At 67.5% G+C, this 113,273-nt stretch carries 95 protein-coding genes, 2 tRNA genes and 1 riboswitch (1 of these 98 only partly in view); of the genes, 67 read left to right on the top strand and 30 right to left on the bottom strand.

Annotation, left to right across the window (positions count from 1 at the left end):
• The 8 genes from HMPREF2581_RS14850 to HMPREF2581_RS14815 all read left to right on the top strand — a co-directional run.
• A protein-coding gene (locus tag HMPREF2581_RS14850; protein WP_016254374.1) for an ATP-binding protein crosses the window boundary here: on the top strand, window positions 1-2,025 show its 3' portion. 228 nt of this gene lie to the left of the window's left edge; only the last 2,025 of its 2,253 coding nucleotides appear in the window; its start codon lies beyond the left edge, outside the window; the stop codon is at window positions 2,023-2,025.
• A gap of 183 nt (window positions 2,026-2,208) precedes the next feature.
• On the top strand, window positions 2,209-3,621 hold the full coding sequence (locus HMPREF2581_RS14845; protein WP_003141737.1) for an amino acid permease: 1,413 nt from the start codon (window positions 2,209-2,211) through the stop codon (window positions 3,619-3,621).
• Between the two features lie 258 nt (window positions 3,622-3,879).
• Window positions 3,880-4,671 (top strand): enoyl-CoA hydratase/isomerase family protein, encoded by a 792-nt coding sequence (locus HMPREF2581_RS14840; RefSeq protein ID WP_003095709.1) that lies wholly within the window; start codon window positions 3,880-3,882, stop codon window positions 4,669-4,671.
• Between the two features lie 20 nt (window positions 4,672-4,691).
• Window positions 4,692-5,852 (top strand): acyl-CoA dehydrogenase family protein, encoded by a 1,161-nt coding sequence (locus tag HMPREF2581_RS14835; RefSeq protein WP_003095708.1) that lies wholly within the window; start codon window positions 4,692-4,694, stop codon window positions 5,850-5,852.
• A gap of 66 nt (window positions 5,853-5,918) precedes the next feature.
• Entirely contained in the window at window positions 5,919-8,009 is a 2,091-nt protein-coding gene (locus HMPREF2581_RS14830) for an acetate--CoA ligase family protein (protein ID WP_003141736.1), read from the top strand.
• Between the two features lie 42 nt (window positions 8,010-8,051).
• The gene (locus tag HMPREF2581_RS14825) at window positions 8,052-9,731 is read left to right on the top strand and encodes a 5-guanidino-2-oxopentanoate decarboxylase (protein WP_003141735.1); all 1,680 of its coding nucleotides are present in this window, start codon (window positions 8,052-8,054) and stop codon (window positions 9,729-9,731) included.
• A 22-nt stretch (window positions 9,732-9,753) separates the two neighbouring features.
• Window positions 9,754-10,935, top strand: a complete 1,182-nt coding sequence (aruH, locus tag HMPREF2581_RS14820) for an arginine--pyruvate transaminase AruH (protein WP_003135629.1) — start codon at window positions 9,754-9,756, stop codon at window positions 10,933-10,935.
• Between the two features lie 50 nt (window positions 10,936-10,985).
• Window positions 10,986-11,690 (top strand): NAD(P)H-dependent oxidoreductase, encoded by a 705-nt coding sequence (locus tag HMPREF2581_RS14815; RefSeq protein WP_003102071.1) that lies wholly within the window; start codon window positions 10,986-10,988, stop codon window positions 11,688-11,690.
• Between the two features lie 65 nt (window positions 11,691-11,755).
• Here HMPREF2581_RS14815 and opmH read toward each other — a convergent pair whose 3' ends face one another.
• Entirely contained in the window at window positions 11,756-13,204 is a 1,449-nt protein-coding gene (opmH, locus tag HMPREF2581_RS14810; protein ID WP_003095699.1) for an efflux transporter outer membrane subunit OpmH, read from the bottom strand.
• Window positions 13,205-13,433: 229 nt separating this feature from the next.
• Window positions 13,434-13,570: riboswitch (TPP riboswitch) on the top strand.
• Window positions 13,571-13,659: 89 nt separating this feature from the next.
• On the opposite strand from opmH, the gene thiC reads away from it, so the two are divergent.
• The gene (thiC, locus tag HMPREF2581_RS14805; RefSeq protein WP_003135615.1) at window positions 13,660-15,543 is read left to right on the top strand and encodes a phosphomethylpyrimidine synthase ThiC; all 1,884 of its coding nucleotides are present in this window, start codon (window positions 13,660-13,662) and stop codon (window positions 15,541-15,543) included.
• A 58-nt stretch (window positions 15,544-15,601) separates the two neighbouring features.
• On the opposite strand, the gene HMPREF2581_RS14800 is transcribed toward thiC, so the two are convergent.
• Complete coding sequence (locus HMPREF2581_RS14800; RefSeq protein WP_003141734.1) at window positions 15,602-16,348, bottom strand: RsiV family protein; 747 nt, start codon at window positions 16,346-16,348, stop codon at window positions 15,602-15,604.
• Between the two features lie 242 nt (window positions 16,349-16,590).
• Between HMPREF2581_RS14800 and HMPREF2581_RS14795 the strand changes: the two genes are divergently transcribed.
• The 9 genes from HMPREF2581_RS14795 to HMPREF2581_RS14755 all read left to right on the top strand — a co-directional run bounded on the left by HMPREF2581_RS14795 (window position 16,591) and on the right by HMPREF2581_RS14755 (window position 26,092).
• The gene (locus HMPREF2581_RS14795) at window positions 16,591-17,208 is read left to right on the top strand and encodes an NUDIX domain-containing protein (protein ID WP_003095694.1); all 618 of its coding nucleotides are present in this window, start codon (window positions 16,591-16,593) and stop codon (window positions 17,206-17,208) included.
• Complete coding sequence (locus tag HMPREF2581_RS14790) at window positions 17,199-17,657, top strand: DUF1249 domain-containing protein (RefSeq protein ID WP_003095693.1); 459 nt, start codon at window positions 17,199-17,201, stop codon at window positions 17,655-17,657. Before HMPREF2581_RS14795 ends, HMPREF2581_RS14790 begins: the two co-directional genes overlap by 10 nt.
• Before the next feature lie 153 nt (window positions 17,658-17,810).
• On the top strand, window positions 17,811-18,629 hold the full coding sequence (cpdA, locus tag HMPREF2581_RS14785) for a 3',5'-cyclic-AMP phosphodiesterase (RefSeq protein WP_003110316.1): 819 nt from the start codon (window positions 17,811-17,813) through the stop codon (window positions 18,627-18,629).
• 132 nt (window positions 18,630-18,761) lie between these two features.
• Window positions 18,762-19,382, top strand: coding sequence for a YqiA/YcfP family alpha/beta fold hydrolase (locus HMPREF2581_RS14780; protein WP_003110317.1), 621 nt, complete (start codon window positions 18,762-18,764; stop codon window positions 19,380-19,382).
• An 11-nt stretch (window positions 19,383-19,393) separates the two neighbouring features.
• Window positions 19,394-21,283 (top strand): DNA topoisomerase IV subunit B, encoded by a 1,890-nt coding sequence (gene parE, locus HMPREF2581_RS14775; protein WP_003095690.1) that lies wholly within the window; start codon window positions 19,394-19,396, stop codon window positions 21,281-21,283.
• The gene (locus HMPREF2581_RS14770) at window positions 21,283-22,296 is read left to right on the top strand and encodes an esterase-like activity of phytase family protein (RefSeq protein ID WP_003095689.1); all 1,014 of its coding nucleotides are present in this window, start codon (window positions 21,283-21,285) and stop codon (window positions 22,294-22,296) included. Before parE ends, HMPREF2581_RS14770 begins: the two co-directional genes overlap by 1 nt.
• Window positions 22,293-22,817, top strand: a complete 525-nt coding sequence (locus HMPREF2581_RS14765) for a retropepsin-like aspartic protease family protein (protein ID WP_003141732.1) — start codon at window positions 22,293-22,295, stop codon at window positions 22,815-22,817. The genes HMPREF2581_RS14770 and HMPREF2581_RS14765 overlap by 4 nt, the downstream gene beginning before the upstream one ends.
• Before the next feature lie 7 nt (window positions 22,818-22,824).
• A complete protein-coding gene (parC, locus tag HMPREF2581_RS14760; RefSeq protein ID WP_003095687.1) occupies window positions 22,825-25,089 on the top strand; it encodes a DNA topoisomerase IV subunit A in 2,265 nt (754 codons plus the stop codon).
• Window positions 25,090-25,381: 292 nt separating this feature from the next.
• On the top strand, window positions 25,382-26,092 hold the full coding sequence (locus tag HMPREF2581_RS14755; RefSeq protein WP_003110318.1) for a PqiC family protein: 711 nt from the start codon (window positions 25,382-25,384) through the stop codon (window positions 26,090-26,092).
• 57 nt (window positions 26,093-26,149) lie between these two features.
• On the opposite strand, the gene HMPREF2581_RS14750 is transcribed toward HMPREF2581_RS14755, so the two are convergent.
• On the bottom strand, window positions 26,150-26,686 hold the full coding sequence (locus HMPREF2581_RS14750; RefSeq protein ID WP_003095684.1) for a metal-dependent hydrolase: 537 nt from the start codon (window positions 26,684-26,686) through the stop codon (window positions 26,150-26,152).
• Complete coding sequence (locus HMPREF2581_RS14745; protein WP_003141729.1) at window positions 26,683-28,221, bottom strand: AhpA/YtjB family protein; 1,539 nt, start codon at window positions 28,219-28,221, stop codon at window positions 26,683-26,685. Before HMPREF2581_RS14745 ends, HMPREF2581_RS14750 begins: the two co-directional genes overlap by 4 nt.
• 220 nt (window positions 28,222-28,441) lie before the next feature.
• Here HMPREF2581_RS14745 and serB point away from each other — a divergent pair, with 220 nt between their 5' ends.
• Window positions 28,442-29,656, top strand: coding sequence for a phosphoserine phosphatase SerB (gene serB, locus HMPREF2581_RS14740; RefSeq protein ID WP_003095681.1), 1,215 nt, complete (start codon window positions 28,442-28,444; stop codon window positions 29,654-29,656).
• Between the two features lie 86 nt (window positions 29,657-29,742).
• Here the strand turns inward: serB and fimX are convergent, their stop codons facing one another.
• The 5 genes from fimX to HMPREF2581_RS14715 all read right to left on the bottom strand — a co-directional run bounded on the left by fimX (window position 29,743) and on the right by HMPREF2581_RS14715 (window position 37,298).
• Window positions 29,743-31,818, bottom strand: a complete 2,076-nt coding sequence (gene fimX / locus HMPREF2581_RS14735; protein ID WP_003095680.1) for a cyclic di-GMP-binding protein FimX — start codon at window positions 31,816-31,818, stop codon at window positions 29,743-29,745.
• Window positions 31,819-31,882: 64 nt separating this feature from the next.
• Window positions 31,883-33,706, bottom strand: coding sequence for a cyclic-di-GMP receptor FimW (gene fimW / locus HMPREF2581_RS14730; protein ID WP_016254376.1), 1,824 nt, complete (start codon window positions 33,704-33,706; stop codon window positions 31,883-31,885).
• 317 nt (window positions 33,707-34,023) lie between these two features.
• Window positions 34,024-34,893, bottom strand: coding sequence for an archaetidylserine decarboxylase (gene asd, locus HMPREF2581_RS14725; protein WP_003141725.1), 870 nt, complete (start codon window positions 34,891-34,893; stop codon window positions 34,024-34,026).
• A 3-nt stretch (window positions 34,894-34,896) separates the two neighbouring features.
• Complete coding sequence (rhdA, locus tag HMPREF2581_RS14720) at window positions 34,897-35,712, bottom strand: thiosulfate sulfurtransferase (protein ID WP_003095676.1); 816 nt, start codon at window positions 35,710-35,712, stop codon at window positions 34,897-34,899.
• Window positions 35,713-35,786: 74 nt separating this feature from the next.
• On the bottom strand, window positions 35,787-37,298 hold the full coding sequence (locus HMPREF2581_RS14715) for an HDOD domain-containing protein (protein WP_003102046.1): 1,512 nt from the start codon (window positions 37,296-37,298) through the stop codon (window positions 35,787-35,789).
• 140 nt (window positions 37,299-37,438) lie between these two features.
• Here HMPREF2581_RS14715 and motA point away from each other — a divergent pair, with 140 nt between their 5' ends.
• Both motA and motB read left to right on the top strand, forming a co-directional pair.
• Window positions 37,439-38,290 carry a flagellar motor stator protein MotA gene (gene motA / locus HMPREF2581_RS14710; protein WP_003095674.1) on the top strand — a complete coding sequence of 284 codons (852 nt, stop codon included), beginning with the start codon at window positions 37,439-37,441 and terminating at the stop codon, window positions 38,288-38,290.
• A gap of 19 nt (window positions 38,291-38,309) precedes the next feature.
• A complete protein-coding gene (gene motB / locus HMPREF2581_RS14705; protein WP_003095673.1) occupies window positions 38,310-39,353 on the top strand; it encodes a flagellar motor protein MotB in 1,044 nt (347 codons plus the stop codon).
• Between the two features lie 3 nt (window positions 39,354-39,356).
• On the opposite strand, the gene rsgA is transcribed toward motB, so the two are convergent.
• Window positions 39,357-40,376: a small ribosomal subunit biogenesis GTPase RsgA gene (gene rsgA / locus HMPREF2581_RS14700; protein ID WP_003141723.1), complete on the bottom strand. Its 1,020-nt coding sequence runs from the start codon at window positions 40,374-40,376 to the stop codon at window positions 39,357-39,359.
• A gap of 111 nt (window positions 40,377-40,487) precedes the next feature.
• Here rsgA and orn point away from each other — a divergent pair, with 111 nt between their 5' ends.
• Window positions 40,488-41,030: an oligoribonuclease gene (gene orn, locus HMPREF2581_RS14695; RefSeq protein WP_003095671.1), complete on the top strand. Its 543-nt coding sequence runs from the start codon at window positions 40,488-40,490 to the stop codon at window positions 41,028-41,030.
• A gap of 33 nt (window positions 41,031-41,063) precedes the next feature.
• Here the strand turns inward: orn and queG are convergent, their stop codons facing one another.
• Window positions 41,064-42,149, bottom strand: a complete 1,086-nt coding sequence (queG, locus tag HMPREF2581_RS14690; RefSeq protein WP_003110324.1) for a tRNA epoxyqueuosine(34) reductase QueG — start codon at window positions 42,147-42,149, stop codon at window positions 41,064-41,066.
• An 81-nt stretch (window positions 42,150-42,230) separates the two neighbouring features.
• Between queG and HMPREF2581_RS14685 the strand changes: the two genes are divergently transcribed.
• From HMPREF2581_RS14685 to HMPREF2581_RS14630, 12 genes are all read left to right on the top strand, one after another.
• The gene (locus HMPREF2581_RS14685) at window positions 42,231-43,739 is read left to right on the top strand and encodes a bifunctional ADP-dependent NAD(P)H-hydrate dehydratase/NAD(P)H-hydrate epimerase (protein WP_003141721.1); all 1,509 of its coding nucleotides are present in this window, start codon (window positions 42,231-42,233) and stop codon (window positions 43,737-43,739) included.
• Window positions 43,727-44,194, top strand: a complete 468-nt coding sequence (tsaE, locus tag HMPREF2581_RS14680) for a tRNA (adenosine(37)-N6)-threonylcarbamoyltransferase complex ATPase subunit type 1 TsaE (protein ID WP_003095664.1) — start codon at window positions 43,727-43,729, stop codon at window positions 44,192-44,194. Before HMPREF2581_RS14685 ends, tsaE begins: the two co-directional genes overlap by 13 nt.
• An 8-nt stretch (window positions 44,195-44,202) precedes the next feature.
• On the top strand, window positions 44,203-45,630 hold the full coding sequence (gene amiB / locus HMPREF2581_RS14675) for an N-acetylmuramoyl-L-alanine amidase AmiB (RefSeq protein WP_003141719.1): 1,428 nt from the start codon (window positions 44,203-44,205) through the stop codon (window positions 45,628-45,630).
• Window positions 45,630-47,531, top strand: a complete 1,902-nt coding sequence (gene mutL, locus HMPREF2581_RS14670; RefSeq protein WP_003095660.1) for a DNA mismatch repair endonuclease MutL — start codon at window positions 45,630-45,632, stop codon at window positions 47,529-47,531. Before amiB ends, mutL begins: the two co-directional genes overlap by 1 nt.
• A gap of 57 nt (window positions 47,532-47,588) precedes the next feature.
• Entirely contained in the window at window positions 47,589-48,560 is a 972-nt protein-coding gene (miaA, locus tag HMPREF2581_RS14665; RefSeq protein WP_003135563.1) for a tRNA (adenosine(37)-N6)-dimethylallyltransferase MiaA, read from the top strand.
• Window positions 48,561-48,665: 105 nt separating this feature from the next.
• A complete protein-coding gene (gene hfq, locus HMPREF2581_RS14660) occupies window positions 48,666-48,914 on the top strand; it encodes an RNA chaperone Hfq (protein ID WP_003095657.1) in 249 nt (82 codons plus the stop codon).
• 12 nt (window positions 48,915-48,926) lie between these two features.
• Window positions 48,927-50,228, top strand: coding sequence for a ribosome rescue GTPase HflX (gene hflX / locus HMPREF2581_RS14655; protein WP_003095652.1), 1,302 nt, complete (start codon window positions 48,927-48,929; stop codon window positions 50,226-50,228).
• A gap of 94 nt (window positions 50,229-50,322) precedes the next feature.
• Window positions 50,323-51,525 carry an FtsH protease activity modulator HflK gene (hflK, locus tag HMPREF2581_RS14650; RefSeq protein WP_003106427.1) on the top strand — a complete coding sequence of 401 codons (1,203 nt, stop codon included), beginning with the start codon at window positions 50,323-50,325 and terminating at the stop codon, window positions 51,523-51,525.
• Window positions 51,525-52,394, top strand: coding sequence for a protease modulator HflC (gene hflC / locus HMPREF2581_RS14645; RefSeq protein ID WP_003106429.1), 870 nt, complete (start codon window positions 51,525-51,527; stop codon window positions 52,392-52,394). Before hflK ends, hflC begins: the two co-directional genes overlap by 1 nt.
• Before the next feature lie 95 nt (window positions 52,395-52,489).
• Window positions 52,490-52,675 carry a DUF2065 domain-containing protein gene (locus HMPREF2581_RS14640; protein WP_003095647.1) on the top strand — a complete coding sequence of 62 codons (186 nt, stop codon included), beginning with the start codon at window positions 52,490-52,492 and terminating at the stop codon, window positions 52,673-52,675.
• 34 nt (window positions 52,676-52,709) lie between these two features.
• Window positions 52,710-53,894 carry an ATP phosphoribosyltransferase regulatory subunit gene (locus HMPREF2581_RS14635; protein ID WP_003095644.1) on the top strand — a complete coding sequence of 395 codons (1,185 nt, stop codon included), beginning with the start codon at window positions 52,710-52,712 and terminating at the stop codon, window positions 53,892-53,894.
• Window positions 53,895-53,945: 51 nt separating this feature from the next.
• Window positions 53,946-55,238 carry an adenylosuccinate synthase gene (locus HMPREF2581_RS14630; protein ID WP_003095642.1) on the top strand — a complete coding sequence of 431 codons (1,293 nt, stop codon included), beginning with the start codon at window positions 53,946-53,948 and terminating at the stop codon, window positions 55,236-55,238.
• A gap of 156 nt (window positions 55,239-55,394) precedes the next feature.
• Here the strand turns inward: HMPREF2581_RS14630 and HMPREF2581_RS14625 are convergent.
• Both HMPREF2581_RS14625 and HMPREF2581_RS14620 read right to left on the bottom strand, forming a co-directional pair.
• Window positions 55,395-55,481 (bottom strand) — tRNA-Leu (locus HMPREF2581_RS14625).
• A gap of 129 nt (window positions 55,482-55,610) precedes the next feature.
• Window positions 55,611-55,697 (bottom strand) — tRNA-Leu (locus tag HMPREF2581_RS14620).
• 204 nt (window positions 55,698-55,901) lie between these two features.
• Between HMPREF2581_RS14620 and rnr the strand changes: the two genes are divergently transcribed.
• From rnr to alr, 8 genes are all read left to right on the top strand, one after another.
• Window positions 55,902-58,625, top strand: coding sequence for a ribonuclease R (rnr, locus tag HMPREF2581_RS14615; RefSeq protein ID WP_003141715.1), 2,724 nt, complete (start codon window positions 55,902-55,904; stop codon window positions 58,623-58,625).
• Entirely contained in the window at window positions 58,622-59,368 is a 747-nt protein-coding gene (gene rlmB, locus HMPREF2581_RS14610) for a 23S rRNA (guanosine(2251)-2'-O)-methyltransferase RlmB (RefSeq protein ID WP_003141712.1), read from the top strand. The genes rnr and rlmB overlap by 4 nt, the downstream gene beginning before the upstream one ends.
• Before the next feature lie 214 nt (window positions 59,369-59,582).
• Window positions 59,583-60,002: a 30S ribosomal protein S6 gene (gene rpsF / locus HMPREF2581_RS14605; protein WP_003095636.1), complete on the top strand. Its 420-nt coding sequence runs from the start codon at window positions 59,583-59,585 to the stop codon at window positions 60,000-60,002.
• 29 nt (window positions 60,003-60,031) lie between these two features.
• A complete protein-coding gene (rpsR, locus tag HMPREF2581_RS14600) occupies window positions 60,032-60,262 on the top strand; it encodes a 30S ribosomal protein S18 (protein ID WP_003095634.1) in 231 nt (76 codons plus the stop codon).
• A gap of 36 nt (window positions 60,263-60,298) precedes the next feature.
• Window positions 60,299-61,168, top strand: a complete 870-nt coding sequence (locus HMPREF2581_RS14595; protein ID WP_003095630.1) for a hypothetical protein — start codon at window positions 60,299-60,301, stop codon at window positions 61,166-61,168.
• A gap of 21 nt (window positions 61,169-61,189) precedes the next feature.
• Complete coding sequence (rplI, locus tag HMPREF2581_RS14590) at window positions 61,190-61,636, top strand: 50S ribosomal protein L9 (protein ID WP_003095627.1); 447 nt, start codon at window positions 61,190-61,192, stop codon at window positions 61,634-61,636.
• A 128-nt stretch (window positions 61,637-61,764) separates the two neighbouring features.
• Window positions 61,765-63,159, top strand: a complete 1,395-nt coding sequence (gene dnaB / locus HMPREF2581_RS14585; protein WP_003095622.1) for a replicative DNA helicase — start codon at window positions 61,765-61,767, stop codon at window positions 63,157-63,159.
• A gap of 68 nt (window positions 63,160-63,227) precedes the next feature.
• Window positions 63,228-64,304, top strand: a complete 1,077-nt coding sequence (alr, locus tag HMPREF2581_RS14580; protein WP_003141709.1) for an alanine racemase — start codon at window positions 63,228-63,230, stop codon at window positions 64,302-64,304.
• Window position 64,305: 1 nt separating this feature from the next.
• Here alr and HMPREF2581_RS14575 read toward each other — a convergent pair whose 3' ends face one another.
• Window positions 64,306-66,207, bottom strand: a complete 1,902-nt coding sequence (locus HMPREF2581_RS14575) for a diguanylate cyclase (protein ID WP_009314344.1) — start codon at window positions 66,205-66,207, stop codon at window positions 64,306-64,308.
• Window positions 66,208-66,419: 212 nt separating this feature from the next.
• Between HMPREF2581_RS14575 and HMPREF2581_RS14570 the strand changes: the two genes are divergently transcribed.
• The 5 genes from HMPREF2581_RS14570 to HMPREF2581_RS14550 all read left to right on the top strand — a co-directional run bounded on the left by HMPREF2581_RS14570 (window position 66,420) and on the right by HMPREF2581_RS14550 (window position 74,342).
• Window positions 66,420-68,663 (top strand): YgiQ family radical SAM protein, encoded by a 2,244-nt coding sequence (locus HMPREF2581_RS14570; RefSeq protein WP_003109464.1) that lies wholly within the window; start codon window positions 66,420-66,422, stop codon window positions 68,661-68,663.
• A 261-nt stretch (window positions 68,664-68,924) separates the two neighbouring features.
• Window positions 68,925-71,423: a circularly permuted type 2 ATP-grasp protein gene (locus tag HMPREF2581_RS14565; RefSeq protein WP_003141707.1), complete on the top strand. Its 2,499-nt coding sequence runs from the start codon at window positions 68,925-68,927 to the stop codon at window positions 71,421-71,423.
• Window positions 71,423-72,358, top strand: a complete 936-nt coding sequence (locus tag HMPREF2581_RS14560; protein ID WP_003141705.1) for a transglutaminase family protein — start codon at window positions 71,423-71,425, stop codon at window positions 72,356-72,358. The genes HMPREF2581_RS14565 and HMPREF2581_RS14560 overlap by 1 nt, the downstream gene beginning before the upstream one ends.
• Before the next feature lie 250 nt (window positions 72,359-72,608).
• On the top strand, window positions 72,609-73,460 hold the full coding sequence (locus HMPREF2581_RS14555) for a mechanosensitive ion channel family protein (RefSeq protein ID WP_003141704.1): 852 nt from the start codon (window positions 72,609-72,611) through the stop codon (window positions 73,458-73,460).
• Window positions 73,461-73,646: 186 nt separating this feature from the next.
• Window positions 73,647-74,342: a peptidoglycan DD-metalloendopeptidase family protein gene (locus HMPREF2581_RS14550; protein ID WP_003141702.1), complete on the top strand. Its 696-nt coding sequence runs from the start codon at window positions 73,647-73,649 to the stop codon at window positions 74,340-74,342.
• Window positions 74,343-74,354: 12 nt separating this feature from the next.
• Here the strand turns inward: HMPREF2581_RS14550 and HMPREF2581_RS14545 are convergent, their stop codons facing one another.
• On the bottom strand, window positions 74,355-74,942 hold the full coding sequence (locus HMPREF2581_RS14545) for an LOG family protein (RefSeq protein WP_003141699.1): 588 nt from the start codon (window positions 74,940-74,942) through the stop codon (window positions 74,355-74,357).
• Window positions 74,943-75,217: 275 nt separating this feature from the next.
• Between HMPREF2581_RS14545 and azu the strand changes: the two genes are divergently transcribed.
• The gene (gene azu, locus HMPREF2581_RS14540; protein WP_003141697.1) at window positions 75,218-75,664 is read left to right on the top strand and encodes an azurin; all 447 of its coding nucleotides are present in this window, start codon (window positions 75,218-75,220) and stop codon (window positions 75,662-75,664) included.
• Between the two features lie 68 nt (window positions 75,665-75,732).
• Here the strand turns inward: azu and choE are convergent, their stop codons facing one another.
• From choE to HMPREF2581_RS14520, 4 genes are all read right to left on the bottom strand, one after another.
• The gene (gene choE, locus HMPREF2581_RS14535) at window positions 75,733-76,656 is read right to left on the bottom strand and encodes a cholinesterase ChoE (protein ID WP_003141695.1); all 924 of its coding nucleotides are present in this window, start codon (window positions 76,654-76,656) and stop codon (window positions 75,733-75,735) included.
• Window positions 76,657-76,789: 133 nt separating this feature from the next.
• Entirely contained in the window at window positions 76,790-77,617 is an 828-nt protein-coding gene (gene nadE, locus HMPREF2581_RS14530) for an ammonia-dependent NAD(+) synthetase (protein WP_003109458.1), read from the bottom strand.
• Between the two features lie 28 nt (window positions 77,618-77,645).
• Complete coding sequence (gene pncB / locus HMPREF2581_RS14525) at window positions 77,646-78,845, bottom strand: nicotinate phosphoribosyltransferase (RefSeq protein WP_003099996.1); 1,200 nt, start codon at window positions 78,843-78,845, stop codon at window positions 77,646-77,648.
• 2 nt (window positions 78,846-78,847) lie between these two features.
• A complete protein-coding gene (locus HMPREF2581_RS14520; RefSeq protein ID WP_003141693.1) occupies window positions 78,848-79,507 on the bottom strand; it encodes a nicotinamidase in 660 nt (219 codons plus the stop codon).
• Window positions 79,508-79,616: 109 nt separating this feature from the next.
• On the opposite strand from HMPREF2581_RS14520, the gene HMPREF2581_RS14515 reads away from it, so the two are divergent.
• Complete coding sequence (locus HMPREF2581_RS14515; protein WP_003141692.1) at window positions 79,617-80,219, top strand: adenylyltransferase/cytidyltransferase family protein; 603 nt, start codon at window positions 79,617-79,619, stop codon at window positions 80,217-80,219.
• Between the two features lie 14 nt (window positions 80,220-80,233).
• The gene (locus HMPREF2581_RS14510; RefSeq protein WP_003112292.1) at window positions 80,234-80,929 is read left to right on the top strand and encodes an NUDIX domain-containing protein; all 696 of its coding nucleotides are present in this window, start codon (window positions 80,234-80,236) and stop codon (window positions 80,927-80,929) included.
• Between the two features lie 46 nt (window positions 80,930-80,975).
• Here the strand turns inward: HMPREF2581_RS14510 and HMPREF2581_RS14505 are convergent, their stop codons facing one another.
• Complete coding sequence (locus HMPREF2581_RS14505; protein ID WP_003141691.1) at window positions 80,976-82,601, bottom strand: methyl-accepting chemotaxis protein; 1,626 nt, start codon at window positions 82,599-82,601, stop codon at window positions 80,976-80,978.
• A 56-nt stretch (window positions 82,602-82,657) separates the two neighbouring features.
• Window positions 82,658-83,596: a LysR substrate-binding domain-containing protein gene (locus HMPREF2581_RS14500; RefSeq protein ID WP_003095575.1), complete on the bottom strand. Its 939-nt coding sequence runs from the start codon at window positions 83,594-83,596 to the stop codon at window positions 82,658-82,660.
• Between the two features lie 619 nt (window positions 83,597-84,215).
• Here HMPREF2581_RS14500 and HMPREF2581_RS14495 point away from each other — a divergent pair.
• The 8 genes from HMPREF2581_RS14495 to HMPREF2581_RS14460 all read left to right on the top strand — a co-directional run bounded on the left by HMPREF2581_RS14495 (window position 84,216) and on the right by HMPREF2581_RS14460 (window position 92,219).
• Window positions 84,216-85,340 (top strand): branched-chain amino acid ABC transporter substrate-binding protein, encoded by a 1,125-nt coding sequence (locus tag HMPREF2581_RS14495; RefSeq protein ID WP_003141690.1) that lies wholly within the window; start codon window positions 84,216-84,218, stop codon window positions 85,338-85,340.
• A 234-nt stretch (window positions 85,341-85,574) separates the two neighbouring features.
• Window positions 85,575-86,489: an ABC transporter permease subunit gene (locus tag HMPREF2581_RS14490; protein ID WP_003095571.1), complete on the top strand. Its 915-nt coding sequence runs from the start codon at window positions 85,575-85,577 to the stop codon at window positions 86,487-86,489.
• Window positions 86,490-86,499: 10 nt separating this feature from the next.
• On the top strand, window positions 86,500-87,777 hold the full coding sequence (gene livM / locus HMPREF2581_RS14485; protein ID WP_003099983.1) for a high-affinity branched-chain amino acid ABC transporter permease LivM: 1,278 nt from the start codon (window positions 86,500-86,502) through the stop codon (window positions 87,775-87,777).
• Window positions 87,774-88,646: an ATP-binding cassette domain-containing protein gene (locus tag HMPREF2581_RS14480; protein WP_003095566.1), complete on the top strand. Its 873-nt coding sequence runs from the start codon at window positions 87,774-87,776 to the stop codon at window positions 88,644-88,646. Before livM ends, HMPREF2581_RS14480 begins: the two co-directional genes overlap by 4 nt.
• Window positions 88,643-89,359 (top strand): ABC transporter ATP-binding protein, encoded by a 717-nt coding sequence (locus HMPREF2581_RS14475; protein ID WP_003095563.1) that lies wholly within the window; start codon window positions 88,643-88,645, stop codon window positions 89,357-89,359. The genes HMPREF2581_RS14480 and HMPREF2581_RS14475 overlap by 4 nt, the downstream gene beginning before the upstream one ends.
• Window positions 89,360-89,429: 70 nt before the next feature.
• Window positions 89,430-90,323, top strand: a complete 894-nt coding sequence (locus tag HMPREF2581_RS14470; RefSeq protein ID WP_003141689.1) for a bifunctional Delta(1)-pyrroline-2-carboxylate/Delta(1)-piperideine-2-carboxylate reductase — start codon at window positions 89,430-89,432, stop codon at window positions 90,321-90,323.
• Window positions 90,324-90,680: 357 nt separating this feature from the next.
• Window positions 90,681-91,442, top strand: coding sequence for an SDR family oxidoreductase (locus HMPREF2581_RS14465; protein ID WP_003095557.1), 762 nt, complete (start codon window positions 90,681-90,683; stop codon window positions 91,440-91,442).
• A 63-nt stretch (window positions 91,443-91,505) separates the two neighbouring features.
• The gene (locus HMPREF2581_RS14460; RefSeq protein ID WP_003109450.1) at window positions 91,506-92,219 is read left to right on the top strand and encodes a GntR family transcriptional regulator; all 714 of its coding nucleotides are present in this window, start codon (window positions 91,506-91,508) and stop codon (window positions 92,217-92,219) included.
• On the opposite strand, the gene HMPREF2581_RS14455 is transcribed toward HMPREF2581_RS14460, so the two are convergent.
• Together HMPREF2581_RS14455 and HMPREF2581_RS14450 are read right to left on the bottom strand one after the other, a co-directional pair.
• Window positions 92,216-93,169, bottom strand: a complete 954-nt coding sequence (locus tag HMPREF2581_RS14455; RefSeq protein WP_003141688.1) for a PDR/VanB family oxidoreductase — start codon at window positions 93,167-93,169, stop codon at window positions 92,216-92,218. The two genes, HMPREF2581_RS14460 and HMPREF2581_RS14455, sit on opposite strands and share 4 nt — an antisense overlap.
• Before the next feature lie 14 nt (window positions 93,170-93,183).
• The gene (locus HMPREF2581_RS14450) at window positions 93,184-94,239 is read right to left on the bottom strand and encodes an aromatic ring-hydroxylating dioxygenase subunit alpha (protein WP_003099966.1); all 1,056 of its coding nucleotides are present in this window, start codon (window positions 94,237-94,239) and stop codon (window positions 93,184-93,186) included.
• Between the two features lie 378 nt (window positions 94,240-94,617).
• Between HMPREF2581_RS14450 and HMPREF2581_RS14445 the strand changes: the two genes are divergently transcribed.
• The gene (locus HMPREF2581_RS14445; protein ID WP_003095547.1) at window positions 94,618-95,952 is read left to right on the top strand and encodes an MFS transporter; all 1,335 of its coding nucleotides are present in this window, start codon (window positions 94,618-94,620) and stop codon (window positions 95,950-95,952) included.
• 14 nt (window positions 95,953-95,966) lie between these two features.
• Here the strand turns inward: HMPREF2581_RS14445 and HMPREF2581_RS14440 are convergent, their stop codons facing one another.
• Complete coding sequence (locus tag HMPREF2581_RS14440) at window positions 95,967-96,863, bottom strand: LysR family transcriptional regulator (RefSeq protein WP_011666777.1); 897 nt, start codon at window positions 96,861-96,863, stop codon at window positions 95,967-95,969.
• A gap of 100 nt (window positions 96,864-96,963) precedes the next feature.
• On the opposite strand from HMPREF2581_RS14440, the gene mdlC reads away from it, so the two are divergent.
• The 4 genes from mdlC to HMPREF2581_RS14420 all read left to right on the top strand — a co-directional run bounded on the left by mdlC (window position 96,964) and on the right by HMPREF2581_RS14420 (window position 102,830).
• Window positions 96,964-98,550 carry a benzoylformate decarboxylase gene (gene mdlC, locus HMPREF2581_RS14435; RefSeq protein ID WP_003109446.1) on the top strand — a complete coding sequence of 529 codons (1,587 nt, stop codon included), beginning with the start codon at window positions 96,964-96,966 and terminating at the stop codon, window positions 98,548-98,550.
• 86 nt (window positions 98,551-98,636) lie between these two features.
• Window positions 98,637-99,977, top strand: a complete 1,341-nt coding sequence (locus tag HMPREF2581_RS14430) for an MFS transporter (protein WP_070867349.1) — start codon at window positions 98,637-98,639, stop codon at window positions 99,975-99,977.
• A 22-nt stretch (window positions 99,978-99,999) separates the two neighbouring features.
• A complete protein-coding gene (locus HMPREF2581_RS14425) occupies window positions 100,000-101,469 on the top strand; it encodes an aldehyde dehydrogenase family protein (protein ID WP_003141686.1) in 1,470 nt (489 codons plus the stop codon).
• Between the two features lie 107 nt (window positions 101,470-101,576).
• The gene (locus HMPREF2581_RS14420) at window positions 101,577-102,830 is read left to right on the top strand and encodes an OprD family porin (RefSeq protein WP_003141684.1); all 1,254 of its coding nucleotides are present in this window, start codon (window positions 101,577-101,579) and stop codon (window positions 102,828-102,830) included.
• 144 nt (window positions 102,831-102,974) lie between these two features.
• Here the strand turns inward: HMPREF2581_RS14420 and HMPREF2581_RS14415 are convergent, their stop codons facing one another.
• Window positions 102,975-105,911, bottom strand: coding sequence for a TonB-dependent receptor (locus HMPREF2581_RS14415; RefSeq protein WP_277424830.1), 2,937 nt, complete (start codon window positions 105,909-105,911; stop codon window positions 102,975-102,977).
• A 198-nt stretch (window positions 105,912-106,109) separates the two neighbouring features.
• Between HMPREF2581_RS14415 and HMPREF2581_RS14410 the strand changes: the two genes are divergently transcribed.
• The gene (locus tag HMPREF2581_RS14410; RefSeq protein WP_003095533.1) at window positions 106,110-106,646 is read left to right on the top strand and encodes a sigma-70 family RNA polymerase sigma factor; all 537 of its coding nucleotides are present in this window, start codon (window positions 106,110-106,112) and stop codon (window positions 106,644-106,646) included.
• A complete protein-coding gene (locus HMPREF2581_RS14405; RefSeq protein ID WP_003141679.1) occupies window positions 106,639-107,661 on the top strand; it encodes a FecR domain-containing protein in 1,023 nt (340 codons plus the stop codon). The genes HMPREF2581_RS14410 and HMPREF2581_RS14405 overlap by 8 nt, the downstream gene beginning before the upstream one ends.
• Before the next feature lie 15 nt (window positions 107,662-107,676).
• Here HMPREF2581_RS14405 and HMPREF2581_RS14400 read toward each other — a convergent pair whose 3' ends face one another.
• The 5 genes from HMPREF2581_RS14400 to desT form a co-directional block, all read right to left on the bottom strand.
• The gene (locus tag HMPREF2581_RS14400; RefSeq protein ID WP_003135459.1) at window positions 107,677-108,249 is read right to left on the bottom strand and encodes a HupE/UreJ family protein; all 573 of its coding nucleotides are present in this window, start codon (window positions 108,247-108,249) and stop codon (window positions 107,677-107,679) included.
• Between the two features lie 29 nt (window positions 108,250-108,278).
• Window positions 108,279-108,893 (bottom strand): urease accessory protein UreG, encoded by a 615-nt coding sequence (gene ureG / locus HMPREF2581_RS14395; protein WP_003095530.1) that lies wholly within the window; start codon window positions 108,891-108,893, stop codon window positions 108,279-108,281.
• A 10-nt stretch (window positions 108,894-108,903) separates the two neighbouring features.
• Window positions 108,904-109,575: an urease accessory protein UreF gene (locus HMPREF2581_RS14390; protein WP_003095528.1), complete on the bottom strand. Its 672-nt coding sequence runs from the start codon at window positions 109,573-109,575 to the stop codon at window positions 108,904-108,906.
• A complete protein-coding gene (ureE, locus tag HMPREF2581_RS14385) occupies window positions 109,572-110,075 on the bottom strand; it encodes an urease accessory protein UreE (protein WP_003135457.1) in 504 nt (167 codons plus the stop codon). The genes HMPREF2581_RS14390 and ureE overlap by 4 nt, the downstream gene beginning before the upstream one ends.
• 229 nt (window positions 110,076-110,304) lie before the next feature.
• The gene (gene desT / locus HMPREF2581_RS14380) at window positions 110,305-110,934 is read right to left on the bottom strand and encodes a TetR family transcriptional regulator DesT (RefSeq protein ID WP_003095524.1); all 630 of its coding nucleotides are present in this window, start codon (window positions 110,932-110,934) and stop codon (window positions 110,305-110,307) included.
• 158 nt (window positions 110,935-111,092) lie between these two features.
• Here desT and HMPREF2581_RS14375 point away from each other — a divergent pair, with 158 nt between their 5' ends.
• Together HMPREF2581_RS14375 and desB are read left to right on the top strand one after the other, a co-directional pair.
• Window positions 111,093-112,193, top strand: a complete 1,101-nt coding sequence (locus HMPREF2581_RS14375; protein ID WP_003141676.1) for a ferredoxin reductase — start codon at window positions 111,093-111,095, stop codon at window positions 112,191-112,193.
• On the top strand, window positions 112,190-113,273 hold a 1,084-nt coding region (desB, locus tag HMPREF2581_RS14370; RefSeq protein ID WP_073659000.1), incomplete at its 3' end, for a fatty acid desaturase DesB. The genes HMPREF2581_RS14375 and desB, both read left to right, overlap by 4 nt.

Genomic DNA, 113,273 nt, shown 5'->3' with positions numbered 1-113,273 from the left:
CTCGGGGATTTCCCCGACATCGCCCGTGTCAGTCTGCAAAGCGCCGACTTCAACCTGCTGCAGGGCGACCAGCGTCCACGCGGCCTGCTGCGGGTCGAGCGCTTTCCCTTGAGCTACCAGCCGCCGGGGGGCGAGCGTCGGCATCTGGGCGAGCTGGAGATCGCCATCGACCTGGCGGCGGTCTATCGCCGGCTGGCCTCCGGCGGCCTGGCCAGCCTCTTGTGGATGGGCAGTTTCCTTTGCGGCCTGGCGGTGGCCCTCAGTTGGCTGTTCCACAGCCTGGTCACTCGCCATCTGTGGCGCATGTCCGAGTTCGCTGGGCATATCGCCGAAGGCGACCTGCAACAGCCGCTGCGACTGGACAAGGCGGACCGCGAACGCGACGAGATCGACGCCGTCGCCGCCGCCCTGGAGGACATGCGCCAGGCCCTGCGCACCGATCGCCGCCGGCGCGACGCTGACCGCGACGAGTTGCGTCGGCAGGTCGAGCGGCGCACCGCCAGCCTGCGCCGGGCGAAGGACCAGGCGGAAGCCGCCGACCGTGCCAAGAGCCGTTTCCTCGCGACCATGAGCCATGAGATCCGTACCCCGCTGAACGGCATCCTGGGCATGGCCGAGCTGCTGCGCGAGGCATCGCTCGGCGAGCGTGACCGCCAGCGCCTGCGGGCACTGGCGACAGCGGGGGAGGGACTGCTGGCGATCCTCAACGAGGTCCTCCACTTCGCCCGGCTGGAGGAAGCGGCGGATGTGCCGGAAGCGGTGGACTTTTCCTTGCGGAGCCTGCTCGAGGACGTCCTCACCCTGCTCGAACCGCGGGCGCGGGAGAACGCCACGCGGCTGGACCTGTGGCTGGACCCGCAGGTTCATGACGGCCATCGCGGCGCCGAGCAGTTCCTGCGCCAGGTGTTGACCAACCTGCTGGGCAACGCGGTGAAGTTCACCGAGGCCGGCGAGGTGCGCGTTCGCGTCGAGCGGCTGGCGCGCAGCGCAGGAAGCGAGCGCCTGCGGCTGAGCGTCGCGGACGATGGAATCGGCATTCCCGAGGAAATGCGCGAACGCATCTTCGAACGCTTCACCCAGGGCGGCGACGCCGTGACCCGCCGTTACGGCGGAACCGGCCTGGGCCTGGCGATCAGCAAGCGGCTGGTGGAAGCGCTGGGCGGGCGGATCGGCGTGGAAAGCCGGGTCGGCCAGGGCAGTACGTTCTGGTTCGAGATCGAGCTGGCGCTGGCGAGCTTGTCCGGCGCGACGCCGCCGGCGGCATCGGTGTCTGCGCTGGAGGTGCTGCTGGTGGAGGACGTGGCGCTCAACCGCGAGGTAGCCCAGGGCCTGCTCGAGCGGGACGGCCACCGGGTGATGCTGGCCGAGGACGCGGGGCCGGCCCTGGCGCTGTGCCGGCAGCGGCGCTTCGACCTGATCCTGCTGGACATGCACCTGCCGGGGATGGCTGGCCTCGAGCTTTGCGCCGGGATTCGCCGGCAGCTCGACGGCCTGAACCGCGCCACGCCGGTCTTCGCCTTCACCGCCAGCATCCAGCCGGACATGGTGCGTCGGTACTTCGCCGCGGGCATGCAGGGCGTGCTCGGCAAGCCCCTGCGGATGGACGAGCTGCGCCGCGCGCTGGGCGAGGTCGGAACCGGCGTGCCTGCGCTTGCGGCGGACGCCGCGCTGGACCGGCAAATGCTCGAGACCCACCGCCGCCTGCTGGGGCGGCACAAGCTCGCCGGACTGCTGGGCAACCTGCTGGGAAGCCTGGACGAGCAGTTGCCGCTGCTGGCCGAAGCCCTGGACCAGGTGGACCTGGCCGAGGCGGCGAACATCGCCCATCGCCTGTCCGGAAGCTGCCACTCCATGGGCCTGGTGGCGCTCGGCGCCGGCCTGGGCGAGCTGGAGCGCGAGGCCCTGGGCGCGGCCGGGGTCGACCCGCGAGCCTGGGGCGCACGCCTGGGTAGCCTGCGCCGCGACGGCGCCGAAGCCCTGCGCCGCGCCGGCTTCCTCGGCGAAGCCGACTCAGCGGCCGGTTGAGCGGCGCGGCGAACAACTTCCTTACAGCTTTTTACATCTTCGATCCGCGCGTTCAACGGCGTCTTACATCCGCCGCCAATAATCCGCTCATCCGTGCGCAAGACACGGCCTCTGACAGAGTGGAGACAAGAATAATGAGCCATCTCGAAGACCCCTGCGCGTACCCTCATCCGGAGGTGCGCCATGGCTGACGGCAAGGAAAGGCTGCAACTCACCCGGGCCCTGGCGAGCCGCCACATCTTCATGCTGTCCCTCGGCGGGGTGATCGGCACCGGGCTGTTCATGGGCTCCGGCGTGACCATCAACCAGGGCGGCCCGGCCGGCGCGGTGCTGGCCTACCTGGTGGCCGGGGTGCTGATGTACCTGGTGATGGTCTGCCTCGGCGAGCTGTCGGTGCAGATGCCGGTCTCCGGTTCGTTCCAGGCCCACGCGACGCGTTTCATCGGCCCGGCGACCGGCTTCATGATCGGCTGGGTCTACTGGATGAGCTGGGCCTCCACGGTAGGCCTGGAATTCACCGCGGCCGGGATGCTCATGACCCGCTGGTTCCCGGAGGTGCCCGTGTGGCTATGGTCGGGTTTCTTCGTGGTCGTGCTGTTCTCCCTCAATGCCCTGGCGACCCGCGCCTTCGGCGAGGCCGAGTACTGGTTCGCCGGGATCAAGGTGGCGGCGATCCTGGTGTTCATCGTGGTCGGGGGGCTGGTGATCTTCGGCGGTATCGAACTGAAGAGCGGTGCGCCGGCGCCGATGTTCTCCAACCTGGTCGGCGAGCGGCTGTTCCCCAACGGGCTGTCGGCGGTGTTCGCGGTGATGATGACGGTGGTCTATGCCTTCCAGGGTTGCGAGATCATGGGCGTCGCCGCCGGCGAGACCGAGCGACCGGAGAAGAGCATCCCGCGGGCGGTGCGCAACGTGGTGTTCCGCGTGCTGATCTTCTACGTGCTGGCCATCGTTGTGCTTTCCGCCATCATTCCCTGGCAACAGGCCGGGCTGGTGGAAAGCCCGTTCGTGCAGGTGTTCGACATGGTCGGGATTCCCTACGCGGCGGACCTGATGAACTTCGTCATCCTCACCGCCATCCTCTCGGTAGGCAACTCGGGCCTGTACGCCTCGACGCGGATCCTCTGGGCGATGTCCAGGACCGGCATGGCCCCGCGCGGCCTGTCGAAGCTCAGCGCGCGCGGCGTGCCGCTCTACGCGTTGCTGATCACCCTGTGCTTCGCCCTGCTCTCGTTGCTGACCAGCGTGATCGCCGCCGACACCCTGTTCATGGTGCTGATGGCGGTGAGCGGGATGTCCGGCACCGTCACCTGGATCGTCATCGCCTACGCCCAATACCGCTTCCGCCGCGAGCACATGGCCAGCGGCGGCACGGTCGCCGAGCTGAAATATGCCGCGCCGCTGTTCCCGCTGGTGCCGCTGGCCTGCATCGCCGTGTGCTGCTCGCTGTTCGTCTTCCTCGCCCTCGATCCCACCCAGCGGCCGTCCTTGTACTGGGGCTTCGGCTTCATCGCCGCCTGCTACCTGGCCTATTACGTGGTTCGTCGCCGGCAGCCGCAGGGACTGGGCGACCCCGCCCTGGGACGGGCCGGCTGAACGGCCATTCGCAGGACCCGACGCCCGCCGCATCCGGCGGGCGTTTTCGTTTTCGCCTGGTTGGTTTGTTCGAAGTTGTAACAGCCGGCTCGCGCGGGCCTCCGCCGCTTTTCGGCGGATCGCATGGCGTGTGGCTTTGCGCCTGCCGCAGGGCCGTTACATACACCCGAATGGGTGGATTGTGGTCTTGTTGAACGAGTGTTTAGTATTGCCTGAAAGCCGCGATCGCCATCAACCAACAATAAGAACGAGGGCCGCATGACTGACCTTTCCCCATTGCAGACGCGGGTCGAAGCCGGGATCGCCTGGCTCGTCCTGAATCGTCCGCAACAGCGCAATGCACTGGATATCCCCACCCTGGAGGCCCTGCACGTCCGACTCGATGCCTGCGAGCGCGACCCGGCAGTGCGCGCTGTGGTGCTCGGCGGCAGCGGACGCAGCTTCTGCGCCGGGGCCGATCTCGCCGAATGGGCGGCGGCTGAAGCCCGTGGCGAGCTGGAAAGCTATGGCTGGACCGAGGCCGCCCACGCCCTGATGGGGCGCCTGCACGCCCTCGACAAACCCACAGTCGCCGCCGTCAACGGCAGCGCCGTGGGCGCTGGCATGGACCTGGCGCTGTGCTGCGATTTCCGCATCGCCGCCGCCTCGGCGCGCTTCAAGGCCGGCTACACCGGCATGGCCTACTGCCCGGACGCCGGCGCCAGTTGGCATCTGCCACGGCTGCTCGGCAGCGAGGCGGCCAAGCGCCTGCTGTTCCTCGACGAAGCCTGGAGCGCGGAGCGAGCCCTGGGTGCCGGACTGGTCGGCGAGGTGGTCGCCGACGAGCGCCTGGTTGAGGCGGTCGGCGCCTTCGCTGCGCGTCTCGCCAGCGGTCCGACCTTCGCCTTCGCCCAGACCAAGCGCCTGCTGCGCGACGGCGCCGGGCGCTCGCTGGCCGAGCAGTTGCGGGCCGAGCAGGCCGCCGGGCTGCTCTGCGGGCGCAGCGAGGATGCCGCCGAGGCGCTGCGCGCCGTGGCCGAGAAACGTTCCCCTCAATTCAGCGGGCGCTAGGCGCCGAGCAGGTGATTCCCATGGATTTCAGGCTGACCCAGGAACAGGACATGCTGGTCGAGGCGGTGCGCAGCTTCGTCGAGAAGGAACTGCTGCCCCACGAGGACGATGTCGACCGCGCCGACGCGGTGTCGCCGGAGCTGGCCGCACAGATTCGCGGCAAGGCCCTCGCGGCCGGTTTCTATGCCTTCAACATGCCCGAGGAAGTGGGCGGCGGCGGCCTCGACTACCTGTCCCAGGCGCTGGTCGAACGCGAGCTGTCGAAGGTCTCCTGGGCCCTCCACGTATTCGTCGCGCGGCCCTCGAAGATCCTCATGGCCTGCACCGGAGAACAGCTCGGCGACTACCTGTTGCCCTGCGTGCAGGGCGAAAAGACCGATTGCTTCGCCCTCACCGAGCCGGGTGCCGGCTCCGACGCCAATTCGATCAAGACCCGCGCGGTGCGCGACGGCGACGCCTTCGTGATCAACGGCAGCAAGCACTTCATCAGCCACGCCGGGCACGCCGACTTCGCCATCGTCTTCGCCGTCACCGACAGCTACGAGCACAACGGCCGCAAGCGCAACGCGGTGACCGCCTTCCTGGTGGACAAGGGCACGCCCGGGATGACCGTGCGCCGCGGGCCGAAATGCGTGAGCAACCGTGGCTACCACACTTACGAGATCTTCTTCGACGATTGCCGGGTGCCGGCCTCCAAGGTACTCGGCGAGGTCGGCAAGGGCTGGGAAGTGGCCAACGCCTGGCTCACCGCCGGACGGGTGATGGTCGCCGCCAACTGCGTCGGCCAGGCCCAGCGCGCCCTCGACCTATCACTGCGCTGGGCGGCCGATCGCAAGCAGTTCGGCCAGCCGATCGGCAGCTACCAGGGCGTTTCCTTCAAGCTCGCCGACATGGCCACGCAGATCCGCGCCGCCGAGCTGATGACCCTGCACACCGCCTGGAAGATGGACCAGGGCACCATGACCGACGGCGAGGCCGGCATGGCCAAGCTGTTCGCCAGCGAGACCCTCGGCAAGGTCGCCGACGAAGCGGTGCAGATCTTCGGCGGCATGGGCCTGATGGATGAAGGACCGGTCGAGCGCATCTGGCGCAACGCGCGGATCGAGCGGATCTGGGAGGGCACTTCGGAAATCCAGCGGCACATCGTTTCCCGCGAACTGCTGCGGCCGTTGCTGCGTTGAAGTCCTGGCTCCCCTCTCCCTCCAGGGGAGAGGGGAAGGCTGCCATGTTCCGAATCGAGAACCGACATGAATCGTGAAAACCTCAAGCGCCTGCTGGCACCCAGGCATCTCGCCTTCATTGGCGGCCGTGGCATGGCGCGTGCCCTGAAACGCTGTGCCGAAGGCGGTTTCGCCGGCCAGTTGTGGCTGGTCAATCCGCAGCACGCCGAACTCGAAGGCGTACCCTGCGTGGCCAGCGTCGCCGACCTGCCGTGCGGCCCGGACGCGGCGTTCGTCGCCACCAACCGCGAACTGACCCTCGACGCGGTCGCCGCGCTCGCCGCCAAAGGCGCCGGCGGGGCGATCTGCTATGCCTCCGGCTTCGCCGAAACCGGCGAACAGGGCCTGGCCGTGCAACGCCGGCTGCTGGCCGCCGCCGGCGAAATGGCGCTGCTTGGCCCGAACTGCTACGGCTTGCTCGACTACCTGCACGGCGCCGCGCTATGGCCGGTGGCACATGGCGGTCGGCAGGTGGAGCGGGGCGTCGCGGTGCTGACGCAGAGCGGCAACTTCGCCTACAACCTGTCGATGAGCGACCGTTCGCTGCCGGTGGCCTATATGGCATCGGTGGGCAACCAGGCGCAGCTGGGCATCGCCGAGCTGATGGACGTGCTGCTCGACGAGCCGCGGGTGACTGCCATCGGCCTGCATCTGGAAGGTCTGAAGAACGTCCCGGGGTTCGCCCGCGCGGCCTACAAGGCGTTGCAGAAAGGCGTGCCGGTGATCGCCCTGAAGACCGGAGTGTCGAAGATCGGTGCGGCCCTCGCGCTCAGCCACACCAGTTCCCTGGCCGGTTCCGACGCGCTCTACGACAGCCTGTTCGAGCGCCTCGGGGTAATCCGTGTGAGCGGCCCGGTGAGCTTCGTCGAAACCCTCAAGGCCGCCGCCTGCGGCCACCTGCCTGGCGGGCCGAGCCTGGTCGCGCTGGCCTGTTCCGGCGGCGACGCCGGGTTGATCGCTGACTACGCCGAGCGCAACGGCCTGGGGTTGCCGTCTTTCGACGCCGGACAGCGCGACGAACTGGCCGGGGTGTTGCCCGACTACGCCAACATCGCCAACCCGCTGGACTTCACCACCGCCATCTGGGGCGATGCCGCGGCCCTGGAGGAAATGCTCGACAGCGCTTTGCGCAGCCCTGCCGACGCCGCCCTGCTGGTGCTCGACTATCCGGGCGAGGAAACCGGCGAGCGGCCGCAGTGCGACCTGCTTCTGCAACGCTACTGCGCCGCGCTGAAGCGCCACGGCAAAGTCGGCTTCATCGCCTCGGCGTTCCCGGAACTGCTGCCGGCCCGGGCCCGCGAGCTGTTGCACGGCGAGGGCGTCGCCGCGCTGCAAGGCGTCGAGGATGGTCTCGCCGCCTGGGGACGGATCGCCCGCTACCGCCAGCGCCGCGCGGCGCTGCTGGAGCGCGGTGAGGCGGCGTTGGTGCCGATCTGCCCAGGGCCGCTGGCGGGCGACGGCTACCTGCTCGACGAGTGGCAATCCAAGCAGGCGCTGAAACCCTTCGGCCTGCCACTGCCCCAGGGGGTGCTGAGCACCCCCGGCCAGGCCCGCGAAGCGGCCCTCGACCTCGGCTTCCCGCTGGTGCTCAAGGCGGTCAGCGCCGCGCTGCCGCACAAGACCGAGGCCGGCGGCGTGGCGCTCGGCCTGCGCAACGAGGCGGCGCTGGAGGCGGCATTGTTCGACATGCGCGAAAGCCTGGCCCGGCACGCGCCGCAACTGGTCTTCGAGCGTGTGTTGCTGGAGCGCATGGCAGGCGCGCCGCTGGCCGAGCTGATCGTCGGGGTCAAGCGCGAGGAGGGCTTCGGCCTGGCATTGGTGATCGGTGCCGGCGGGATACTCGTGGAGCTGCTGCGCGACAGTCGCAGCCTGCTCCTGCCGACCACCGACGCGGCGATCCGCGATGCCCTGCTGAGCCTGCGCAGCGCGCCGTTGCTCAGCGGCTTCCGCGGTCGCCCGGCGGTATCCATGGAGGCCCTGGTGGCGGCGATCCGCGCGGTCGCCGAATTCGCCTGCGAACATGCCGAGCGCTTGCTGGAGCTGGACGTCAACCCATTGCTGGCGGATGCCGAGGGAGCGCTGGCGGTGGATGCGTTGATCCGGCTGGCCAATGGCTGAAGGCCCGGGCGGACACGACGGCTCCCCCTCCCGCTTGTGGGAATGGGAGCAAGAGCGCTGCGGCGCGAGCGGCGACTCCTATGGTCGCCGAACTGGACGAGGATATTGCCCATGCAACCACAGAAGACCCTCACCGCCGGCCAGGCCCTGGTCCGCTTGCTGGCCAACTACGGCGTGGATACCGTTTTCGGTATCCCCGGCGTGCACACCCTCGAGCTGTACCGCGGACTTCCGGGCAGCGGCATCCGCCACGTGCTGACCCGCCACGAGCAGGGCGCCGGCTTCATGGCCGACGGTTATGCGCGGGTCAGCGGCAAGCCGGGAGTGTGCTTCGTCATCACCGGGCCGGGCGTGACCAACGTCGCCACCGCCATCGGCCAGGCCTACGCCGACTCGGTACCGCTGCTGGTGATTTCCAGCGTCAACCACAGCGCCAGCCTGGGCAAGGGCTGGGGCTGCCTGCACGAGACCCAGGACCAGCGTGCCATGACCGCGCCGATCACTGCCTTCTCCGCCTTGGCCTTGAGCCCGGAACAGCTGCCCGAACTGATCGCCCGGGCCTACGCGGTGTTCGACAGCGAGCGTCCGCGCCCGGTGCATATCTCGATCCCGCTCGACGTGCTCGCCGCGCCGGTGGCCCATGACTGGAGCGCTGCCGTGGCGCGCCGCCCTGGTCGTGGTGTGCCGTGCAGCGAGGCATTGCGGGCGGCGGCGGAGCGTCTGGCTGCGGCCCGGCGACCAATGCTCATCGCCGGCGGCGGCGCGCTGGCGGCCGGCGAGGCGCTTGCCGCGCTGAGCGAGCGCCTGGCCGCGCCGCTGTTCACCAGCGTCGCCGGCAAGGGTCTGCTGCCGCCGGACGCGCCGCTCAACGCCGGGGCCAGCCTGTGCGTAGCGCCGGGCTGGGAGATGATCGCCGAGGCCGACCTGGTGCTGGCGGTGGGCACCGAGATGGCCGACACCGACTTCTGGCGCGAACGCCTGCCGCTGTCCGGCGAACTGATCCGCGTCGATATCGACCCGCGCAAGTTCAACGACTTCTATCCCTCTGCCGTAGCGCTCAGGGGCGATGCCCGGCAGACCCTGGAAGCGCTGCTGGCGCGCCTGCCGCAGGAGGCCCGCGACGCCGCGCCGGCCGCCGCGAGGGTGGCGCGCCTGCGCGCGGAGATCCGCGCGGCACACGCGCCGCTGCAGGCGCTGCACCAGGCGATCCTCGACCGGATCGCCGCTGCGCTGCCGGCCGATGCGTTCGTCAGCACCGACATGACCCAACTGGCCTATACCGGCAACTACGCGTTCGCCAGCCGAGCACCGCGCAGCTGGCTGCATCCCACCGGCTACGGCACCCTCGGCTACGGCCTGCCGGCCGGCATCGGCGCCAAGCTCGGCGCCCCGCAGCGCCCGGGCCTGGTGCTGGTCGGCGATGGCGGCTTCCTCTACACCGCGCAGGAACTGGCCACCGCCAGCGAGGAACTGGACAGTCCGCTGGTGGTGCTACTGTGGAACAACGACGCGCTCGGCCAGATCCGCGACGACATGCTCGGCCTGGACATCGAGCCGGTCGGCGTGCTGCCGCGCAACCCCGACTTCGCCCTGCTGGGCCGCGCCTACGGTTGCGCGGTGCGCCAGCCGCAGGACCTGGACGAACTGGAGCGCGACCTGCGCGCCGGCTTCGGGCAGCCCGGCGTGACCCTGATCGAACTGCGGCACGCCTGCGCGCGCTGACCGCCGGACAAGGAGAGCATCCATGCGCTATTCCGACTTCACCCAACGTATCGCCGGCGACGGCGCCGCTGCCTGGGACATCCACTATCGCGCGCTGGCGCGGGTCGAGCAGGGCGAGGAAATCCTCCTGCTGTCGGTCGGCGACCCCGACTTCGATACCCCGGCGCCCATCGTCCAGTCGGCCATCGACAGCCTGCTGGCCGGCAACACCCACTACGCCGACGTGCGCGGCAAGCGCGCCCTGCGCCAGCGCATCGCCGAACGCCACCGACAGCGCAGCGGCCAGGCGGTGGACGCGGAGCAGGTGGTGGTGCTGGCCGGCGCCCAGTGCGCGCTGTACGCGGTGGTGCAGTGCCTGCTGAATCCGGGCGACGAGGTGATAGTCGCCGAGCCGATGTACGTCACCTACGAAGCGGTGTTCGGCGCCTGTGGCGCGCGGGTGGTGCCGGTGCCGGTGCGCTCCGAGAATGGCTTCCGCGTGCAGGCCGAGGAGGTCGCCGCACTGATCACCCCGCGCACGCGCGCGATGGCGCTGAACAGCCCGCACAACCCGTCCGGCGCCAGCCTGCCGCGGGCCACCTGGGAAGCCCTGGCCGAGCTGTGCACGGCCCATGACCTGTGGATGATCTCCGACGAGGTCTACAGCGAACTGCTGTTCGACGGCGAGCACGTCAGCCCGGCCAGCCTGCCGGGGATGGCCGAACGTACCGCGACCCTCAACAGCCTGTCGAAATCCCACGCCATGACCGGCTGGCGGGTCGGCTGGGTGGTCGGTCCCGCGGCGCTCTGCGCGCACCTGGAGAACCTCGCCCTGTGCATGCTCTATGGCTCGCCGGAATTCATCCAGGATGCCGCCTGCACCGCGCTGGAGGCGCCGCTGCCGGAGTTGGAGGCGATGCGCGAGGCCTACCGCCGCCGCCGCGACCTGGTAATCGAGTGCCTGGCCGACAGCCCCGGCCTGCGTCCACTGCGCCCGGACGGCGGCATGTTCGTGATGGTCGACATCCGTCCCACCGGACTTTCCGCCCAGGCCTTCGCCGACCGCCTGCTGGACCGCCATGGCGTATCGGTGCTCGCCGGCGAAGCCTTCGGCCCGAGCGCCGCCGGTCACATCCGCCTCGGCCTGGTGTTGGGCGCCGAACCGCTGCGCGAAGCCTGTCGGCGCATCGCGCTGTGCGCCGCCGAGTTGCTCGGCCAGGCCTGAACCCCTCGGCCGCGAGCGATGCGGCCGGTCACCACGATTCGGAAACCACGATGAACGTACTGATCGTCCACGCCCACAACGAACCGCAATCCTTCACCCGCGCGCTCTGTGACCAGGCATGCGAGACCCTGGCAGGCCAGGGCCACGCGGTGCAGGTCTCGGATCTCTACGCGATGAACTGGAATCCGGTGGCCAGTGCCGCCGACTTCGCCGAGCGCGCCGATCCCGACTACCTGGTCTACGCCCTGGAGCAGCGCGAGAGCGTCAAGCGCCAGAGCCTGGCCGCCGACATCCAGGCCGAGCTGGACAAGCTGCTGTGGGCCGACCTGCTGATCCTCAACTTTCCGATCTACTGGTTCTCGGTGCCGGCGATCCTCAAGGGGTGGTTCGACCGGGTACTGGTGTCCGGGGTCTGCTATGGCGGCAAGCGCTTCTACGACCAGGGTGGCCTGGCCGGCAAGAAGGCGCTGGTCAGCCTGACCCTGGGCGGGCGCCAGCACATGTTCGGCGAGGGTGCCATCCACGGACCGCTGGAGGACATGCTGCGGCCGATCCTGCGCGGCACCCTGGCCTATGTCGGCATGCAGGTGCTGGAGCCCTTTGTCGCCTGGCACGTGCCATACATCAGCGAGGAAGCGCGCGGCAACTTCCTGCGCGCCTACCGGGCGCGGCTGGAAAATCTCGAGCAGGATGTACCCCTGCGGTTCCCGCGGCTGGAGCAGTTCGACGCGCTGCTCCAGCCGCTGGCGCGCTGACCCGGGCGACGCGCGCCAGGCCAGTCAAGCGAAGACGCCCCCGACCGGGGGCGTCTTGGCTCGTGCTAGTACTGCTGGCGCGGCTTGCTCTGTAACTGCTCGGCGGCGGCCTTGGCCAGGTCCGGCGGGAGGAAGTCCTTGTCCGGATCGTAATCCTGCTTCAGGTAGGCGCTGAGCGCCTCCAGGTCGGCCGGGCTGAGGGTGCCGGCCGCCTGCTTCAGGCGCAGGGTATCGAGGATGTAGTCGTAGCGGCTGTTGTTGTAGTCGCGCACGGCGGCGTACAGCTGGCGCTGGGCGTTGAGCACGTCGACGATGTTGCGGGTGCCGACCTGGTAGCCGATCTCGGTGGCTTCCAGCGAACTCTGGTTGGAGATGATCGCCTGGCGCCGCGCCTGGACCTGCTCGACGTCGGTATTCACCGCGCGGTGCAGGTTGCGGGTGTCCTGCACCACCTGGCGGCGCTGGCCTTCGCGGGACTGCTCGCTCTGGTTGAGGCGCTGGTAGGACTCGCGGACCTGGGAGGAGGTCAGGCCGCCGCTGTAGATCGGGATGTTCAGTTCCAGGCCAATGCTGCGCTCATCGACATACTTGCCATAGTGCACCAGCGGATTGGCGGCGCTGTTGGCGAAGCCGAGGGCGTCGTTGTCGCCCTTCTGGTACTGGGCCACGGCATCGAGGGTCGGCAGGTGCCCGGCCTTGCGCTGGCGGAGGGTTTCCTCGGCGGCGTTGACCGCGTAGTTGCTGGCCAGCAGGCGCAGGTTCTGCTGCACCGCGGTGTCGACCCAGGCCTTGGCGTCGTTCGGCGCCGGCGGCACCACTGGCAGGGTGTGGCGCATGCCCTCGATGGCGCTGTAATCGCGGTTGGTCAGGGTCACCAGGGCCTGGAAGGCATCGTCCACGCGCTGTTCGGCGATCAGCCGGTTGGCGCGGGCTGTGTCGTAGCTGGCCTGGGCCTCGAGCACGTCGGTCTTGTCGGAAAGGCCCACGTCGAAGCGCTCGTTTGCCTGGTCCAGCTGGCGCTTGAAGGCGGCTTCCTCGGCCTTGCTGGTGGCTAGGTTGTCCTGGGCGCGGAGCACCGTGAAGTAGGTCTCGGCGCTGCGCAGGATCAGGTCCTGCTGGGTCGCGGAGAATTCCAGCCGGGCCTGGTCGCTGGTTTCCTTGGCGGCCTGCCACTGGAACCAGCGGTCGGCGCGGAACAACGGCTGGCTGAGGGTGGCCTGGACGACCTGGCTGTTGCGCTTGACGGTCGCCGGACGCTCGTCGAATGCGATCCGGGTGTCTCCGACGCGGGCGCCGGCGCCGAGTTGCGGCAGCAGGCCGGCGCGGGCCTGGGGCACCACTTCCTTGCGCGCCAGGTAGTCGGCCTGGGCGGCGGCGAGGTCGGCGTTGTTGTCGACGGCTTCCTTGTAGACGCTGATCAGGTCGGTCTTGGTCGGCAGCGGGGTCGGCTGGGCGGCCCAGGCGACACCGGTAGCAGCGGCCACGGCGGCCGCCAGGGAGAGTCTGCGCAGCATTCGTTCGTCCTGGAAAAGATGCGAGGTGGGGCAAGGCTAAGGTCGCTACCGGTGGCGGTCAAGGCACCTGCGCGGCAACTGATCGAAGAGCCAGTCCGGATCGATGTGCCGGCGAACGTGCGGGGATCTGCGTCTTCCCTGGCGAGAGGGCGCCGGACTGGACCATGACTGCCGGTCGGGCGGGGCGTTTTCCCGTTGGCGTATCCCGCCGGTGTTGATTAGACTGCCGGGGTTCTTGTCGGGGTGCCCTATACGAGGGGCTGAGATCGGATAGTTCCGGATCCCGTTGAACCTGATCGGGCTAGCGTCCGGTTCCGCCTCGCGCGGACCGCAGCAACCCGCGTAGGGAACAAGATGTCCGCGCCATGCCTGCCTTGCCGGCGCGTCCTTCTCGCCACCAGTCCCGGTGGCCCCGCGTGCCAGGTTCTCCCGACAATCACCCAGGAGAGCCATCGATGAGCGCAACGCAGAAGAACAACATCACCCGCCTTGAGCAGCTCGACCGCCAGTCGACGCAGCCTTTCCCGAACTCGCGCAAGGTCTACCTGACCGGCTCGCGCCCGGACATCCGCGTCCCGGTGCGGGAAATCTCCCTCGCCGACACCCCCACCGCCTTCGGCGGCGAAAAGAACCCGCCGGTGTTCGTCTACGACACCTCCGGCCCGTATACCGACCCCGAGGTCCGCATCGATCTGCGCAAGGGACTGCCTGACGTGCGTTCGCGCTGGATCGACGAGCGCGGCGACACCGAGATCCTCCCAGGCCTGACCTCCGAGTTCGGCCAGGCCCGCCTGGCCGACGCCAGCCTCGACGCCCTGCGCTTCGCCCACGTGCGCACGCCGCGCCGGGCCAAGCCGGGCGCCAACGTCTCGCAGATGCACTACGCGAAGAAGGGCATCATCACCCCGGAGATGGAATACATCGCCATCCGCGAGAACATGAAGCTGCAGGAAGCCCGGGCCGCCGGCCTGCTCGACCAGCAGCACCCGGGGCACAGCTTCGGTGCCAACACCCCGAAGGAAATCACCCCCGAGTTCGTCCGCGAGGAAGTCGCCCGCGGCCGCGCGATCATTCCGGCGAACATCAACCACACCGAGCTTGAGCCGATGATCATCGGCCGCAATTTCCTGGTGAAGATCAACGGCAACATCGGCAACAGCGCGCTGGGCTCGTCGATCGAGGAAGAAGTGGAGAAGCTCACCTGGGGCATCCGCTGGGGCGCCGACACGGTGATGGACCTGTCCACCGGCAAGCACATCCATGAAACCCGCGAGTGGATCCTGCGCAACAGCCCGGTACCGATCGGCACCGTACCGATCTACCAGGCGCTGGAGAAGGTCAACGGCGTCGCCGAGGACCTGACCTGGGAAATCTTCCGCGATACCCTGATCGAACAGGCCGAGCAGGGCGTCGACTACTTCACCATCCACGCCGGCGTGCTGCTGCGCTATGTGCCGCTGACCGCCAAGCGGGTCACCGGCATCGTTTCCCGCGGCGGCTCGATCATGGCCAAGTGGTGCCTGGCGCACCACCAGGAGAACTTCCTCTACACGCATTTCGAAGAGATCTGCGAAATCATGAAGGCCTACGACGTCAGCTTCTCGCTGGGCGATGGCCTGCGTCCGGGCTCGGTGGCCGACGCCAACGACGCCGCCCAGTTCGGCGAGCTGGAAACCCTCGGCGAGCTGACCAAGATCGCCTGGAAGCACGACGTGCAGGTGATGATCGAAGGCCCCGGCCACGTGCCGATGCAATTGATCAAGGAAAACATGGACAAGCAGCTGGAGTGCTGCGACGAGGCGCCGTTCTACACCCTCGGCCCGCTGACCACCGACATCGCCCCCGGCTACGACCACATCACCTCCGGCATCGGCGCGGCGATGATCGGCTGGTTCGGCTGCGCCATGCTCTGCTACGTCACGCCCAAGGAGCACCTGGGTCTGCCGAACAAGGATGACGTGAAGACCGGGATCATCACCTACAAGATCGCCGCCCATGCCGCCGACCTCGCCAAGGGCCACCCGGGCGCGCAGATCCGCGACAACGCGCTGTCCAAGGCGCGCTTCGAGTTCCGTTGGGAGGACCAGTTCAACCTTGGCCTGGACCCGGACACCGCGCGGGCGTTCCATGACGAGACCCTGCCGAAGGACTCGGCCAAGGTCGCGCACTTCTGCTCCATGTGCGGACCGAAGTTCTGCTCGATGAAGATCACCCAGGAAGTCCGCGACTACGCCAAGGAGAACGGCCTGTCCGACGAGAGCAAGGCCATCGAGGCCGGCTTCCAGGAGCAGGCGGCGCGCTTCAAGGACGAAGGATCGGTGATCTACAGGCAGGTGTAGGCCGCGCCGCGCCACCGGGCCCCTCGCCGCGGCGAGGGGCTTCGGGGTGTCGGAAGCGTCAGCCGCGGCCGGGGAACAGGTTCGGCTTGACGATGCCGTTCAGGCGCGGATACGGGATCTTCAGTTCGGGGTGGGCATAGGAATACGGCGCGATGGAGTAGGCGTCGTACTTCAGCGTCACCGCGCCGAAGGTCAATGCCACGTGCGGGGTGCGCTGGAACGGCCAGGTCTTCTGGAAATCGGCGTCCTGGTCGAGCTTGTTGGCCAGCAGCCAGGCCTTGTGTGCCAGCTCGGCCTGTTTCCAGAAGGCTTCTTCCTGGCCGGGAACCAGCATGTCCTGCAGGCTCAGCACCTTGTGCTGCCTGCGGTCGTAGTTGATGAAGCCGCGACCGGGCATGCCGTGGGCGCCGCCGGTGAACAGGTAGCTGGAAAGCTCGATGATCACCAGACCGTCATGTTGTTCGCGCACCTTGGCTTGCAGGTAGCTGCTCCAGCCCGGCTCGGCGCTGTCCAGGAACTGCCGCTCGTAGGCCGCCAGCGATGCCGGCAGGGGCGTTTCGTTGTTTTCCCGGGTCATTTCCAGCAGGGCGCGCTCGACGATCGGGTCCAGCTGCGGTTCGTCGGGGAACTTCAGGGTGTCGATGTTTACCAAGGGGCACTGTTCGCCCTGGCAGCCGGGCTTCAGGTGCTCGCTGGCGAGGCGCTCGGTGGGCAGCGGGTCGTCGAGGCCGGGCTTGAAGAAGCTCTGGCAGGCGCTCAGCAGAACGACCAGGCTGCCGAGGGCGGCGAATTTCAGAAGGCGCATGGGATTCCTTTTGCGACGGTGGATGGGCGGGCTCGAAGCGTCGACCAGTCCGTTTCGACCCTGGCGCCGCGCTTGAGTTCGGCCCGCGCAAACCCCAAGTATGGCTTAGCCGTGGCCGGGAAACACGCCCGCGCGGCGAGCGCCACGAAGTTTTCCCGAGCCGTCCTGAAAGTGGCTGCGCCCTGCGCCGGGCCGCGATAGGATGGCGCGAAACCCACATACCCGAGTGAAGTGAGTCGAGGATGTCCGAAACCTTCAAACCCGCCCCCGGTGACGTCGAGCTCGTGCAGCGCGAGGAATGCTTCCGCGGCTTCTATCGTCTCGATCGCCTGCGCCTGCGGCATCGCCAGTTCGACGGCAGCATGGGCCGGGAAATCAGTCGGGAACTGTTCGTCCGCCATGACGCGGTCTGCGTGCTGCCCTACGACCCGCAGCGCGATTGCGTGGTGCTCATCGAGCAATTCCGTGTCGGGGCGATGCAGAAGCTCGCCAACCCCTGGCTGCTGGAGCTGGTCGCCGGCCTGATCGACAAGGACGAGCAACCGGAGGAAGTGGCCCATCGCGAGGCGATGGAGGAGGCCGGGCTGACCCTCGGTGCGCTCTGGCCGATAACCCAGTACCTGCCGTCGCCGGGCGGCACCGACGAAGTGGTGCACCTGTTCGTCGGCCGTTGCGACAGCGAAGGCGTCGGCGGCGTGCATGGCTTGCCGGAGGAGGGCGAGGACATCCGCGTCCACGTCTGGCCGTTGGAAGATGCGCTGCAGGCCGTGCGCGACGGGCGGATCAACAACGCGGCGAGCATCATCGCCCTGCAGTGGCTGGCCCTGAACCGGGCCGAGGTGCGTGGGCTATGGGCCTGAACCTGCTGCGCGAGCGCTACCGGGTCGACCTGGCCAGCCTGCAGGCGACCTGTGAAGCGAACTACGCGCGGCTCATGCGCCTGCTCCCGGACATGCGCGAGGCACAGGCCTCGCGCCGGGTCGCGCTGAGCGAAGGGGAGCGGCTGCTCGGCGTCCTGGCGCTGGAAGTGACCGAGGCCTGCCCGTACACCACCACCCTGCAGGTGCGCCAGGAACTGGGCCTGCCCTGGTTGCCGGCGCCGCGGCTGGAAGTGCGGGTCTACCACGATGCACGGATGGCCGAGGTGATCGGCGCCGAACAGGCGCGGCGGCTGATGGCGATCTATCCCTACCCGAACCAGGCGATGCACCAGCCCGACGAGAAGAACCAGCTCAACCTGTTCCTCGGCGAGTGGCTCGCCCACTGTCTGGCCTGCGGCCACGAGATGGTGCCGGTGGCCCAGCGCTGAGCGGTTGCAGGCAAAAGGCCAGTTGAATGGCATCAAGCCAAAAGTAGTCCTCGCAACTGTGATCTGTTCCGCTTTCCGGGTTTGCCGCCACTTTCGTCGGTCACCATAATCACCCCATTCACCGCGGACGCCTCGCCTTCAGGAGACGGCCCCTTGTCACGCCATTCGAACACTCCCGCCACCGACGCCTCCGTACTGCTGGTGCAGCTTTCGGACAGCCACCTGTTCGCCGAGGACGGCGCGCGCCTGCTCGGCATGGACACCGCCCATAGCCTGGAAAAGGTGGTCGAGCGGGTCGCCCGGGAGCAACCGCGGATCGACCTGATCCTCGCCACCGGCGACGTCTCCCAGGACGGCAGCCTGGATTCCTACACACGCTTCCGCAGGTTGAGCGCGCCGCTGGCCGCGCCGTTGCGCTGGTTCGCCGGTAACCACGACGAACGCGAGCCGATGCAGCGGGCGACCGAGGGCAGCGACCTGCTGGAGCAGGTCGTCGACGTCGGCAACTGGCGCGTGGTGTTGCTCGACTCGAGCATTCCCGGCGCGGTGCCGGGCTATCTCGAGGACGACCAGCTCGACCTGCTGCGGCGCGCCATCGACAGCGCTGGCGAACGCTTCCTGCTGGTTTCCTTCCATCACCACCCAGTGCCGATCGGCAGCGACTGGATGGACCCCATCGGCCTGCGCAACCCGCAGGCGCTGTTCGACCTGCTGGCGCCCTATCCGCAGGTGCGCTGCCTGCTGTGGGGGCACATTCACCAGGAGTTCGACCGCCAGCGCGGCCCGCTGCGCCTGCTGGCCTCGCCGTCCACCTGCGTACAGTTCGCCCCCGGCAGCAGCGACTTCACCCTCGACCGCCTGGCGCCGGGCTACCGCTGGTTGCGCCTGCACGACGACGGGCGCCTGGAGACGGGGATCTCGCGGGTCGACGACGTCGTCTTCGAAGTGGACTACGACACCGCCGGATACTGACATGTCCCCCGGTCGCGTGATGCCGCGGCCGCGTGCGTCGTTGCCGATCGGCGCGCAGGCTGGAAGATGAAGCCTGGAAGCTGGTACCGTTCGGCTTTCCCTACCGAGTTGAAGCCCATTAGCCCGTTCCCGATGACTGCGACCAGCCCATCCCTGCTGTATATCCACGGCTTCAACAGTTCGCCCGAATCGCACAAGGCGCGCCAGCTGCAGGCGGCCTTCGGCCACTTGGGCCTGGCCGAAGGCCTGCGCGTCCCGGCCCTGCACCATCACCCACGGCAGGCCATCGCCCAGTTGGAGCGGGCCATCGCCGAGCTCGGGCGACCGGTGCTGGTCGGCAGCTCCCTGGGTGGCTACTATGCGACCCATTTGGCGGAGCGCCATGGCCTGGCGGCGATCCTGGTCAATCCGGCGGTCGCCCCGCATCGCTCCTTCGACGGCTACCTGGGCGCGCAGACCAACCACTACAGCGGCGAGACCTGGGAACTCACCGAGGACCACGTGGCGGCGCTGGCCGAACTGGAAGTCACGCGCCTGCAACGTCCCGAACGCTACCAGGTATGGCTGCAGACCGCCGACGAAACCCTCGACTATCGCGCCGCGCAGGCCTTCTACCGAGCCTGCGCGCTACGCATCCAGGCCGGCGGCGACCACGGCTTCCAGGGCTTCGCCCGGCACCTGCCGGCGCTGCTGGCGTTCGCCGGCTACCCGTCGGCGCTGTGGCGCGACACCGATTTTTCGACTTTTGACTGAATAGAGACCCCATGGCTACTTACAACGCAGACGCCATCGAAGTCCTTTCCGGCCTCGACCCGGTGCGCAAGCGCCCGGGGATGTACACCGACACCACCCGCCCCAACCACCTGGCCCAGGAAGTCATCGACAACAGCGTCGACGAAGCCCTGGCCGGCCACGCGAAGAGCGTGCAGGTGATCCTGCACCAGGACAACTCGCTGGAAGTCATCGACGACGGCCGCGGCATGCCGGTGGACATCCACCCGGAAGAGGGCGTGCCGGGCGTCGAGCTGATCCTTACCAAGCTGCATGCCGGCGGCAAGTTCTCGAACAAGAACTACCAGTTCTCCGGCGGCTTGCACGGGGTCGGCATCTCGGTGGTGAACGCGCTCTCGACCCGGGTCGAGGTACGCGTCAAGCGCGACGCCAACGAGTACCGGATGACCTTCGCCGACGGCTTCAAGGACAGCGATCTGGAAGTCATCGGCACGGTCGGCAAGCGCAATACCGGTACCAGCGTGCATTTCTGGCCGGATCCGAAGTATTTCGATTCGGCGAAGTTCTCGGTCAGCCGCCTCAAGCATGTGCTCAAGGCCAAGGCGGTGCTGTGCCCGGGCCTGAGCGTGGTGTTCGAGGACAAGAACACCGGCGAGCGCGTCGAGTGGCACTTCGAGGACGGCCTGCGCTCCTACCTGACCGACGCGGTCGCCGAGCTGCCGCGCCTGCCCGATGAACCCTTCTGCGGCAACCTCGAAGGTTCCAAGGAAGCGGTGAGCTGGGCCCTGCTGTGGCTGCCCGAGGGCGGTGAGTCGGTGCAGGAAAGCTACGTCAACCTGATTCCCACGGCCCAGGGCGGCACCCATGTGAACGGCCTGCGCCAGGGCCTGCTCGACGCCATGCGCGAATTCTGCGAGTTCCGCAACCTGTTGCCGCGCGGAGTCAAGCTGGCGCCCGAGGACGTCTGGGAACGGATCGCCTTCGTCCTCTCGATGAAGATGCAGGAACCGCAGTTCTCCGGGCAGACCAAGGAGCGCCTGTCGTCCCGCGAGGCGGCGGCGTTCGTCTCGGGCGTGGTGAAGGACGCCTTCAGCCTGTGGCTCAACGAGCACGCCGAAATCGGCCTGCAACTGGCGGAACTGGCGATCAGCAACGCCGGGCGTCGCCTCAAGGCGGGCAAGAAGGTCGAGCGCAAGAAGATCACCCAGGGGCCGGCGCTGCCCGGCAAACTGGCCGACTGCGCCGGACAGGAACCGATGCGCGCGGAACTGTTCCTGGTCGAGGGCGACTCCGCCGGCGGCTCGGCGAAGCAGGCGCGGGACAAGGAATTCCAGGCGATCATGCCGCTGCGCGGAAAGATCCTGAACACCTGGGAAGTGGACGGCGGCGAGGTGCTTGCCAGCCAGGAGGTCCACGACATCGCGGTAGCCATCGGCGTCGATCCGGGCGCCAGCGACCTGGCTCAGCTGCGCTACGGCAAGATCTGTATCCTCGCGGATGCCGACTCCGACGGGCTGCACATCGCCACGCTGCTCTGCGCGCTGTTCGTCCGCCATTTCCGCCCGCTGGTGGAAGCCGGCCACGTCTACGTGGCGATGCCGCCGCTGTACCGCATCGACCTCGGCAAGGAAATCTACTACGCCCTCGACGAAGCCGAGCGCGACGGCATCCTCGAGCGCCTGGCCGCCGAGAAGAAGCGCGGCAAGCCGCAGGTCACCCGCTTCAAGGGCCTTGGCGAAATGAATCCGTTGCAACTGCGCGAGACCACCATGGATCCGAATACCCGGCGGCTGGTCCAGCTCACCCTGGAGGACGCCACCGGTACCCTGGAGATCATGGACATGCTGCTGGCCAAGAAGCGCGCCGGTGACCGCAAGTCCTGGCTGGAGAGCAAGGGCAACCTGGCCGAGGTGCTGGTCTGATGCGCCGCCTGCTGGCCATCCTCGGCCTGTTCGGGGGCCTGGTCCAGGCGGCCGAGGCGCCGCCAGAGCCACCGGTTCCGGCAGCCTTGAGCTTCATCTCCGAACATGCGGTGGAGGGCATGCGCGGCGGCAACCTCTCCGGGCTGGCCTGGTGTGGCGGCGCGCTGTGGACGGTTTCCGACCGCGACGACGACCGCCTGTATCGCCTGCAGCCCTCGGCCGAAGGCTCCGACCAGCCCTGGCAGGCCGAGGCCGAGAGTTTCATCGCTCCGACCCCGCCGGACAGCGGGTTGCCCTGGGGCATGAGCACGCGGGTCTGGCTCAGTGGCCTGGTGCGCGGCGGCAACCTCGACTTCGAAGGCATCGCCTGCGATGCCGCCGGCAATCGCTACCTGGTCAGCGAGGCGCACGCGGCGGTCCTGCAACTGCCGGTGAGCGGCGCGCCGAACTGGCTGCGCCTGCCGCCCGGCCTGCTGCCGCAAGCGCGGGCCAGCGGCATGCTGATGAATTTCAACGCGTTGTTCGAAGGGATCGCCGTCGACCCCGAGGGCAAGCGCCTCTGGCTGGCTGCCGAGCGCGAGCGCCGCGGCCTGCTGGTGGCCCACCGCGACAACAGTGCCTGGCGCTGCGAGGGCAGCTGCGTACTGCTCGCCGAGGGCGGCAAGATCGAGCCGCCGCCGGAACTGGGCAGCGCGCGCAAGCTGCCGAAGGATTTCTCCGACCTCGCCTTCTACCGCGGCAAGCTGTTCACCCTGGAGCGCCTGGCGCATCAGATCTGCCGCCGCGACCTGGCCCAGGCCAAGGTCGAGCGCTGCTGGTCGTTCGCCTCGGCGGTCCTGGCGCCGGAGCGTCGCTACGAGCTGCCTTATGGCGTCGCGGAAGCCCTGTCGCTGGACGACAAGGGCGCCTGGCTGGGCATCGACAATGGCGACCATGCGCGCGCCGATGGCGACGTGCGGCCCTTCGTCCTGCGCTTCGCCGCGCCCGCCGGCGGCTGGTTGGGGGACAAGTGACGCAACAGGCGCCCGGTCAGCGGCTGGGACGGATCATGCTGGTGCTGGCCTGGATCGCCGGGCTGGCGCTGGCGACGCGCTATTTCGGCGTCTGGGAAGATCGACAGCGCAACCCGAACCAGGCGCCGCAATCGATCCATGGCGACGGCTACGTCGAGTTGCGCCTGGCCAGCAGCCGCCAGGGCCATTACCTGCTGAACGGGCAGATCAACGGCCAGGGCGTGACCTTCCTGCTCGATACCGGGGCGACCCAGGTGGCGGTGCCGGAAGCCCTGGCGGCAAGACTCGCGCTGGAGCGCGGCGCGCCGATCACCCTGAGCACGGCCAACGGCCGCGCCACGGGCTGGCGCACGCGGCTGGACCAGCTGCAACTCGGCGATATCCGCCTGTCCGGGGTCGCGGCGCTGATTGCGCCGGGCATGGACGGCGATGAGGTGCTACTCGGCATGAGCGCCCTGAAACAACTCGAATTCACCCAGCGCGACGGCACCCTGGTGCTGCGCCAAAACACTTCTCCGTGAGGTACGCATGAGCGAATCCCTCGATCTGAGCCTGGAAGGGGTCGAACGCCGGTCGTTGGCCGAGTTCACCGAGCAGGCCTATCTGAATTATTCCATGTACGTGATCATGGACCGCGCCCTGCCGCATATCGGCGACGGCCTGAAACCGGTGCAGCGACGCATCGTCTACGCCATGAGCGAACTGGGGCTGGATGCCGATTCCAAGCACAAGAAGTCGGCGCGCACCGTCGGCGACGTGCTCGGCAAGTTCCACCCGCACGGCGACTCGGCCTGCTACGAGGCCATGGTGCTGATGGCGCAGCCGTTCTCCTATCGCTATCCGCTGGTGGACGGCCAGGGCAACTGGGGGGCGCCGGACGATCCCAAGTCCTTCGCCGCCATGCGTTATACCGAGGCGCGCCTGTCGCGCTATTCCGAGGTGCTGCTCAGCGAACTGGGCCAGGGTACCGTGGACTGGGTACCGAACTTCGACGGCACCCTCGACGAGCCGGCCGTGCTGCCGGCCCGCCTGCCCAACCTGCTGCTCAACGGCACCACCGGCATCGCGGTGGGCATGGCCACCGACGTGCCGCCGCACAACCTGCGGGAAGTCGCGTCGGCCTGCGTGCGCCTGCTCGACCAGCCGGGCGCGACGGTCGCCGAATTGTGCGAACACGTGCCGGGCCCGGACTTCCCCACCGAAGCCGAGATCATCACCCCGCGCGCCGACCTGCAGAAGGTCTACGAGACCGGCCGCGGTTCGGTGCGCATGCGCGCGGTGTACCGCGTCGAGGACGGCGACATCGTCATCCACGCCCTGCCGCACCAGGTGTCCGGTTCCAAGGTGCTGGAACAGATCGCCGGGCAGATGCAGGCCAAGAAGCTGCCGATGGTGGCCGACCTGCGCGACGAGTCGGACCACGAGAACCCGACCCGCATCGTCATCATCCCGCGTTCGAACCGGGTCGATGTCGAAGAGCTGATGACCCATCTGTTCGCCACCACCGACCTGGAAACCAGCTACCGGGTCAACCTGAACATCATCGGCCTCGACGGCAAGCCGCAGGTCAAGGACCTGCGCCAGTTGCTCTCGGAGTGGCTGCAGTTCCGCATCGGCACCGTGCGTCGACGCCTGCAGTTCCGCCTGGACAAGGTCGAGCGCCGCCTGCATCTGCTGGATGGCTTGCTGATCGCCTTCCTCAACCTCGACGAGGTGATCCACATCATCCGCACCGAGGATCAGCCCAAGGCGGTGCTGATGGAGCGCTTCGAACTCAGCGAGGTGCAGGCCGACTACATCCTCGACACCCGCCTGCGCCAGTTGGCACGCCTGGAAGAGATGAAGATCCGCGGCGAGCAGGAAGAGTTGCTGAAGGAGCAGAAGCGCCTGCAGACCCTGCTCGGCAGCGAGGCCAAGCTGAAGAAGCTGGTGCGCGAGGAGCTGATCAAGGACGCCGAGACCTACGGCGACGACCGCCGTTCGCCGATCGTCGCCCGCGCCGAGGCCCGCGCGCTGTCGGAAACCGAGCTGATGCCCACCGAACCGGTGACCGTGGTGCTCTCGGAAAAAGGCTGGGTGCGTTGCGCCAAGGGCCACGACATCGACGCCGCCGGCCTCTCCTACAAGGCCGGCGACGGCTTCAAGGCCGCCGCGCCGGGACGCTCGAACCAGTATGCGGTGTTCATCGACTCCACCGGGCGCAGCTACTCGCTGCCGGCCCACAGCCTGCCGTCCGCGCGAGGCCAGGGCGAGCCACTCAGCGGCCGGCTGACGCCTCCGCCGGGGGCCAGCTTCGAATGCGTGCTGCTGCCGGACGACGATGCGCTGTTCGTGATCGCTTCCGACGCCGGCTATGGTTTCGTGGTCAAGGGCGAGGACCTGCAAGCCAAGAACAAGGCCGGCAAGGCCCTGCTCAGCCTGCCCAACGGCTCCGCCGTGGTGGCGCCGCGCCCGGTGCGCGATGTGGAGCAGGATTGGCTGGCGGCCGTGACGACCGAGGGCCGTCTGCTATTGTTCAAGGTCTCCGACCTGCCGCAGCTCGGCAAGGGCAAGGGCAACAAGATCATCGGCATCCCCGGCGAACGCGTGGCCAGCCGCGAGGAGTACCTCACCGACCTGGCTGTTCTGCCAGCCGGGGCGACGTTGGTCCTGCAGGCTGGAAAGCGTACCCTGTCGCTCAAGGGCGACGACCTGGAACACTACAAGGGGGAGCGGGGCCGGCGAGGCAACAAGCTGCCGCGCGGTTTCCAGCGCGTCGACAGCCTGCTGGTGGATATTCCGCCACAGGATTGAAATGAGCCGTTACCGGTCTCCGATCTCTCGCATATCCGCAAGAGAATGGCGAAAGCGGCCTCTTCCGAGGCCGGCTTTCCGGGGGAATGTCGTCTCCCTGGCGGGTTCCGCCGGGTTTTCCCCTGACGCAGGTGGTCCGAAACCGGTTTCGGAATACGCTCTGCCTCTGGAGCTATGGCGCTGGTTAGGGGATGATACGCCCCTTCGGCCGCCGTTTCCGATGGCGGGTGGCCAGTAGAATTCAAGTCTTGCATCAGTAGTGCCGATCTTCGGCGAAATACGGTGGTTCTCGATGAGCGCGTGGCGCGTCTTCGCATGTCTTTCCCTCGTCAGCCTGCTCGGGCTGACGGGTTGTGCGGTCCATCCGCCGGCCCAGCTCTACCAGTTGGACGTCGGTGCCGCCGCAGTACCGAAAAAGGATGGCGGTGCGGCCGTCCTGCTCGGCCCGGTACAACTGGCCGACTATCTCAAGCGCGATGTGATGGTGCAGCGGCAGGCCGACGGTATTCTCAGCCTGTCCACCGACGCACGCTGGGCCGGCAACCTGGAGACCAATGTCAGCCAGCAACTGCTGCGGCAGATGTCCAGCGAGCTGGGCAGCAGCCGCCTGGCGCTGTTCCCGGAAAAACCTGGTTTCACCCCCCAGGTCCAGGTGATGCTGACCATCAGTCGCCTCGACTCCGGCCCCAAGCAGCCGGCGGTGATCGAGGCGCGCTGGCGCCTGCTGGACCAGAAGGGCGACCTGAAGGACAGCCGGGTGTTCCACGAGGAAGAACGGCACCAGGGCAGCATCGGCGACCAGATCCGTGCCCAGAGCGACCTGCTCAAGCGCCTGGCGGCGCAGTTGGCCAAGGACGTCAAGCCGATCGCCGTGGCGGCCGAGGCGCCGCCGCCGGCGACCGCGCGCAAGCCGGTGGCCAAGCCGAAGGCCAAGGAAGAGGAAGGTCCGAAAATGCCGCTGGTGGTGCCGATTCGCACCGATGCCGAGGTCTATCGGTTCTGATTGTCGAGAGCCGACCAGGAACAAGCCCCGCCGAAGCGGGGCTTTTTCGTTTCGGCGTCAGCGTGAGCGGCGCAACAGGAAGCGCAGGGCCATGCCGGCGAGCGCCAGCAGCAGGCAGGGCAGCCAGACCCAGCGCGCCTCCGATTGCAGCACCAGCAATCCGCGTTCGCTGAGGAAGCGCGACAGACCGATCGGCGACACGGCGATCGGATGGAAGGGCATGAAGTAGCGGGCGTCGCTCCAGGGCCAGAACCAGGCGACGCCCAGCCCGCCATTGGTCATCGCGTCCAGCAGGCTGTGCGAGGCGGTGGCCAGCGCCACCCACAGCCCGGCTTTCAGCGGTCCGCTATGCAGCGGCCGGCAGGCGAGGGCGGCGAGCGCGCCGAGGATCGCGGCGAACAATAGCGAATGGCTGAAGCCGCGATGGCCGAAGGCATCGTGATAGGCGATGCCGAGCTTGAAGGCGACTACGTCGAAGTCCGGCAGGCAGGCGGCGAGCATGCCTGCCAGCAGCAGGCGTGGCGGGATCACCCGGCTGCCAAGGGCCAGTCCCACCGCCAGGACCGGCAGCGGGTGGGTGATCAGGGTGGTCACGGGCGGGCGCGGTCGTGCATGCGCGCCAGTTGGCGCTCGAGCATCGACGGATACGGCTCCAGCAGACGCTCGACGCAGCAGGCTCCTTCCGGACTGGCGATGGCGCGGATACGGGCGCGCTCGCGGACCACCGCGTCGTCGGCGATGCTGCGTTCGACCAGCAGCAGGTTGCGGCTGTGCTGGTTGAGGGCGAGGGCGTTCTGCACGGTTTCGTTGAGCAGCAGGTCGGCCTGGGTCTGTTCGCTGAGGTCTTCGCCGAGGCTCAGGCCCAGTTGCAACTGCAAGGTGATGCCGCTGTCGGCGACCTCGATCTGCAGGGCATGGCCGAGCGCGCGCATCAGTTCACCGCAGCAGAGCGCGTTGGTCAGGTAGTCGGCGCGGTTGTCGCGGCTGTGGAAGAGAATCAGGCTGCCGCCGTCGCTGAGCGTGTGCAGGCTGCCCTTGTACTGGCGGGCGGCCTGTTCCAGGCAGTCGCGATAGCGTTGCAGGAGGTCCACCAGGCGGCTGCGCGGCAACCGGCGCAACTGTTCCTGGGCGCCGAGCTGGATCGCCAGCACCGCACTGTGTTGCGGTTCGCGCGCAGCGGCGGGCGCCGCGGGCTGGTCCCCGGCTTCGGCTCCGTTCTCGTCGAAGGCGTCCTGGTCCAGCGGGTCTTCGTCGATGGAGGTGAATTCCACCGGCTTGGTCTCGTCCAGCAGGGCGTCGCCCAGCGGAATGTCGTCTTCCTCGAAGGCCGAGGCCTCGACCTTGCGGCTGCGCAGGTCGGCTTCGTCGTCTTCCAGCAGGATGTCGTCGAAGTTCTGCGGCAGCGGTGCTTCTTCCGGCTCCGGCGCCGGCGGCTTCTCCGGCACCAGGCGCTCTTCCAGGTCGCGCGCCAGGTCGCCCAGCTCGTTCTGCAGTTCGGCGCCGGGGGCCGGATTGTCCGGATCGCGCAACCAGACACGCAATTGCAACAAGGGTGTGGAAATCTGCCGCCCCAGGCGCAGACTGAAATACAGGGCGAGGATCAGCAGGATCAGGCTGATCAGGCCCATGCTCTGCAGGCTGATCATCATCGGCTGCTGGAACTGCTGCATGTCCAGGCTGATGCGCAGGTGCCCGGCGATCACTTCCTGGAAGGTGATCGGCGTCGAGTACAGGCCTTCGGTGGCGCCGAGCAGGCTCTGCTTCGGACGGCTGCCGGCCTCGGCGAGGATGCGCTGGTCGATGCTGTAGATCGCCGCATGGGCCACCAGCGGGTTCTTCACCAGGTTGTTCAGCAGCACGTTGAGGCTAAGGATGTCGTTGGACACCAGCAACTCGGTGGCGGACGCGGCGGTCTGGGTGATCAGGCTCTGGCCCAGGGCATCGGCCTGCTGCTGCATGGCCTGGCGAAACTGCATGCCCATGACCCAGGCGTAGATCAGCAGGGCCAGGGCCACCAGGATCAGGCTATGGCTGGCGAGCCGCAGGGCGATCGGGACGCGGCGCTGGCGCAAGGCACGAAACAGCAGGAGGAAGAAATTGTCGGGCTTGACGGACGTGGGCCGGGTCACAGGGGGCTCGGTCTTCTGAAATAGAGGTATCGCGCAGTATAACCAGCGCCCCCCGAGGGGCAAAGGGCCGTTGACGCGCTTTCCAGGCCGCCGCGCGGCGGTTTCGCGGGTTTTCCCGGTCGGTTCCGACCGGTGGTGATGGCAAATGCCCGGCTCTGCGTCTCTCGGGTGTGCGGGAAAGCGGGTAGAATGGCGTCTTTTACCTGGCGGAGCTTACGCCTTGCGCGAAATTGTCCTGATCAACATCACCGGGGAAGACCGCCCCGGTCTCACCGCGGCCATCACCGGCGTACTGGCCCAGGGCGGGGTGAACATCCTCGACATCGGCCAGGCGGTGATCCACGACACCCTGTCGTTCGGCATCCTGGTGGAAATCCCGGATACCGAAGCCGGTTCCTCGGTCCTCAAGGACGTGCTGTTCACCGCCTACAAGCTGGACCAGCAGGTGCGCTTCACCCCGGTCTCGGAAGAGGACTACCGGCAATGGGTCGACGGCCAGGGCAAGGCGCGGCACATCGTGACCCTGCTCACCCGCCGGGTGACTGCCGAGCAACTGCAGAGGGTCAGCTCGATCACCGCCAAGTACGCGCTGAACATCGACCACATCGACCGTCTCTCCGGGCGCATGCCGCTGGACATGCCCGCCGACCAGGGCAAGGGCTGCATCGAGTTCTCGGTACGCGGCGAACCGGCCGATCCGGCGGCGCTGCGTGCGGAATTCCTCAGCGTCGCCCAGGAATTGAACGTCGACATCGCTTTCCAGCAGGACAGCGTGTTCCGCCGCAATCGCCGGCTGGCGGTGTTCGACATGGATTCGACGCTGATCGAGGCGGAAGTCATCGACGAACTGGCCAAGGCCGCCGGCGTCGGCGAGAAGGTCGCCGCGATCACCGAACGGGCGATGCGCGGTGAACTGGACTTCCGCGCCAGCTTCAAGGAGCGCCTGGCGCTGCTGCAGGGACTGTCGGAAGACGTACTGGAGGAGATCGGCGCCTCGCTGCGTCTGACCGAGGGTGCTGAAACCCTGTTCGCCGAACTCAAGCGCCTGGGTTACAAGACCGCCATCCTGTCCGGCGGCTTCACCTATTTCGCCCGTCAATTGCAGGCGAAGCTGGGGATCGACTACGTGTTCGCCAACGAGTTGCAGATCGTCGACGGCAAGGTCACCGGGGTGGCGGTCGAGCCGATCGTCGATGCCCAGCGCAAGGCCGACCTGCTGCGCGAACTGGCGGCGAAGGAAGGCCTGAGCCTGGAGCAGACCATTGCCGTCGGCGACGGCGCCAACGACCTGCCGATGCTCGGCCTGGCCGGCCTGGGCGTGGCGTTCCGCGCCAAGCCGCTGGTCAAGCAGTCGGCCAAGCAGGCGATCTCGACCCTGGGCCTGGACGGCATCCTCTACCTGCTCGGCTACCGCGACCGCGAAGGGCGAGCCTGAGGCCGGCGGGCGCCTCTTGCCGGCCCGGCAGCCACGAACCAGGTTGGTAGAGCGGAAAAGCAACGGGCGCCCAGGGCGCCCGTTCTTCATTCGTCTCCCGAGGAGAAGTCGTAGTCCATCGCCTGGCTCGGCCCCTGCAGGTAGTAGCCCTGGATGTAGGTGGCGCCGGCTTGCCACAGGGTGGCGAGGACGCTGGCGCTCTCGACGAAGGGGACGATGCTGAGCTTCTGCTGTTCGTGCAGTTCGGCGATCAGGCCCTTGAGGATCTCCTGGTTTTCCACCTGGTTGAGGTCCTGGACGAAGGAACCATCGATCTTGATGAATTGTACGGTCAGGTGCTTCAGCGCGTTGAACGGGTTCAGCGAGCAGCCGAACTGGCTGATCGCCGCCTGGCAATGCAGGGTGGCCAGGCCCTGGGTCAGTTGCTTGGCCTGCTTCAGATAGCTGGTGGCGTCGGCTTCGCTGATCTGGAACACCAGCGACTCCGGCGGCAGGCGCGCGGCCTTCAGCGCCACCCCGAGCCAGGGCAGCAGGCCGGGGTCTTGCAGACTGGCGCTGGACAGGTGGACGAACAGCTTGGTCTGGTGCCCCTTGGCGCGATGCTCGGCGAGCAGCTTGATCGAGTTGAGGATCACCCAGCGGTCGATCTTCTCCGCCAGCCCGGCTTCCTTGGCGGCATGCAGGAACTCCGCCGGCGGCACTTCCTGGCCCTGCGGATTGAGCAGGCGCAGGAGCACCTCGTAGTTCTCGTGGCTGTCGCCGCGCAGGCTGATGACTGGCTGGAACAGCAGGCGGAAGCTGTTGGTCTCCAGCGCCTGCTGGAGGATCGCGATGACGTCGCCGCGCTGGGCGGCGGCGGCAAGCTCTTCCGCCGGGTTGTACTGCTTGATCTGCGACCCGCCCTTGCGTGCCGCGTCATCGGCGCAGCGATGCGCACGGTTCATCACGTCCTGGGCCTTGGCGGTCTTCTCGTCGAGACCGGCGACGCCGATGCTGAGGGTGGCCTGAGCGCTGCGGCCGTTCAGCTCGAAAAGGTGGTTCTCGACCTTCTTCAGCAGTCGTTGCAGTGCCGCTTGCGCCTGCTCGGGAGTCTTGCCCTTGAACAGGGCGGCGAAGATCGAATCGCCGAAACGCGCCAGGTCGGCTTCCTCGCCGAACTGTTCGCGCATCAGTCCGGCCAACTGGCCGAGCAGCAGGTCGATCCCGGAAAGCCCGTGGTCGGCCTGGAGCGAGGGGTAGCCGTTGAGATGGATATAGGCCAGGGTCGACGGCTTGCGGGCGGTCACCGCCTGCTGCACGGCGGCATCCATCAGGTCGAGGAAGTGGCTGCGGTTGTAGAGTCCGGTGACCGGGTCCTGGCTGCTGACTTCGCGGAGCTTTTCTTCCAGTTCGGCGTTGTCGACCTCGCCGCGGATCACCACCTGGATGCAGGGTTCGCCGTCGTAGGTGGCGGCGGAGAGGCTGATGCGCGCCTTGAATTCCTGGCCGTCGAGCTTGACCCCGGTGCAAACCAGTTCGGTCTGGCGCTGGTCGTTCTGGTAGCCCTTGAGGAAATCCTTGAAGGCGCCCTGGTCGCAGGAGGCGATCAGGTCGATGACCGGCAGGCCTTCCAGTTCCTCGGCGTCCTCGTAGCCGAACAGCGCCATGTAGGAGCGGTTGGCGTAGATGTGCATGCCGTCGTGGACGTAGGTGATGGCGTCGACCGAGCTGTCGAGCAGCAACTGGCAGCGTTTTTCCGCCTCGCGCAGGGCCAGTTCGGCGGCGCGGCGCGCGCGGCGTTCGGCGAGGCCGGCCAGCTCGCGGTTGGCGACCAGCACCAGGCGCTCGTCCTCGCCTTGCGGCAGGGCGTCCTGGGCGCCGAGCATCAAGGCGTCGGTGATGGCGTCGGAGCTGTTGTCGGCCACCAACTGGATGAACGGGATGTCGCGCGACTGGCGGCGCAAGGTGGCGAGCGCCTCGCCGGGCTCGAGACACTCGCTGGTCGGCGCGGCGATCAGCAGGTCCCAGCTTTGCTGGAGGGTCTCGGCGAGGTCCTCGGGAGAGGTCAGTCGATGTACGCGGGTCGCGTGGCCGGCATTGCGGAACAGACTGACCAGGCGTTCGGCTTCGTTCTGCGAGTCTTCCAGAATCAGCAGGCGGATGGTTTTCTTTTCGATGGCCATGGAAAGGGCTCAGTCCGCGTCCGGGCGGGCGCGAAAAGACGGCGAATGGAGGTGTCGGGGCAATCTACAGAGACTTCCAGAGCGAGTCAAAATCTTCCTCCCCCGCAGGCGGCCGGGCCACTGGCGCTGTGACCGGCTTATCGCTCGGGGTGTTCACCGGTTCCGCCGAGCGGTATTCGAACTGGCTGAAGCTGCCGGTCGAGGCCTGCCGGCGATTCAGCACCGCGCGCCGCTCCTCGCCGTGCAGGTTGATCTGCACCCGGCTGCCCTCCTGGAACGGCAGGCGCGGGGTGATCACCGTCGCCGGCCGCGAGATCGCGGCGATTTCCGGCAGCAGCAGGGCGCGCAGGTAGTGGCTGCTCTGCTCGGTCTTGCGCAGCAGTTGCAGGCCGCAGGGCTGCGCCGCCGGGGCGATCATCTCGATGCCCATCTGCGTGCCGCCATTGCGCACCTGGCGGATCCAGCGCACCACCGCGATGCTCCACGCCTGGCCGGGAAGGTCCTGCAGACCGACCAGTTCGCCCGCCTGCAGTTGGGCGGGCACCTCCTTCGGCCAGCTCAGGCAATAACCGCCGGGGCTGTGGTTGACGATGGGCAGGGCGTAGGTCGGATAGTCCTCGGTGGCGTCAGTCTGTGCGTGGGCCTGCGGGTGATCGGGCTGCCCACCGCGGGACGACTGGTGCGGGCGGTACTCGATTTCCTCCAGCGGCATGCCGGGCTGCCAGTCGGTGACCTTCTGCGCATCGAAGGCGCCGGCCCAGGCGTCCTGGACGTCGGCCTTGAAGCGAGGCGCCTCGGGCGCTTCCTGGATCTGCAGGACCTCGTTGAACGGGCGGCGCCCGGCGAGGAAGTAGTGCAGGGCGCTCATGCCGATGCACAGGGTCAACTGGCCCTGGCCCTGGGTGCGCTGGAAGGTACGTTCGGCGATGTCTCCCCAGGCCGAGGAGAGATGTTGCAGCAGGTCCAGGGTCACCCCTTCGATCAGCGGCAGGCGCGCCTTCGCGCGCTCGGCCTCGGGCTGCAGCAGGTATTCGCGGATCAGTTCGACCAGCGGCTGGGTGTCGATGCCCAGGGCATTGGCCAGTTGGGTCTCCGGGTACAGCGAGCGGTAGCGCGGCGGGCCGTCGATCTGCGGCACGGCGATGAACAGCGAGCCGGGCAGCGCCGCGCTCTGTATCGACAGCAATTGGCTCCAGGGTTCGAGCACCTCGGCGAGCCGTGCAATGTTGTTCTGGCGCATCTGGTTGCAGCGCGCGCAGCCGAGCAGCAGCGGTATCAGGTAGGCCTGCTCGACGCTCAGGCCGGGGGTGTGCTTGGCCAGTTCGTCGCGCACCGCGAGACGATGCACGCCGCGCTGGCTGGCCAACTGGTAGAGCTGGTGGAGTTCCAGCCAAAGCCCCTCGGGGACCGGGCAGTACAACTGGCTGGCACGGATCAGCGGGCCGCACAGGCTGCGGATCGCCCGCTGGATGCCGACCGCGAGCAACTGCGCGCGGTCGCGGCTGTTGCGCGGCGCTTCCTGGACCACGATCAGCTTGTAGCCGATGGCCAGGTGGTTCTGCAGGGCCTGGCAGAGGTTGGCGATCTTGCGCGGCCGTTCGTCGAGGACGATGGCCTGGTTGAGGAAGTGCCGTTCCAGGTGGGTGCAGACGAAATGCACCTCTGGACGGAACAGTTCGAGCAGTTGCAGGCGGGCCTCGACGGGCAGCACCAACTGGTTGAGTTCGATCAGGCCCTGGTAGAGCTGGCGCGCGGTTTCCCCGAGGTTGGCCTTGGGCAGGTGCGCCAGCCAGTACTTGATGTCCTTCGGGGTGGCGTCGCAGAAGCTCAGGTTCTGCTGCGTCGGAGTGGGGACGCGCAACGAGAGGTGGGGGCTCTGGTTTTCCATGGGGGGTTAGACGGCTCCGCTACTGAAAAGGCTCTACGGGGGGTTGAAGCCCCGGAGAGGTGCCGGACTTCCGATCGCCGCGGCTGCGCCTCCTCTTTCTTAACACGGGAGGCGGGTTCATCGTCGTGGCCAGGACAGGAACTGTGCGGCAGTCCGCTTTCCTGACCGAGGGGTCGGCACAGGCTCGATAGGACCTTTCCGAACTCTAGCAGCATCGAAATGGACCCGCAGCCTTCGGACGCCACGATCCCGCCGGGAGGTTCCGGCGGCGGGGAGAGATGGGACGGAGACGCTCGGGGCGCTCCGTCCCGGCGAGGTCAGGCCTGTTTCGGCAGGGCCAGGCACTCGCCCATGCGCACCGGGCTCGCTGCCCCGAGGCCGTCGTTGAACGCGACCTGCTGCGGGCCGAACAGGACGATGGCGGTGGAGCCCAGCTTGAAGCGACCCAGCTCGGCGCCTTTTTCCAGGCGGATCGGCGCGCGGGCGGCTTCGTCGTAGCGGAAGGTCTTCAGTTCGCGCTTCGGCGGCGTAACCAGGCCGGCCCAGACGGTTTCGATGGAGGCCACGATCATCGCGCCCACCAGCACCACGGCCATCGGACCGCGCTCGGTGTCGAACAGGCAGACCACCCGCTCGTTGCGGGCGAACAGCTCGGGAACGTTTTCCGCGGTGGTCTGGTTCACCGAGAACAGCCGGCCGGGAACGTAGACCATCTCGCGCAGGGTGCCGGCCAGCGGCATGTGCACGCGGTGGTAGTCCCGGGGGGACAGGTAGACGGTGGCGAAGTCGCCGCCCATGAAGGGCGCGGCCAGTTCGGCGTCGCCGCCGAGCAGTTCGGCCAGGCTGTAGCTGTGGCCTTTGGCCTGGAAGATCCGCCCGTGCTCGATCGGGCCGAGCTGGCTGATCGCGCCATCGGCCGGGCAGAGCACCGCGCCGGGCTCCTGGGCCAGCGGGCGGGCGCCATCCTTCAGGGCGCGGGTGAAGAAGGCATTGAAATGTTCATAGGCCTGCAGGTCCTCGACCTGTGCTTCGCGCATGTCGACCTGGTAGCGCCGGGCGAACCAGGCGATCAGGCGGTCCTTGAACCAGGTCGCCCGGCAGTCGGCGGCGAAGCCGATCAGCCGGGACAGCAGGTGGTGCGGCAGCAGGTACTGGCTGCAGATGAACAGACGATCTTTGAACGACATTCCTCAAACCTCTACAGGGGTATCGGGGTGGTTGCCCCATTCCGACCAGGAGCCGGCGTAGCCTTTGACCCGCGGGTAGCCCAGCGCCTTGGCCACCAGGTAGGTGAAGCCGGAGCGATGGTGGGTCTGGCAGTGGGTGATCACTTCCTTGTCCGGCGTGATGCCGAGGTCCTCCAGGACTTCGGCGATATCCGCGCGGATGCGCAGGGCGCGAGCCGGGTCCATGCCGGCGGTCCATTCGAAATTGATCGCGCCGGGCACATGCCCGGCCTTCGCGGCGAGCACCTTGGTACCGGCGTATTCGCTGGGGTTGCGCGCATCCCATACCGCCAGGTCGGCGGCGCCGAGGCGGCTTTGCAGGTATTCGCGGGTCGCGCTGGGCTCGTCGTGCAACGTCAGCGGCAGCGGGCCGCCGACAGGCGCCGGGACCTCGCGGTCGAGCACCTGGGCGTCGGCGATCCAGGCCGGCAGGCCGCCGTTGAGATAGTGGTAGCGGTGGTGGCCGATCACGTCCAGCAGCCAGATGAAGCGGCCCGCCCAGCCGCCGCCTTCGTCGTCGTAGACCACGTAGGTCGCCTCCGGGCGGTGGCCCAGCTCGCCGAACAGGGCTTCCAGGTCGGCCTTGGCCGGTAGCAGGCCGGGTGCCGGGGGTTGTCCCCACTGGGTGCGTTTGGGGTCGACGAAACGCGCGCCGGGGATATGCCCTTCGGCGTAGCGGGCGGCACTGGTCAGGTCGACCAGGATCAGCTCGGGCGCGCCCAGGCGCGGCGCGAGATCGCTGGGCTCGATCACCAATGGCAGGTCGGAGAAGACGGACATGCGAGTACCCCCGGGTTGAAGAAGGGCAGCAGTTTAACGGAAAGCGCGCCCGACCAGTGTGCCGGGCATGTCCCTCATTCCGTGCGGCGCTGGCGGCCGAACTGCTGGATCGCGCGCTCGGTGCACTGGGCGGTCTTGGCGAAGGCCTGGGCATGCAGGTCGCTGAACGGCTGGCCGCCGAGGTCGGCCAGGACCAGCATCACCACCCGCGAGCCGTTGCCCAGCGAGCGCAGCAGCAGGTGAGGTCCGGGGAACAGTTGGCGCAAGGGTTCGCCGAGGGCCGGCAGCAACTGGTCCTGGTTGTTCGGGCCGATGCGCAGCAGGGCAGGCTGCTGGAACAGTTTCTTCAGCAGCGGGCTGCTGGCAATCTCCAGTTGCAATTTCTCCTGGCCCGGTTCGAGTCCGGCGCTCTGCTGCGCCAGCACGTGTACCTGTGTGCGATCGGCCACCAGCAGCAGCATCCTTTGCAGGCCGCAGGCGCGCAGCGCATCGCGGGCACAGGCGGTGAGCTGCACGACGTTGCTGAACGGGCTGGGCTCGCGGAGCAACTCGGCGCAATGCTGCCGCCACTCGGCCAGGGCTTCCGCCGAGGGCGGCGGCGGGGGCGCCGCTTCGGCACGCCAGCGGCTGGCCTGCCAGGGCCAGATCAAGGCCACCGCCGGATGCCACAGCGGCGGCCGGGCGTGCAGGCGCGCGCTTTGCGCGGCGAGCATGTGCACCTGCTGCTGGACTTCGGTCAGCGGCTGGCCCAGGTACAGACCGGTCAGGCGCTGCCAGCGCAGCATGTGCGGCCCGTCCCAGCTCTGGTGCGCGGCGATGGCCAAGCCATTGGCGAGGAGAGTGCAGTTGGCCGGCTGGGTCAGCCAGCGGGCGAGATCGGGCTGGGCATCGAGTTGCTGTTGCTGGAGCAGGGGCGACTGATGGTCGCGGGCGATACGCAAGGCTCGAACCAGCAGGCGACGGTCGCAGGCGAGCAGGCGATAGCCCTGGATGACCCACTGCGGTAGCCGCCAGCGTTCGGCCAGCGCCAGGCAGATCGGCAGCAGGCGCATGCCGAGCAGTTCGCGCTCCACTCGCAGGGTCGGTTCGCCCTGTACCAGCACGCGTTGCTGCCATTGCTCCAGCAGCTGCGGGCGGGCGTTGGCCAGCGCCCAGACCGGAGCCATGGTCAGCAGGCTGCCCCAGTGGATTTCCTGCCAGAGCCTGGCCAGGCGCGCGCCGAACAGGCCGCTGGCCTGCTGCATGGCGTGCTGGCTGATCAGCAGCATCTGCCCGAGGACCCTGGGCATCTCCGCATCCTGGATGCTCGGCAGGGTCTTCAGAAGTTGGCTCGCGCGCGCCAGGCCGAGGCGGCTGAGGGCCACCTCCAGGCTTTCCGCGGGGTTGTCGCGGGCGCTCTCGGCGCGATTGGCCTCGCGCAGGATGGACAACGCCAGCGTCGGGCTGCCCTGCAACTGGTCGGCGATCTCGCGCAGCGAGCGGCGGCTGTCGCTCAGCGCGGCGTGCAGGCCGGCATAGTGGCTGGCGGGGATCGGCAGGGGTTGCCGGTCGAGCTCTTCGAGCCAGGCGGCGAGGCGGTCTGTCATGGGTGTCGGGCTCGGTGTCGGCGAGGCGGCGAACTGGCTTTTCGAGTATTCGGACTATAGTCTTGCGGCTAGCAACCGATAACAAGAGGGAGCCTAGCAGTCCCCCTCCTTATCCTGTTCATTTCGCACGTCCGGTCCTCATGTCAAAAATCATCGGCATCATCGTCGTTTTCGCCAGTGTCCTCGGGGGCTTCCTGCTCTCCGGCGGCAAGATCGGCGCCATCATCCAGCCCTTCGAGGTCCTGATCATCGGCGGTGCGGCACTGGGGGCGTTCCTCCAGGCCAACCCGGGCAGCACGTTCATGGTGGTGCTGAAGAAAGCGCCGAAGATGTTCAGCAACCGCTTTACCCAGACCTACTACCTCGAGGTGCTGGGCATGCTCTACGAGATCCTCAACAAGAGCCGGCGCGAAGGGATGATGGCGATCGAGGCGGACATCGAGGACCCCGCGGCCAGTCCCATCTTCAGCAAGTACCCCGGCGTGCTGAAGGACGAACGGATGACCGCCTATGTCTGCGACTACCTGCGCATCATGTCCTCCGGCAACATGGCGCCGCACGAGCTGGAAGGCCTGTTCGACATGGAGCTGTCCAGTCTCAAGGAGGACCTGGAGCATCCGTCCCACGCGGTGACCAAGGTCGCCGACGCCCTGCCGGGCTTCGGTATCGTCGCCGCGGTACTCGGCATCGTCATCACCATGGCGTTGCTTGGCGAAGGCAGCCAGGCGGAGATCGGCCACCACGTCGCCGCCGCCCTGGTGGGTACCTTCCTCGGGATTCTCGCCGCCTACGGCTTCGTCGGCCCGCTGGCCGTCGCGCTGGAGCACGATGCCAAGGAAGAGTTGAACATGTTCGAAGCGATCAAGGCCTGCCTGGTCGCTTCTGCTTCCGGCATGCCGCCTTCGCTGGCCGTCGAGTTCGGCCGCAAGGTGCTGCTGCCCGCCCATCGGCCGACCTTCGCCGAGCTCGAGCAGGCCGTGCGTGGCCGCTGAGTGGAGGCACTGTCGATAGATGGACAATAACCAGCCGATCATCGTCAAGCGCGTCAAGCGCTATGCCGCCGGCCACCACGGCGGCTCGTGGAAGATCGCCTTCGCCGACTTCGCGACGGCGATGATGGCGTTCTTCCTGGTGCTCTGGCTGCTGTCTTCGGCCACCCCGGAGCAGAAGAAGGCGATTTCCGGATACTTCCAGGACCCCATCGGTTTCAGCGAAAGTGCCAGCCCCTACGTCATCGACCTCGGCGGCACGCCGACGCCGGCGCCGGACAAGACCCTCAATCCGCAGGTCCAGGCCCAGCCGGACTCCAACGAAAGCCGGATCAGCCCCGAGCAGGACCATCAGGTCAACGCCGACCAGGCCGAGAACCTCGCCGAGCAGGTTGAGCGAGAGCGCCTGGCGCTGCTGCTGCAGGAGTTGCAGAACAAGGTCGACGAAAATCCGATGCTCAAGGACTTCAAGGACCAGATCCACTTCGAGATCACCCGCGACGGCCTGCGCATCCAGATCGTCGACGCCGCCAACCGGCCGATGTTCGACCTCGGCAGCGCGCGCCTGCAGCCGTATTTCGAGGACATCCTGCTGGCCATGGCCGAGACCATCCGCCAGGTGCCGAACAAGATCAGCATCAGCGGCCACACCGACGCCAAGCCCTATGCCGGCAACGGCGACTTCGGCAACTGGGAGCTATCGGCCAATCGCGCCAACGCCGCGCGCCGTGCGCTGGTCGCCGGCGGCTATCCGGAAGGGCAGATCGCCCAGGTTGTCGGATATGCCTCGGCACGCCTGTTCGACGACAAGGACCCGCTGAACCCGGTGAACCGGCGGATCGACATCGTGGTCCTGACCCGCAAGGCGCAGAAGGCCATCGAAGGCGAGACCGGCGCTCCCGAAGCCAGCGCCCCCGCGGCTGCCCCGGGCGAGCAGCCGAAGCCGGCTGCCGAGGCACCGGCGGCGGGCGCGCAACCTTCGCTACCGGCGGACGAGGTGCAGAAGAAGCTCAACCTGTTCGACGACGGCGGCAGCCTGAAGCTGGAGCAGATCAAGGGCGACTGAGGTTCAGTAGTCCGTTTCCGGCATGCTTGCCAGAATGTGCCGGTAGCTGGCCATGCGTTGCGGCATGATGCGCCCGTCCTCCAGGGCCTGGAGCAGGGCGCAACCTGGTTCGCGGTCGTGCTTGCAGTCGCGGAAGCGGCAATGCCCGAGCAGGTCGCGGAACTCGATGAAACCGGCCTCGACGTCGTCTCGCGACACGTGCCCCAGGCCGAACTCACGGATGCCGGGCGAGTCGATCAGGTCGCCGCCGCCGGGAAAATGGAACAGTCGCGCGGTGGTGGTGGTATGGGTGCCCTTGCCGGTCACCGTGGAGAGGTCGCCGACACGGGTGTCGACACCCGGCAACAAGGCATTCACCAGCGACGACTTGCCCACCCCGGACTGCCCGACGAAGACGCTCACATGACCGTCCAGCGCGCCGCGCAGTTCGTCCATCGCCAGGCCATTGAAGGCCGACACCTCGATCAGCGGATAACCCAGGGTGCGGTAGACATTCAGCAGCGCATCGATGCCTTCGGCATTGCTCTCGTCGACCAGGTCGGCCTTGTTCAGCAGCAGCAACGGCTGGATGCCGGCATGTTCGGCGGCGATCAGGTAGCGGTCGATCAGGTTGGCGTGCGGTTCGGGACGCGGGGCGAAGACGATGACGATGCGGTCGACGTTGGCCGCCACCGGCTTGAGCAGCCCGCGCATGTCCGGGCGGCACAGCTCGGAGCGGCGCGGCAATTGCGCGACGATCACGCCGATGCCCTGGTTGCCGGCACGCCAGACCACCTGGTCGCCGGTCACCAGTGCCGGCAGGTTGGCGCGCAGGTGACAGCGGGAAACCTGGCCGTCGGCGGACTCGACCTCTACCTGAACCCCGAAATGAGCGATCACCTGGCCGGTCTGCTCCGGTCCCAGGTCGCCGCCTTCCAGCTCGTCCACGGCACGCAACTCGCGACGGGCCGCCCGGGCCGCGCGTTCTTCCTGGATCTTTTCGATGCGCCAGCTCTGCCGGCGGGTCAAGTGGCGTTTGGCCATGATGCGTCCGCATGAAAAATCGGCGGCGAGTTTAACATGGGCGCGCCGCCATCATTCGCGCGGCGGCGTTCCACGCTAGAATGCACGGCATAGCGACTGGAGCGACTCCCCATGCAGAACCCGCAGAACCTTATCTGGATCGACCTGGAGATGACCGGCCTCGATCCGGACCGGGACGTCATCATCGAGATGGCCACCATCGTCACCGACAGTGACCTCAACACCCTGGCCGAAGGACCGGTGATCGCCATCCACCAGCCAGAGGAAATCCTCGCCGGCATGGACGAGTGGAATACCCGCCAGCACGGCCAGTCCGGCCTGACCCAGAGGGTTCGGGAAAGTACCGTGAGCATGGCCGAGGCCGAGGCGCAGACCCTGGCCTTCCTCGAGCAGTGGGTGCCCAAGCGCAGCTCGCCGATCTGCGGCAACAGCATCTGCCAGGACCGCCGCTTCCTCTATAGGCACATGCCCAGGCTGGAAGGCTACTTCCACTACCGCAACCTCGACGTCTCCACCCTCAAGGAGCTGGCTGCGCGCTGGGCGCCGCAGGTCCGCGAGAGCTTCAAGAAGGGTAACACCCACCTGGCGCTGGACGATATCCGCGAGTCGATCGCCGAGCTGCGCCACTATCGCGACCACTTCATCAAGCTCTGATCCGTCCGGGCCGGGCGGCAGGCGCCGGCCGGGCTAGGTTTCCCCGTGGCGCCGCAGGGCCCATTCCACGTGCTCGCGGACCAGCTCCGAAGGGAACCCGCGGCGCGCCTTCAGCGCCTCCAGCACCGGGATGGTCGAGGGCGCGTTGCCCAGCCCCACCGCCAGGTTGCGCAACCAACGTTCGTAGCCGGCGCGGCGCAGCGGCGAACCCTCGGTGCGGCCGAGGAACTCCTCCTCGCTCCAGAGGAACAGTTCGGCGAGTTCGGCGTTGTCCAGGCTGTGGCGCGGCTGAAAGTCGCCCTGCCCGGTGGGGCGGGCGAAGCGATTCCATGGGCAGACGATCTGGCAGTCGTCGCAGCCGAATACCCGGTTGCCGATCAGTGGCCGCAGCTCCAGCGGAATCGCGCCCTTGTACTCGATGGTCAGGTAGGAGATGCAGCGTCGCGCGTCCAGCCGGTAGGGGCCGACGAAGGCCGCGGTCGGGCAGATGTCCAGGCAGGCCGAGCAGCGTCCGCAATGCTCGCTGTCCATCGCCGGGTCGACGGGTAGCGGCATGTCGACGAACAGCTCGCCGAGGAAGAAGTAGCTGCCGGCCTTGCGGTTGAGCACCAGCGTGTTCTTGCCGATCCAGCCGAGGCCGGCCTGTTCGGCGATGGCCTTTTCCAGCACCGGCGCGCTGTCGACGAAGGCGCGGAAACCGAACGGGCCGACTTCGGCCTGGATGCGCTCGGCCAGTTGTTGCAGACGTTTGCGGATCAGCTTGTGGTAGTCGCGGCCGAGGGCGTAGCGCGAGACGTAGGCTTTTTCCGGTGTCGCGAGGACCTGCGCCATGCGCGTGTCGCCGGGCAGGTAATCCATGCGCAGGGAGATCACCCGCAGCGTGCCGGGAACCAGCTCGGCAGGTCGCGAGCGCTTGCTGCCGTGCGCCGCCATGTAGTCCATCTCGCCGTGGTAGCCGGCCTCCAGCCAGCGCTGCAGGTGCGCTTCGTGCTCGCCCAGCTCGACGTCGCTGATACCGACCTGCTGGAACCCCAGCTCGCGGCCCCAGTCCTTGATGGACTGGGCGAGGCGGGCGGGATCCGGCGGGGAAAGGTTGTCGGCCAGAGGTTGGGGAGTCATGGGAGGCAACGAAGACGAGGGAAAGCGAAATGGGATAGGTATAATTCTGCCAGACTGCGCGCCTGACGCCGAATCGATCCGATGACCATGACCTTCCAGCACGACGACCTGCCACTCGCCCTCTATTCCGCCGCCCAGGTGCGCGACCTGGATGCGCGCCTGATCGCTGCCGGCACGCCGGGCTTCGAACTCATGCAGCGCGCCGCCCACGCCGCCTGGCGTGCCTTGCGCCGCCGTTGGCCGGAGGCCGCGGCGCTGACGGTGCTCGCCGGGCACGGCAACAATGCCGGCGACGGCTACCTGATCGCGGCGCTGGCGCAACGTGCAGGTTGGCGAGTGCGGGTGCTGGCGGTCGCGGCGCCGCAGCGGCTTGCCGGCGACGCGGCGCAGGCGCATGCCGCCGCGCTGGCGACCGGGGTCGTGGTGGAGCCCTGGAGCGAGTGCGCCGTGCTCGAGGGCGTAGTAGTGGATGCATTGCTCGGCACCGGCCTGGCAGGTGCCGTGCGCGAGCCCTTTGCGCAGGCCATCCGCCTGGCCAACGCCGCCGACCTGCCGGTGCTGGCGGTGGATATTCCTTCCGGCTTGAGCGCCGACACCGGCGCGGTATTGGGGGAAGCGATCAGGGCGGATCTGACAGTGACTTTCATCGGCCTGAAGATCGGGCTGTTCACTGGCGAGGCGCCGGCACGGGTCGGCGAGCTGGTGTTCGACGAACTCGGTAGCGACGCCGTCGTGCTGCAAGCGCTCCAGCCCCGGGCTCGCCGCCTGGCGCGAAATGCCCTGCCGAGGCTGGCAGCGCGGCCGCGGACCGCACACAAGGGGCTGTTCGGCCACCTGCTGGTGGTCGGCGGCGACACCGGCATGGGCGGGGCCGTGCTACTGGCCGCGGAAAGCGCCCTGCGCTGCGGCGCCGGGCTGGTCTCGGCGGCGACCCGCGTCGAACATGTGCCGGCGTTGCTGGGCCGTTGTCCCGAGGTCATGGCCCATGGCGTGGCGTCGGCGAACCAACTGCTGGCCCTTGCCGAACGCGCCAGCGTGCTGGTGCTCGGTCCCGGGCTTGGCCAGCGCGCCTGGGGTCGCAGCCTGCTGAGCGCTGTCCGGTCGCGACCGTTGCCGCAGGTCTGGGATGCCGACGCGTTGAACCTGCTGGCCCTGGAACCGGTCGGAGCAGGGCCGCAGACATGGATTCTGACGCCGCATCCCGGCGAGGCCGCGCGCCTGTTGGGTCGCTCGACCGCCGAGGTGCAGGCGGATCGTCCGGCGGCGGCGCTGGAACTGGCGCGTCGCTACCAGGCGGTGGTGGTGCTGAAGGGCGCCGGCAGCCTGATCGCCGCGCCCGACGGACGACTCGCCGTCTGTTCCCAGGGGCATCCGGCGATGGCCGGCGCCGGCCTGGGTGACGTGCTGTCGGGCATCACCGGTGCCTTGCTGGCCCAGCGCGTGGAGGCGTTCGAGGCGGCCTGCCTGGCTGTCTGGCTGCATGCCGCCGCCGGTGAGCGGCTCGGCGCCCAGGGTCGCGGGCTGGCGGCGACCGATCTCATACCTACCGTTCGTCAGTTGCTCGAGGAGTGCAGTCCGTGTCTGAAGTGATCCTGTCCGCCGAAGGGGAAGACGCGATGCTCGAACTGGGCGGGCGCATCGCCCGGGTCAGCGGGGGGCAGGGGGTGATCTACCTGCATGGCGACCTCGGCGCCGGCAAGACCACCCTCTCGCGCGGCATCCTGCGCGGCCTCGGCCATGCCGGCTCGGTGAAAAGCCCGACCTTTACCCTGGTCGAGCCTTACGAAATCGGCGAGCTGCGCGCCTACCATTTCGACCTGTACCGGCTCGCCGATGCGGAGGAATTGGAGTTCTTCGGCATCCGCGACTATTTCGATGGCAGCGCACTCTGTCTGATCGAGTGGCCCGAGCGCGGTGCGGGCGTTTTGCCAACCGCCGATCTGGACATTACCATTACTGCCCAAGCGGGTGGACGGACACTGCGCCTGGTACCGCACGGTGCGCGGGGCGAAGCCTGGTGTGCCACCCTGACCATGGGAGCATGAGAAAAACGATGGGTTGGGGCTTGCGTCTGCGGACGTTGTTGACTGGGGTGATGATTCTGCTGGCCTGCCAGGTCGGCGAGGTTCTGGCCGCCGCGCAAATCAAGAGCGTGCGGATCTGGCGCGCTCCGGACAACACCCGTCTGGTCTTCGATCTCTCCGGTCCGGTGCAGCACAGCCTGTTCACCCTGGCCGCACCCAACCGTATCGTCATCGACGTCAGCGGCGCCCAGCTGGCGACCCAGCTCAACGGTCTCAAGCTCGGCAACACCCCGATCACCGCGGTGCGCTCCGCCCAGCGCACGCCCAACGACCTGCGCATGGTCCTCGACCTGTCGGCGCAGGTCACCCCGAAAAGCTTCGTCCTGCCGCCCAACCAGCAATACGGCAACCGCCTGGTGGTCGATCTCTACGACCAGGGCGCCGACCTGACCCCGGACGTACCCGCGACGCCGACCCCGAGCGTGCCGGTCACTCCGGTGACGCCGACCCAGCCGGTGGCCAAGCTGCCGCTGCCGACCAAGGGCGGTACCCGCGATATCGTCATCGCCATCGACGCCGGCCACGGCGGTGAAGACCCTGGCGCCCTTGGCCCGGGCGGGCTGCACGAGAAGAACATCACCCTGTCGATCGCTCGCGAGCTGCAACGCCAGATCAACCAGGTGCGCGGTTACCGGGCCGAGCTGACCCGTACCGGCGACTACTTCATCCCACTGCGCAAGCGCACCGAGATCGCCCGCAAGAAGGGCGCCGACCTGTTCGTCTCGATCCATGCCGACGCCGCGCCGAGCCGCAGCGCCTTCGGTGCCTCGGTGTTCGCCCTGTCCGACCGCGGCGCCACTTCGGAAACCGCGCGCTGGCTGGCCGACAGCGAGAACCGTTCCGACCTGATCGGCGGCGATGGCAGCGTCAGCCTCGGCGACAAGGACCAGATGCTCGCCGGCGTGCTGCTCGACCTGTCGATGACCGCCACCCTCTCGTCGAGCCTGGACGTCGGCCACAAGGTGCTGACCAATGTCGGCCGCATCACTTCGCTGCACAAGCGTCGTGTCGAGCAGGCCGGGTTCATGGTGTTGAAGTCGCCGGACATCCCGTCGATCCTGGTGGAAACCGGCTTCATCTCGAACGTCAACGAGTCGCGCAAGCTGGCCAGCGCCAGCCATCAGCAGGCCTTGGCGCGTTCGATCACCAGCGGCATCCGCCAGTATTTCCAGCAGAGCCCGCCGCCCGGCACCTACATCGCCTCTTTGCGCGCCCAGGGCAAGCTCTCCATGGGGCCGCGCGAGCACGTGGTGCGGCCCGGAGAGACCCTGGCGATGATCGCCCAGCGCTATGAAGTGAGCATGGCCGCGCTGCGCAGCAGCAACAGCCTGCCCAGCGACAACCTGAAAGTCGGCCAGGCCCTGTCCATCCCGAGCACCGCCCTGGCGGCCCAGTGATGAGTGAAACACCGCGTATCCAGCTGCTGAGTCCGCGGCTGGCGAACCAGATCGCCGCCGGTGAGGTGGTCGAACGTCCCGCCTCGGTGGCCAAGGAACTCCTGGAAAACAGCCTTGACGCCGGTTCCCGGCGCATCGACGTGGAGGTCGAGCAGGGCGGCATCAAGTTGCTGCGAGTGCGCGACGACGGTCGCGGCATCCCCGCCGACGACCTGCCGCTGGCCCTGGCTCGCCACGCCACCAGCAAGATCCGCGAGCTGGAAGACCTGGAGCGGGTGATGAGCCTCGGCTTCCGTGGCGAGGCGCTGGCCTCGATCAGCTCGGTAGCGCGCCTGACCATGACCTCGCGTACCGCCGACGCCGGCGAAGCCTGGCAGGTGGAAACCGAGGGCCGCGACATGCAGCCGCGGGTACAGCCGGCGGCGCACCCGGTGGGGACCAGCGTCGAGGTTCGCGACCTGTTCTTCAACACCCCGGCGCGGCGCAAGTTCCTGCGCGCTGAGAAGACCGAGTTCGACCATCTGCAGGAAGTCATCAAGCGCCTGGCGCTGGCCCGTTTCGACGTGGCTTTCCACCTGCGCCACAACGGCAAGACCATCTTCGCCCTGCACGAGGCGCGAGACGAGCTGGCCCGCGCGCGCCGGGTCGGCGCGGTGTGCGGCCAGGCATTCCTCGAGCAGGCGCTGCCGATCGAGGTCGAGCGCAACGGCCTGCACCTGTGGGGCTGGGTCGGCTTGCCGACCTTCTCCCGCAGCCAGCCGGACCTGCAGTACTTCTATGTGAACGGGCGCATGGTGCGCGACAAGCTGGTCGCCCACGCGGTGCGCCAGGCTTATCGCGACGTGCTGTACAACGGCCGGCACCCGACCTTCGTGCTGTTCTTCGAAGTCGATCCGGCGGTGGTGGACGTCAACGTGCACCCGACCAAGCACGAAGTTCGCTTCCGTGACAGCCGGATGGTCCATGACTTCCTCTATGGCACCTTGCATCGTGCGCTGGGCGAGGTCCGTCCCGACGACCAGCTCGCGCCGCCCGGGGCGACCAGCCTGACCGAGCCGCGACCGACCGGCGCTGCCGCCGGCGAGTTCGGCCCGCAGGGCGAGATGCGCCTGGCCGAGAGCGTGCTGGAGAGTCCGGCGGCACGGGTGGGCTGGAGTGGCGGCTCGTCGGCCTCCGGCGGCTCCTCCGGCTATTCCGCCTACACCCGGCCGGAGGCGCCGCCTTCTCTGGCCGAGGCCGGTGGCGCCTACAAGGCCTACTTCGCGCCGTTGCCCGCGGGCGAGGCGCCAGCCGCGTTGCCCGAGAGCGCCCAGGACATCCCGCCGCTGGGTTACGCCCTGGCGCAGCTCAAGGGCATCTACATCCTCGCCGAGAACGCCCACGGCCTGGTGCTGGTGGACATGCACGCGGCCCACGAACGGATCACCTACGAGCGCCTCAAGGTGGCGATGGCCAGCGAAGGCTTGCGTGGGCAGCCGTTGCTGGTGCCGGAGTCGATCGCGGTCAGCGAGCGCGAGGCGGATTGCGCGGAAGAGCATTCCAGCTGGTTCCAGCGCCTGGGCTTCGAGCTGCAGCGCCTGGGGCCGGAAAGTCTGGCGATCCGGCAGATCCCTGCGCTGCTCAAGCAGGCGGAGGCGACCCAGTTGGTGCGCGATGTCATCGCCGACCTGCTGGAGTACGGCACCAGCGACCGTATCCAGGCACACCTGAACGAGTTGCTCGGCACCATGGCCTGCCATGGCGCGGTGCGCGCCAACCGGCGCCTGACCCTGCCGGAAATGAACGCCCTGTTGCGCGACATGGAAATCACCGAACGCAGCGGCCAGTGCAACCATGGGCGTCCGACCTGGACCCAGTTGGGCCTGGACGAGCTGGACAAGCTCTTCCTGCGCGGACGCTGAGCCTTGCAGCTTCGGGCGCAAAGCCCGAAGCTATGCGCTTTGTCCAAGAGCTTTCCGATGTCTTCCCTGCCTCCCGCCATCTTTCTCATGGGGCCGACCGCCGCCGGCAAGACCGACCTGGCGATGGCGCTGGCCGATGCGCTGCCCTGCGAGCTGATCAGCGTCGACTCGGCGCTGATCTACCGCGGCATGGATATCGGTACGGCCAAGCCTTCCCGGGAGCTGCTGGCGCGCTATCCGCACCGCCTGATCGATATCCGCGATCCGGCGGAGAGCTATTCGGCCGCGGAATTCCGCGCCGACGCCCTGGCGGCGATGGCCGAGGCCACCGCGCGCGGCAGGATTCCCCTGCTGGTGGGGGGCACCATGCTCTATTACAAGGCGTTGCTCGAGGGCCTGGCCGACATGCCCGGCGCCGATCCCGAGGTGCGCGCGGCGATCGAGGCCGAGGCCCTGGCCGAAGGTTGGGAGGCGCTGCACCGGCAACTCGCCGAGGTCGACCCGGAGTCGGCTGCGCGCATCCACCCCAACGACCCGCAGCGACTGATGCGGGCGCTCGAGGTGTATCGCCTCGGCGGGGTGTCGATGAGCGACCTGCGTCGCCGGCAAAGCGCTGAAAAGGCGGATTTTGACGCGTCAGGCAGGAATCAATTGCCGTATACTGTCGCTCAGCTGGCGATTGCTCCCGAGCAGCGCCAGGTGTTGCACGCGCGGATTGCGCAGCGTTTTCGCCAGATGCTGGAACAGGGTTTCATCGCCGAGGTCGAAGCACTGCATGCCAGAAGTGACTTGCATGCAGGATTACCGTCTATTAGAGCCGTGGGTTACCGTCAGGTGTGGGATTACCTGGATGGCAAGCTGTCCTACGCTGAAATGACCGAACGCGGCATCATCGCTACCCGCCAGTTGGCCAAGCGCCAGTTCACCTGGCTGCGAAGCTGGAGCCATCTACACTGGATGGACAGCCTAGCAGGTGACAATCTGCCGCGTGCCTTGAAATACCTGAAAACGGTCTCCATATTGGCCTGAGACCTTAATTTGTCCGTCTGTTTCCGGAGCGAGACCGGAGTTTGGACGGCGCCAAGTCACCCTATTCGACTACTTCAAACTACGATCCTTAAAGGAGTGCGGCACATGTCAAAAGGGCATTCGCTACAAGACCCTTACCTCAATACCCTGCGGAAAGAACGCGTCCCGGTTTCCATCTATCTGGTCAACGGCATCAAGCTGCAAGGCCAGATCGAGTCCTTCGACCAGTTTGTCATCCTGCTGAAGAACACCGTCAGCCAGATGGTTTACAAGCACGCGATCTCCACCGTGGTACCGAGCCGTCCGGTGCGTCTGCCGAGCGGTGACCAGCCGGCCGAGCCGGGCAACGCTTGACGGGAGTCCGCTTTGTTCTTTGAGCGCCCAGGTGGTGGGGAACAGGCTGTTCTGGTGCATCTGGAAGGGCAGAACCCCGAGGCGCGTGAAGACCCGCAGGAGTTCCAGGAGCTGGTGCGTTCGGCCGGCGCGGAAACGGTGGCATTCGTCAGCGTCTCCCGCCACCAGCCGAGCGCCAAATATCTTATCGGCAGTGGCAAGGTCGAGGAGTTGCACGACCTGGTCAAGGCCGAAAACGTCGAGCTGGTGATTTTCAACCACACCTTGACGCCCAGCCAGGAGCGCAACCTCGAGCGAGCGTTCGAGTGCCGCGTACTCGACCGGACCGGGCTGATCCTCGACATCTTCGCCCAGCGCGCACGTACCCACGAAGGCAAGTTGCAGGTGGAACTGGCGCAACTGGAGCACATGAGCACGCGGCTGGTACGCGGCTGGACCCACCTCGAACGGCAGAAAGGCGGTATCGGCCTGCGCGGTCCGGGTGAGACCCAGCTGGAAACCGACCGACGCCTGCTGCGCGTGCGCATCCGCCAGATCAAGCAGCGCCTGGAGAAGGTCCGCAGCCAGCGCGAGCAGGCTCGACGCGGGCGCAAGCGCGCGGATATCCCGGCGGTCTCCCTGGTCGGCTATACCAACGCCGGCAAATCGACCCTGTTCAATGCGCTCACCGCCTCCGAGGTGTATGCCGCCAACCAGTTGTTCGCCACCCTCGACCCCACCCTGCGTCGCCTGCAACTGGACGATCTCGGGCCGGTGGTGCTGGCCGACACGGTGGGCTTCATCCGTCACCTGCCGCACAAGCTGGTGGAGGCCTTCCGCGCTACGCTGGAAGAGTCGAGCAACGCCGACCTCCTGCTGCACGTGATCGACGCCTACGAGCCCGAACGGGATGCGCAGGTCGAGCAGGTGCTGGCGGTGCTCGGCGAGATCGGCGCCAACGAATTGCCGATGCTCGAGGTCTATAACAAGGTCGACCTGCTACCCTCGGTCGAGCCGCACATCCAGCGCGACGACTCCGGCAAGCCGGTGCGCGTCTGGCTGTCGGCGCAGACCGGCGAAGGCCTCGACCTGTTGCGCCAGGCCATCGCCGAGCTGCTCGGCGAGGACCTCTTCGTCGGGACCTTGCGCCTGCCCCAGCGGCTCGGGCGCCTGCGCGCCCAGTTGTTCGAACTGGGCGCGGTGCAGTCCGAGGCGCACGATGAGGAAGGTTGTACCCTGCTGCAGGTGCGCCTGCCGCGGGCCGAGTTGAACCGCCTGGCGAGCCGCGCTGGCTGGCAGCCGGCGGAGTTCGTTGCGCAACACACTTTGCAATAAAGCCCGTATCGCTGCTTTTGGCAGCGGGCAGGGCATTCGGTAGCATGGGTGGCCGCGCCGCAGGCGCGTTTCGCGTTACTAGATGGAGAGCGCTATGGCTTGGAACGAGCCGGGTGACAACTCGAACAACAACGATCGAGACCCGTGGGGAGGCCGCCGCGGTGGTGGTGGCGGCGGTGGTGACCGCAAGGGGCCGCCCGACCTGGATGAGGCTTTCCGCAAGCTTCAGGACAGCCTGAACGGGCTGTTCGGTGGAAAAAAACGCAGTGGCAACGGTTCCGGCTCCGGTTCCGGCGGCAAGGGCGGTGGCCTGGGCCTGTTCGGCATCGGCCTGGCGATCCTCGCCGTGCTCTGGCTGTACAACGCCATCTATGTGGTGGACGAGCAGGAGCAGGCGGTCATCCTGCGCTTCGGCAAGTATTACGAGACGGTCGGTCCCGGCCTGAACTTCTACTTCCCGCCGATCGACAAGCGCTTCCAGGAGAACGTCACCCGCGAGCGTGCGTACAGCAAGCAGGGGCAGATGCTCACCGAGGACGAGAACATCGTCGAAGTGCCGCTGACCGTGCAGTACAAGATCAGCAACCTGCAGGACTTCGTGCTCAACGTCGACCAGCCCGAGGTCAGCCTGCAGCAGGCGACCGAGAGCGCGCTGCGGCATGTCGCCGGCTCCACCACCATGGACCGGATCCTCACCGAAGGCCGCGAGCAGATGGCGACCGAGGTGCGCGAGCGCCTGCAACGCTTCCTGGATACCTACAGGACCGGTATCACCGTGACCCAGGTGAACATCCAGAGCGCCCAGGCCCCGCGTGAGGTGCAGGAAGCGTTCGACGACGTGATCCGGGCCCGCGAGGACGAGCAGCGCGAGAAGAACCAGGCCGAAGCCTATGCCAACGGCGTGGTGCCGGAGGCGCGTGGCCAGGCCCAGCGCATCATCGAAGAAGCCAACGGTTACCGCGACGAGGTGATTTCGCGCGCCCAGGGTGAGGCGGATCGCTTCTCCAAGCTGCTGGTGGAATATCGCAAGGCTCCGGAAGTGACGCGCGAGCGTCTGTACCTGGACACCATGCAGGAAGTCTTCAGCCAGACCAGCAAGGTGCTGGTGACCGGTCAGCAGGGGCAGAACAACCTGCTCTACCTGCCGCTGGACAAGATGATCGATGGTCGTAACGCCGCACCCGCTACGGGTGCCGGTGCTTCCGCCGGTGGTGGCAGCGCCAGCGCTTCCGACCTGGGGTCGCGGATCGTCAACGATCTGCGCCAGCAAGACGCGCGTACGAGGGAGAGCCGCTGATGGGCAACAAGTCTTTGATCGCTCTGATCGTCGGTGTCGTCGCCGCCATCGTCCTGTGGAACAGCGTCTACGTAGTCCAGCAGACCGAGCGCGCGGTCATGTTGCGCTTCGGCCGGGTGGTCGAGTCCGACGTCAAGCCGGGCCTGCACTTCAAGATCCCGTACGTCAACCAGGTGCGCAAGTTCGACGCTCGCCTGCTGACCCTGGATGCCCCGACCCAGCGCTTCCTGACCCTGGAAAAGAAAGCGGTGATGGTGGATGCCTATGCCAAGTGGCGGGTGGCGGATGCCGAGCGCTTCTACACCGCTACCTCGGGCCTCAAGCAGATCGCCGACGAACGCCTGTCGCGGCGTCTCGAAGCGGGTCTGCGCGACCAGTTCGGCAAGCGTACCCTGCATGAAGTGGTATCGGGCGAGCGCGACGCGCTGATGGGCGACATCACCGCTTCGCTGAACCGCATGGCGCAGAAGGAGCTGGGTATCGAGGTGATCGACGTGCGGGTCAAGGCCATCGATCTGCCGAAGGAAGTCAACCGCAGCGTCTTCGAGCGGATGAGCACCGAGCGTGAACGCGAGGCCCGCGAGCACCGCGCCAAGGGTCGCGAACTGGCCGAAGGCATTCGTGCCGACGCCGATCGCCAGCGCCGGGTAATCGTTGCCGAAGCCTACCGCGAGTCGGAAGAGACCCGCGGTGACGGCGACTCCAAGGCTGCCGCGATCTATGCCAAGGCCTACAACCAGGATCCGGAGTTCTATTCCTTCTACCGTAGCCTGAAGGCGTATCGCGAAAGCTTCGCCGAGAAGCGCGACGTACTGGTGCTCGATCCGAGCAGCGAGTTCTTCCGCTATCTGAACAAGGCCAACAAGTAATACTCGGTTCTCCGGCGGGCGGCAGCGCCCGCCGGAGAAATCGTGTTATGATGAGCCAGCCGGGAAATCCCGGCTTTTTTGCGTCCGCGAGAATCATGTGGCAGGAATTCGGCATCGCTTTTTGTCTCGTGCTGGTGCTGGAAGGCATCCTGCCGTTCCTGTGTCCGCGACAATGGCGCGAGGCGGTCACCGGCATCGGCCGGCTGAGCGACCGTCACCTGCGTCTCGTGGGGCTGGGCAGCATGCTGCTCGGCACCCTGCTTCTTTACTGGATTCACTGATGATGTGCCGCCCGGCTGAAAGGGGAGAGGCGAAATGGCAACGGTAGACCGCTGGCTGCTGCCAGATGGGATCGAAGAGGTGCTGCCCCCGGAGGCGGCGCGCATCGAAGCAGCCCGCCGTCAGGTGCTGGATCTGTTCCACCGCTGGGGTTACGAGTTCGTCGTGACCCCGCATATCGAATACCTGGAGTCGCTGCTCACCGGCGCGGGACAGGATCTTGACCTGCGCACCTTCAAGGTGACCGACCCGGCGTCCGGCCGGCTCATGGGTTTCCGTGCCGACATTACGCCGCAAGTGGCGCGGATGGATGCGCACAGCCTGCGCCGCGAGGGACCGAGCCGCCTGTGCTATGCCGGCAGTGTGCTGCATGCGCAGCCGCGCGCGCTGTCCACTTCGCGTAGTCCGATCCAGCTGGGCGCCGAGCTGTACGGCGATCCGAGCCCTGCCAGCGATGTCGAGGTGATCAGCCTGATGCTGGAAATGCTCGAGATGGCGGAAGTGCCGGACGTGCACATGGACCTCGGCCATGTCGGTATCTACCGCGGCCTGGCGCGCGCGGCAGGGCTGTCCGGCGAAGTCGAGCAGCAGTTGTTCGATGCCTTGCAGCGCAAGGCGGTGGACGAGGTCGAGGCGCTGACTGCAGACCTGCCTGCCGAGCTGCGCGGCATGTTGCGTGCGCTGGCCGAGCTATGCGGCGGCCGCGATGCGCTGGAGCAGGGCCGTGCCCGTCTGGCGGCGGCGCCGGCCGATGTCCAGGTGGCGCTGAACGAGCTGATCGAGATCGCCGATTCGCTGGCTGGACGTTTCCCCGGCTTGCCGCTGTATTTCGACCTCGGCGAGCTGCGTGGCTATCACTATCACACCGGCGTGGTGTTTGCGGCCTTCGTGCCCGGCGTTGGCCAGTCCATCGCCCAGGGCGGTCGCTATGATGATATCGGTGCCGATTTCGGGCGCGCCCGCCCGGCCACCGGTTTCTCCACCGATCTGAAAAGCCTGGTCACTCTCGGCCAGGCCCGGTTGGACCAGGCTGTATCGGGTATCTGGGCGCCGGCCGAAGGGGCCGGGCTCTGGCAGGCGGTGCAACGACTGCGCCGCGACGGGCAGCGTGTCGTCCAGGCTCTGCCCGGGCAGGATGCGGCTTCTGCGCGCGAGGCGGGCTGCGACCGGCAGCTGGCGCTGCGCGATGGCAATTGGCAGGTGGCGCCGCTGGCGTCCTGAGATTCCGCCGGCCGCGGCCGGCATCGAACTTCCACGATGGGGACAAGTGTTATGGGTAAGAATGTCGTAGTCCTGGGCACCCAATGGGGTGATGAGGGCAAGGGCAAGATCGTCGACCTGCTCACCGAGCAGGCGGCTGCCGTAGTTCGCTACCAGGGTGGTCACAACGCTGGCCACACCCTGGTGATCGATGGCGAGAAAACCGTCCTGCACCTGATTCCATCGGGCATCCTGCGCGAAGGCGTGCAGTGCCTGATCGGCAATGGCGTGGTGCTGGCGCCGGATGCGCTGCTGCGCGAAATCACCAAGCTGGAAGAGAAGGGCGTGCCGGTGCGCGAGCGCCTGCGCATCAGTCCTTCCTGTCCGCTGATCCTGTCCTATCACGTCGCCCTCGACCAGGCGCGCGAGAAGGCCCGCGGCGAAGCCAAGATCGGCACCACCGGTCGCGGTATCGGCCCGGCATACGAGGACAAGGTGGCACGTCGCGGCCTGCGCGTTGGCGACCTGTTCCACCGCGAGCGCTTCGCCGCCAAGCTGGGCGAGCTGCTGGACTACCATAACTTCGTCCTGCAGCACTACTACAAGGAGCCGGCCATCGACTTCCAGAAGACTCTGGACGAGGCGATGGAGTATGCCGAGCTGCTCAAGCCGATGATGGCCGATGTCGCTGCGACCCTGCACGACCTGCGCAAGCACGGCAAGGACATCATGTTCGAAGGCGCCCAGGGATCGCTGCTGGACATCGACCATGGCACCTATCCCTACGTGACCAGTTCCAACACCACCGCTGGCGGTACCGCCACCGGTTCCGGCTTCGGCCCGCTGTACCTGGACTACGTACTGGGTATCACCAAGGCCTATACCACTCGCGTCGGCTCCGGTCCGTTCCCGACCGAGCTGTTCGACGACGTCGGCGCCTACCTGGCCAAGCGCGGCCACGAGTTCGGCGCCACCACCGGTCGCGCTCGTCGCTGCGGCTGGTTCGATGCCGTGATCCTGCGCCGCGCCATCGAGATCAACAGCATCTCCGGCCTGTGCCTGACCAAGCTCGACGTGCTCGATGGTCTGGACGTGGTGCGCCTGTGCGTCGGCTACAAGAATGCCGATGGCGATGTGCTGGAAGCGCCGACCGATGCCGACAGCTACATCGGCCTGCAGCCGGTCTACGAGGAAATGCCCGGCTGGAGCGAGTCGACCGTGGGTGCGAAGACCCTGGAAGAGTTGCCGGCCAACGCCCGCGCCTACATCAAGCGCGTGGAAGAACTGGTGGGTGCGCCGATCGATATCATCTCCACCGGTCCGGATCGCAACGAAACCATCATCCTGCGCCATCCATTCGCCTGAGGCGGATAGCGGGGCGATGACGGAACGGGCTGCGCATGCGGCCCGTTTTCATTTCCGGGGTCGGCGCCGCGGCGAGCGGGGGGAGGTGGCGTGGCTCGAAGGGAAAAATCGCGGACAACAAAAAGCCGAGCGATGCTCGGCTGTTTGTCTTGAAGATGGTGCCCAGGAGAAGACTCGAACTTCCACGGTGTTGCCACCGCTAGGACCTGAACCTAGTGCGTCTACCAATTCCGCCACCTGGGCATGCTTTTCAGCATTGTGCGATGATCGCTCATCGACTTGGGTGTTGCAAACCTTGTCGCAGTTTCAATGCCTGGTAGTGGCTGAACTGCTGAAACAAAAACGGTCTAATGTCCGGCTTTGTCTGAAATATGGTGCCCAGGAGAAGACTCGAACTTCCACGGTGTTGCCACCGCTAGGACCTGAACCTAGTGCGTCTACCAATTCCGCCACCTGGGCACTGGAGTCGATGATCGCTCATCGTTTCCGTGTTACAACGTCTCAGCAACGTTGTGGGCGCGAACTATACGAGTACGTATTCTGCTTGTAAACCCCTGATGCGATAAAAATTATTCTGCTGCCGAAGCTGACCGACGAAGCGTTTTCGCGCTTCAATAGAGCGATGGCAGCAAACGCTAAAGAAGAAAAGGTGACCTACCTCTAATGGCCGATTGGCAAAACCTCGATCCCGAGGCCGCTCGCGAAGCGGAAAAGTACGAAAACCCCATCCCCAGCCGGGAACTGATCCTGGCTCACCTATCCGAGCGAGGCGCTCCTGCGACTCGCTCCCAGTTGCTCGACGAGTTCGGGCTCGCCGGCGAGGAGCCGGAAGAGGCCTTGCGTCGTCGCCTGCGCGCCATGGAGCGCGACGGACAGCTTATCTATACGCGTCGTGGCGCCTACGCGCCGGTGGACAAGCTGGACCTGATCCGCGGCCGCATCAGCGGGCACCGCGATGGCTTCGGCTTCCTGATCCCCGACGATGGCAGCGACGACCTGTTCCTCAGCCCCACCCAGATGCGCCTGGTGTTCGACGGCGACCGCGCCCTGGCCCGGGTGTCCGGCCATGACCGGCGCGGACGCCGCGAAGGCCAACTGGTCGAGGTGATCGAGCGGGCCCACGAGATCGTGGTCGGCCGCTACTTCGAGGAAAGCGGCATCGGCGTGGTGGTCGCGGACAACCCGAAGATCCAGCAGGAAGTCCTGATCCCGCCGGGCAAGGCCGGCAAGGCCAGGCACAACCAGTTCGTCCAGGTGCGCATCGAGCAATGGCCGAGCATCCACCGCCAGGCCCAGGGCGAGATCGTCGAGGTGCTCGGCGACTACATGGCGCCAGGGATGGAGATCGAAGTCGCCCTGCGCAGCTACGATATCCCCCACGTCTGGCCGGCCGCGGTGGAGAAGGAAGCGGCCAAGCTCAAGCCGGAAGTGGCGGAGAAGGACAAGGAAAAGCGTGTCGACCTGCGCCAGGTGCCCTTCGTCACCATCGACGGCGAGGATGCCCGCGACTTCGACGACGCGGTGTACGCCGAGGCCAAGCGCGGCGGCGGCTGGCGCCTGTTCGTGGCGATCGCCGATGTCTCGCACTACGTGAAGGTCGGTTCGGCGCTGGACGAAGAGGCGGCCAGGCGCGGCAACTCGGTGTATTTCCCCGAGCGGGTGATCCCGATGCTGCCGGAGGTGCTGTCCAATGGTCTCTGCTCGCTGAATCCGCTGGTCGACCGGCTGGCCATGGTCTGCGAGATGACCCTGTCCAAGGCCGGCAAGCTGACCGGCTATCAGTTCTACGAAGCGGTGATCCACTCCCATGCGCGCCTGACCTACACCAAGGTCAGCCAGTTGCTCGAGCATCCCGACAGCGTCGAGGCCGAGAACCTGCGCCAGCAGTTGCCCGGCGTGGTGCCGCACCTGCAGCAGCTGTATGCGCTGTATAAAGCGCTGCTGGCCGGCCGCCATGTCCGCGGCGCGATCGATTTCGAGACCCAGGAAACCCGCATCGTCTTCGGCGCCGACCGGAAGATCTCGGAAATCCGCCCGACCCAGCGCAACGATGCGCACCGCCTGATCGAAGAGTGCATGCTCTGCGCCAACGTGGCGACCGCACGCTTCCTGCAGAAGCACGCCATCCCGGCGTTGTACCGGGTGCATGACGGCCCGCCGCAGGAAAAGCTCAACAACCTGCGCCAGTTCCTCGGCGAGCTGGGGTTGAGCCTCGGCCGCGGCAAGGCCGCGCCGACCCCGGGCGACTACCAGGAGTTGCTGGAGAAGATCCACGACCGCGCCGACTTCCGCCTGATCCAGACGGTCATGCTGCGTTCGCTCAGCCAGGCGGTGTACAGCCCGGACAACAATGGCCACTTCGGCCTCAACTACGACGCCTACACCCACTTCACCTCGCCGATCCGGCGCTACCCGGACCTGCTGGTGCATCGTGCGATCCGCAGTGTGATCCGCTCCAAGGCGGAGACTCCGCACGTGCAGCGGGCCGGCGCGGCGAGCATGCCCAAGGCGCGCATCTATCCGTACGACGAATTGCGCCTGGACCAGTTGGGCGAGCAGTGCTCGATGACCGAGCGGCGTGCCGACGAGGCCACCCGCGACGTGACCAACTGGCTGAAGTGCGAATACATGCGCGAGCGGGTCGGCGAGACCTTCCCTGGCGTAATCACCGCGGTCACCGGTTTCGGTCTGTTCGTCGAGCTGACCGACATCTTCGTCGAAGGCCTGGTGCATGTGACCGCGCTGCCCGGCGATTACTATCATTTCGACGCCGTGCACCATCGCCTCAGCGGCGAGCGCACCGGGCGCAGCTTCCGTCTCGGCGACACCACGGAAGTGGTAGTGGCGCGGGTCGACCTGGACGAGCGGAAGATCGATTTCGAGCTGGCCGGAAACGTGCTGAGCGCGCCGATCGGACGCAAGAAGCGCAACGGCGACAAGTCGGCGAACGCCGGCAAGGCGCCGAAGGGGCGCAAGGGCGCATCCGTGCCCGAGGTCGACCTGGAGCCGGCGCTGGCCAGTCCCGACGCCGCGGTGGTGCCGCGGCGCAAGGCCGGCAAGGTGCAGGCGCTGCCGCCGGTCGCGCCGGAGCTGCTGGCGCAGGCCGCGGAGATGCTCGGCAACACCGACGTGCGCAAGAGTCGCGAGGTGAAGCAGGCGCTGCTCGCCGAGGCGCGTGTCGGCGGCAAGGACAAGGGCGGGAAGAAGGGCAAGGTCGTTCCTGCGGGCAAGAGCGCGAAGGGCAAGGCCAAGGACGGCAAGCCCGCCGCTGCCGCCAAGCCGGGCAAGCCGGGCAAGCCGACCAAGCATCGCAAGGGGCCTTCCAAGCCGAAGGCCGACAACGCTCCGGCCGTCACCGGGGCGCGCAAACGTAAGGCCAAGTCATGAGTCAGTGGGAAAAGGTCTACGGCGTGCATGCCGTGGAAGCGTTGTTGCGTCATCACCCGAAGCGGGTCAAGCAGTTGTGGCTGGCCGAGGGGCGGCATGATCCGCGGGTCCAGGTGCTCACCGAGCTGGCCGCCGGGTTCCGTATTCCGGTAGGGCAGCGCGACCGGCGCGAACTCGACGAGTGGGCGGAAGGCGTCCACCAGGGCGTGGTCGCGGAAGTCAGCCCCAGCCAGGTCTGGGGCGAAAACATGCTCGAGGAACTGCTCGAGCGGAGCGAGGGCGTGCCGCTGCTGCTGGCCCTGGATGGCGTCACCGATCCGCACAACCTCGGCGCCTGCCTGCGTACCGCCGATGCGGCGGGGGTGCAGGCGGTGATCGTGCCCAAGGACAAGTCCGCGACCCTCAACGCCACCGTGCGCAAGGTCGCTTGCGGCGCCGCCGAGGTGATCCCGCTGGTGGCGGTGACCAACCTCGCGCGCACCCTGGAAAAGCTCCAGCAGCGCGGCCTGTGGGTGGTCGGCACCGCTGGCGAGGCGGACAAGACCCTCTACCAGCTCGACCTCACGGGGCCGACCGTGCTGGTGATGGGCGCGGAAGGCAAGGGCATGCGCCGGCTGACCCGCGAGCACTGCGACTTCCTCGCCAGGTTGCCGATGGCCGGCAGCGTCAGCAGCCTGAACGTCTCGGTCGCCACCGGCGTCTGCCTGTTCGAGATCCTCCGCCAGCGCACCCCGCTGGAGTGAGCGCGTGCGGGGCCGCCGCGGCGCGGCCCCGCGCCATTCCATCCGCTGTACAAATATTCGCCAATCTTCCTTGCTTCGCCGGTTGCCCTTCTCTAGAATGTCGCCCCTTGCCGCGCGGGCAGGCGTTCGTTCGCCTCTCCACCAGGCAAGCCAAGAAAACATTCACTCCTTGCCTGACCGTTCTGCGGCAGGCTGCAACCCGTAAGGAGCATTTATGCGTCATTACGAAATCGTGTTCCTGGTTCACCCGGACCAGAGCGAACAAGTCGGTGGCATGGTCGAGCGTTACACCAAGGCCATCGAAGAAGACGGCGGCAAGATCCACCGTCTGGAAGACTGGGGCCGTCGTCAGCTGGCCTACGCCATCAACAACGTGCACAAGGCCCACTACGTTCTGATGAACGTCGAGTGCAGCGCCAAGGCCCTGGCTGAGCTGGAAGACAACTTCCGTTACAACGATGCCGTGATCCGTAACCTGGTCATGCGTCGCGACGAAGCTGTCACCGAGCAGTCCGAGATGCTCAAGGCTGAAGAAAGCCGCAACGAGCGTCGCGAGCGTCGTGAGCGTCCGAACGATAACGCTGAAGGCGCCGATGGCGACGACAACAGCGATAGCGATAACGCTGACGAGTAATTCCGGACCAGTATTGAGGAGCCAATCACATGGCACGTTTCTTCCGTCGTCGTAAGTTCTGCCGCTTCACCGCCGAAGGCGTGAAAGAGATCGATTACAAGGATCTCAACACCCTGAAGGCCTACGTTTCCGAAACCGGCAAGATCGTTCCGAGCCGTATCACCGGCACCAAGGCCAAGTACCAGCGTCAGCTGGCGACCGCTATCAAGCGCGCCCGCTACCTGGCCCTGCTTCCTTACACCGACAGCCACGGCCGTTGAGATCGGGCAGTCGAACGCTGGTAAGGGATAGATCGCATGCGCGCACTGGCTGAGTTCACCATGCGCGGCCGCATGCAGGCCACGCTCGCCGTGGCAGGCTCCGCGGTTGTTCCACTGTTGTTCTGGCTGAGTGCCGCCGCCGGTAGCCTGGTGCTGCTGCGGCGCGGATTCGGCGACGCCTTCGGCGTCCTGGCCTGGGCGGTGCTACCGGCGATGTTCTGGTGGTACCTGGGCGATCCGAGCATCCTTCTGGTCCTGCTCGGTACCCTGACGCTGGCGCAGATCCTGCGCGCCAGCACGTCCTGGAGCCATGTGCTGCTGGGCAGTGTTGCAGTTGGCGTGGTATTCGCGCTGGTGCTGGGGCATACCTCCAGCGAGCTGATCGGCGCCCTGGCGACGGAAGTCACCAAGGTCCTGACCCAGCTTCGCGGGGAGTCCCAGCTGTCGGGCGAAGAGCTGGACAAGTTGCAGGTGGCGCTGGTGCCGACCCTGACCGGGGTCATGGCTTCCTCGCTGCAGGTGACCTGCCTGCTCTGCCTGATGCTCGCGCGGTACTGGCAGGCTTCGCTGTACAACCCGGGCGGCTTCGGCCGCGAATTCCGGAGTTTGCGGCTGGCGCCGGCGGTTGCCGTGATCCTGCTGCTGGGGGCCGTCGTGGTCCCGGCGCTGGAAGTGCAGGCCGCGGTGCTCGGTCCGTTGTGCAGCGTGCCGCTGATCATCGCCGGCGTGGCGCTCGGGCATGGCCTGATCGCCCTGAAGCGCCTCGCGGGTGGTTGGCTGGTGGGCCTGTACCTGGCTGTATTGCTGCTGGGGAACCTGATCTGTCTTTTAGCGGTTGTCGACAGTCTGTTTGATTTTCGTGGACGCCTGGCCCGGCGCCAGGGTTCCACGAACGGTGAAGGTTAAAAGTTAAGAGGTAAGACTCAAATGGAAGTCATCCTGCTGGAAAAAGTCGCCAACCTGGGCAACCTGGGCGACAAGGTGAACATCAAGGGCGGTTACGCCCGTAACTTCCTGCTGCCGCAGGGCAAGGCCACCGTCGCCACCGCCGAGAACGTCGCTGCGTTCGAAGCCCGCCGCGCCGAGCTGGAAAAGGCTGCCGCCGAGAAGAAGGCCGCTGCCGAAGCCCGTGCTGCCCAGCTCTCCGAGCTGGTGGTAACCCTCGGCGCCCACGCTGGCGACGAAGGCAAGCTGTTCGGTTCGATCGGCACCCGCGACATCGCCGAAGCCGTTTCCGCTGCCGGTTACCCGCTGGAAAAAGCCGAAGTTCGCCTGCCCAACGGCGCGCTGCGCAACACCGGTGAGTTCGACGTCGCCGTGCACCTGCACACCGACGTGGAAACCACTCTGAAGCTGATCATCGTCGCTGAGTAAGCGATCCGATCGGTAGGGCTGGGCGGGCATATGCGTGTCCGCGGCAGTCCGCTAACATCGGGCACGGTACCGGCAACGGCACCGTGCCCGTTGTTTTTTCCGCTGTTCCTTTTTCTTGCGTCGAGTCTATGAACGAGATCACCAGCCCCGAGCAATACGACCTGGAAACCACAGCCCTGAAGGTGCCGCCGCACTCGATCGAGGCCGAGCAGGCCGTGCTGGGAGGCCTGATGCTGGACAACAACGCCTGGGAGCGGGTGTCGGACTCGGTGTCCGACGGCGATTTCTACCGCCATGACCATCGCCTGATCTTCCGCGCCATCTACAAGCTGGCCGAGGCCAACCAGCCGATCGACGTGGTGACCCTCTCCGAGCAGTTGGAGAAGGAAGGACAACTGGCCCAGGTCGGCGGCCTGGCCTATCTCGGCGAACTGGCGAAGAACATTCCGTCGGTCGCCAACATCAAGGCCTACGCGCAGATCATCCGCGAGCGCGCCACCCTGCGCCAACTGATCGGCATCAGCAACGAGATCGCCGACAGCGCCTTCCACCCGGAAGGGCGCGGCGCCAACGAGATCCTCGACGAGGCCGAGCGGAAGATCTTCGAGATCGCCGAAGCGCGACCGAAGACCGGCGGGCCGGTGGGGATCAGCGATATCCTGGTCAAGACCATCGACCGCATCGACTACCTGTTCAACACCAGCGAGGCGCTGACCGGGGTGTCCACCGGTTTCACCGACCTCGACGAGAAGACCAGCGGCCTGCAGCCGGCCGACCTGATCATCGTCGCCGGGCGTCCGTCGATGGGTAAGACCACCTTCGCCATGAACCTGGTCGAGAATGCGGTGATGCGCACCGACAAGGCCGTGTTGGTGTACTCCCTGGAGATGCCCTCCGACTCGATCGTGATGCGTATGCTCTCGTCGCTCGGTCGCATCGATCAGACCAAGGTCCGTTCCGGCAAGCTCGACGACGAGGATTGGCCGCGCCTGACCTCGGCGATCAACCTGCTCAACGACAAGAAGCTGTTCATCGACGACACCGCCGGCATCAGCCCCTCGGAAATGCGTGCGCGGACCCGTCGCCTGGTGCGCGAGCACGGCGACCTGGCGCTGATCATGATCGACTACCTGCAGCTGATGCAGATACCCGGCTCCAGCGGCGACAACCGGACCAACGAGATTTCCGAGATCTCCCGCTCGCTGAAGGCCCTGGCGAAGGAATTCAACTGCCCGGTGATCGCCCTGTCGCAGCTCAACCGCTCCCTGGAGCAGCGACCCAACAAGCGCCCGGTGAACTCCGACTTGCGCGAATCCGGGGCGATCGAGCAGGACGCCGACGTGATCATGTTCGTCTACCGCGACGAGGTGTACCACCCGGAGACCGAGTTCAAGGGCGTCGCCGAAATCATCATCGGCAAGCAGCGTAACGGTCCGATCGGCACGGTGCGCCTGGCCTTCATCGGCAAATACACGCGCTTCGAGAACCTTGCCGCCGGCATGTACAACTTCGAGGACGAATGACCCGGCTTGGGTCTTGCCCGGCGGGCGCCTTACCATAGGCACCCGTTTCAGTTGCAGGACCCGATGCCATGCGTCCCCTCGTTGCCACCGTCGACCTTTCCGCCATTCGCCACAACTATGCCCTGGCCAAGCGCTGCGCGCCGCAGCGCCAGGCGTTCGCGGTGGTCAAGGCGAACGCCTATGGCCACGGTGCGCGCGAAGTGGTTACCGCGTTGCACGACGATGCCGATGGCTTCGCCGTAGCCTGCCTGGAGGAGGCCGCGGAAGTCCGCGCCTTGCACGCCAGCGCGCGCATCCTGTTGCTGGAAGGCTGCTTCGAGGCGAGCGAATACGCCCTCGCCGGGCAATTGCGCCTGGACCTGGTGATCCAGGGCGCGGAACAGGGCGAGGCGTTCCTCGCCGCCGGCCTGGATATTCCACTCAACGTCTGGCTCAAGCTCGACTCCGGCATGCACCGCCTGGGCTTCGATCCCGTCGCGCTGCGCGCCTGGCATGCGCGCCTGCGCAACCATCCCGGTGTGCGCGAACTGAACCTGATCAGCCATTTCGCCTGCGCCGACGAACGCAACCATCCGCTCACCGAGCAGCAGTTGGAGAGTTTCCTCGGCCTGCTCGACCTGGATTTCGACCAGCGCAGCCTGGCCAACTCGGCGGCGGTGCTGACCATCCCGGCCGCCCACATGGATTGGCTACGGCCGGGGATCATGCTCTACGGGTCGACCCCGCTGGCCGACCTGAGTGCCGCCGAACTGGGCCTGAGGCCGGCCATGAGCCTGGGCGCGCAGTTGATTTCGCTGCGCGAGGTGGCCGTGGGCGAGAGCGTCGGCTACGGCGCCACCTGGATCGCCGAGCGGCCGGCGCGGATCGGCACGGTCAGTTGCGGCTACGCCGACGGCTACCCGCGCACCGCGCCAGCCGGGACTCCGGTACTGGTCGGGGGACGCCGCGCGACCCTGGCCGGGCGGGTCTCGATGGACATGCTGGCGGTCGACCTCTCCGACCTGCCGGAGGCTCGCGTTGGCGACCCGGTGGAGTTGTGGGGCGCCGGGTTGTCGGTGGACGAGGTCGCCCGTGCCTGCGGCACCCTCGGCTACGAGCTTCTGAGCAAGGTCACGGCCCGGGTTCCGCGACGCTACAGCCACTGATTCAGGAGATACGCTCCGGTGCCAGGGCGGTCGGCCAGGGGAGCGCCGGCGCGGTCTCGCGTTCATCGTCGGCAGCCATCGCATAGCCGGCGCGCCCGGCGCCCTTGACCCGGTACAGCGCCTGGTCGGCGGCCTTGTAGAGTTTGCCGAACTGCAGGGCGTCGCCGGGAAACAGGGCGACGCCGATGCTCGGTGTGATCACCAGCCACTGCTTGGCGAACTCCACCGGTTTCGCCAGTTCTCGCAGCAGGCGTTCGGCGATGTCGCGGGCATGCTGCTCGGCATTCGACCCGCCGACCAGCACGGCGAATTCGTCGCCGCCGAGGCGCGCCACGCAATCCTCGGTGCGCACGCAATGGCGCAGCCGCTGGGCCACGTTCTGCAGGACGAAGTCGCCGGCATCGTGGCCATGGGTATCGTTGATCGGCTTGAAGTGATCCAGATCGATCAGCAGCAGCGCCATGCTGTTGCCGTGGCGGCGCGCGTCGTCCAGGGCGCTTTCGGCGAACTCCATCAGGTGCCTGCGGTTGCCAAGCCCGGTCAGCGGGTCGTGATGGGCGGCGTACTGCAGTTGCGCTTCGCGCATCTGCAACTGGCGATTGGCCTCGCTCAACTCGTTGGTACGGACTTCCACGGCGCGTGCCAGGTCGCGCTGGGCGCTGTGCAGCAGGGCCAGGCGCGCGTTCTTTTCCTGGTCGGCCTGGTCCAGGGCCAGGGCCCTTTCCTGCTTCAGATCCTGGATGCGCGAGGCGAGCGCCAGGGAGAACAGCAGGGCCTCCAGGGTCAGCGCCAGCGGGAAGACCATGGCGTTGGCCGAGGTCGGCTGGACCAGCGCGGTGGCGCGCATCACGCCAAGGCTGACGCTGCCGAGCACCAGGCCGAAGCCGACCAGGTACAGGCGCGCCGTGGCCGAACCCTGGCGCCAGCGCTGCACTGCCAGGCCGATGGCGATCGGTAGGTTGGCCAGCAGGGTCAGCGCCAGCACGCCGGCCGCCTGCCAGCGCCAGCCGGCGGCGTTGAACGCCAGGCAGGCAAGGAACAGCAGGCAACAGGCGTTCAGCAGGTGATGGGCCCAGCGTGCGTGCTGCCGGCTTTGCAGCAGGTTCTGGCTGAAGCGGATCACGCAGATGCCCCAGATCGCCAGCAGCGCCAGGCGGTCAAGCCACCAGGGCACCGCCCGCTCGGGCCAGAAATACTCGAAACCATGGCCGCTGATGCTCAGGGTCAGCACCAGCGCGCTGGCAGCGGTCAGCACGTACCAGAAATAGGCGCGATCGCGCAGGCTGGTGAAGAGGAACAGGTTGTACAGCAGCAGGGCGAGGATCAGCCCGTAGGCCATGCCGAACAGCAGGTTGCCCTGGCTGCGGTATTCCAGCAGTTCGTCGTGGCTCCAGAGCCTCAGCGGAAAGGCGTTGCCGCCGGGATCGTAGCTGCGCAGGTAGACGCGCAACGGCCCATCGCCGGGAGGGAGCTGGAACAGCGGATGACGATAGGCGTGGTCGCGGCCCTCGGCGAAGGGCACCGCTTCGCCGCTGCGATGTTCGCGGAACCCGCCGCGCTCGTCGGGGAGGTACAGGCGCAGGTCGTGCAGGCTGGCGCTGGCGACTTCCAGCCACCAGCCGCCGGATACCGCCTCGCGTCTCGGCAGGTCGAGGCGCAGCCACCAGACGCTGCGACTGAGGCCGACGCTGGTGCGGCCGGCGGCGGCGACGAAGCGGCCGGCCTGCTCCGTTTGTTCGAGGTCCTCCACCGCCAGGTTGCCATCGGGGTCTTCGAGCAGGTCCAGCGAGCCGTTCAACCAGGCGCCGCTGGCCGGGGGCGCTGGAAACTCCGGCGCGGCGCGCGAAACGGCGCTGGCCAGTAGCAGGAAGATGACCGCGAGCAGGGCAAGAGGATGGCGCACGATGACTCTCCCGGGGGCCTGCCTTAGAGGCCGGGTGAGATGACGATGAATGGAGTATAGAAAGAAGGTGGCGAAATGATGGCATTTTTTCGAAGCCGGCCGACGGCAGGCAATACCCAGTGAAAACGTCGGAATTGCTCATTTTTTGTGCTATATTCCGCGCCCGCGTTTTCGCGACCCCCTATTCCTAGAGATACCCCCTGGTGCCCGTGATGCAAGCCGCCAAGCCGCTGTTCGACTATCCCAAGTACTGGGCCGAGTGTTTCGGTCCGGCGCCCTTCCTGCCTATGAGTAGGGAAGAGATGGATCAGCTCGGCTGGGACTCCTGCGACATCATCATCGTCACCGGCGATGCCTACGTCGACCACCCGTCCTTCGGCATGGCCATCATCGGCCGCCTGCTGGAGGCCCAGGGGTTCCGCGTCGGCATCATCGCCCAGCCGGACTGGCAGTCGAAGGACGACTTCATGAAGCTCGGCGAGCCGAACCTGTTCTTCGGCGTGGCGGCCGGCAACATGGACTCGATGATCAACCGCTACACCGCGGACAAGAAGGTCCGTTCCGACGACGCCTACACCCCCGGCGGCCTGGCCGGCAAGCGCCCGGACCGCGCCAGCCTGGTCTACAGCCAGCGCTGCAAGGAGGCCTACAGCCATGTGCCGGTGATCCTCGGCGGGATCGAGGCCTCGTTGCGCCGTATCGCCCATTACGACTACTGGCAGGACAAGGTCCGCCGCTCGATCCTGATGGACGCCACGGCCGACATCCTGCTCTACGGCAACGCCGAGCGTGCGGTGGTGGAAATCGCCCAGCGCCTGGCCCAGGGCGAACCGCTGAGCGCGATCACCGACGTGCGCGGCACCGCCTTCGTCCGTCGCGACACCCCGGAGGGCTGGTTCGAGATCGATTCCACGCGGATCGACCGGCCGGGCAAGATCGACAAGATCATCAATCCCTACGTGAATACCCAGGACACTGCCGCCTGCGCCATCGAGCAGGAAAAGGGCGTGCAGGAGGACCCGCAGGAAGCCAAGGTCGTGCAGTTGCTGGCGAACCCCAGGCTGACCCGGGAGAAGACCGTGATCCGCCTGCCGTCTTTCGAGAAGGTGCGCAACGACCCGGTGCTCTATGCCCACGCCAACCGCGTGCTGCACCTGGAGACCAACCCGGGCAACGCCCGTGCCCTGGTGCAGAAGCACGGCGAAGTGGATGTCTGGTTCAACCCGCCGCCCATTCCGATGAGCACCGAGGAAATGGACTACGTGTTCGGCATGCCCTATGCCCGCGTACCGCACCCGGCCTACGGCAAGGCGAAGATTCCCGCCTACGAGATGATCCGCTTCTCGGTGAACATCATGCGTGGCTGCTTCGGCGGCTGCACCTTCTGCTCGATCACCGAGCATGAGGGACGGATCATCCAGAACCGCTCGCACGACTCGATCATCCGCGAGATCGAGGAGATGCGCGACAAGGTGCCCGGCTTCACCGGCGTGGTCTCCGACCTTGGCGGACCGACGGCGAACATGTACCGCATCGCCTGCAAGAGCCCGGACATCGAGCGGCACTGCCGCAAGCCGTCCTGCGTGTTCCCCGGCATCTGCGAGAACCTCGATACCGACCACAGCTCGCTGATCGAGCTGTACCGCAAGGCCCGGGCGCTGCCGGGGGTGAAGAAGATCCTGATCGCCTCCGGCCTGCGCTACGACCTCGCCGTCGAGTCGCCCGAGTACGTCAAGGAACTGGTGACCCACCACGTCGGCGGCTACCTGAAGATCGCCCCGGAGCACACCGAGCGCGGTCCGCTGGACAAGATGATGAAACCGGGGATCGGCACCTACGACCGCTTCAAGCAGATGTTCGAGAAGTTCTCGAAGGAAGCCGGCAAGGAGCAGTACCTGATCCCGTACTTCATCGCCGCCCACCCCGGGACCACCGACGAAGACATGATGAACCTGGCCCTGTGGCTCAAGCGCAACGGCTTCCGCGCCGACCAGGTCCAGGCGTTCTATCCCTCGCCGATGGCCACCGCCACCGCGATGTATCACTCGGGCAAGAACCCGCTGCGCAAGGTCACCTACAAGAGCGATGGCGTGACCATCGTCAAGAGCGACCAGCAGCGGCGCCTGCACAAGGCCTTCCTGCGCTACCACGACCCGAAAGGCTGGCCGCTGCTGCGCGAGGCGCTGGAGCGGATGGGGCGCGCTGACCTGATCGGCAATGGCAAGCACCACCTGATCCCGACCTACCAGCCGGATACCGGCGAATACCAGAGCGCCCGGCGGAAGAACTCGACGCCGGCCGGCAGCAAGAAGGCCGGCAAGCTGCTGACCCAGCATACCGGCCTGCCACCCCGCGCCAGCGACGGTGGCCAGCCGTGGAGCAAGGGCCAGCAGAACAAGGCGGCGGCCTTCGCCAAGGGCAAGAAGAAGCCGCGCCAGCCGAACATCCCGCGCTGATCGCCGGGGCGGCCCTGCCGCCCGCAAAGGGTGCGTGGCTGCAACCCTGCCAGCGGTCGCGCACCGTCGCGGTGCATCGCCGTGGCGCGACCTCCTGGTCGCCCGGGCCTGGCGGCGCTGGCACAAGTCTTGCGCTTCCGGGGCAACCCGGTCTTCGCGGAGAACCGCGCTGGCGGACCCGGCAACGCCTCGTCGCTTCGCTCCGGCGGCGCGTCGCCGACTCCGCTACAGTGACCGCAACCCCAGCCCCGCGAGCCTTCGATGCCCGAGCTGCTTGCCCACTATCCGTTCACCGATACGGCCTACCATGAGCTGCTCGATCGCCAGGGTGGCGTGCGTCCCCATTGGCAGCGGCTGTTCCGCCAACTGGAGCGCAGCAGCCCTGAGCAACTGCGCCAGCGCCAGGCCCTGGTGGAACGGCAGATCCAGGAGAACGGCGTCACCTACAACGTCTACGCCGATCCCAAGGGCACCGACCGCCCCTGGGCGCTGGACCTTCTGCCGAACCTGCTGTCCGCCGCCGAGTGGCAGCCGATTGCCGCCGGCGTGGCACAGCGTGCTCGGCTGCTCAACGCGCTGCTGGCCGACCTGTACGGCGAGCAGCGTCTGCTCGCCGAAGGGCTGCTGCCCAGCGAACTGGTCTTCGGCCATCCGAACTTCCTCTGGCCGGCGCTCGGCATCCGGCCGCCCGGCGGGATTTTCCTGCACAGCTATGCCGTCGACCTGGCGCGCGATGCCGACGGACGCTGGCAGGTCCTTGCCGACCGCACCCAGGCGCCGTCCGGCGCGGGCTATGCGCTGGAGAACCGGCAGATCGTCTCGCGGGCCTTGCCGGAACTCTATCGCGACCTGCGTGTGCAGCATCTCGCCGGGTATTTCCGCACCCTGCAGGAGACCCTCGCCAGCCAGGCCGCCGGCGACGGCGAGACGCCGCTGGTGGTGCTGCTGACTCCCGGACGTTTCAACGAAACCTACTTCGAGCATCTCTACCTGGCGCGCCAGCTCGGTTTCCCGCTGGTCGAGGGGCACGACCTGACGGTGCGCGACGCCACCCTCTATCTCAAGACCCTCGGCGGCCTGAAACGGGTGCATGCGGTATTGCGGCGCCTCGATGACGACTTCTGCGATCCGCTGGAATTGCGTACCGACTCGGCGCTGGGCATTCCCGGCCTGCTCGAGGCGGTACGCCAGGGGCGCGTACTGGTGGCCAACGCGTTGGGCAGCGGGGTGCTGGAATCGCCCGGCCTGCTCGGCTTACTGCCGCAGGCCTGTCGCCGCCTGCTTGGCGAGGAACTGGCGCTGCCCTCGCTCGACACCCGCTGGTGCGGCGAGCCGCAAGCCCTCGAGGCGATACTCGCGGCACTGCCCGACCTGGTGATCAAGCCGGCCTTTCCCGGCCAGCGCTGCGAACCGCTGTTCGGCCACGCCCTCGACAGTGCCGGCCTGGCATCCCTCGGCGAGCGCTTGCGCGAGCGCCCGCAGGCCTACGTGGCGCAACGCCTGGCGCAGTTGTCCCAGGCACCGGTCTGGCGCGACGGCGAGGCCGGCGTCGGCCTGCAGTCGCGGGCCATCGGCATGCGCGTGTTCGCCGTCGCCGCCGCCGACGGACGCTACTGGGTGATGCCCGGCGGCCTGACCCGCGTAGCCTCGGCGGCGGATGCCGAGGTGGTGTCGATGCAACGCGGCGGGGCGAGCAAGGACACCTGGGTGCTGGCCGAGCGAGCAGTCGGCGGCGAGCCGTTGCGACCGCGCCGGCTCGGCGTGCGCGACCTGGTCCGCGAGGATCCCTACCTGCCGTCGCGGGTGGTGGAGAACCTGTTCTGGTACGGCCGCTATGCCGAGCGTTGCGACGACCATGCGCGCCTGTTGCGGGTGGTGCTGTCGCGCTACGTGGATGCCGATGGCGACGAAGAGGCGTTGCGCAGCGCCCTGGCCCTGGCCGGCGGCATCGGCCTGCTGCCCGGGGATGGCGAGCCGTTGGAAAGGTGCCTGTTGCGGGCGTTGCTCGACGAGCACTGGCCGGCGAGCCTGTGCGCCAACCTGCGGCGCCTGCACTGGGCGGCGGCGCAGGTGCGCGGGCGCTTGTCCGGGGAGAACTGGCTGGCCTTGCTGGAGCTGCAACGCGACATGCAGGCGCTCGATCCGGCACGCACCGACCTCGGCGAAGCGCTGGACTTCCTCAACCGGCTAGTGATGTCCCTGGCAGCCTTGTCCGGTTTCGCCCTCGACGACATGACCCGCGACGACGGCTGGCGTTTCCTGATGATCGGCCGGCGCATCGAGCGCGTGCGCTTCTTCGCCGAGAGCATCGCCGCCTTCCTCGACGGCGGTAGCGCCTGGGACGCCGGCGCGCTGGAATGGCTGCTGGAACTGGGTAACAGCGGCATCACCTACCGCTCGCGCTACCTGGCGTCGCCGCAACTGGTCCCGGTGCTCGACCTGCTCCTGTTGCACGAGCAGAACCCGCACTCGCTGCGCTTCCAGTTGCAGGCCCTGGAGCGTTCGCTGGAGCGCCTGCACGAGGAGTTCGGCGCGCCACGCGAGCGGGAACTCAGGACCCTGGGCGAACGCCTGCGCAGCTTCGATCTGGCGGCCCTGGAAAGCCCGCTGTTCGGCGCGGCAGGACTCGACGAGGTGCTCGTCGGGCTGGCGCGACTGCTGCGCGACATCGCCGCCTGCGCCGGACAGGTCTCCGATCGGCTAGGCTTGCGCTATTTCGCCCATGTCGACGATGTCAGCCAGAGAACGGTATCCACCTGATGTCCGCACCCGCGCTTCGCTCCGTTCCGCTCCAGGGCGCCCGCTACCAGGTGCTGCACGACACCCATTACCGCTATGCGACGCCGGTCTCGCTGTCGCGGCAACTGGCGCATCTCTGGCCACGCGAATGCGCCTGGCAGGCCTGTCATGAGCGGGAACTGCTGATCGAGCCGGGGCCGAGCCGGCGCGAGGATGGCCACGACGCATTCGGCAATCCGCTGAGCCGGCTGGCCTTCGAGCGTCCCCACGAGGCGCTGCGGGTCAGCGCGCGGCTGCAGGTCGAGGTGTTCGCCCATGCGCCGGCGCAACTGGCCGCGTCGCCGGCATGGGAGCGCGTCGCCGCCGGGCTGGCATTTTCCGGGCGGGCGCTGTCCGCCGCCGAACTGGAAGCCTGCCGCTACCGCGTCGAGTCGCCCTATGTGCGCATCCAGCGGCGGTTCGTCGAGTTCGCCGCCGACTGCTTCCTGCCCGGACGGCCGTTGCTGGTGGTGGCGGCGGCACTGATGGGGAAGATCTTCCGCGAGTTCGCCTTCGATGCGCAGGCCACCCAGGTGGCGACGCCGCTGGACGAAGTGCTGGAGCGCCGTCGCGGGGTCTGCCAGGACTTCGCCCACCTGATGCTCGCCTGCCTGCGCGCGCGCGGACTGGCGGCGCGCTACGTCAGCGGCTACCTGCTGACCCGCCCGCCGCCCGGGCAGGCGCGACTGATCGGCGCCGACGCCTCGCATGCCTGGGTCTCGCTGTATTGCCCGGAGAACGGCTGGGTGGATTTCGACCCGACCAACGACCTGTTGCCCGACCTGGAGCACATCACCCTGGCCTGGGGGCGGGATTTTTCCGATGTGTCGCCGCTGCGCGGGGTGATCCTCGGCGGTGGTAGCCATGACCCGGAGGTGCGGGTGACGGTGCTGCCGCTACAGGAAACAGCCGGCTGATCAAAAAGTGATCGGTCTCGCGGAGGCCCTGCCGCCCGGGACTCCCGGACCTTTTCACCCAGGTTGTCCACAGCCTCGCCCACGCCGTTTGGGGACAACGAAGCGGTGCTCCGGCAAATTCGCGGCGCCGTGCTAGTTTTTCCAGAATCCGCTACGGACGTTGTCGGGCCAAGGGCCGGAGCCTGCCTTTCCGGTGCCAGGGGCGGTTCTCGTACGGAGCCAGACTCCTTCCTTGCGCACGGTGAGCGATATGGATGACACGACGATCGTCAACGTAGGTACCGAGAAGATCAACGCGCTCTGGGCGACGGTGTCCCAGTACGCCTTCGCCTTCGGCATCAAGATTCTCGCGGCCATCGCCTTCTGGATGATCGGCCGCTGGCTGATCGGCTTCGCCGTCGGCATGGTGCAGAAATCCCTCGAGCGGCAAAAGGTCGATCCCACCGTGCTGCGCTACGTGGGTTCGTTCATCACGGTGACCCTGAACGTGCTGCTGGTGGTGGGCATCCTCGGTTTCTTCGGCATCCAGACCACCAGCCTGGCGGCGCTGATCGCGGCGGTCGGCCTGGCCATCGGCATGGCCTGGTCGGGATTGCTGGCGAACCTGGCGGCCGGCGGTTTCATCATCGTCCTGCGGCCGTTCAAGGTCGGCGACTTCATCTGCGCCGGCGGAGTGGCCGGCACGGTGAAGGAGATCGGCCTGTTCACCACGGCGATCAACACTCCGGACAACGTGCTGACCATGGTCGGCAACAACAAGATATTCGGCGACAACATCCAGAACTTCACCCACAACCCGTTCCGCCGGGTCGAGTTGAAGGCGCAGCTTTCCGGTGCCGCCGACTACCAGGCGGCCATCGCCCTGCTCAAGCAGCGTGTCGCGGCGATTCCCAACGTGCTCGGCGAGCCGCCGGTGGACGTGGAGATCCTCGAGTTCAACCTGGTCGGGCCGGTGCTGGCGGTGCGCCCGTATTGCCACAACGACCATTACTGGCAGGTCTATTTCGATACCAACAAGGTGATCAAGGACGCCCTCGGCGCCGACTTCCCGGCACCGATGCCGGCGCAGACGGTGATCGTGCAGCAGTCCGCCGGTGCCTGACGTTTCCCGCTCGGCACCAACGCCCCGTCCTGCGGGGCGTTGGCGTTTGTGCGCGGACCGGGTGGCGGGCCGCGCGGAGAAAACGGGCCATCGGCGAGTCCAACGGGCACCCCGGCGAACAAGGTATAGTGCGGGCCTGCAACCGTCGCCGCAGCCGGCCGGGTTTCATCGGGAAAAGGATTCCGTGTGTTCTTCAGATTGCTCTTGATCGCCGTCCTGCTGGCGGTATCCGCGTGCAGCTCCAAGGCTCCCGGCCCGGGGGCGTCGGTGCCGAAGGTCGTGCGCGGCGAGTATCGCGTCAAGCGCGGCGACACCCTCTATTCGATCGCCACCCGGCACGGCTGGAACTACAAGGACCTGGCGCGCGCCAACGGCATCCGCCCGCCCTACGCGGTCAAGGTCGGCCAGGTAGTGCGCTTCGACGGGCGCAAGTCGACCTACGTCGCCAGCAGCCGCTCCTCGTCGAGCAGCCGTGCGCGCAAGTCGCCGCCTCCGCCGCCGTCGGTGACCCTGCGCGGCTGGCAGTGGCCGATGAAGGGGCCGGTGATCCGCCGCTTCTCCAGTTCCGACAAGCTCAACAAGGGCATCCGCATCGCCGGCACCCTGGGCCAGCCGGTACAGGCCTCGCTGGCCGGCAAGGTGGTGTTCGCGGTGAACAACATGCGTGGCTACGGCAACCTGGTGATCATCCAGCACGGTACCTCGTACACCAGCACCTACGCGCACAACAGCCGCTTGCTGGTGAAGGAGGGGCAGATGGTCAGCAAGGGCCAGAAGATCGCCGAGGCCGGTTCCTCGGATGCCGACCGGGTGCAACTGTACTTCGAGATCCGCCAGAACGGCCGGCCGCTCGACCCGCTGAGCCTGCTGCCGCCGTCCTGAGAGAGGAGCGGATCACTGCGGGGTGCGGTCGACCCACTTCGGCGCCACGCTTGGCGTCCAGGCGGCGAGGGCATCGAGCAGCGCCTCCGGGCTGGCACCGCGCTGCAGCATGCCGCGGTGTTCGGCGCGGACGAAGCGTTCGTCGACCAGGTGGTCGAGGAAGGTCAGCAGCGGATCGTAGAAACCGTTCACTTCGAGCAGGCCCAGCGGCTTGGCGTGGTAGCCCAGTTGGCCCCAGGTCCAGACCTCGAACAGCTCTTCCAGGGTGCCGAGCCCGCCGGGCAGGGCGACGAAGGCGTCGGCCAGCTCGGCCATGCGCGCCTTGCGCGCGTGCATGCCGTCTACCACTTCCAGGCGGGTCAGGCCCTTGTGGCCGATCTCGGCCTCCTGCAGGCTCTGCGGGATGATCCCGATCACTTCGCCGCCGGCGGCCAATGCGGCGTCCGCCACGGTGCCCATCAGACCGACCGCGCCGCCACCGTAGACCAGGGTCAGGCCGCGATCGGCCAGGTGCCGGCCGAGGGCCACGGCGGCTTCCTGGTAGACCGGGGAAGCGCCGGGGCTGGCGCCACAGAATACGCAGACGGAACGCAAGGTCATGATCGACTCCTGTCGGGGGTGGAAAAAGGCGCACAGGGTAGCGGCTGGGAGCGCTTCGACCAAGCCGTGCGAAGCGTTGCCGGACGTTGCGTCGCAGGCGCGAAGCGGCACATCTGTGCTAAAACAGGAGTTCCCCGTAGTAAACGCCGGGCAGATCCCGCTCGATGCCCCGCCACGTCCGGTTCGGGTTTGACCTGAATCAGTGGAACTCGGTGCCCGATCGGGCAGTCTGCTCTTTCAGGATTCATCGCCCAACCTGCCTAGGAGGCTGCTCCATGCTACGTAAACTCGCTGCGGTATCCCTGCTGTCCCTGCTCAGTGCGCCGCTGCTGGCTGCCGAGTGCTCGGTGGACATCCAGGGTAACGACCAGATGCAGTTCAACACCAATGCCATCACCGTCGACAAGAGCTGCAAGCAGTTCACCGTCAACCTGTCCCACCCCGGCAACCTGCCGAAGAACGTCATGGGCCACAACTGGGTACTGAGCACCGCCGCCGACATGCAGGGCGTGGTCACCGACGGCATGGCTTCCGGCCTGGACAAGGATTACCTGAAGCCCGACGACAGCCGTGTCATCTCCCACACCAAGCTGATCGGCTCGGGCGAGAAGGACTCGGTGACCTTCGACGTCTCCAAGCTGAAGGAAGGCGAGCAGTACATGTTCTTCTGCACCTTCCCGGGCCACTCCGCGCTGATGAAGGGCACGCTGACCCTGAAGTGATGCGCGAGCGATCCGCTGCATGAAAAAGCCCGGCCGCTGCCGGGCTTTTTCATGGGCGCGCGCCGGGCTCAGCGCGCGTAGCGCGCCGCCATCGCTTCGCCGGCCAGTTGGTGCACGCGCCGGGTCGGATGCCACTCGTCCCAGAAGTAGTACTGGTCCGGGTTGGCGCAGGCCGGGCGGACGCTGGGCTGGGTCGGCTGGCAGGGCGCGTCCAGCTCCACCAGGCCGTAGCGCGCCGAGTTGCGCCGCAAGTGGCGGCTGAAGGTGAGATGGTCGAACCAGCTCAGCTCCAGGCCGCGGGTCTTGCGCAGGGCGGCGAGCTGGATCGGCAGGCTGGCGTTGACCGCTTGCAGGTAGCGCTGCGCACGCTCGACCCGGTTGCCGACGACCACCGCCGGGACCACGCTCAGGTCGGTCGAACTGACCACCAGGAAGCGTCGTGCGCCGGCCTCTCCGAGACGCTGCACCGCGGCGCGGATGTTCGCCACGCTGCTGCCGGCCAGTTGTTCCAGGGTCTGCTCGCCGGCGAAATCCTCATGCTCGAAGAAATCGTTGGCGGAGACGAAGATGAAGTGCAGCGCCTGGCCGTCGGCCGGCTTGCCGTCCAGCGTGGCGAGGTAGGCGTCGACCTGGCCGGCGAGGCCGGTATGGCGGTAGGCGCTCATCCAGCCGTAGTAGTTGTCCGCTCCGCTCTTGGCGCCGCCCACCGCATGGTCGGCCAGTTGTGCGCCGAGCTGGCGGGCGAGCACCTCGACGGCGGTCGGGCCGTTGCTCCAGCGGCCCTGCCAGTAGACTTCGCCGGGCAATGCCTGGGCGCCGGCGATGCCCTTGACGAGCATCTCGCGGGTCAGTCGCTGGCTTTCGCCGTTGTCCGAATAGCTGTCGCCGAAGGCGTGGATCTGCCGTACCGGCGCGAGCAGCGGGGACGTGTGTCCGCAGGCCTGGCCGGCCAGCAGGACACCGAGGAGCAGGGCGGGGAGACGGGTGCGCATGGCTGGCCTTCGCAGGGATTCAGCTTCCTTCTAGCGCGCCGCCGCGCGGACTTGAAGACCTGGTTGCGACAGGCACATTCCCGCCCGCGACAAAGGCCCGTCGACGACGGGCCTGCCGCACGGGCCGGGAGGCTCAGGGCGCCTTCGGCAGTTCGCGCTTGTGCTGGGTCTTGTGGTAGGTGTCGACGATCACCCGCGCGGCTTCCTCGCGCAGCGGCTGGCCGTGCAGGAAGGCGTCGATCTCGGCATAGGTGACGCCGTGGGAAGCCTCGTCCGGATGGCCGGGGCGCAGGTCCTCGAGGTCGGCGGTGGGGATCTTCTCCACCAGGTTCTCCGGAGCGCCGAGGGCGCGGGCGAGGGCGCGCACCTGATGCTTGGCCAGGCCGCTGAGCGGAGCCAGGTCGCAGGCGCCGTCGCCGAACTTGGTGAAGAACCCCATGACCGCCTCGGCGGCATGGTCGGTGCCGATCACCAGGCCGCCGCGGGCGCCGGCGATGGCGTACTGGGCGACCATGCGGATGCGCGCCTTGATATTGCCGATGACGAAGTCGCTCTTCGCCGGCTCGAGTCCTTCCAGGGCTTCCAGCTGTTCCGCCAGGGCTTTCACCGACGGACCGATGTTGACGGTCTGCTCTTCGTCGGCGCGGATGGTCGCCAGCGAGGCCTGGGCATCGGCCTCGTCCTGCTGCACCTGGTAGGGCAGGCGCACGGCGATGAAGCGGTAGGCCTGGTCGCCGGTCTGCTCGCGCAGTTGCTCGACGGCGCGCTGGGCCAGCAGGCCGGCGGTGAGCGAGTCGACGCCGCCGCTGATCCCCAGCACCAGGGTCTTCAGCCCGGCATCCTTCAGGCACTGCTGGATGAAGGCGATGCGCCGGGCGATCTGCGCCTGCACGTCGGCCTCCGACTGGAACGGCGGCTGGACCTGCAGGGCTTGGGCGATGTCGCGTTGGATCTGTTGCATGTTCGGGCTCCCGTTAGGTACGAAAGGATTAGGCCGGCACGTTGAAGACGTGGCGGAGGTAGGCGACGAAGTTCTCGTCGCGGCATTGGGTCTTGCCCGGGGCGTCGGATATCTTCGCCACCGGATGGCCGTTGCAGGCCGTCATCTTCAGGACGATGTTCATCGGCTCGACCCCCGGGATGTCGCAGGTCAGGTTGGTGCCGATGCCGAAGCTGACGTTGATCTTGCCACGTAGCGCGCGGAACAGCTGCAACGCCTTGGGCATGTCCAGCCCGTCGGAGAACACCAGGGTCTTGCTCAGCGGGTCGATACCCAGGCGGCGGTAGTGGGCGATGGCTTTCTCCGCCCAGGCCAGCGGGTCGCCCGAATCGTGGCGCAGGCCGTCGAAGAGCTTGGCGAAGTACAGGTCGAAGTCGTCGAGGAAGGCGTCCATGGTAATGCAGTCGGTCAGGGCTATGCCGAGCTGCCCGCGGTACTCGCGGACCCAGCAGTCCAGCGCCGCCTGCTGGCTGTCGACCAGCCGCGGGCCGAGTTGCTGGTGGGCCATCAGCCATTCGTGGGCCATGGTGCCGATCGGCTTGAGATCGTACTCGCGGGCCAGGTGCACGTTGCTGGTGCCAACGAAGCGCCCGGGGAAGTCGCGCTTGAGGATATGCACCACTTCCTCCTGGGTGCGGTAGGAGAAGCGCCGGCGGGTGCCGAAGTCGGCGACCTGGAATTCCGCGAGTTCCTCGCTGCTGGCCTGGGCGGAGAGCCAGTCGAGCTTGCGATAGAGCTGCTCGCCGACCTGTTCCAGGACCACCTCGCGGTAGCGATAACGGTTGCGCACCTCGCTGACGATGGCCAGCAGCGGCACCTCGAAGAGGATCACGTGCAGCCATGGGCCGCGCAGGCGGATTGCCAGTTGGCCATCCTCGATGCCGGTGTGCACGTAGCGCAGGTTGAAGCGGAACAGGCTGAGGAAGCGGATGAAGTCCGGCTTCATGAACGGGATGCGTTCAAGGAAGGCGAGCTGGTCGGCGGTTACCTCGACTTCGGCGAGGCGCTCGATCTGGTAGCGGATCTCCGCCAGGTACGGACGCAGGTCCTCGGCGTTGCGGCAGCGGAATTCCCACTCCACTTCGGCGTTGGGGTAGTTGTGCAGCACCGCCTGCATCATGGTCAGCTTGTAGAAATCGGTATCGAGCAGGTTCTGCACGATGCGCTCGGCAAAGACGCTTTCGGCCATGTTCACTTCTCCTTGTCGGCGCCGGTGAGGGCGCTATCCAGTCGTTCCAGGTCGGCGCAGAGGATCACCCCGGCGTCGCGCATCTCGTCGCAGGCCCGCTGCGCGGTGTCCTCGGCGATGGCCCGGCAGGCGGGCAGGTAGAGCAGCACCTCGAAACCGGCGCGGCGCAGTTGCAGGGCGGTGTTCTTCACGCAGTAGTCCAGCGCCAGGCCACCCACCAGCACATGGCTCACGCCATTCTGCCTCAGGTATTCGATGACCCCGGTGCTGCGGCGTTCCGCCAGATCGTGGTAGCAGGCGCCGTAGGGGTGCAGGTCCGGCTCCACGCCCTTCCAGACGAAGAAGTCGTAGTCGATCGGCCGCGGCAGTTCGTCGAGCAGCTCGAAGCCCGGCGTACCCGGTACGCAGTGGCTCACCCAGGTCAGGTCGGCATCCGGATAGGCCAGCGGCCGCAGCATCTGCTCGGCGCTTTCCACTACCCAGGCAGCCTTCGGGCTGTGCGCGTCCTTGCTGCCCAGGCGCAGCGCGGCGCGGCTGGCCAGTTGGTTGAGGGCGGCGCCGATGGCGTCGCCGCCGGGCACCGGCAGTTCGTCCGGGCACAGCGGGGTGAAGCCTTTCTGGGCGTCGACATCGAAGCTGGCGATCTTGCTGGGGCGATTCATGGAAGCCTCCGCTTGACGGGTTGGGGCTGAATGTGGGTACATAATTCATCACGTGAAATAAGTCGTCAAGCACTTGTACTACAAAATTTCGCAGTGGAAGGTATTTTCTATGCGTGATGAAATAAGTTCCCGGATTCGCCGACTGCCTGCCGGGATGAGCGGCGGACGCGCCCCCGACTTCGCTCTCGCGGTCTATGGTGGGGCGTTCGACCCGCCGCACCCCGGCCATGAGTCGGTGATCCGCCGGGCGCTGCTTTGCGCCGAACGGGTCGCCCTGGTGCCGAGCCACCGCCACGCCTTCGGCAAGCGCATGGGCGATTTCGAGCTGCGCTGCCGCTGGCTGGCGCGGCTGGCCCGGCGGATCGATCCGCGGCGGGTGTATTGCGAGCCGATCGAAGCAGGATTGATGCCCGATCGTCCGGCGGTCTACAGCATCGACCTGCTGGAAGCGCTGGCCGCGCGTAGCGGCCTGGCGTCAGCGCGGATCGCCCTGCTGATCGGCGCCGACAACGAGGCGGAGCTGCCGCGCTTCGAACGCGCCGCCGAATTGTGCTGGCGCTTCGGCCGGCTGGTGGCGGAGGAGCGGCTGCCGCTGCACAGCTCGATGATCCGCCAGCGCCTGCGCGAAGGACTGGCGATACCGGAGGCCTGGTGCCTGCCGGAAGTGAAGGACGAACTGCACTGCTATGGCGGCGAACGCCAGGCGGGCTGAAGAGAGGAGTGACGATGAGTTCAGCGGAAGTATTGGCCAGCGTGGATATCGTGGCGTTGCGCCTGAACCCCGGGCACGGACTGGAGCTGTTGCTGATCCGCCGCGCCCAGGCGCCTTTCGCCGGCCAGTGGGCCTTGCCCGGCGTGCTGGTCAACGGCCGCAGCGCCGACCACAGCCTCGACGACGCGGCGGTGCGCGCCCTGCGCGACAAGGCGCGGCTGGAGCCGGCCTACATCGAGCAGGTGGCCACGGTCGGCAACGCGGTACGTGACCCGCGCGGCTGGTCGCTGAGCGTGTTCTACCTGGTGCTGGTCGGCCCGGACACCCAGGTGGAGGACGACGACCTCGACTTCGTGCCGCTGCGCGACGTTCGCAGCGAGCGCTTCGCCCTGCCGTTCGACCACGCCCAACTGGTACAGCAGGCCTGCGAGCGCCTGGCGAGCAAGTCGGTGTACAGCGCCCTGCCGTTGTTCCTGCTGGCGCCGCGCTTCACCGTGGCCGAGGCGCTGAAGGCTTTCGAGTGCGCCATCGGCCAGGAAGTCCAGCATTCCAGCCTGCGCGGCCGCCTGGAGCGGATGAAGGAGGCTGGCTGGGTCGAGGACACCGGCGAACGCCAGCGTCCGCCCATGGGGCGCCCGCAACACGTCCTGCATTTCACCCCGAAGCCGGGCGGCGCCTTCGTTTTCGACCGCAGCCTGCTGGCGTCCTGACAAGCGGGTGCGGCAGGGCCGGTGAGGCCGCTCCCTGCCGCGCTTGCTAGACGGTGAAGCGCTGGATCTGCTGCTCCAGCCCGTTTGCCAGCTTCGCCAGCTCGACACTGGAGGTGGAGGTCTTCACCGCGCCCTCGGCGACTTCGCCGATGCTGGCATTGAGCGAGTCGATGTTCTGGCTGACCTCGCTCGCGGTGGCGGTCTGTTCTTCCGTCGCCGTGGATATCTGCGCGTTGCTCTGGGCGATGCCTTCGATCGCCTGGGCGATGAGACCGAGCGCCTTTCCCGCCTCGTGGGCGCGCTGGACGCTGACCTGGGCCTGCTCGCGTGACTGCTGCATCACGCTGACCGCGCTGCTGGCGCCTGCCTGCAGGGCTTCGATCATCTCGCGGATGGTTTCGGTGGCCTTGTGCGTATTGGTGGCCAGGCTGCGCACTTCATCGGCGACCACCGCGAACCCGCGTCCGGCCTCGCCCGCCCGTGCGGCTTCTATCGCGGCATTGAGGGCGAGCAGGTTGGTCTGCTGGGCGATGTTCTGGATGACTTCCAGGACGGTGCTGATTTCATCGGTCTTGTTGCGTAGCGTGTCGATGACGGCTCCCGCCTCTCCGACCATGACCGACAGGCCCTGGATGGCGTCGAGGTTCGCATGCACGAGGCCGGTTCCGGTGTGCGCCTCGCTGTTCGCCGATTCCGCGCTGGCCGCGGCGGCCTGGGCGTTCCGCGCCACGTCCTGGACCGCCATGCTCATCTGGTGTACCGCCGTGGCGACCATGTCGGTCTGGTCGCCTTGGGACGTGGCGACATGGCTGACCTGGTTGCTGATGGCGCTCATCTCGTCCGAGGTGACGGTCAGCTTCCTGGCCGTTTCGGCGAGATGGCGGAGCAGCGCCTGCTGGCTTTCCAGCATCATATTGAAGGCGCGCGCCGTATCGGACACTTCGTCGCGCCCGCGCGCATCGGCGCGGAGCGTGAGATTCGAGGAGTCCTGCACGCGGCGGATCACCCCGCGCAGATCGGAAAGCGGGCGCATGATCGACAGGCTGATGAACCAGGCCGCGGCGACGATGAGGACCAGGGCTGCGGCGCCGATGAGCAGGAAGGTGGTGCGCATGGAGTCGTAGCGTTTCTCCATCTGCTCGTTGAGCTTGGCGCCTTCGCTGAGTTGCAGGTCGATCAGCGTCGACAGCGCGGTTCCCAGCGGATCGAACGCACCATACATCTCGCGATTGAACGTGCCGGCCTCGACGTTTCGCAGGCTTCCGGCCCTGGCCTGCTCGCCGTATGCCAGGGTCATCCGCTTGACCTGTTCCAGGGTGGGGACCAGCGACTCGATGATTTCCTTCTCGGCGGCAGTCCGGTGGTCTGCGGAATAGTCGGCCCACGACTTCTCGATGCGCGACAGCGCCCCACTCAACTCCTGCTGCAGGCGCTCTTCATCGAAGACGCCCGCACGGTACTTGTGCAGGGCGTCGACCACGCTGACCGCAACGGCGTCGGCGACGATCTTGAGCTGGCTGATGGGCTTCATCCGGTTGTTGAAAAGGTCCTGGAAGCTGGCATCGAGTCGACTGGCGTTGGCCAGCGCCATCGCGATGACCGTGACGAGCATCGTCAGGGGCAGCAACGCCAGGACCAGCAGGCGGATTCGAACCGTGACGCCAGTAAGCATGGGACGTTCCGAGGTGAACCGAGTGAGAGTAAAGATGGTTCCGCGCAGCGGAAACGTCAAACCGGGCCGTGGCGCGTCTGGCGGGGGCCCGCTGAGGGTTGCTCCTGCTCCAGGCGCTCTACCATCCACTCGATGAAATGGCGCACCTTGGGGACTTCCGCGGCATGCTCGGGATAGGCCAGGTAGTAAGCCTCCTGGCTGGGCAGGGCGTGCGGCCAGGCGATCGCCAGCTTGCCTTCGGCGAGTTCCTCCTCGACCAGGAAGCGCGGTAGCAAGGCTACCCCGCAACCGGCCTGGGCGGCGCGGATGCACATGTAGAAGGTGTCGAAGCGTGGACCGTGGTAGCAACCCTGGCAATTTCGCTCCAGGCTGGCGAACCAGTCGTGCCAGGCCTCCGCGCGGCTGGCGTTCTGCAGCAGCACCAGCCCCGCCAGTTGGGTCGGCTCGTCCAGTCCGCCGGCCGGCAGCAGGGATGGCGCGCAGACCGCCACCAGTTGTTCGCCGAACAGGCGTATGCACTCGGCGCCCGGCAGGGTGCCGGGGCCGAAGAAGAACGCCAGGTCGCAATGGCCCTGGCGCAGGTCGTCCGGTTCCAGTTCCTGGCGCAGGTCGAGGTGGATGTTCGGGTGGCGGTGGCGCCAGCCGTTCAGTTGCGGGATCAGCCAGCGCGCGCCGAAGGTCGGCGGGGTCGCCACTCGCAGCACTTCGGTCTCGCCGCCGTAGGAAAGCAGGAAGCGGGTGGACAGCTCTACCTGCTGCAGGATGCGTCGTACCTCGGCCAGGTACAGCTCGCCGGCCGGGGTCAGTTGCAGGCGCTTGCGCACCCGGCGGAACAGGGCGTGCTGCAACTGCTCCTCGAGTTGCGCGACCTGCTTGCTCATGGCGCTCTGGGTCAGGCTCAACTCTTCGGCGGCGCGGGTGAAGCTCAGGTGCCGGGCTACCGCTTCGAAGCATTGCAGGGCGGTCATCGACGGCAGGCGGCGTTTGTTCAGCATGGCGGGTTTCCTGGCGCGGGTGGAGCGGGCGGAACGCGTTATATGAATAAACGGAATGACGTGGGGAGGAAAGCTCGCTTGCCGGAGTGGCGGGCGACGCTTATTACTGCCGGCAAGTCTCGCGATAGAGCATTCGCTGGCTTATGACGAATCCGTCACAGGGCTTTGCGCCGAACGTGGCGTCGCTCACGGATATGTCCATGTCGTATTCGAATCGATTTTTTCCGCCAAGTACCGAATCCCGGGAAGTTCATGTTCATATTAATTTTAAAAACCGCTCTGTCCTGCACTTTCATTGAAAAAGAGGACCTCAATTAGTGCGTGCAGCGCACCAGTGACGTGCAGTTTCTAACCGCTTCAATATCGTTGTAGAGTTATTCCTAAGAACGGTTCAGGCCTTGTGAGGCCTGGGCTGTAGCTCTCCGAAGGGGATTCGGAGAAATGCCTAAATGACTGATTTCCAATAACAAAGATAAAAACGGAAAGGAGGGCTAAAGTTCTTGTGGCCGGCCACTCAGGAAAAAAACGAATGGCACGCCGCTTGCTCTGCCTGTTGAGCGAAACACAACAACAACATCGTAGTTACGAGCGCCAACATCATCCTCAGGAGCAACACCCCATGTCCAAGAAGCTGTTCAGAAAAGGCATCCTGGCTCTCGCGGTTTCGTCCGTGATGGGTCTTTCCACGCATGCGCTGGCCGACGTCGTGATCGGCGTGGCCGGACCGCATACCGGCGCCAACGCCTCCTTCGGCGAGCAATACTGGCGCGGCGCGTCCCAGGCGGCGGAAGACATCAACGCGGCGGGTGGGATCAACGGCGAGAAGATCAAGCTGGTCAAGGCCGACGACGCCTGCGAACCGAAGCAGGCCGTGGCCGTGGCCAACCGCCTGGTGGACCAGGACAAGGCCATCGCCGTGGTCGGCCATTTCTGCTCTTCTTCGACCATCCCCGCATCCGAGGTCTACGACGAGGCCGGGATCATCGCCATCACCCCCGGTTCCACCAACCCGCAGGTCACCGAGCGCGGACTCTCCGGGATGTTTCGCATGTGCGGCCGCGACGACCAGCAGGGCGTGGTCGCCGGCGACTATATCGTCAAGGTGCTGAAGGCCAAGAAGGTCGCGGTGATCCACGACAAGGACACCTATGGCCAGGGCCTGGCGGACGCCACCAGGGCGCAACTGAACAAGCTCGGCGTGAAAGAGGTTCTCTACGAGGGCCTGACCCGCGGCGAGAAGGACTTCAACGCGCTGGTTACCAAGATCCGCGCCTCCGGTGCCGAGGTCGTCTACTTCGGCGGCCTGCATCCGGAAGCCGGTCCGCTGGTACGGCAGATGCGTGAACAGGGACTGACCGCCAAGTTCATGTCCGACGACGGCGTGGTCACCGACGAACTGGCGACCACCGCCGGCGGTCCGCAGTACGTCAAGGGCGTGCTGATGACCTTCGGCGCCGACCCGCGGCTGATCCCCGACGGCAAGGCGGTGGTGGAGAAGTTCCGTGCCGGCGGTTTCGAGCCGGAAGGCTACACCCTCTACTCCTACGCCTCGATCCAGTCCCTGGCGGCGGCCTTCAACGGCGCCGGCGCCAACGATCCGGCCAAGGCCGCCGAGTGGCTGAAGTCGAATCCGGTGCAGACCGTGATGGGCAAGAAGGAATGGGACAAGAAGGGCGACCTGAAAGTCTCCGACTACGTGGTCTACGAGTGGGACGACAAGGGCAAGTACCACCAGTTGCCCTGATCGCGCTCGACCGCCATGCGCCGGGCACAGGCTCGGCGCATGGGTAAGTCCGGGAGCTGCTGAAGTGCTCGCCCGTGCTTGCCGCCGTAGTGCGGATTCACCGAAGACGTCTGCGTGTGGTCGGTCTGGAGTCCCGCGATCCGGGGCCGTTTCAGTAGCACCCGTCCGCTTTCACCGGCGAGCGCCGGCGCGCCTTACAAAGGCCGTCGCGATTCGCCCTGAAGAGACTGAAAAATGGACGGCATCTTCCTCCAGCAAATGATCAACGGGCTGACCCTCGGCTCGGTCTACGGCCTCATCGCCATCGGCTACACCATGGTCTACGGCATCATCGGCATGATCAACTTCGCCCACGGCGAGGTGTACATGATCTCCGCCTACCTGTCGGCCATCGCCCTTGCCCTGCTGGCCTTCTTCGGCCTGCAGAACTTCCCGCTGCTGATCCTCGGCACCTTGCTGTTCACCGTGCTGGTGACCTGCACCTACGGCTGGGTGATCGAGCGCATCGCCTACAAGCCGCTGCGCAACTCCACGCGCCTGGCGCCGCTGATCTCGGCGATCGGCATGTCGCTGATCCTGCAGAACTACGTGCAGGTGGCACAGGGACCGCGCCAGCAGGGGATCCCGACCCTGCTCGACGGCGCCCTGAAATTCCACGTCGGCGACGGTTTCGTCCAGCTCACCTACACCAAGCTGTTCATCCTGATCGCTTCGCTGATCGGCATGGCAGTGCTGACCTACGTGATCCGCTACACCAAGCTCGGGCGCATGTGCCGGGCGACCCAGCAGGACCGCAAGATGGCTTCGATCCTGGGGATCAACACCGACCGGGTGATCTCCTACGTGTTCGTCATCGGCGCCGCGATGGCCGCCCTGGCCGGGGTGCTGATCACCATGAACTACGGCACCTTCGACTTCTACGCCGGCTTCATCATCGGCATCAAGGCGTTCACCGCGGCGGTGCTCGGCGGCATCGGCTCGCTGCCCGGGGCGATGCTCGGCGGCCTGGTGCTGGGAGTGGCCGAGGCGCAGTTCTCGGGGATGGTCAACACCGACTACAAGGACGTGTTCGCCTTCTCGTTGCTGGTACTGATCCTGATCTTCCGTCCCCAGGGCCTGCTCGGCCGCCCGCAGATCGCCAAGGTGTAAGGGGACGACGATGAGCAACGAGACTTCCATCGATCTCAAGCAGTGCGTCCTCGATGCCGTGCTCTCCGGGTTGATCGCCCTGGTGGTGTTCGGCCCCATCGTCGGCGTGGTCCTCGACGGCTACGGCTTCAACCTGCATTACGAGCGGGTCGGCTGGATCATCGCGATCGTGATGGCCGGGCGCTTCCTGCTCAGCCTCTACCTGCAGACCCGCGGCGGGCGGGCCGTGCTGGAGCGCTTCGAGGGGGCTGGCAGCGGCGTCCACGTCCTGCCGCCGGGTTACAAGACCCGCTTGCGCTGGATCGTGCCGCTGATCCTGGTGGCCGCGGTGATCTTCCCCTTCTTCGCCAGCAAGTACCTGCTGGCGGTGGTCATCCTCGGCCTGATCTACGTGCTGCTGGGCCTGGGCCTGAACATCGTGGTCGGCCTCGCCGGGCTGCTTGACCTCGGCTACGTGGCCTTCTACGCCATTGGTGCCTATGGCCTGGCGCTGGGCTACCAGTACCTCGGCCTGGGCTTCTGGACCGTCCTGCCGCTGGCCGCGCTGACCGCCGCGGTGGCCGGGGCGATCCTCGGCTTCCCGGTGTTGCGCATGCATGGCGACTACCTGGCGATCGTCACCCTGGGCTTCGGCGAGATCATCCGCCTGGTACTGAACAACTGGCTGTCCTTCACCGGCGGGCCGAACGGCATGCCGGCGCCGGCGCCGACCTTCCTTGGCCTGGAGTTCGGCCGCCGGGCCAAGGATGGCGGGGTGCCGATCCACGAGTTCCTCGGCATCGCCTACAACCCCAACATGAAGTTCCTGTTCATCTACGTGGTGCTGTTCCTGGTCGTGCTGCTGGTGCTCTACATCAAGCACCGGCTGACCCGGATGCCGGTCGGGCGCGCCTGGGAGGCGCTGCGCGAGGACGAGATCGCCTGTCGCGCGATGGGCCTAAACCATGTGCTGGTGAAACTCTCGGCGTTCATGCTCGGCGCCTCCACCGCGGGACTGGCCGGGGTGTTCTTCGCCAGCTACCAGGGCTTCGTCAACCCGTCCTCGTTCAACTTCTTCGAGTCGGCGCTGATCCTCGCCATCGTCGTGCTCGGCGGCATGGGCTCGACGGTCGGGGTGGTGATCGCCGCCTTCGTCCTCACCGTGGCGCCGGAGCTGCTGCGCAGCTTCGCCGACATCCGCGTGCTGCTGCTCGGGATACTCATGGTGGTGATGATGATCTGGCGGCCGCGCGGGCTGATCCGCATCAGCCGGGTGGGCTTCGCCCCGCGCAAGGGGGTGGCGCCATGAGCGACAAGATCCTCAGCGTCGAGCACCTGATGATGCACTTCGGCGGCATCAAGGCGCTCAACGACGTCAACCTCGACGTCGAGCGCGGTTCGATCACCGCGCTGATCGGCCCCAACGGCGCCGGCAAGACCACCGTGTTCAACTGCCTCACCGGCTTCTACAAGGCCACCGGCGGCAACATCCTGCTCAACACCCAGGGGCGCACCACGGACGTCATCCAGGTGCTCGGCGAGCCGTTCCAGCTGGACGACTTCGTCAAGCCGCCGCAACTGGGCAGTCGCCTCTACTACAAGATGTTCGGCGGCACCCACCTGGTGAACCGCGCCGGGCTGGCGCGGACGTTCCAGAACATCCGCCTGTTCAAGGACATGTCGGTGGTGGAGAACCTGCTGGTGGCGCAGCACATGTTCGTCAACCGCAACCTGCTCGCCGGCATCCTCAACACTCCCGGCTATCGCCGCGCCGAGAGCGAGGCGCTGGACCACGCGTTCTACTGGCTGGAGGTGGTCGACCTGGTGGACTGCGCCAACCGCCTGGCCGGCGAGATGTCCTACGGCCAGCAACGGCGCCTGGAGATCGCCCGGGCCATGTGCACGCGGCCGGAACTCATCTGCCTGGACGAACCGGCCGCCGGCCTCAACCCGGCCGAGACCCACGCCCTGAGCAACATCGTCCGCTACCTGCGCGACCACCACGGGATCACCGTACTGCTGATCGAGCATGACATGGGCATGGTGATGAACATCTCCGACCACATCATCGTGCTCGACCACGGCGACGTGATCGCCCGTGGCAACCCCGAACAGATCCGCCATGACGAGAAGGTGATCGCCGCCTATCTCGGTGCCGACGAAGAGGAGCTGTCATGAGCGCGGCGTTGCTGGAATTCCGTGAGGTGGACGTGTTCTACGGGCCGATCCAGGCGCTGAAGAAGGTCTCGCTGCAGGTCAACGAGGGCGAGACGGTGAGCCTGATCGGTGCCAACGGCGCGGGCAAGTCGACGCTGTTGATGTCGATCTTCGGCCAGCCGCGCGCGGCGGCCGGGCAGATCCTCTATCGCGGCCAGGACATCCGCCAGAAGTCGGCGCACTACGTGGCGTCCAACGGCATCGCGCAGTCGCCGGAAGGACGCCGGGTGTTCCCCGACATGAGCGTCGAGGAAAACCTGCTGATGGGTACCATTCCCATCGGCATGGACCACGCCGAGGAGGACATGCAGCGCATGTTCGAGCTGTTCCCGCGCCTGAAGGAGCGGCGCAACCAGCGCGCCATGACCATGTCCGGCGGCGAGCAGCAGATGCTCGCCATCGCCCGCGCGCTGATGAGCCGGCCGAAGCTGCTGTTGCTCGACGAGCCCTCCCTGGGCCTGGCGCCGATCGTGGTCAAGCAGATCTTCCAGACCCTGCGCGAGCTGGCCAGGAGCGGCATGACCATCTTCCTCGTCGAGCAGAACGCCAACCATGCGCTGAAGCTCTCCGATCGCGCCTACGTGATGGTCACCGGGGAAATCCGCATGAGCGGCAGCGGCGAAGAACTGCTCGGCAACCAGGAGGTGCGCAACGCCTATCTCGGCGGACATTGAGCGCGCCCCGCCCCGGCTGCCTGGCCGCCGGGGCGGGCGCTGCCTTGGAGCCACGGAGGAAACTCGACTTATGCACAGCCTGCGCTTTTTCAGCAACGCCGAGGTCGCCGAGCGCCTGTCTTATCCACAACTGATCGAGGCGTTGCGCATCGGCCTGGCCAAGCCTTGCAGTGCGCCGCTGCGCAGCTGCCATGCCTTGCCGGGGCAGGCCTCGTTGCTACAGATGCCGGTGTGGCAGGCCGGCGAGGGGATCGGCGTGAAACTGGTGACGGTGTTCCCCGGCAACGGCGCGCGTGGCCTACCGGCGGTGGCCGCGGTGTTCGCCCTGTTCGACGGCGAAGACGGTCGCCCGCTGGCGTTGCTGGAGGCTTCGGAACTGACCGCCCGGCGTACCGCCTGCAGCTCGGCGCTGGCCGCCGACTACCTGGCGCGGGACGATGCGCGGCGCCTGCTGGTGGTCGGCTGCGGAACCCTGGCTGCGCACATGGTGCGGGCCCACGCCTGCGTGCGCGACTATCGCCACATCGACATCTGGGGCCGCGATCCGGCCAAGGCCGCCGCGCTGGCCGCCCGGCTGCGCGCGGCGGTGGAGGCGGCCGACTGCGTCAGTTGCGTTACCACCTCCCGCGAAGCGCTGGTGCGCGGCGCATGGCTGAAGCCGGGCGTCCATCTCGACCTGGTTGGCGCCTTCCTGCCGTCCATGCGCGAGACCGACGCCCTGGCGGTGGCGCGCGCGCGGATCGTGGTGGACACCCGCGCAGGCGCGCTGGAAGAAGCCGGCGACCTGTTGCAGGCGATCGCCGAAGGCGCCATCGGGCACGAGGCGATATCCACCGAACTGCGCGACTTGCTGGGCGGGGCTGGGCGGCGCGGCGATCCCGGGGAAATCACCCTGTTCAAGTCGGTGGGTTATGCGCTGGAGGACCTGGTCGCCGCGCGCCGGGTTGTGGATAACGCCGCCTGAGGTTGTTCAGGATTTCTGTGCGGGGGCTTGTGGATAAGGTGGGTAAGAACCGCCAAGCCCCTGAATTGGCGAGGGTTAGGCGTGGCTGGTCAGAAAATGATCAGTGCTCGCGCCGGGGCACTTATCCCCAGCGCGTGGTCATGCCGCTGCCACAGTTGTTCAGGAAAACTGTGCGACGCCCTGTGGACAAGTTGGTGGCTGTTCGCTGCGGCCCAAGCACGGTGCGGGCTCCGCGAGGTTGGTCGTTTCTTGAGCAGGCGCCTCGGCAAACTCGTGCGCAACTGTATGGCCAACCGGGCACGGCGAGGCTCTAGAATCCCCGGACATCGTTTTTCCGCCCCGTACGAGGAGATGCCCATGTCGTCCACCCTGTTCATCACCGGCGCCACCTCAGGCTTCGGCGAAGCCTGCGCCCGTCGTTTCGCCGAGGCCGGCTGGTCGCTGGTGCTCACCGGCCGTCGCGAGGAGCGTCTGCAGGCCCTGGCCGGCGAGCTTTCGGCGAAGACCCGGGTGCTGCCGCTGACCCTGGACGTGCGCGACCGCGCGGCGATGAGCGCGGCCGTGGACAACCTGCCGGAAGAGTTCGCCACCCTGCGCGGCCTGATCAACAACGCCGGCCTGGCGCTGGGCACCGACCCGGCGCAGTCCTGCGACCTGGACGACTGGGACACCATGGTCGACACCAACATCAAGGGCCTGCTCTACAGCACGCGCCTGCTGCTGCCGCGGCTGATCGCCCACGGCGCCGGGGCGAGCATCGTCAACCTGGGTTCGGTGGCCGGCAAGTGGCCCTATCCGGGTAGCCATGTCTACGGCGGCACCAAGGCCTTCGTCGAGCAATTCTCCCTGAACCTGCGTTGCGACCTGCAGGGCACCGGGGTGCGCGTGACCAACCTCGAGCCGGGGCTGTGCGAGAGCGAGTTCTCCCTGGTCCGCTTCGGCGGCGACCAGGCGCGCTACGACAAGACCTACGCCGGGGCCCATCCGATCCAGCCGGAAGACATCGCCGAGACCATCTTCTGGATCATGAACCAGCCCGCCCACCTGAACATCAACAGCCTCGAGATCATGCCGGTGAGCCAGTCCTGGGCCGGCTTCGCCATCCACCGCGAAAGCTGACCGGCGGAGGCGGCCGGGGCGCGCTATGATGCCCCGGTCGTCCCGATCGAATAAGCGAATTCCATGAGCAAACCGGGCCAACGCGTGCTGGCCGAGCTGCGCAAGCTGATCGCTTCCGGCGAACTCGCCGCCGGCGAGCGCATCGTCGAGATTCCCACCGCCGAACGCCTGCAGGTCTCGCGCATGCCGGTGCGCATCGCCCTGCGTACCCTCGAGCAGGAAGGCCTGCTGTGCAAGACCGGGCGCGGCTACAGGGTGCGCGCGGTGACCCGCGAGGATATCGCCGGCGCGGTCGAGGTGCGCGGCGTTCTGGAAGGCCTGGCGGCACGCCAGGCGGCCGAGCGCGGGCTGTCCGCCGAGGCACGGGCGACCCTGGAGGAATGCCTGGCCGAGGGCGACCGATTGTTCGCCAACGGCCAGGTCCTGCTGGAGGAGCTGGAGCGCTACCAGCGCATGAACATGCGCTTCCACCGCACCATCATCGAGGCCAGCGGCAACCCGGCGATCGCCGTGGCGCTGGCGCGCAACGACCACCTGCCGTTCGCCTCGGTGAGCGCCCTGGCGGTGGATCGCGACAATCTCGAGCAGGAATTCCGCCGTTTCAACTTCGCCCACATGCAGCACCACGCGGTGGTCGACGCGCTGGTCAACGGCCAGGGGGCGCGCGCCGAGGCGATCATGCGCGAGCACGCCAACGCGACCTTGCGCTACGCCGACTACTTCGATCCGGCGCGGAAGGGCGTCACCGTGCTTCACGGCGACGTCGCCGCCGACTAGAGATCCAGCACCAGCCGTGGGCTGCGCGAACGCGAACAGCAGGGCGTGAAGCAATCGTTGGCGGCCTGCTCCTCTTCGCTGAGGTAGAGGTCGCGATGCTCCGGCTCGCCGTCCAGCACGCGGGTCAGACAGGTGCCGCAGATGCCCTGCTCGCAGGAGGCCGGCAGGTCCACCCCGGCTTCGCGCAGGGCCGCCAGCACGGTCTGCCCGGCGGCGACCCGGATCAGCGCCCCGTTGCTCGCCAACTGCACTTCGAAGGTGCCGTCCGCATTGGCGTCCCGTGGCGCGGCGGCGAAGTGCTCGCGATGCAAGCGGCTTGCTTCCCAGCCCAGTTCGCGGGCGCTTTCTTCGATCCACTGCATGAAGCCCGCCGGCCCGCAAAGGTATAGCTGGGCGTCGCGTGGACTGGCCGCCAGCAGGGCGCGAAGGTCCGCGCGGCGGCTGCTGTCGCCGTGGTCGAAGTGGCAGTGCACGCGGTCGGCGAAGGCGCACCGGTCAAGATAGTCGACGAAGGCCGCGCGCTCGGCGGAATGCGCGCAGTAGTGCAACTGGAAGTTGGCGCCATCGCGGGCCAGGCGTTCGGCCATCGCCAGCAGCGGCGTGATGCCGATGCCGCCGGCGAACAGCAGGCGCGGACCGGGCTCCGGCGACAGCGGGAAGAGATTGCGCGGCTCGCCGATGCGCAGCCGCTGGCCGACCCGCAGTTCGGCGTGCAGCGTGGCCGAGCCGCCGCGCGAGTCGCGGCAGCGGAGTACGGCGATACGGTAGTGGCGCGGCCGTTCGGCGGGGCCGCAGAGGGAGTACTGGCGGACCAGGCCGTTGGGCAGGTGCAGGTCGATGTGTGCGCCCGGCTCGAAGGACGGCAGGGCCGCCCCGTCGGCCCGGAACAGTTCGAAGCTGTGGATATCCTGCGCCTCCAGGCGGATGGCGCCGACGATGACCTCGATCATGGCGAAGGCTCCCGTCAGGCCTGGGCGCGGTTGGGGGCGGCGGCCTGGCGCTCGTCCGCCAGCAGGCGCTCGATGATGCGCCGGGCCTGCACGCCGCCGGCGTCGATGTTCAGTTTCAGCAGGTCGCGCCGTGGATGGCGCAGCAGGTTGCGCTGCTGGCTTTCGAGCATTTCCAGGTCTTCGCCGAAGATCTTTCCCTGGCCTTCGCGAATGCTCTCGGTGAGCGCCTGGTCGTGGGCCTGGAAGTTGCGCGCCATGCCCCAGAAGTACCAGATGGAAGTGGCGCTCTCCGGGGTGATGAAGTCGACCACGATGCTCGCCGCCTTGCGCTCCGCCGGCGCCTGGTAGCCGCCGTGGCCGGCGTGGGCCACGCCGACCTCGATCAGCACGTGGCTGGGCGGCGTGAAGCGGCAGATCTGCCAGCGGTCCACCGCCACGTCGTCGGCCAGGCCGTTGCCGCGCAGGGCCATGCGCCAGAACGGCGGGGCCATGACATTCTGCATGTGGCGGCTGGTGATCACCTCGTCGCCTTCCACCCGCGTGGTCGGCGCGGCCTCGTCGATTTCCTTCTGGCCGATGCTGGACGCATGGACATAGGTCTCGTGGGTCAGGTCCATCAGGTTGTCGATCATCAGGCGATAGTCGCAGTGGATGTGGTACAGCCCGCCGCCATAGGCCCAATCAGGGCTTTCCGCCCATTCCAGGCGGGGTATCAGCGCGGCGTCGGCCTGTTCTTCCGCGCCCGGCCAAACCCAGACGAAGCCGTGCCGCTCCTGCACCGGGAAGCGACGGATGCAGGGGAAGCCGCGGACCCGCTGGCCGGGCATCGCGCGGGTGCGACCGTCCTCGCCCATCGCCAGGCCGTGGTAGCCGCAGACCAGCACGCCGTCCTCGACGAAGCCCAGCGACAGCGGCGCGCCACGGTGCGGGCAGAAATCCTCGAGGGCCGCCACGCGGCCGTCCTCGCCTCGGTAGAAAACCATCGGCTCGTCGCAGATGCGTCGGCCGAGCGGCTTGCCGGCCAGTTCGTCGGGGGTGCAGGCCACGTACCAGGCGTTCTTCGGAAACATCGTCGGATCCTCTCGTTTTTTTTGTAATTGGATCCAATGATTCGCGAGGCAACTTTTCCAAGTCAACCGCTTCTGTACAAAAAATAATCCGTTCGATAGTCGCACATAAAAAACTTCAGGAATAAATCGCTCAATTATCTCGTTCCAGAGCCTTTCTCAGATTTCGCTGACAGTGGAATATCCGCTGGCCTTCCGTTTTCTTGTCGCACAAATGGATCCAATAGGATTGCGGCATCGACGCAACGGTGCCAGGGTGCCTGCGCTTGCCGTGCCTACAACAACAAGAAAAAGGGTCTTCCCGATGATGGATTCCTGCATTCCCGCGCCTCGCTCCCGCCTGCCGTCGCTTCTTTCCTGTCCGCTCGGGGAGGGCCGCCCATGAACCGGGACTTGCGCCGCGCTCTCGACGACGAACCGATGCGGCCGTTCCAGTGGCTGGCGGTGGCTGTGTGCATCGTGCTCAACCTGATCGATGGCTTCGACGTGCTGGTGATGGCCTTCACCGCATCTTCGGTGGCCGCCGAATGGAACCTGGGCGGCGCCGAGATCGGCCTGCTGCTCAGCGCCGGCCTTTTCGGCATGGCCGCCGGCTCGCTGTTCATCGCGCCCTGGGCCGACCGCTGGGGGCGCCGCCCGCTGATCCTCGCCTGCCTGGCGCTGTCGGGCCTGGGCATGCTCGCCTCGGCGCTGAGCCAGGCGGCCTGGCAACTGGCGTTGCTGCGCGGGCTGACCGGGCTGGGTATCGGCGGCATCCTCGCCAGCAGCAACGTGATCGCCAGCGAGTACGCCTCGCGCCGTTGGCGCGGCCTGGCGGTAAGCCTGCAATCCACCGGCTACGCGCTCGGCGCGACCCTTGGCGGACTGCTCGCGGTATGGCTGATCGGCGCCTGGGGCTGGCGCTCGGTGTTCGTCTTCGGCGCTGGCCTGACCCTGGCGGTGATCCCGCTGGTCTGCCTGTGCCTGCCGGAGTCGCTGGACTTCCTCCTGGCGCGCCGGCCGCCGCGGGCGTTGCAACGGGTCAACGCGCTGGCCCGGCGCCTGGGCCGCGCGGCGCTCGCCGAACTGCCGAGCCCGCCTGGCGGCGGAGCGGAGCACGGTAGCCGCCTCGCCCGGTTGCTCTGCGTCGCCCAGCGACGCACCACGCTGCTGCTCTGGGCGCTGTTCTTCCTGGTGATGTTCGGCTTCTACTTCATCATGAGCTGGACGCCGAAGCTGCTGGTCGCCGCCGGCCTGTCCACCGCCCAGGGCATCACCGGCGGCACCCTGCTGAGCATCGGCGGGATCTTCGGTGCCGCCTTGCTCGGCGGGCTTGCCGCGCGCTTTCGCCTGGAACGGGTGCTGGCGCTGTTCATGCTGCTTACCGCCGCTCTGCTCGCGCTGTTCTCGCTGAGCGCCGGGCTGCCCGGCGCGGCCTTGCCGCTGGGACTGCTGATCGGGCTTTGCGCCAACGCCTGCGTGGCCGGCCTGTATGCCCTGGCGCCGAGCCTCTACGACGCCTCGGTGCGCGCCACCGGGGTCGGCTGGGGGATCGGCGTCGGTCGCGGTGGGGCGATCCTCTCGCCGCTGGTGGCCGGGCTCCTGCTCGACGACGGCTGGCAGCCGCTGTCCCTCTATGGGGCGTTCGCGGCGGTGTTCGTCGCCGCGGCCGCCGTGTTGCCGCTGCTCGGTGCGCGGCGTCGCGAGCGCTCGCCGACGCTGGGAGACGCTGCGTGAGGGCCGCCGGCGTTTCAGCGTTGGGCGGCGATGATCGCCTCGGCGATGGTGGTGCGGAACCAGTTCAGCGCCGCCGAGCGTTCGCTGCTCTCGTGCCAGTGCAGGGAGACGTCGAACGGCGGCAGGGTGAAGGGCAGTTCGAGCATGCGCATGCCGCCTTCGGCGACGAAGCGATAGGCGATCTGCGCCGGCAGGATGGTCAGCAGCTCGGTACCGGGAATGATCTTCGGCAGCACCGAGAAGTGCGGCACCCGCAGGCTGATGCGGCGCCGCACCTGCATGGCCTCGAGCACGTCCTCGGCGATGCCGTGGCCGGAGGTGCGGGTCACCACGATGTGCCGCTCGGCCAGGTACTGCTCCAGGCTCAGGCTGTCGCCGATCCGTGGGTGGCGGTCGCTGAGCAGGCACACGTAGCGCTCGTGCAGGACCCGCTGGCTGCGCGCGCCGGGCACCGGCTGGCGGCAGATCGCCGCGTCGACCTTGGCGCTGCTCAGCCAGGCGCCGACCTCGTCCACCTGCAGCGGCAGCACTTCCACTTCGGCGAACGGCGCGTCGCGGGTCAGGCGTTCGAGGATCAGCGAGAGGAAACCCACCTCGCCGAGATCGGTGAGGGCGATGCGGAAACGTCGCTCGGTGGTCGCCGGATCGAAGTGGCGAACGCTCTGTACCGCGCCCTCGATGCGCGTCAGCGACTCGCGGAAGGTGCCGTAGAGCTGCTCGGCGACGAAGGTCGGCTGGATGCCGTCGCGGGTGCGGGTGAACAACGCGTCGTCGAACAGTTCGCGCAGGCGCGCCAGGGCGTAGCTCACCGATGGCTGGGTGACGAACAGGCGCTCCGCGGCGAGGGTCACGCTGCCCGCTTCGTAGAGGGTGACGAAGGTGCGGATCAGGTTGAGATCGATCGGACTCATATAGACCAGTTCTATTTTTTATAGAAAGAGTATCGATTTGATTGATTATCGAGCGGCTGCAACAGTAGCGCAAATCCAGGAAACGAGCTTGAAGGCCTGCATGAAAACCGTCCATTCCGCGTCTTACGAGATCCTCCGTCGCCACGGCCTGACCACCGTCTTCGGCAACCCCGGCTCCAACGAGCTGCCGTTCCTCAAGGACTTCCCCGAGGATTTCCGCTACATCCTCGGCCTGCACGAGGGCGCGGTGGTCGGCATGGCCGATGGCTTCGCCCTGGCCAGCGGCCGCCCGGCCTTCGTCAACCTGCATGCGGCGGCGGGCACCGGCAACGGCATGGGCGCGCTGACCAACGCCTGGTACTCCCATAGCCCCCTGGTCATCACCGCCGGGCAGCAGGTGCGCTCGATGATCGGGGTCGAGGCGATGCTCGCCAATGTCGATGCCGGACAACTGCCCAAGCCGCTGGTGAAATGGAGCCACGAGCCGGCCTGCGCCCAGGATGTGCCGCGCGCGTTGAGCCAGGCGATCCAGACCGCCAGCCTGCCGCCGCGGGCGCCGGTGTACCTGTCGATTCCCTACGACGACTGGGCGCAACCGGCGCCGGCCGGCGTCGAACACCTGGCCGCGCGCCAGGTCAGCGGCGCCGCGCTGCCGGCGCCGGCATTGCTGGCCGAACTCGGCGAGCGCCTGTCGCGCTCGCGCAACCCGGTGCTGGTGCTCGGTCCGGACGTCGACGGGGCGAATGCCAACGGCCTGGCCGTGCAACTGGCGGAGAAGCTGCGGATGCCGGCCTGGGTCGCGCCGTCGGCCTCGCGTTGTCCGTTCCCCACCCGCCATGCCTGCTTCCGCGGCGTGCTGCCGGCGGCCATCGCCGGGATCAGCCGGCTGCTGGACGGCCACGACCTGATCCTGGTGGTCGGCGCGCCGGTGTTCCGCTATCACCAGTTCGCCCCCGGCGATTACCTGCCGGCCGGCGCCGAGCTGGTGCAGGTCACCTGCGATCCCGGCGAAGCGGCACGGGCGCCGATGGGCGACGCGTTGGTCGGCGACATCGCGCTGACCCTCGAGGCACTGCTCGAACAGGTCCGCCCCAGTGCGCGGCCGTTGCCCGAGGCGCTGCCGCGACCGCCGGCGCTGGCCGAGGAGGGCGGACCGCTGCGGCCGGAAACCGTGTTCGACGTGATCGATGCGCTGGCGCCGCGCGACGCCATCTTCGTCAAGGAGTCGACTTCCACCGTGACCGCCTTCTGGCAGCGCGTGGAGATGCGCGAGCCGGGCAGCTACTTCTTCCCGGCCGCCGGCGGACTCGGCTTCGGCCTGCCGGCGGCGGTCGGCGCGCAACTGGCGCAGCCGCGGCGGCAGGTGATCGGGATCATCGGCGACGGCTCGGCCAACTATGGCATCACCGCACTCTGGAGCGCCGCGCAATACCGTGTGCCGGCGGTGTTCATCATCCTCAAGAACGGTACCTACGGCGCCCTGCGCTGGTTCGCCGGGGTGCTCGAGGTGCCCGATGCGCCGGGGCTCGACGTGCCCGGCCTGGACTTCTGCGCGATCGCCCGCGGCTATGGCGTCGAGGCGCTCCACGCGGCCACCCGCGAAGAGCTGGAAAGCGCCTTGAAGCATGCCCTGGCCGCTGATCGCCCGGTTTTGATCGAGGTGCCGACGCAAACCATCGAACCCTGATGTTCCACGGCGCCGCCCCATGCCAGAGTGGGCGGTGCCGACCGACGCCCGCGTGCGCCCATAACAAGAACAAGAGAGAGGTTGGTATGAACAGGCAATCCGCTGCGGCGGTGATCGACGCTGCCCGCTTTAACCGTACTCACTGGCTGATCCTCGGCTGGGGGTGTTTCATCATGCTGTTCGACGGCTACGACATGGTCATCTACGGCTCGGTGGTGCCACGCCTGATGCAGGAGTGGCAGCTGAGCCCGGTGCAGGCCGGCACCCTCGGCAGTTGCGCGCTGTTCGGCATGCTCTTCGGCGGCACCCTGCTGGCGCCGCTGGCGGACCGTTTCGGCCGGCGCCGCCTGGTGATCGCCACCACCCTGCTGGCGAGCCTCGCCGCCTTCCTCACCGGGCACGCCCGCGACCCGCTGGAACTGGGCGCCGGACGCTTCTTCACCGGCCTGGCACTGGGCGCGCTGGTGCCCAGCGCGATCAACCTGATCAGCGAATTCGCCCCGGCCGGGCGGCGCAGCACCCTGGTCACGGTGATGTCGGCCTTCTACTCGGTGGGCGCGGTGCTCTCGGCGCTACTGGCGATCGCCATGATCCCCGCCTGGGGCTGGCAATCGGTGTTCTACGTGGCGGTGCTGCCGGTACTGGCGGTGCCGCTGATGTTGCGCTGGTTGCCGGAGTCGGCGGCGTTCCTCGAACTCAAGGGCCGCCGCGCCGAACTGGACGCGCTGCTGCGCAAGGTCGATCCCGACTACCGGCCCGGCGCCGAGCGGGCGAACGCTGTCGCGGCCGAAGCGCCGAGCGGACGGGTCGCCCAGTTGTTCGAGGGGCGCCAGGCAGTGGGCACCCTGCTGCTGTGGGTGGCCTTCGCCATGTGCATGCTGATGCGCTACGGGCTCAACACCTGGTTGCCGAAGCTGATGGCCGGCGGCGGCTACGCCCTCGGTTCGAGCCTGGCGTTCCTCGTCACTCTGAATGTCGGGGCGACCCTCGGCGCGTTGTTCGGCGGCTGGCTGGCCGACCGCCTCGGCGCCGGCCGCACCCTGGTGCTGTTCTTCGCCCTGGCCGCGGCCTCCCTGGCGGCCCTCGGCCTGGGGCCAGGCCCCTGGCTGCTCAACGGCCTGCTGGTGGTGGCCGGCGCCACCACCATCGGCACCCTGGCGGTGATCCATGCCTACGCCGCGCAGTTCTATCCGGCCTGGGTGCGCTCCACCGGGGTCGGCTGGGCCGCCGGTGTCGGCCGCCTCGGCGCCATCGCCGGGCCGATGCTCGGCGGCAGCCTGCTGGCCCTGGAGCTGCCGTTCCAGCAGAACTTCCTGGCCTTCGCCGCGCCTGGCGTGATCGGCGCGCTGGCGATCGCCTGCATCCACCTGCGGCCGCGCGTGCCGGCGGAAGCGTCCGTCGACGCGACGGCGAAGAAACCCCTGTGATTTTCGAAAGAGGAGAAGAGCGATGAGCGATTCCCGTTATACCGACCTCGGTCTCCAGCCCCTGGCCGGCGAGTGGCGCCACGGCCGGGCCGGCCGCCGGCTGAAGGTGAGCAATCCGTTCGACGGCAGCCTGCTGCTGGAGATCGAGCAGGCCGACCGCGACGACCTCGATGCCGCCTACGCCAAGGCCGCCGAGGTCCAGCCGGCATGGGCCGCGCTTGGCCCCTCGGCACGCGCGGCGGTGCTGTACAAGGCGGTGGAGGTGTTCGACCGCCGCCACGAGGAGATCGTCGACTGGCTCATCCGCGAGTCCGGCAGCACCCGCCTGAAGGCCGAGATCGAATGGGGCGCGGCGCGCGCGATCACCCTGGAGTCGGCGTCGTTCCCGGCACGGGTGCACGGGCGCATCGTCGAGTCCGACGTGCCGGGCAAGGAAAGCCGGGTCTACCGCAGCGCCATCGGCGTGGTCGGGGTGATCAGCCCGTGGAACTTCCCGCTGCACCTGACCCAGCGTTCCATCGCCCCGGCCCTGGCGCTGGGCAACGCGGTGGTGGTCAAGCCGGCCAGCGACACGCCGGTCTGCGGCGGACTGCTGCTGGCGCGGATCTTCGAAGAGGCCGGGCTGCCGGCCGGGCTGTTCAGCGTGGTGGTCGGCCCCGGCAGTGAGATCGGCGACGCCTTCGTCGAGCACCCGGTGCCGGGCCTGGTGACCTTCACCGGGTCGACCCCGGTGGGCCGCAACATCGGCCGCATCGCCAGCGGCGGCGCGCACCTCAAGCACGTGGCGCTGGAGCTGGGCGGCAACAGTCCGTTCGTGGTGCTCGGCGACGCCGACCTGGAGCAGGCGGTGAATGCCGCGGTGTTCGGCAAGTTCCTCCACCAGGGGCAGATCTGCATGGCGATCAACCGTATCATCGTCGAGGACAGCCTCTACGACGCCTTCGCCGCGCGCTTCGTCGAGCGGGTCAAGGGTCTCCGCGTCGGCGATCCGCAGCGCGCCGATACCGCGGTCGGGCCGATCGTCAACGCGCGCCAGCTCGAAGGCCTGCTGGAAAAGATCCGCCTGGCCCGCCAGGAAGGCGCCAAGCCGCTGTACGAGGGCGGCGTTGATGGGCAGTTGCTGGCTCCGCACGTATTCGGCGAGGTCAGCGCGACGATGGAGATCGCCCGCGATGAAATCTTCGGCCCGCTGGTCGGCCTGCTCCGCGCGCGCGACGAGGCGCATGCGCTGGAGTTGGCCAACGCCAGCGAATACGGGCTGTCCAGCGCGGTGTTCAGCCGCGACCTGGAACGCGCGGTGCGCTTTGCCCGCCAGCTTCGCGCGGGGATGACCCACGTCAACGACATTCCGGTGAACGACGAGGCCAACGCGCCGTTCGGCGGCGAGAAGAACTCCGGACTTGGCCGCTTCAACGGCGACTGGGCCATCGAGGAATTCACCACCGACCACTGGATCAGCGTGCAGCACGCGCCGCGCCAGTACCCGTTCTGACCCTGGCGGCGGGGCCCGCGCCCCGCCGCTGACCCGACCGTCGTCGCCAGGTGGCCCGCAGAGGCTGCCGGGGCCCGGTCGTCCCTGAAAAACGGAGCACAATAACAATGAAAATCCGTCGTAAAACCGCAATCCCGCGCAATGCAGGGGCGGTCCTGCCGATGCTCGCCTGTCTTGCCGCGCAAGCTGCCGAGGGCGGCTTCCTGCAGGATGCGAAGACTGACCTGGTCCTGCGCAACTATTACTTCAACCGCGATTTCCGCGACCACGATGCCGGCAAGAGCCTGGTGGACGAGTGGGCGCAGGGCTTCATCCTCAAGTTCAGTTCCGGCTATACCCCGGGCACGGTCGGCGTCGGCCTCGACGCCATCGGCCTGTTCGGCGTGAAGCTGAACAGCGGACGTGGCACCAGCAATTCCGAGCTTCTTCCGTTGCACGATGATGGTCGCGCGGCGGACGACTATGGGCGTGTCGGCGTGGCCGCCAAGCTGCGCGTTTCGGCCAGCGAATTGAAGATCGGCGAGATGCTCCCGGACATTCCGCTGTTGCGCTACGACGACGGACGCCTGCTGCCGCAGACGTTCCGCGGCTTCGCCGTGGTTTCCCGCGAGCTGCCGGGCCTGGCCCTGCAGGCCGGACGCTTCGACGCGGTGAGCCTGCGCAATTCGGCGGACATGCAGGACCTGTCGGCCTGGAGCGCGCCGACGCAGGAGTCGGACGGTTTCAACTACGCCGGCGCCGAATACCGCTTCAACCGCGAGCGCACCCAACTGGGCCTGTGGCACGGGCAACTGGAGGACATCTACCGGCAGAACTACGCCAACCTGCTGCACAAGCAGCGTGTCGGCGACTGGACCCTGGGCGCCAACCTCGGCCTGTTCGTCGACCGCGACGACGGCGCCGCGCGCGCCGGCGAGATCGACAGCCATACCGTCTACGGCCTATTTTCTGCCGGCATCGGCCTGCACACCTTCTACCTTGGCCTGCAGAAGGTCGGCGGCGACAGCGGCTGGCAGTCGGTCTACGGCAGCAGTGGGCGGAGCATGGGCAACGACATGTTCAACGGCAACTTCACCAACGCCGACGAACGCTCCTGGCAGGTTCGCTACGACTACGATTTCGTCGGCCTCGGCTGGCCCGGCCTGATCGGTATGGTCCGCTACGGCCATGGCTCGAACGCCACCACCAAGGCCGGTAGCGGCGGTAAGGAATGGGAGCGCGATGTCGAGCTCGGCTACACCGTGCAGAGCGGTCCGCTGGCGCGGCTCAACGTGCGCCTCAACCACGCCAGCAACCGACGCAGCTTCAACAGCGACTTCGACCAGACGCGGCTGGTGGTGAGTTACCCGTTGTCGTGGTGACGGACGCTGTCTCGCCGCTCCTCCGGACAGTTCCGGAGGGACCGGGAGCGGGAGGCCCGGTGCTTCGGCGGATAACCGCTGGGCGGTTATCCGCCCTACCGGAGCGGCGCTCCGCCGACAACGCCTGGAGGGGGAGAGGGCGGCTCAGAACTTCGCCTGCATCCCCACCCGCAGGGTACGCCCGGGCGCGGGCATGAAACTCTGTGCCAGCGGGTCGAGGTAATAGCGGTCGGTGAGGTTCTGCAGCGAGGCATTCAGTTCGGTGTGCTCGAACAGCTTGTACTTGAGGAACAGGTCGAACAGCTGCACCGAGCGGTACTCGATCTGCGGTGTGGTGGCGCCGACCTGCCAGGGCTTGTCCGCCGTGGCGGTGGGGCCGGAGGTATAGGTCATGCGCCCGCCCAGGGTCAGGGCCTGGTCGAAGAAGCGCAGGCCGGCGGTCAGGTTGGTCGCCAGCCGCGGCGGGTTCTGCGTGTTGGTATAGGAGCCCATGAAGCTGCCCGGCGTGCAGTTCGGCGTGTTCTCGGTGCGCTGGTAGCGGTTGGCGCCGGCGCGCAGCCTGGCGGCGAAGGCGGCGTCGCAGGTCTCGGTCTTCAGGTAGTAGGTCGCCGACAGGTCGGCGAACACCCGCCCTGCGTCGTAGTGCGATTGCAGTTCGAGACCGCTGGTGCGGTAGCTGTCGGTGTTGCTGAAGGTCATCAGGCCCATCTGGCCCGGATCGTAATAGCGGGTGATGTAGTTCTTGATGGTGTTGTTGAAGTAGGCCAGCTTGATCGCCGCCGAGTCGCCGTCGGCCAACAGGCTGTCGCGCAGCGCGCTGGCACCGATCTCCCAGCTGCGCGAACGCTCGGGCTTGAGTTCCTTGCCCGGCTCGACCTGGAGGGTGCCCTGGCTGGTCTCGAACAGCGATGGCAGGCGCAGGCCTTCGATGTAGGAGGCGTAGACGAAGGTATCCGGGGCCAGCTCGAAATTGATCCCGAATGCCGGCGAGAAACCGCCGCCGCGGCTGCTGCCCTTCTTGCTGTAGTTGTAGCCGGTGACCACGTTGGTGACCCGCGAGGGATGGACCGTCACGTTGGCCGGGCCGAACTCGTCGAAGGGAATGCCTTCGAACGGATTATTGGTGTTGTTGGTGACGATGCCGTTGTTGAGGCGCGGATCGGTGGCGTCGGTGTACTGGCCGTTCTGGTCGGGGAACCACATCATCGAGCCGTAGTAGCCGGGCCTGCTCACCGTGATGAAGCGCATGTCGCGATCCTCGCGCCGCGGCGAGGCGGAGATGCCGTTGTCCTTGCTGTTGAAGTGGCTGTAGCGGCCGCCGCCCCATAGCGTCAGGCGCTCGACCGGCTTGAACTCGAGCTTGCCGTTGAGGCCGTATTCCTGGCGGGTGGCGTCCCTCAGGGTGCGGTTGGCGTTGATGTCGTGGAGGGTGGTGACCACGCTTTTCTGCGGCTGGATGTCTTCGACCTGGAACGAGCCGCCGAGGTCGAGCTTGAAATCGCCGAAGTCGGTTTCGAAGCGCGCCACGTTGTTCAGGTCGCCGCCGATGCGCCGGTTGTCCTGGCGCGTCCAGTTGCGGTCGGAGCGATAGGCCTGGGAGCGCGGTGCCAGCACCGAGGTCAGCATGTCGCTCTTCGCCTCGGTCATCCACAGGCCGGTACTGAGGTCCACCAGCGGATTGTTCTCGGGCAGGTAACGGTAGCGTGCGGTGTAGGTGTCGATCTTCACTTCGCTCAATGGGTACTGGTAGATGCCGGCGGTGCCGAAACGGAAGATGTCCGACGGCATGATCTCCCCGGTGCGCCCGTCGTAGCGACGATAGCCGAGGTCCAGGGTGTGCTCGTCGGCGATGCGCCAGGTCGCCTTGAGCAGGTAGGACTCGGTCTCCGACGACGAGTTGAGCACTTCCTCTCCTGCGTTGTAGACCTTGGCTACGCTGCTTTCCTCGCGACCGTAGCGGTTGTAGACGCGATAGCGGTCCTGGCCTTTCTTGCCGGAAAAGTAGTTGCCCTGATTGCGCTGCGCATAGGCGGCGACCAGGTCCAGATGCTCGTTGCGGTAGGCGAAGGCGGCGCTGCCGGACTTGGCCTGGGAGCCGAACAGGCTGCCGCGGTCATCGTGCGGCACGCTGCTGAGATTCTCGGTCTTCGAACTGGCGCTGCGGTGCTGCGGGGCGACGCCGTTGTTCCAGACGTTGCCGGTGAAGCGCACGCCGAGGTCCTTGCCGTCGACCAGGATGTCCTTGACGCCGATGGTGCGCATTTCCACGCTGCCGCCGATCGCGCCCGAGCGGGTCGAGGGACCCTTGTCGACGGTCACGCTGCTGACCAGGTCGGGATCGATGTAGCTGCGCTGCTGGGTGCCGGCGTAGCCGCGGTAGACGTCCAGCGCCTGCTCCGCGCCGTCGACCCGCACCGCCACCCGGCTCTGCCCCTGGATGCCGCGGATGTTGACGTCCAGCGCGCCACCGTTGCGGCTGTCGCCGACCTGTACGCCCGGGATGCCCTGGAGCAGGTCACCCACGGAAACCCGGCCGAAGCGGTCGATGTCTTCGCTGGAGAGGTACACCGACGAGCGCGGCGCGGTATAGGTTTCCTTCTGCGGATCGGCCAGCTCGGCGGCCGAGACCACCACCGGCGACAGGTCGGCCGGGGCTTCTCCGGACATGCGCGGCTCGACCAGCAGGTAGGCGCCGGAGGTTCCCGCCGCGACCTGCAGGCCGGTGTTCGACAGCACTCGCTGCAAGCCTTCCAGTACGCTGTAGCGGCCCTTGAGCGCCGGCGCGGTGCGGCCGCGGGTCAGCGCGGGGTCGAAGGACAGCAGCAGGCCCGACTGGCTGGCGAAGGCGCCCAGGGAGGCGCCCAGCGAACCCGCCGGGATGTCGTAGCTGCGCGGCGTGGCGTCGTCCAGGCGGGTAGCCGCGCTGTGCTGGCCGACGCTCTGCGCGTGGGCCAGGCCGCCGCCGAGCAGGCCGGCGCCGACCGCCGACAGGCCGAGCAGGGCGCAGCGCAGGGCAAGGGTGAGCGGGGAGAGGCGCGACAAGGGACGCGCCAGGCTGGGGATAGGGCGTTGTAGGGACATGACTTCTTCGCTCGCAGGGTTGGCGCCCGTCATTGCGGGCTCTCATTCCCTCTGTCGCACGAGATCGGAAAAGGGATATTTCGGGTTCGGCGGGGCCGGTCGAGGAAGGGCGTCGGCATTGTGGTCAGCGGAAAATTAGTGATAATAGTTTTCATTTGCGATTGAAGCCAGCCGACTATTCCGATGAATGCGCCTCCGATGAATGCGCCAAGCCCCTGCCTGCAAGCGGACCGCGACTGCGTCGCCACGCTCTACCGTGAAAACCATGCCTGGTTGCGCAACTGGCTGGCCTACCGCCTTCGCTCCTGGGGACGTGGCGTGGCCGACGACCTGGCCCACGACACTTTCCTGCGCATCCTCGCCAGCCGCGATGGCGGCCAGCGTGACGCGATCCGTCAGCCGCGCGCCTACCTCACCCGCATCGCCAACTGCGTGCTGGTCAGCTGGCGCCGTCGCCAATCGCTGGAACTCGCCTGGCTGGAGGCCCTGGCCACGTTGCCCGAGCCGTTGCAGCCGTCGCCGGAACAACAGAGTGTGATCGTCGAGACCCTGCACGAGATCGACGCGCTGCTCGACACCCTGCGACCGCGGGTGAAACAGGCATTCCTGATGGCGACGCTGGACGGCATGAAGCAGAAGGACATCGCCCAGGCGCTGGGCGTCGCGCTGCCGACGGTGAAGAAGTTCATCCACCAGGCCTACGTGACCTGCCTGAGCCTGATGCCCGATGAATGACCGCGCTTCCAGCCGGGCGCCGCAGGCGGGCGATACGGAGCTTTCCGGGCCGCCGGCCGCCGAGGCGATCGCCCCGCAGGTGCTCAGGGAGACCGCCTCCTGGCTGCTGCTGATGCAGGAGGGGCCGCTGGCTCCGGCGCAGCAGGCCGAGCTGGAGTCCTGGCGCTCGCGCAGCCCCGAGCACCAGCGCGCCTGGCGGCGCGCCGAGCGTCTGCTGGCGAATATCGGTTCGCTGCCGCCGGCGCTGGCCCGGCGTGCGCTCGAGCGTCCGTCCGGCAGCGGCCGGCGCGCGGTCCTGCGTGGCCTGGCCCTGCTGCTCGGCGGCGCACCGCTGGTCTGGTGGGGATGGCGCGCCCAGGTCTGGCGCGACGGCTTCGGCGCCGACTACCTCACTGCCGTCGGCGAGCGGCGCGATCTGGTGCTGGAGGACGGCAGCCAGCTCGAGATGAACACCGACAGCGCGCTGGACGTGCGCTACGACGCCGGCCAGCGCCTGCTGCGCCTGTATCGCGGAGAGATCTACCTCCGCACCGCGGCGGATCGGCGCGAGCCGCCGCGGCCGTTCCTGGTGCGCACCGAACAGGGCCTGATGCGCGCGCTGGGTACCGCCTTCAGCGTCCGACGCGAGGGCGCAGAGACAGTGCTGGCGGTGTACGAAGGCGCGGTCCAGGTGCGTCCGGAGGGCGCCGCGAGCGCGGCGGATGGCCGGGTGATCGAGGCTGGCCAGCGGGTGCGCTTCGATCGCCAGCGGATCGGCCCCGTCGAGTCCGCCAGCGAGGCCGCGCTGGCCTGGCGCCAGGGCCTGCTGGTGGCCGACGACATGCCGCTGCGGCAGTGGGCGGGAGAACTGATGCGCTACGGGGGCGAGAGCATCGAGTGCGAGCCGTCGCTGGACCCGCTTCGGGTCTCCGGTACCTTTCCCGTCGACGACCTGCCGCTGGCCCTGGCGATGCTGGCGCAGACCCATGGCCTGCGCCTCGTGCACCAAGGTCGGCGGGTGCTGATCAGGCGCTGAGGGAGGCGCGGCGGCTCAGCCGGCCAGCAACCAGACCCCGGCGCCCGCCGAGGCCAGCCCGGCGAGACGTACCAGGGGCGCGGCCGCCTGCGGCAGGAAGCGCACCAGCGCGTAGCCGGCGGCGTGCAGCGCGGCGGTGGCGGCGACGAAACCGAGCGCGTACAGCCAGGGGCTGGAGAGGTCCGGCAGCTCCAGGCCGTGGGCGACCCCGTGGGCCAGGGCGAACAGCGCGGTGGCGGCCATCGCCAGCGCCAGCGGCGGGCGCACGGCGAGGGCCACGCAGAGGCCGAGGGCGAGCACCGAGGCGGCGATGCCGGTCTCCATGAACGGCAGTTGCAGGCCCTCGAAGCCGAGCAGCCCGCCGACCAGCATGGTGCCGACGAAGGTGCAGGGCAGGGCGAGGCGCGCGGCTCCCTGTTGCTGGGCGGCCCAGAGGCCGACGGCGAACATCGCCAGCAGGTGGTCGAGGCCGGTGAGCGGATGGGCGAGGCCGGCGACCAGGCCGTGTTCGCCGTGGCCGGGGTGGGCGAAGGCCAGCGCCGGCGCGGCGAGCAGGGCGAGGGCGGCGAGCAGCTTGGGCAGTTTCATTGGCGGTTCCTTGTCGTTGCGAGGTGGCGTCAGGCGGCGGTCAGCAGGCCCTGGCGCTCGATGAAGGCGATGATTTCGTCCAGCCCCTGGCCGGTCTTCTGGTTGCTGAACACGAACGGCTTGTCGCCGCGCATGCGCCGGGCGTCCCGGTCCATCACGTCGAGGGAGGCGCCGACCAGCGGCGCCAGGTCGATCTTGTTGATCACCAGCAGGTCCGACTTGCAGATGCCGGGGCCGCCCTTGCGCGGGATCTTGTCGCCGGCGGAAACGTCGATCACGTAGAGGGTCAGGTCGGACAGCTCGGGGCTGAAGGTGGCCGACAGGTTGTCGCCGCCGGATTCCACCAGGATCAGTTCGAGGCCGGGGAAGCGCCGGTTGAGCTGGTCCACCGCCTCCAGGTTGATCGAGGCGTCCTCGCGGATCGCCGTGTGCGGGCAGCCGCCGGTTTCCACGCCGATGATCCGCTCGGGGGCGAGGGCCTCGTTGCGCACCAGGAACTCTGCGTCTTCCTGGGTATAGATGTCGTTGGTGACCACCGCGAGGTTGTAGCGCTCGCGCAGTTCGCGGCACAGGGCCAGGGTCAGGGCGGTCTTGCCGGAGCCCACCGGACCGCCGATGCCGACACGCAGGGGTTGGGATGTCATGGGGTTTCTCCTAGGAACGGAACAGACGGCTGTACTGGGTTTCGTGGGTCATGCTGGCCAGCGCCAGACCGAACGCGGCGCTGCCCTCGACGGCGGGCCGCCGCAGCGCCTCGGCGCAGGCGCGGTCGAGTTCCGGCAGCAGGCTGGAAGCAAGTTTCTGCGCGGCCAGTTGGCCGAGCGGCAGGGTTTTCATCAGCACCGCCAACTGGTTTTCCAGCCAGCTCCAGAACCAGGCACTGAGCGCCTCCTCGGCGTCCAGGCGCCAGGCGCGCGCGGCCATCGCCCAGGCGGCGGCGAGATTGGGCGGGTCCTGGCGCGCCAGCCAGGCGCGGCCGGGAGCGTCGAGTTCGGGCAGGGCTTCCAGCAATTGGTGCAGGGAAAAGCCCATCTGCCGGCTCTCCTGGGCCAGCTCGCGGGTCTCGCGGCTGGCCCTATGGCGTTCGCTGGCCGCATCGCAGGCGGCCCAGTCGCCGATCAGCGCGGCGCGCAGCAGGCCGGCCAGCAGCGGCGCCTCGAAGCGCGCCAGGTTCAGTTGCAACTGGTCGACCAGCCAGGTCCGCGCGCTCTCGGCGTCGCGCACCCAGCCATTGTCGAGGGCCGCCTCCAGGCCCTGGGAATAGCTGTATCCGCCGATCGGCAACTGCGAGCTGGCCAGGCGCAGGCGCGCCCAGATGCTGTTCACCGGCGCACGCCGAACTGGTGCAGGCGCGGCGCGTAGTTGAACTCCGCCTCGCCATGGTGCGAGTGGTGGTGGCCTCCGCCGTAGGCGCCGTGCTCCGGCTGGAACGGCGCCTCGATGGCCTCCACCGTGGCGCCGAGCTGTTCGAGCATGGCTTTCAGCACGTAGTCGTCGAGCAGGCGCAGCCAGCCGTCGCCGACCTGCAGGGCGACGTGACGGTTGCCCAGGTGGTAGGCGGCGCGGGTCAGTTCCAGCGGGCTGGCGCAGGTGACGTGGAGCAGACGCTCGGGGCGGGCGACGACCCGCACCAGGCGACCGTCGCGGGCCTCCAGGCAGTCGCCGTCGGCCAGCGGCGGCTGGCCGCGCTCGAGGAACAGGCCGACCTCCTCGCCGCTCGCCGCGAAGCAGCGCAGGCGGCTTTTGCTGCGCGCCTCGTAGGTGAGGTGGAGTTCTTCGTCCCAGCGGGGCGAGCGGGCGGGCAGGCGTTGGTGAATGACCAGCATGGGCAGTTTCCGCAATGCGACAGGAAAGGAATCACAACAAGCACCAGCAAGGGCCTTGCCAGGTCGATGCGGGACGCCTGTACCGGGAAAACGGGGCCATAGGGATGTAACAAAATATTGCAGCGCGCCAGGTTGGTGCGCAACGACTTTTTTGCCGCACCGGAAAGGTGCGCGCGCGTCTAGTCCGCGGGCGAACGCCGAGCCGGAGGTCCGCTGGGGAGGTGTGGGGTCAGTCGGGCAGGCCGTGCCAGTGCTTGCCGCCGATCATGATGAAACGCAGCTGGTGGGTGATCTTCGCGGCCGGCATCAGGTGCGGCGGCAGGTCGGCGGCGGGTGGGTCGATCAGCTCCGGAAGGGTGGCGAAGACGGTCTTCACCACCAGGTCGGCGAACACGTCGAGGGCCGCGCCGTCGAGATGCGGCATCTTGTTCAGCAGCGCCAGGTCGGCGGCCAGGTCGTCGGTGATGCGCTGGCGCAGGCTGGCGATGGCCTGGCGGATCGGCAACGAGCCGCCGTATTGCTCGCGGGCGAGGAAGAGGAACTGCGAGCGGTTGGCGCCGACCGCGTCGAGGAAGATGCGCACCGAGGCGTCGATCAGCCCGCCCAGTTCGAACTCGTTGCGGCGCACCGCGCGCAGGGTGGCGCGGAAGGTCTCGTCGACCTCGGCGACCAGCGCCAGGCCGAGCTGGTCCATGTCGCTGAAGTGCCGATAGAAGCCGGCCGGGACGATGCCGGCGGCGCGCGTCACTTCGCGCAGGCTGAGGCTGCCGAAGCCGCGCCCGCTTTCCATCAGGTGGCGCGCGGCGCTCATCAGCGCGTGGCGGGTCTGCTGTTTCTGTTCGGCGCGGGGTGAGGACATACGGCTTCCTTTGGCGGACCGGCGACTGTAGCAAAAGCCCCGCGACCCGGTCGAACCGGGGACGGCAGCGGTCGAAGGATACATCAGTGAACGCTTGTTGACTCGATTGCGCGGAACGGGCAAAGTTTTGTGAACGATCGTTCACTGAAATATTCTCGATGGCCTTGCTTCCCCTCGCTCTCCTGACCCCTTTGCTCGCACCCCTGCGCCGTCTCGCCGCCCGTGGCTGGCTGCGCGAGGCCGATGTCGACGGCCTGCTGCGCCACGCCCATCCGCTGGCGTCGCTGAACCGCCACTATGCGCGGGTCGAGGCACGCTACTGGGTGGCCGACGATATGCTCGCCCTGGCCCTGCGTACCGCCCCCGGCTGGCCGCCGGCGCGGCCGGGCCAGCACATCCAACTGCTGGCGGAGCGCGACGGGGTGCGGGTCGGGCGCAGCTACAGCCTGACCCGGGTGGTCGGCGAGCGCCTGGAAATCGCCGTCAAGCGTCACCCGGACGGGCTGCTCTCGCCCTGGTTGTGCGAACACCTGGCGGTCGGCCAGCGTGTCGAGTTGCAGCCCGCGCAAGGCGATCTGCGCTGGCCGATGCAGGCCGAGGCGGTCTGCCTGCTGGCCGCCGGCAGCGGCCTGACGCCCTTGCTCGGCCTGCTCCGCGAGGCGCTGGAGAACGGCTATCGCGGTCCCGTGCTGTGGCTGCACTACGCCCGTCATCCCGGCCAGCGCGCCTGGTTCGGCGAGCTGGAGGCGCTGGCGGCGCGCCACCCGAACCTGGAGTTGCGCTGGAGCCTGACCCGCGGGGCGCGGGCCGATGGCTGCCTGGAGGGGCATTTCCAGCCGCGCCACCTGGACGGCTGGGCAGCCGACCTGGCGCGCAGCCAAGCCTTGGCCTGCGGGCCGGCGGCTTTCGTCGAGGCGGTGGGCGAGCAACTGGGGGCACGCTTCGCCGGCTTGCAGACGGAATCCTTCAGCGTCCCGCGCTGGCGCAGTGGGGAGGCGCCGCGCGAAGTGCGCCTGCGCTTCGCCCGGTCGCAGCGGGAAGTCTCCGGCGACAGCGCCGCCAGCCTGCTGGAACAGGCCGAGGCCCACGGCCTGCGCCCGGCCCACGGTTGCCGCCAGGGCATCTGTGCCAGTTGCACCTGCGTCCTGCTCAGCGGCTGCGTGCGCGACCTGCGCAGCGGCGCGCTGTGCAGCGAGCCCGGCCAGTCTATCCGCCTCTGCGTCAGCGCCGCCCACGGCGACCTGGCGCTGGACCTGTGAACCGACCTGCGAGCCCTGCGATGCGCGACGACCGCGAACTGACCCCGGAACAACTGGCGGCCTTCGGCGCCGAACTCGACGCCCTGCGCCAGCGTACCCTGGCCGATCTCGGCGCGGACGACGCGCGCTACATCCGCCGGGTCCGCGCGGCGGTGCGCGTCTGCTGCTGGAGCGGCAGGGCGCTGCTGATGTTCGGCTGGCTGCCGCCGACCTGGCTGCTCGGCAGCCTGCTTCTCGGCCTGGGCAAGATCCTCGAGAACATGGAACTGGGCCACAACGTCATGCACGGCCAGTACGACTGGATGAACGATCCGGAATTCGCCGGCCGCGCCTACGAGTGGGACATCGCCGGGCCGTCCGACTTCTGGCGGCACACCCACAACCATATCCACCACACCTACACCAACGTGCTGGGCAAGGACGACGACGTCGGCTACGGGGTCGTGCGCCTGTTCCCGGAGCAGCGCTGGAAGCCGTTCTACCGCTGGCAACCGCTGTGGGTGACGCTGCAGGCGCTGCTGTTCCAGTACGCGGTGGCGATCCAGCATCTGCGCCTGGACAAGTACGCCAAGGGGCGCCTGGACAAGGCCGAACTCATGCCGCTGCTACGCCGCCTGCGTGCCAAGCTGGGTCGCCAGTGGACCAAGGACTACCTGCTGTTCCCGCTTCTCGGCCTGTTCGCCGGAGGCTTTGGCGCGGTGTTCGTCGGCAACCTGCTGGCCAACGTGCTGCGCAACCTGTGGACCTTCACGGTGATCTTCTGCGGCCACTTCACCGAGAAGGCGGTGGTCTTCCCGCCCTCGGTGCTGGAGGGGGAGACCCGTGGCCACTGGTACCTGCGCCAGTTGCGCGGCTCCAGCAACCTGGAGGGCGGGCCGCTGTTCCACATCCTGACCGGCAACCTCAGCCACCAGATCGAGCATCATCTCTACCCGGACCTGCCGGCGCGTCGCTACGCCGCGCTGTCCCGCGAGGTCCGCGAAATCGCCCGGCGCTACGGGCAGACCTACAACAGCGGACGCCTGGGACGGCAATTCCTCACTGTCTTGCGGCGCATCTGGGTATATCGGCTGCCGCCGC

The sequence above is a fragment of the Pseudomonas sp. HMSC057H01 genome (genome assembly GCF_001836405.1).
GTDB classification, from domain to species: Bacteria; Pseudomonadota; Gammaproteobacteria; order Pseudomonadales; family Pseudomonadaceae; genus Pseudomonas; species Pseudomonas aeruginosa.
The sequence above is the reverse complement of the archived record's forward strand: the minus strand, read 5'-3'. Positions and strand labels throughout refer to the sequence as shown.

What these genes read in the sequence shown, in the direction of transcription:
- fimW (WP_016254376.1), bottom strand. Translation starts at nt 33,706, where the DNA reads ATGGAAAACCAGAGCCCCCACCTCTCGTTGCGCGTCCCCACTCCGACG.
- asd (WP_003141725.1), bottom strand. Translation starts at nt 34,893, where the DNA reads ATGTCGTTCAAAGATCGTCTGTTCATCTGCAGCCAGTACCTGCTGCCG.
- HMPREF2581_RS14840 (WP_003095709.1), top strand. Translation starts at nt 3,880, where the DNA reads ATGACTGACCTTTCCCCATTGCAGACGCGGGTCGAAGCCGGGATCGCC.
- livM (WP_003099983.1), top strand. Translation starts at nt 86,500, where the DNA reads ATGAGCAACGAGACTTCCATCGATCTCAAGCAGTGCGTCCTCGATGCC.
- ureE (WP_003135457.1), bottom strand. Translation starts at nt 110,075, where the DNA reads ATGCTGGTCATTCACCAACGCCTGCCCGCCCGCTCGCCCCGCTGGGAC.
- HMPREF2581_RS14450 (WP_003099966.1), bottom strand. Translation starts at nt 94,239, where the DNA reads ATGTTTCCGAAGAACGCCTGGTACGTGGCCTGCACCCCCGACGAACTG.
- alr (WP_003141709.1), top strand. Translation starts at nt 63,228, where the DNA reads ATGCGTCCCCTCGTTGCCACCGTCGACCTTTCCGCCATTCGCCACAAC.
- HMPREF2581_RS14375 (WP_003141676.1), top strand. Translation starts at nt 111,093, where the DNA reads ATGGCCTTGCTTCCCCTCGCTCTCCTGACCCCTTTGCTCGCACCCCTG.
- aruH (WP_003135629.1), top strand. Translation starts at nt 9,754, where the DNA reads ATGCGCTATTCCGACTTCACCCAACGTATCGCCGGCGACGGCGCCGCT.
- HMPREF2581_RS14770 (WP_003095689.1), top strand. Translation starts at nt 21,283, where the DNA reads ATGCGCCGCCTGCTGGCCATCCTCGGCCTGTTCGGGGGCCTGGTCCAG.
- HMPREF2581_RS14570 (WP_003109464.1), top strand. Translation starts at nt 66,420, where the DNA reads ATGCAAGCCGCCAAGCCGCTGTTCGACTATCCCAAGTACTGGGCCGAG.
- HMPREF2581_RS14405 (WP_003141679.1), top strand. Translation starts at nt 106,639, where the DNA reads ATGAATGACCGCGCTTCCAGCCGGGCGCCGCAGGCGGGCGATACGGAG.
- HMPREF2581_RS14410 (WP_003095533.1), top strand. Translation starts at nt 106,110, where the DNA reads ATGAATGCGCCAAGCCCCTGCCTGCAAGCGGACCGCGACTGCGTCGCC.
- HMPREF2581_RS14630 (WP_003095642.1), top strand. Translation starts at nt 53,946, where the DNA reads ATGGGTAAGAATGTCGTAGTCCTGGGCACCCAATGGGGTGATGAGGGC.
- HMPREF2581_RS14505 (WP_003141691.1), bottom strand. Translation starts at nt 82,601, where the DNA reads ATGCTTACTGGCGTCACGGTTCGAATCCGCCTGCTGGTCCTGGCGTTG.
- hflK (WP_003106427.1), top strand. Translation starts at nt 50,323, where the DNA reads ATGGCTTGGAACGAGCCGGGTGACAACTCGAACAACAACGATCGAGAC.
- HMPREF2581_RS14685 (WP_003141721.1), top strand. Translation starts at nt 42,231, where the DNA reads ATGACCATGACCTTCCAGCACGACGACCTGCCACTCGCCCTCTATTCC.
- orn (WP_003095671.1), top strand. Translation starts at nt 40,488, where the DNA reads ATGCAGAACCCGCAGAACCTTATCTGGATCGACCTGGAGATGACCGGC.
- rlmB (WP_003141712.1), top strand. Translation starts at nt 58,622, where the DNA reads ATGAGTCAGTGGGAAAAGGTCTACGGCGTGCATGCCGTGGAAGCGTTG.
- ureG (WP_003095530.1), bottom strand. Translation starts at nt 108,893, where the DNA reads ATGACATCCCAACCCCTGCGTGTCGGCATCGGCGGTCCGGTGGGCTCC.
- HMPREF2581_RS14425 (WP_003141686.1), top strand. Translation starts at nt 100,000, where the DNA reads ATGAGCGATTCCCGTTATACCGACCTCGGTCTCCAGCCCCTGGCCGGC.
- choE (WP_003141695.1), bottom strand. Translation starts at nt 76,656, where the DNA reads ATGCGCACCCGTCTCCCCGCCCTGCTCCTCGGTGTCCTGCTGGCCGGC.
- azu (WP_003141697.1), top strand. Translation starts at nt 75,218, where the DNA reads ATGCTACGTAAACTCGCTGCGGTATCCCTGCTGTCCCTGCTCAGTGCG.
- HMPREF2581_RS14635 (WP_003095644.1), top strand. Translation starts at nt 52,710, where the DNA reads ATGGCAACGGTAGACCGCTGGCTGCTGCCAGATGGGATCGAAGAGGTG.
- HMPREF2581_RS14470 (WP_003141689.1), top strand. Translation starts at nt 89,430, where the DNA reads ATGCACAGCCTGCGCTTTTTCAGCAACGCCGAGGTCGCCGAGCGCCTG.
- rpsR (WP_003095634.1), top strand. Translation starts at nt 60,032, where the DNA reads ATGGCACGTTTCTTCCGTCGTCGTAAGTTCTGCCGCTTCACCGCCGAA.
- parE (WP_003095690.1), top strand. Translation starts at nt 19,394, where the DNA reads ATGGCTACTTACAACGCAGACGCCATCGAAGTCCTTTCCGGCCTCGAC.
- HMPREF2581_RS14715 (WP_003102046.1), bottom strand. Translation starts at nt 37,298, where the DNA reads ATGACAGACCGCCTCGCCGCCTGGCTCGAAGAGCTCGACCGGCAACCC.
- HMPREF2581_RS14595 (WP_003095630.1), top strand. Translation starts at nt 60,299, where the DNA reads ATGCGCGCACTGGCTGAGTTCACCATGCGCGGCCGCATGCAGGCCACG.
- parC (WP_003095687.1), top strand. Translation starts at nt 22,825, where the DNA reads ATGAGCGAATCCCTCGATCTGAGCCTGGAAGGGGTCGAACGCCGGTCG.
- HMPREF2581_RS14455 (WP_003141688.1), bottom strand. Translation starts at nt 93,169, where the DNA reads ATGATCGAGGTCATCGTCGGCGCCATCCGCCTGGAGGCGCAGGATATC.
- hflC (WP_003106429.1), top strand. Translation starts at nt 51,525, where the DNA reads ATGGGCAACAAGTCTTTGATCGCTCTGATCGTCGGTGTCGTCGCCGCC.
- HMPREF2581_RS14495 (WP_003141690.1), top strand. Translation starts at nt 84,216, where the DNA reads ATGTCCAAGAAGCTGTTCAGAAAAGGCATCCTGGCTCTCGCGGTTTCG.
- rpsF (WP_003095636.1), top strand. Translation starts at nt 59,583, where the DNA reads ATGCGTCATTACGAAATCGTGTTCCTGGTTCACCCGGACCAGAGCGAA.
- rnr (WP_003141715.1), top strand. Translation starts at nt 55,902, where the DNA reads ATGGCCGATTGGCAAAACCTCGATCCCGAGGCCGCTCGCGAAGCGGAA.
- HMPREF2581_RS14500 (WP_003095575.1), bottom strand. Translation starts at nt 83,596, where the DNA reads ATGCTGAACAAACGCCGCCTGCCGTCGATGACCGCCCTGCAATGCTTC.
- fimX (WP_003095680.1), bottom strand. Translation starts at nt 31,818, where the DNA reads ATGGCCATCGAAAAGAAAACCATCCGCCTGCTGATTCTGGAAGACTCG.
- HMPREF2581_RS14545 (WP_003141699.1), bottom strand. Translation starts at nt 74,942, where the DNA reads ATGACCTTGCGTTCCGTCTGCGTATTCTGTGGCGCCAGCCCCGGCGCT.
- HMPREF2581_RS14520 (WP_003141693.1), bottom strand. Translation starts at nt 79,507, where the DNA reads ATGAATCGCCCCAGCAAGATCGCCAGCTTCGATGTCGACGCCCAGAAA.
- miaA (WP_003135563.1), top strand. Translation starts at nt 47,589, where the DNA reads ATGTCTTCCCTGCCTCCCGCCATCTTTCTCATGGGGCCGACCGCCGCC.
- nadE (WP_003109458.1), bottom strand. Translation starts at nt 77,617, where the DNA reads ATGCAACAGATCCAACGCGACATCGCCCAAGCCCTGCAGGTCCAGCCG.
- dnaB (WP_003095622.1), top strand. Translation starts at nt 61,765, where the DNA reads ATGAACGAGATCACCAGCCCCGAGCAATACGACCTGGAAACCACAGCC.
- rplI (WP_003095627.1), top strand. Translation starts at nt 61,190, where the DNA reads ATGGAAGTCATCCTGCTGGAAAAAGTCGCCAACCTGGGCAACCTGGGC.
- HMPREF2581_RS14790 (WP_003095693.1), top strand. Translation starts at nt 17,199, where the DNA reads ATGGGCCTGAACCTGCTGCGCGAGCGCTACCGGGTCGACCTGGCCAGC.
- mutL (WP_003095660.1), top strand. Translation starts at nt 45,630, where the DNA reads ATGAGTGAAACACCGCGTATCCAGCTGCTGAGTCCGCGGCTGGCGAAC.
- hfq (WP_003095657.1), top strand. Translation starts at nt 48,666, where the DNA reads ATGTCAAAAGGGCATTCGCTACAAGACCCTTACCTCAATACCCTGCGG.
- HMPREF2581_RS14510 (WP_003112292.1), top strand. Translation starts at nt 80,234, where the DNA reads ATGAGTTCAGCGGAAGTATTGGCCAGCGTGGATATCGTGGCGTTGCGC.
- HMPREF2581_RS14430 (WP_070867349.1), top strand. Translation starts at nt 98,637, where the DNA reads ATGAACAGGCAATCCGCTGCGGCGGTGATCGACGCTGCCCGCTTTAAC.
- HMPREF2581_RS14640 (WP_003095647.1), top strand. Translation starts at nt 52,490, where the DNA reads ATGTGGCAGGAATTCGGCATCGCTTTTTGTCTCGTGCTGGTGCTGGAA.
- queG (WP_003110324.1), bottom strand. Translation starts at nt 42,149, where the DNA reads ATGACTCCCCAACCTCTGGCCGACAACCTTTCCCCGCCGGATCCCGCC.
- HMPREF2581_RS14835 (WP_003095708.1), top strand. Translation starts at nt 4,692, where the DNA reads ATGGATTTCAGGCTGACCCAGGAACAGGACATGCTGGTCGAGGCGGTG.
- HMPREF2581_RS14420 (WP_003141684.1), top strand. Translation starts at nt 101,577, where the DNA reads ATGAAAATCCGTCGTAAAACCGCAATCCCGCGCAATGCAGGGGCGGTC.
- HMPREF2581_RS14800 (WP_003141734.1), bottom strand. Translation starts at nt 16,348, where the DNA reads ATGCGCCTTCTGAAATTCGCCGCCCTCGGCAGCCTGGTCGTTCTGCTG.
- HMPREF2581_RS14400 (WP_003135459.1), bottom strand. Translation starts at nt 108,249, where the DNA reads ATGAAACTGCCCAAGCTGCTCGCCGCCCTCGCCCTGCTCGCCGCGCCG.
- HMPREF2581_RS14565 (WP_003141707.1), top strand. Translation starts at nt 68,925, where the DNA reads ATGCCCGAGCTGCTTGCCCACTATCCGTTCACCGATACGGCCTACCAT.
- HMPREF2581_RS14815 (WP_003102071.1), top strand. Translation starts at nt 10,986, where the DNA reads ATGAACGTACTGATCGTCCACGCCCACAACGAACCGCAATCCTTCACC.
- rhdA (WP_003095676.1), bottom strand. Translation starts at nt 35,712, where the DNA reads ATGTCCGTCTTCTCCGACCTGCCATTGGTGATCGAGCCCAGCGATCTC.
- HMPREF2581_RS14825 (WP_003141735.1), top strand. Translation starts at nt 8,052, where the DNA reads ATGGGAGCAAGAGCGCTGCGGCGCGAGCGGCGACTCCTATGGTCGCCG.
- HMPREF2581_RS14465 (WP_003095557.1), top strand. Translation starts at nt 90,681, where the DNA reads ATGTCGTCCACCCTGTTCATCACCGGCGCCACCTCAGGCTTCGGCGAA.
- HMPREF2581_RS14440 (WP_011666777.1), bottom strand. Translation starts at nt 96,863, where the DNA reads ATGAGTCCGATCGATCTCAACCTGATCCGCACCTTCGTCACCCTCTAC.
- HMPREF2581_RS14415 (WP_277424830.1), bottom strand. Translation starts at nt 105,911, where the DNA reads ATGTCCCTACAACGCCCTATCCCCAGCCTGGCGCGTCCCTTGTCGCGC.
- HMPREF2581_RS14755 (WP_003110318.1), top strand. Translation starts at nt 25,382, where the DNA reads ATGAGCGCGTGGCGCGTCTTCGCATGTCTTTCCCTCGTCAGCCTGCTC.
- motA (WP_003095674.1), top strand. Translation starts at nt 37,439, where the DNA reads ATGTCAAAAATCATCGGCATCATCGTCGTTTTCGCCAGTGTCCTCGGG.
- desT (WP_003095524.1), bottom strand. Translation starts at nt 110,934, where the DNA reads ATGTCCTCACCCCGCGCCGAACAGAAACAGCAGACCCGCCACGCGCTG.
- mdlC (WP_003109446.1), top strand. Translation starts at nt 96,964, where the DNA reads ATGAAAACCGTCCATTCCGCGTCTTACGAGATCCTCCGTCGCCACGGC.
- HMPREF2581_RS14460 (WP_003109450.1), top strand. Translation starts at nt 91,506, where the DNA reads ATGAGCAAACCGGGCCAACGCGTGCTGGCCGAGCTGCGCAAGCTGATC.
- HMPREF2581_RS14780 (WP_003110317.1), top strand. Translation starts at nt 18,762, where the DNA reads ATGACTGCGACCAGCCCATCCCTGCTGTATATCCACGGCTTCAACAGT.
- thiC (WP_003135615.1), top strand. Translation starts at nt 13,660, where the DNA reads ATGAGCGCAACGCAGAAGAACAACATCACCCGCCTTGAGCAGCTCGAC.
- HMPREF2581_RS14845 (WP_003141737.1), top strand. Translation starts at nt 2,209, where the DNA reads ATGGCTGACGGCAAGGAAAGGCTGCAACTCACCCGGGCCCTGGCGAGC.
- HMPREF2581_RS14830 (WP_003141736.1), top strand. Translation starts at nt 5,919, where the DNA reads ATGAATCGTGAAAACCTCAAGCGCCTGCTGGCACCCAGGCATCTCGCC.
- amiB (WP_003141719.1), top strand. Translation starts at nt 44,203, where the DNA reads ATGGGTTGGGGCTTGCGTCTGCGGACGTTGTTGACTGGGGTGATGATT.
- HMPREF2581_RS14515 (WP_003141692.1), top strand. Translation starts at nt 79,617, where the DNA reads ATGCGTGATGAAATAAGTTCCCGGATTCGCCGACTGCCTGCCGGGATG.
- HMPREF2581_RS14560 (WP_003141705.1), top strand. Translation starts at nt 71,423, where the DNA reads ATGTCCGCACCCGCGCTTCGCTCCGTTCCGCTCCAGGGCGCCCGCTAC.
- pncB (WP_003099996.1), bottom strand. Translation starts at nt 78,845, where the DNA reads ATGGCCGAAAGCGTCTTTGCCGAGCGCATCGTGCAGAACCTGCTCGAT.
- rsgA (WP_003141723.1), bottom strand. Translation starts at nt 40,376, where the DNA reads ATGGCCAAACGCCACTTGACCCGCCGGCAGAGCTGGCGCATCGAAAAG.
- HMPREF2581_RS14795 (WP_003095694.1), top strand. Translation starts at nt 16,591, where the DNA reads ATGTCCGAAACCTTCAAACCCGCCCCCGGTGACGTCGAGCTCGTGCAG.
- HMPREF2581_RS14480 (WP_003095566.1), top strand. Translation starts at nt 87,774, where the DNA reads ATGAGCGACAAGATCCTCAGCGTCGAGCACCTGATGATGCACTTCGGC.
- opmH (WP_003095699.1), bottom strand. Translation starts at nt 13,204, where the DNA reads ATGCTGCGCAGACTCTCCCTGGCGGCCGCCGTGGCCGCTGCTACCGGT.
- HMPREF2581_RS14555 (WP_003141704.1), top strand. Translation starts at nt 72,609, where the DNA reads ATGGATGACACGACGATCGTCAACGTAGGTACCGAGAAGATCAACGCG.
- HMPREF2581_RS14490 (WP_003095571.1), top strand. Translation starts at nt 85,575, where the DNA reads ATGGACGGCATCTTCCTCCAGCAAATGATCAACGGGCTGACCCTCGGC.
- motB (WP_003095673.1), top strand. Translation starts at nt 38,310, where the DNA reads ATGGACAATAACCAGCCGATCATCGTCAAGCGCGTCAAGCGCTATGCC.
- HMPREF2581_RS14475 (WP_003095563.1), top strand. Translation starts at nt 88,643, where the DNA reads ATGAGCGCGGCGTTGCTGGAATTCCGTGAGGTGGACGTGTTCTACGGG.
- HMPREF2581_RS14445 (WP_003095547.1), top strand. Translation starts at nt 94,618, where the DNA reads ATGAACCGGGACTTGCGCCGCGCTCTCGACGACGAACCGATGCGGCCG.